General features: G+C 46.4%; 104 protein-coding genes and 2 tRNA genes (1 of these 106 running past the window's edge). 43 read left to right on the forward strand and 63 right to left on the reverse strand.

From position 1 onward, the window contains the following. Positions 1–688: 688 nt before the first annotated feature. Entirely contained in the window at positions 689–1576 is an 888-nt protein-coding gene (locus S2091_RS16855; protein WP_105533125.1) for a LysR family transcriptional regulator, read from the reverse strand. 115 nt (positions 1577–1691) lie between these two features. Here S2091_RS16855 and S2091_RS16860 point away from each other — a divergent pair, with 115 nt between their 5' ends. The 3 genes from S2091_RS16860 to S2091_RS16870 all read left to right on the forward strand — a co-directional run bounded on the left by S2091_RS16860 (position 1692) and on the right by S2091_RS16870 (position 3919). Then, complete coding sequence (locus S2091_RS16860; RefSeq protein ID WP_105533126.1) at positions 1692–2315, forward strand: glutathione S-transferase family protein; 624 nt, start codon at positions 1692–1694, stop codon at positions 2313–2315. Between the two features lie 48 nt (positions 2316–2363). After that, positions 2364–3008, forward strand: a complete 645-nt coding sequence (locus S2091_RS16865) for a LysE family translocator (RefSeq protein ID WP_105533127.1) — start codon at positions 2364–2366, stop codon at positions 3006–3008. A gap of 71 nt (positions 3009–3079) precedes the next feature. Further along, positions 3080–3919: a PhzF family phenazine biosynthesis protein gene (locus tag S2091_RS16870; protein ID WP_105533128.1), complete on the forward strand. Its 840-nt coding sequence runs from the start codon at positions 3080–3082 to the stop codon at positions 3917–3919. Here the strand turns inward: S2091_RS16870 and flgL are convergent, their stop codons facing one another. From flgL to flgB, 11 genes are all read right to left on the reverse strand, one after another. Then, positions 3920–5143, reverse strand: coding sequence for a flagellar hook-associated protein FlgL (gene flgL, locus S2091_RS16875; protein ID WP_105533129.1), 1224 nt, complete (start codon positions 5141–5143; stop codon positions 3920–3922). It abuts the gene before it with no gap. A 16-nt stretch (positions 5144–5159) separates the two neighbouring features. Next, a complete protein-coding gene (gene flgK, locus S2091_RS16880) occupies positions 5160–7136 on the reverse strand; it encodes a flagellar hook-associated protein FlgK (protein ID WP_105533130.1) in 1977 nt (658 codons plus the stop codon). A 114-nt stretch (positions 7137–7250) separates the two neighbouring features. Continuing rightward, a complete protein-coding gene (flgJ, locus tag S2091_RS16885; RefSeq protein ID WP_105533131.1) occupies positions 7251–8144 on the reverse strand; it encodes a flagellar assembly peptidoglycan hydrolase FlgJ in 894 nt (297 codons plus the stop codon). Between the two features lie 13 nt (positions 8145–8157). Then, complete coding sequence (locus S2091_RS16890; protein ID WP_243405473.1) at positions 8158–9237, reverse strand: flagellar basal body P-ring protein FlgI; 1080 nt, start codon at positions 9235–9237, stop codon at positions 8158–8160. Positions 9238–9276: 39 nt separating this feature from the next. After that, the gene (locus tag S2091_RS16895; RefSeq protein ID WP_243405466.1) at positions 9277–9981 is read right to left on the reverse strand and encodes a flagellar basal body L-ring protein FlgH; all 705 of its coding nucleotides are present in this window, start codon (positions 9979–9981) and stop codon (positions 9277–9279) included. A 30-nt stretch (positions 9982–10011) separates the two neighbouring features. Continuing rightward, positions 10012–10803: a flagellar basal-body rod protein FlgG gene (gene flgG / locus S2091_RS16900; RefSeq protein ID WP_105533133.1), complete on the reverse strand. Its 792-nt coding sequence runs from the start codon at positions 10801–10803 to the stop codon at positions 10012–10014. Between the two features lie 66 nt (positions 10804–10869). Beyond that, positions 10870–11610: a flagellar basal body rod protein FlgF gene (locus S2091_RS16905; RefSeq protein WP_105533134.1), complete on the reverse strand. Its 741-nt coding sequence runs from the start codon at positions 11608–11610 to the stop codon at positions 10870–10872. 5 nt (positions 11611–11615) lie between these two features. After that, positions 11616–12893, reverse strand: coding sequence for a flagellar hook protein FlgE (flgE, locus tag S2091_RS16910; protein ID WP_105533135.1), 1278 nt, complete (start codon positions 12891–12893; stop codon positions 11616–11618). Positions 12894–12981: 88 nt separating this feature from the next. Beyond that, positions 12982–13692: a flagellar hook assembly protein FlgD gene (locus S2091_RS16915; RefSeq protein WP_243405467.1), complete on the reverse strand. Its 711-nt coding sequence runs from the start codon at positions 13690–13692 to the stop codon at positions 12982–12984. Between the two features lie 47 nt (positions 13693–13739). Then, positions 13740–14144: a flagellar basal body rod protein FlgC gene (gene flgC / locus S2091_RS16920; RefSeq protein WP_105533136.1), complete on the reverse strand. Its 405-nt coding sequence runs from the start codon at positions 14142–14144 to the stop codon at positions 13740–13742. A 63-nt stretch (positions 14145–14207) separates the two neighbouring features. Further along, positions 14208–14627 carry a flagellar basal body rod protein FlgB gene (gene flgB / locus S2091_RS16925; protein WP_105533137.1) on the reverse strand — a complete coding sequence of 140 codons (420 nt, stop codon included), beginning with the start codon at positions 14625–14627 and terminating at the stop codon, positions 14208–14210. Positions 14628–14904: 277 nt separating this feature from the next. On the opposite strand from flgB, the gene flgA reads away from it, so the two are divergent. The 8 genes from flgA to S2091_RS16965 all read left to right on the forward strand — a co-directional run bounded on the left by flgA (position 14905) and on the right by S2091_RS16965 (position 22735). Next, the gene (gene flgA, locus S2091_RS16930) at positions 14905–15651 is read left to right on the forward strand and encodes a flagellar basal body P-ring formation chaperone FlgA (RefSeq protein WP_165795011.1); all 747 of its coding nucleotides are present in this window, start codon (positions 14905–14907) and stop codon (positions 15649–15651) included. A gap of 105 nt (positions 15652–15756) precedes the next feature. Beyond that, a complete protein-coding gene (gene flgM, locus S2091_RS16935) occupies positions 15757–16131 on the forward strand; it encodes a flagellar biosynthesis anti-sigma factor FlgM (RefSeq protein WP_105533139.1) in 375 nt (124 codons plus the stop codon). Positions 16132–16173: 42 nt separating this feature from the next. After that, complete coding sequence (locus S2091_RS16940; RefSeq protein WP_105533140.1) at positions 16174–16650, forward strand: flagella synthesis protein FlgN; 477 nt, start codon at positions 16174–16176, stop codon at positions 16648–16650. A gap of 138 nt (positions 16651–16788) precedes the next feature. Then, entirely contained in the window at positions 16789–18678 is a 1890-nt protein-coding gene (locus S2091_RS16945) for a type IV pilus assembly protein FimV (protein ID WP_105533141.1), read from the forward strand. A 319-nt stretch (positions 18679–18997) separates the two neighbouring features. Beyond that, complete coding sequence (locus S2091_RS16950; protein ID WP_243405468.1) at positions 18998–20599, forward strand: eCIS core domain-containing protein; 1602 nt, start codon at positions 18998–19000, stop codon at positions 20597–20599. 62 nt (positions 20600–20661) lie between these two features. After that, on the forward strand, positions 20662–21378 hold the full coding sequence (locus S2091_RS16955) for a hypothetical protein (protein ID WP_105533142.1): 717 nt from the start codon (positions 20662–20664) through the stop codon (positions 21376–21378). Positions 21379–21522: 144 nt separating this feature from the next. Beyond that, a complete protein-coding gene (locus tag S2091_RS16960; protein WP_105533143.1) occupies positions 21523–22047 on the forward strand; it encodes a cysteine hydrolase family protein in 525 nt (174 codons plus the stop codon). Between the two features lie 475 nt (positions 22048–22522). Further along, on the forward strand, positions 22523–22735 hold the full coding sequence (locus tag S2091_RS16965; protein ID WP_105533144.1) for a hypothetical protein: 213 nt from the start codon (positions 22523–22525) through the stop codon (positions 22733–22735). A gap of 198 nt (positions 22736–22933) precedes the next feature. Here the strand turns inward: S2091_RS16965 and S2091_RS16970 are convergent, their stop codons facing one another. From S2091_RS16970 to S2091_RS16980, 3 genes are read right to left on the reverse strand one after another with little or no spacing between them, the layout of a single operon-like run. Next, on the reverse strand, positions 22934–23128 hold the full coding sequence (locus tag S2091_RS16970; protein ID WP_105533145.1) for a helix-turn-helix transcriptional regulator: 195 nt from the start codon (positions 23126–23128) through the stop codon (positions 22934–22936). Between the two features lie 10 nt (positions 23129–23138). Continuing rightward, positions 23139–24182: an NAD-dependent epimerase/dehydratase family protein gene (locus tag S2091_RS16975; RefSeq protein ID WP_105533146.1), complete on the reverse strand. Its 1044-nt coding sequence runs from the start codon at positions 24180–24182 to the stop codon at positions 23139–23141. Positions 24183–24204: 22 nt separating this feature from the next. Beyond that, positions 24205–24603: a hypothetical protein gene (locus tag S2091_RS16980; RefSeq protein WP_105533147.1), complete on the reverse strand. Its 399-nt coding sequence runs from the start codon at positions 24601–24603 to the stop codon at positions 24205–24207. 377 nt (positions 24604–24980) lie between these two features. On the opposite strand from S2091_RS16980, the gene S2091_RS16985 reads away from it, so the two are divergent. The 6 genes from S2091_RS16985 to S2091_RS17010 all read left to right on the forward strand — a co-directional run bounded on the left by S2091_RS16985 (position 24981) and on the right by S2091_RS17010 (position 30388). Further along, entirely contained in the window at positions 24981–25319 is a 339-nt protein-coding gene (locus S2091_RS16985) for a hypothetical protein (RefSeq protein ID WP_105533148.1), read from the forward strand. Between the two features lie 51 nt (positions 25320–25370). Beyond that, a complete protein-coding gene (locus tag S2091_RS16990) occupies positions 25371–26006 on the forward strand; it encodes a class I SAM-dependent methyltransferase (protein ID WP_105533149.1) in 636 nt (211 codons plus the stop codon). Between the two features lie 209 nt (positions 26007–26215). Next, positions 26216–27190, forward strand: a complete 975-nt coding sequence (locus tag S2091_RS16995; RefSeq protein WP_105533150.1) for a hypothetical protein — start codon at positions 26216–26218, stop codon at positions 27188–27190. Positions 27191–27626: 436 nt separating this feature from the next. Then, entirely contained in the window at positions 27627–28190 is a 564-nt protein-coding gene (locus tag S2091_RS17000; RefSeq protein WP_105533151.1) for a hypothetical protein, read from the forward strand. A gap of 652 nt (positions 28191–28842) precedes the next feature. Beyond that, the gene (locus tag S2091_RS17005) at positions 28843–29796 is read left to right on the forward strand and encodes an energy transducer TonB (RefSeq protein WP_105533152.1); all 954 of its coding nucleotides are present in this window, start codon (positions 28843–28845) and stop codon (positions 29794–29796) included. 85 nt (positions 29797–29881) lie between these two features. Next, complete coding sequence (locus tag S2091_RS17010) at positions 29882–30388, forward strand: GNAT family N-acetyltransferase (protein WP_207769737.1); 507 nt, start codon at positions 29882–29884, stop codon at positions 30386–30388. A 150-nt stretch (positions 30389–30538) separates the two neighbouring features. On the opposite strand, the gene motD is transcribed toward S2091_RS17010, so the two are convergent. The 7 genes from motD to flhB form a co-directional block, all read right to left on the reverse strand. Continuing rightward, positions 30539–31384: a flagellar motor protein MotD gene (gene motD / locus S2091_RS17015; protein WP_105533153.1), complete on the reverse strand. Its 846-nt coding sequence runs from the start codon at positions 31382–31384 to the stop codon at positions 30539–30541. A 112-nt stretch (positions 31385–31496) separates the two neighbouring features. Beyond that, the gene (locus S2091_RS17020; protein ID WP_105533154.1) at positions 31497–32234 is read right to left on the reverse strand and encodes a flagellar motor protein; all 738 of its coding nucleotides are present in this window, start codon (positions 32232–32234) and stop codon (positions 31497–31499) included. Further along, the gene (locus tag S2091_RS17025; protein WP_105533155.1) at positions 32216–32947 is read right to left on the reverse strand and encodes an RNA polymerase sigma factor FliA; all 732 of its coding nucleotides are present in this window, start codon (positions 32945–32947) and stop codon (positions 32216–32218) included. Before S2091_RS17025 ends, S2091_RS17020 begins: the two co-directional genes overlap by 19 nt. Positions 32948–32966: 19 nt before the next feature. Continuing rightward, a complete protein-coding gene (locus S2091_RS17030; protein WP_243405469.1) occupies positions 32967–33782 on the reverse strand; it encodes a MinD/ParA family ATP-binding protein in 816 nt (271 codons plus the stop codon). Then, positions 33775–35094, reverse strand: coding sequence for a flagellar biosynthesis GTPase FlhF (gene flhF / locus S2091_RS17035; protein ID WP_105533157.1), 1320 nt, complete (start codon positions 35092–35094; stop codon positions 33775–33777). Before flhF ends, S2091_RS17030 begins: the two co-directional genes overlap by 8 nt. After that, positions 35091–37184: a flagellar biosynthesis protein FlhA gene (flhA, locus tag S2091_RS17040; protein WP_105533158.1), complete on the reverse strand. Its 2094-nt coding sequence runs from the start codon at positions 37182–37184 to the stop codon at positions 35091–35093. The genes flhF and flhA overlap by 4 nt, the downstream gene beginning before the upstream one ends. Then, positions 37177–38379, reverse strand: a complete 1203-nt coding sequence (gene flhB, locus S2091_RS17045; RefSeq protein WP_105533159.1) for a flagellar biosynthesis protein FlhB — start codon at positions 38377–38379, stop codon at positions 37177–37179. Before flhB ends, flhA begins: the two co-directional genes overlap by 8 nt. A 450-nt stretch (positions 38380–38829) precedes the next feature. Here flhB and S2091_RS17050 point away from each other — a divergent pair, with 450 nt between their 5' ends. From S2091_RS17050 to S2091_RS17085, 8 genes are all read left to right on the forward strand, one after another. Further along, the gene (locus S2091_RS17050; protein WP_105533160.1) at positions 38830–40491 is read left to right on the forward strand and encodes a SulP family inorganic anion transporter; all 1662 of its coding nucleotides are present in this window, start codon (positions 38830–38832) and stop codon (positions 40489–40491) included. 23 nt (positions 40492–40514) lie between these two features. Continuing rightward, positions 40515–41528: a serine/threonine protein kinase gene (locus tag S2091_RS17055; protein ID WP_105533161.1), complete on the forward strand. Its 1014-nt coding sequence runs from the start codon at positions 40515–40517 to the stop codon at positions 41526–41528. A gap of 249 nt (positions 41529–41777) precedes the next feature. Beyond that, positions 41778–42347: an RNA polymerase sigma factor gene (locus S2091_RS17060; RefSeq protein ID WP_105533162.1), complete on the forward strand. Its 570-nt coding sequence runs from the start codon at positions 41778–41780 to the stop codon at positions 42345–42347. Next, positions 42344–42784, forward strand: a complete 441-nt coding sequence (locus tag S2091_RS17065) for a DUF3619 family protein (protein ID WP_105533163.1) — start codon at positions 42344–42346, stop codon at positions 42782–42784. The genes S2091_RS17060 and S2091_RS17065 overlap by 4 nt, the downstream gene beginning before the upstream one ends. 2 nt (positions 42785–42786) lie before the next feature. Next, a complete protein-coding gene (locus S2091_RS17070) occupies positions 42787–43500 on the forward strand; it encodes a DUF3106 domain-containing protein (RefSeq protein ID WP_165795012.1) in 714 nt (237 codons plus the stop codon). A gap of 15 nt (positions 43501–43515) precedes the next feature. Further along, entirely contained in the window at positions 43516–44049 is a 534-nt protein-coding gene (locus S2091_RS17075; RefSeq protein ID WP_165795013.1) for an RDD family protein, read from the forward strand. 150 nt (positions 44050–44199) lie between these two features. Continuing rightward, positions 44200–44868, forward strand: a complete 669-nt coding sequence (locus S2091_RS17080; RefSeq protein WP_105533166.1) for a TetR/AcrR family transcriptional regulator — start codon at positions 44200–44202, stop codon at positions 44866–44868. Between the two features lie 31 nt (positions 44869–44899). Continuing rightward, complete coding sequence (locus S2091_RS17085; RefSeq protein ID WP_105533167.1) at positions 44900–45445, forward strand: LOG family protein; 546 nt, start codon at positions 44900–44902, stop codon at positions 45443–45445. Positions 45446–45498: 53 nt separating this feature from the next. On the opposite strand, the gene S2091_RS17090 is transcribed toward S2091_RS17085, so the two are convergent. The 4 genes from S2091_RS17090 to S2091_RS17105 are packed head-to-tail and all read right to left on the reverse strand — an operon-like array spanning position 45499 to position 51480. Further along, positions 45499–47964: a TonB-dependent receptor gene (locus S2091_RS17090; protein ID WP_105533168.1), complete on the reverse strand. Its 2466-nt coding sequence runs from the start codon at positions 47962–47964 to the stop codon at positions 45499–45501. A 39-nt stretch (positions 47965–48003) separates the two neighbouring features. Further along, the gene (locus S2091_RS17095; RefSeq protein ID WP_105533169.1) at positions 48004–49518 is read right to left on the reverse strand and encodes a parallel beta-helix domain-containing protein; all 1515 of its coding nucleotides are present in this window, start codon (positions 49516–49518) and stop codon (positions 48004–48006) included. 23 nt (positions 49519–49541) lie between these two features. Next, on the reverse strand, positions 49542–50729 hold the full coding sequence (locus tag S2091_RS17100; protein WP_105533170.1) for a cytochrome-c peroxidase: 1188 nt from the start codon (positions 50727–50729) through the stop codon (positions 49542–49544). 7 nt (positions 50730–50736) lie between these two features. Then, positions 50737–51480 carry a c-type cytochrome gene (locus S2091_RS17105; RefSeq protein ID WP_165795014.1) on the reverse strand — a complete coding sequence of 248 codons (744 nt, stop codon included), beginning with the start codon at positions 51478–51480 and terminating at the stop codon, positions 50737–50739. 650 nt (positions 51481–52130) lie between these two features. On the opposite strand from S2091_RS17105, the gene S2091_RS17110 reads away from it, so the two are divergent. The 3 genes from S2091_RS17110 to S2091_RS17120 all read left to right on the forward strand — a co-directional run bounded on the left by S2091_RS17110 (position 52131) and on the right by S2091_RS17120 (position 55990). Beyond that, the gene (locus S2091_RS17110) at positions 52131–53504 is read left to right on the forward strand and encodes a serine hydrolase domain-containing protein (RefSeq protein ID WP_105533172.1); all 1374 of its coding nucleotides are present in this window, start codon (positions 52131–52133) and stop codon (positions 53502–53504) included. 137 nt (positions 53505–53641) lie between these two features. Next, positions 53642–55480: an aminopeptidase P family protein gene (locus S2091_RS17115; RefSeq protein ID WP_105533173.1), complete on the forward strand. Its 1839-nt coding sequence runs from the start codon at positions 53642–53644 to the stop codon at positions 55478–55480. A gap of 156 nt (positions 55481–55636) precedes the next feature. Then, complete coding sequence (locus S2091_RS17120; RefSeq protein ID WP_105533174.1) at positions 55637–55990, forward strand: FlxA-like family protein; 354 nt, start codon at positions 55637–55639, stop codon at positions 55988–55990. A gap of 79 nt (positions 55991–56069) precedes the next feature. Here the strand turns inward: S2091_RS17120 and S2091_RS17125 are convergent, their stop codons facing one another. The 3 genes from S2091_RS17125 to S2091_RS17135 are packed head-to-tail and all read right to left on the reverse strand — an operon-like array spanning position 56070 to position 60186. Beyond that, positions 56070–57206, reverse strand: coding sequence for an alpha-hydroxy acid oxidase (locus tag S2091_RS17125; RefSeq protein WP_105533175.1), 1137 nt, complete (start codon positions 57204–57206; stop codon positions 56070–56072). 19 nt (positions 57207–57225) lie between these two features. Next, positions 57226–57909 (reverse strand): Fe2+-dependent dioxygenase, encoded by a 684-nt coding sequence (locus S2091_RS17130; protein WP_105533176.1) that lies wholly within the window; start codon positions 57907–57909, stop codon positions 57226–57228. A gap of 18 nt (positions 57910–57927) precedes the next feature. Next, the gene (locus S2091_RS17135) at positions 57928–60186 is read right to left on the reverse strand and encodes a TonB-dependent receptor (RefSeq protein ID WP_165795015.1); all 2259 of its coding nucleotides are present in this window, start codon (positions 60184–60186) and stop codon (positions 57928–57930) included. 340 nt (positions 60187–60526) lie between these two features. On the opposite strand from S2091_RS17135, the gene prfB reads away from it, so the two are divergent. From prfB to S2091_RS17165, 6 genes are all read left to right on the forward strand, one after another. Further along, a protein-coding gene (gene prfB, locus S2091_RS17140) for a peptide chain release factor 2 (RefSeq protein ID WP_105533177.1) occupies positions 60527–61631 on the forward strand; the annotation gives its coding sequence in 2 pieces (ribosomal slippage) (positions 60527–60607 and positions 60609–61631; 1104 coding nt in all). A 65-nt stretch (positions 61632–61696) separates the two neighbouring features. Then, a complete protein-coding gene (lysS, locus tag S2091_RS17145) occupies positions 61697–63232 on the forward strand; it encodes a lysine--tRNA ligase (RefSeq protein WP_105533178.1) in 1536 nt (511 codons plus the stop codon). Between the two features lie 307 nt (positions 63233–63539). Then, positions 63540–65018: a sensor histidine kinase gene (locus S2091_RS17150; protein ID WP_105533179.1), complete on the forward strand. Its 1479-nt coding sequence runs from the start codon at positions 63540–63542 to the stop codon at positions 65016–65018. Positions 65019–65222: 204 nt separating this feature from the next. Further along, positions 65223–67274, forward strand: a complete 2052-nt coding sequence (locus tag S2091_RS17155) for an extracellular solute-binding protein (protein WP_165795016.1) — start codon at positions 65223–65225, stop codon at positions 67272–67274. Positions 67275–67551: 277 nt separating this feature from the next. Next, complete coding sequence (locus tag S2091_RS17160) at positions 67552–67977, forward strand: type 2 periplasmic-binding domain-containing protein (protein ID WP_105533181.1); 426 nt, start codon at positions 67552–67554, stop codon at positions 67975–67977. Between the two features lie 208 nt (positions 67978–68185). Then, positions 68186–69415, forward strand: coding sequence for a porin family protein (locus tag S2091_RS17165; protein WP_105533182.1), 1230 nt, complete (start codon positions 68186–68188; stop codon positions 69413–69415). Positions 69416–69495: 80 nt separating this feature from the next. On the opposite strand, the gene S2091_RS17170 is transcribed toward S2091_RS17165, so the two are convergent. The 9 genes from S2091_RS17170 to cysS all read right to left on the reverse strand — a co-directional run bounded on the left by S2091_RS17170 (position 69496) and on the right by cysS (position 80590). Beyond that, a complete protein-coding gene (locus S2091_RS17170) occupies positions 69496–70314 on the reverse strand; it encodes a substrate-binding periplasmic protein (RefSeq protein ID WP_105533183.1) in 819 nt (272 codons plus the stop codon). Positions 70315–70447: 133 nt separating this feature from the next. Continuing rightward, positions 70448–71992, reverse strand: a complete 1545-nt coding sequence (locus S2091_RS17175; RefSeq protein ID WP_105533184.1) for a sensor histidine kinase — start codon at positions 71990–71992, stop codon at positions 70448–70450. 775 nt (positions 71993–72767) lie between these two features. Beyond that, positions 72768–72861 (reverse strand) — tRNA-Ser (locus S2091_RS17185). Between the two features lie 92 nt (positions 72862–72953). Further along, a complete protein-coding gene (locus tag S2091_RS17190) occupies positions 72954–74207 on the reverse strand; it encodes an aspartate kinase (RefSeq protein ID WP_105533186.1) in 1254 nt (417 codons plus the stop codon). A 224-nt stretch (positions 74208–74431) separates the two neighbouring features. Next, positions 74432–75829 (reverse strand): class II fumarate hydratase, encoded by a 1398-nt coding sequence (fumC, locus tag S2091_RS17195; protein WP_207769738.1) that lies wholly within the window; start codon positions 75827–75829, stop codon positions 74432–74434. A 167-nt stretch (positions 75830–75996) separates the two neighbouring features. After that, on the reverse strand, positions 75997–77364 hold the full coding sequence (gene tilS, locus S2091_RS17200) for a tRNA lysidine(34) synthetase TilS (protein ID WP_105533187.1): 1368 nt from the start codon (positions 77362–77364) through the stop codon (positions 75997–75999). An 89-nt stretch (positions 77365–77453) separates the two neighbouring features. Further along, entirely contained in the window at positions 77454–78428 is a 975-nt protein-coding gene (locus S2091_RS17205; protein WP_105533188.1) for an acetyl-CoA carboxylase carboxyltransferase subunit alpha, read from the reverse strand. Between the two features lie 133 nt (positions 78429–78561). Continuing rightward, positions 78562–79200, reverse strand: a complete 639-nt coding sequence (locus S2091_RS17210; protein WP_105533189.1) for a DNA-3-methyladenine glycosylase family protein — start codon at positions 79198–79200, stop codon at positions 78562–78564. 4 nt (positions 79201–79204) lie between these two features. Further along, the gene (gene cysS, locus S2091_RS17215; protein ID WP_105533190.1) at positions 79205–80590 is read right to left on the reverse strand and encodes a cysteine--tRNA ligase; all 1386 of its coding nucleotides are present in this window, start codon (positions 80588–80590) and stop codon (positions 79205–79207) included. A gap of 263 nt (positions 80591–80853) precedes the next feature. On the opposite strand from cysS, the gene S2091_RS17220 reads away from it, so the two are divergent. The 7 genes from S2091_RS17220 (at position 80854) to S2091_RS17250 (ending at position 86311) form a co-directional block, all read left to right on the forward strand. Then, positions 80854–82011, forward strand: a complete 1158-nt coding sequence (locus S2091_RS17220; RefSeq protein ID WP_105533191.1) for a nuclear transport factor 2 family protein — start codon at positions 80854–80856, stop codon at positions 82009–82011. Between the two features lie 35 nt (positions 82012–82046). Further along, positions 82047–83288, forward strand: a complete 1242-nt coding sequence (locus S2091_RS17225) for a L,D-transpeptidase family protein (protein ID WP_105533227.1) — start codon at positions 82047–82049, stop codon at positions 83286–83288. A gap of 59 nt (positions 83289–83347) precedes the next feature. Next, complete coding sequence (locus tag S2091_RS17230; RefSeq protein WP_105533192.1) at positions 83348–84139, forward strand: peptidylprolyl isomerase; 792 nt, start codon at positions 83348–83350, stop codon at positions 84137–84139. A 64-nt stretch (positions 84140–84203) separates the two neighbouring features. After that, positions 84204–84692, forward strand: coding sequence for a peptidylprolyl isomerase (locus S2091_RS17235; protein WP_105533193.1), 489 nt, complete (start codon positions 84204–84206; stop codon positions 84690–84692). A 7-nt stretch (positions 84693–84699) separates the two neighbouring features. Further along, positions 84700–85536: a UDP-2,3-diacylglucosamine diphosphatase gene (locus S2091_RS17240; RefSeq protein WP_105533194.1), complete on the forward strand. Its 837-nt coding sequence runs from the start codon at positions 84700–84702 to the stop codon at positions 85534–85536. A gap of 124 nt (positions 85537–85660) precedes the next feature. Next, complete coding sequence (locus tag S2091_RS17245; RefSeq protein WP_243405470.1) at positions 85661–85999, forward strand: DUF1801 domain-containing protein; 339 nt, start codon at positions 85661–85663, stop codon at positions 85997–85999. Between the two features lie 90 nt (positions 86000–86089). Next, positions 86090–86311, forward strand: coding sequence for a DUF6500 family protein (locus tag S2091_RS17250; protein ID WP_243405471.1), 222 nt, complete (start codon positions 86090–86092; stop codon positions 86309–86311). 37 nt (positions 86312–86348) lie between these two features. Here S2091_RS17250 and S2091_RS17255 read toward each other — a convergent pair whose 3' ends face one another. Beyond that, on the reverse strand, positions 86349–87182 hold the full coding sequence (locus tag S2091_RS17255; RefSeq protein ID WP_105533196.1) for a serine hydrolase: 834 nt from the start codon (positions 87180–87182) through the stop codon (positions 86349–86351). A gap of 474 nt (positions 87183–87656) precedes the next feature. Here S2091_RS17255 and S2091_RS17260 point away from each other — a divergent pair, with 474 nt between their 5' ends. Continuing rightward, on the forward strand, positions 87657–89090 hold the full coding sequence (locus tag S2091_RS17260; RefSeq protein WP_105533197.1) for an amino acid permease: 1434 nt from the start codon (positions 87657–87659) through the stop codon (positions 89088–89090). A gap of 138 nt (positions 89091–89228) precedes the next feature. Here the strand turns inward: S2091_RS17260 and cysE are convergent, their stop codons facing one another. From cysE to rnr, 8 genes are all read right to left on the reverse strand, one after another. After that, positions 89229–89966 (reverse strand): serine O-acetyltransferase, encoded by a 738-nt coding sequence (cysE, locus tag S2091_RS17265; protein WP_105533198.1) that lies wholly within the window; start codon positions 89964–89966, stop codon positions 89229–89231. Positions 89967–90241: 275 nt separating this feature from the next. Then, positions 90242–90763: a hypothetical protein gene (locus tag S2091_RS17270; protein WP_105533199.1), complete on the reverse strand. Its 522-nt coding sequence runs from the start codon at positions 90761–90763 to the stop codon at positions 90242–90244. 45 nt (positions 90764–90808) lie between these two features. Next, entirely contained in the window at positions 90809–91963 is a 1155-nt protein-coding gene (locus S2091_RS17275) for an ABC transporter permease (RefSeq protein WP_165795017.1), read from the reverse strand. Beyond that, complete coding sequence (locus S2091_RS17280) at positions 91963–93144, reverse strand: ABC transporter permease (protein ID WP_105533201.1); 1182 nt, start codon at positions 93142–93144, stop codon at positions 91963–91965. Before S2091_RS17280 ends, S2091_RS17275 begins: the two co-directional genes overlap by 1 nt. 13 nt (positions 93145–93157) lie before the next feature. Beyond that, positions 93158–94129 carry an HlyD family secretion protein gene (locus tag S2091_RS17285; protein ID WP_105533202.1) on the reverse strand — a complete coding sequence of 324 codons (972 nt, stop codon included), beginning with the start codon at positions 94127–94129 and terminating at the stop codon, positions 93158–93160. Further along, positions 94126–95553: a TolC family protein gene (locus S2091_RS17290; RefSeq protein ID WP_105533203.1), complete on the reverse strand. Its 1428-nt coding sequence runs from the start codon at positions 95551–95553 to the stop codon at positions 94126–94128. The genes S2091_RS17285 and S2091_RS17290 overlap by 4 nt, the downstream gene beginning before the upstream one ends. Before the next feature lie 172 nt (positions 95554–95725). Further along, on the reverse strand, positions 95726–96466 hold the full coding sequence (gene rlmB, locus S2091_RS17295) for a 23S rRNA (guanosine(2251)-2'-O)-methyltransferase RlmB (protein ID WP_105533229.1): 741 nt from the start codon (positions 96464–96466) through the stop codon (positions 95726–95728). A gap of 131 nt (positions 96467–96597) precedes the next feature. Then, positions 96598–99075: a ribonuclease R gene (gene rnr / locus S2091_RS17300; protein ID WP_105533204.1), complete on the reverse strand. Its 2478-nt coding sequence runs from the start codon at positions 99073–99075 to the stop codon at positions 96598–96600. A 295-nt stretch (positions 99076–99370) separates the two neighbouring features. Here rnr and S2091_RS17305 point away from each other — a divergent pair. Further along, a tRNA-Leu gene (locus S2091_RS17305) sits at positions 99371–99455 on the forward strand. 80 nt (positions 99456–99535) lie between these two features. On the opposite strand, the gene S2091_RS17310 is transcribed toward S2091_RS17305, so the two are convergent. The 16 genes from S2091_RS17310 to ndk form a co-directional block, all read right to left on the reverse strand. Continuing rightward, entirely contained in the window at positions 99536–100075 is a 540-nt protein-coding gene (locus S2091_RS17310; protein WP_207769739.1) for a phosphoribosyltransferase, read from the reverse strand. A gap of 8 nt (positions 100076–100083) precedes the next feature. Beyond that, entirely contained in the window at positions 100084–101397 is a 1314-nt protein-coding gene (locus tag S2091_RS17315) for an adenylosuccinate synthase (RefSeq protein ID WP_105533205.1), read from the reverse strand. Positions 101398–101405: 8 nt separating this feature from the next. Continuing rightward, the gene (locus S2091_RS17320) at positions 101406–102560 is read right to left on the reverse strand and encodes an ATP phosphoribosyltransferase regulatory subunit (protein WP_105533206.1); all 1155 of its coding nucleotides are present in this window, start codon (positions 102558–102560) and stop codon (positions 101406–101408) included. A gap of 91 nt (positions 102561–102651) precedes the next feature. Next, positions 102652–103527, reverse strand: a complete 876-nt coding sequence (gene hflC, locus S2091_RS17325; protein ID WP_105533207.1) for a protease modulator HflC — start codon at positions 103525–103527, stop codon at positions 102652–102654. Further along, the gene (gene hflK, locus S2091_RS17330; protein WP_105533208.1) at positions 103527–104771 is read right to left on the reverse strand and encodes an FtsH protease activity modulator HflK; all 1245 of its coding nucleotides are present in this window, start codon (positions 104769–104771) and stop codon (positions 103527–103529) included. Before hflK ends, hflC begins: the two co-directional genes overlap by 1 nt. Positions 104772–104857: 86 nt before the next feature. Beyond that, on the reverse strand, positions 104858–105976 hold the full coding sequence (gene hflX, locus S2091_RS17335; RefSeq protein WP_105533209.1) for a GTPase HflX: 1119 nt from the start codon (positions 105974–105976) through the stop codon (positions 104858–104860). Positions 105977–105992: 16 nt separating this feature from the next. Next, positions 105993–106229, reverse strand: coding sequence for an RNA chaperone Hfq (gene hfq / locus S2091_RS17340; protein ID WP_105533210.1), 237 nt, complete (start codon positions 106227–106229; stop codon positions 105993–105995). Positions 106230–106360: 131 nt separating this feature from the next. Continuing rightward, complete coding sequence (gene der / locus S2091_RS17345) at positions 106361–107701, reverse strand: ribosome biogenesis GTPase Der (protein ID WP_105533211.1); 1341 nt, start codon at positions 107699–107701, stop codon at positions 106361–106363. 4 nt (positions 107702–107705) lie between these two features. Further along, positions 107706–108776 (reverse strand): outer membrane protein assembly factor BamB, encoded by a 1071-nt coding sequence (gene bamB / locus S2091_RS17350; protein WP_243405472.1) that lies wholly within the window; start codon positions 108774–108776, stop codon positions 107706–107708. 80 nt (positions 108777–108856) lie between these two features. Further along, positions 108857–109519 (reverse strand): YfgM family protein, encoded by a 663-nt coding sequence (locus S2091_RS17355; RefSeq protein ID WP_105533213.1) that lies wholly within the window; start codon positions 109517–109519, stop codon positions 108857–108859. A gap of 23 nt (positions 109520–109542) precedes the next feature. Beyond that, on the reverse strand, positions 109543–110892 hold the full coding sequence (gene hisS / locus S2091_RS17360; RefSeq protein WP_105533214.1) for a histidine--tRNA ligase: 1350 nt from the start codon (positions 110890–110892) through the stop codon (positions 109543–109545). An 11-nt stretch (positions 110893–110903) separates the two neighbouring features. Next, on the reverse strand, positions 110904–112163 hold the full coding sequence (gene ispG, locus S2091_RS17365) for a flavodoxin-dependent (E)-4-hydroxy-3-methylbut-2-enyl-diphosphate synthase (protein ID WP_105533215.1): 1260 nt from the start codon (positions 112161–112163) through the stop codon (positions 110904–110906). 8 nt (positions 112164–112171) lie between these two features. Continuing rightward, positions 112172–113158: a helix-turn-helix domain-containing protein gene (locus S2091_RS17370; protein WP_165795018.1), complete on the reverse strand. Its 987-nt coding sequence runs from the start codon at positions 113156–113158 to the stop codon at positions 112172–112174. Beyond that, positions 113151–113918 carry a type IV pilus biogenesis/stability protein PilW gene (gene pilW, locus S2091_RS17375; RefSeq protein ID WP_165795019.1) on the reverse strand — a complete coding sequence of 256 codons (768 nt, stop codon included), beginning with the start codon at positions 113916–113918 and terminating at the stop codon, positions 113151–113153. Before pilW ends, S2091_RS17370 begins: the two co-directional genes overlap by 8 nt. A 32-nt stretch (positions 113919–113950) precedes the next feature. Next, on the reverse strand, positions 113951–115105 hold the full coding sequence (gene rlmN, locus S2091_RS17380) for a dual-specificity RNA methyltransferase RlmN (protein WP_105533218.1): 1155 nt from the start codon (positions 115103–115105) through the stop codon (positions 113951–113953). Positions 115106–115184: 79 nt separating this feature from the next. Then, positions 115185–115343: the end of a nucleoside-diphosphate kinase gene (gene ndk / locus S2091_RS17385; protein ID WP_105533219.1), read on the reverse strand. It continues 267 nt past the right edge of the window; only the last 159 of its 426 coding nucleotides appear in the window; its start codon lies off the right edge, out of view; it ends in the stop codon at positions 115185–115187.

Below are 115343 nucleotides of genomic sequence, written 5' to 3' on the forward strand. Positions count from 1 at the left end.
CGCTTCATCAACGCTCCTTAACGTGGATTCGACTTTTTATATAACGCTTGAGAGGGATTTCTGTTTACATCGTTGAGTAATTTTTTAGGATTATTTTTGATGGCGAACAAGACTGCGTTTTGACACAACCTCTGCCAAATCGTTATCGACCATCGTCGATACAGGGCGATATTGTTGTACGCTGTAAATGCACTGTGGATGACCTGCTAAATCGCCAAATGAGTGTGAGATTGAGTATGCGCAGCAGCTCTCTAATTCCTGCTGTCACTGATCAACAGCATTTCGTGGTCATCACAATCACCAGAATTAACCACCAAATCCCCATAGACCGTCGCTCACTCTGAATGCACGGATTGTTTTACGCGGTTTCCTCCCTCGGGGCTTGTCCGACACCTGCCTGCAGGGATTGCTGTTGCTTGGGCGAGCTTCAGTGGTGGGCAGATGACTGACAACCCTTAACGCGAAGCGACGATCACACCAAAATCATGAACGGCCCCTTCTGCACATTGCTCCCATTCCTAAGTCAAAGACAGTAATTGAAAAATTGAAATATAGCAACTTTATTGTCTGTAAATCCCATATGTCCCGTAACTCACTTCAGCCGCGAATATAAGGCTGGAAGTGGGGGTATATATTAAAACCACTAAAAATACAGCCTTTCATTCCAAAAAACAGCTTAAACAAGAAACTACCGCTCAACCCCAAAGCGCTCCACAACAAATTCAATAAACGTAGTGAGCTTAGGAGTCGGTTGCCGATCACGCGGATAAATCAAATGCATAGGCCGAGGAATCGGGATGAATTCTTCTAATATCGGTATCAACCGCCCACGCTGAATGTCATCAGCCAGTACGATTTCAGCTTGCATCATGATGCCAACGCCAGCCAAAGCGGCCTGCTTCAAAGCCTGCCCGTTGTTAGAACGAAAGCGACTCGCAGGCAGCGTTGCCGCAGCGTCAGGCTGATTCAATCGCCAGCGTACATGACGTCGCCAATGCAGAAAATCCAGACATTGATGTTGTGCCAGATCGTCTGGCGTTTTAGGAGTACCAAAACGTTCCAAGTAGGCAGCTGAAGCGCAAATAACCATTTTATAAGGACGCAATGGCCGCGCGATCATGGCAGAATCGTCCAGCTGACCAATCCGCACGGCTGCATCAAGCCCCTCTTCCACTACATCGGACAAGCGATTACTCAGCTCCAAATCCATACTCACATCAGGATATTGTTCTAAGTAGGTTGCCATCGCCGGTGCTAAGCATTCACTGCCAAATGCTACCGGTGCGGAGACTTTTAGCGTTCCGCGCGCAGTGGCTCGCATCGCTTCGGCTCCGGACTCGGCGATGCTAACTTGTGCCAGAATCTGGCGACATTGCTCGCAATACAGTTCGCCGATTTCAGTCAGGCTTTGCCGGCGCGTGGTTCTATTCAATAGCCGTGCTCCTAATCGCTGCTCAAGGTCGGCAATGTATTTACCGACCATGACGGTTGACATATCGAATGCCCGGGCAACGGCACTAAAACTGCCAGCGTCGACCACGCCGACAAACACTTCCATGCTGCGTAATTTATCCATTGATTAATAATCACAGGTTAATAATGTTCTAAATAATAGTGTATTTATCTCAAATTTGAATAGAACTATACTTCGACATGTTCTTTCCCAACCACTTATTTTTAATCAAGTCACTATGCTAAAAATTCTCGGTAAGTCTTCATCGATTAACGTACGTAAGGTGTTGTGGACCTGTGCAGAAATCGGCATTCCCTATGATCTGGAACAATGGGGAGCGGGCGCACAGGCAACCAACACACCGTACTTCCTGAGCCTGAATCCTAATGGCATGGTGCCGGTTATCCAGGACGGCCCAGCTACCCTTTGGGAATCGAATTCCATCTGTCGCTATCTGGCTGGCAAGCATCAGCGTGTGGATCTGCTGCCTGCTGAACCACTAGCTAGAGCACAGGTTGAAAAATGGATGGATTGGCAGGCAACCGAGTTAAATAACGCCTGGCGCTATGCCTTCATGGCCTTGGTTCGTCGCAGTGCCGCGCATGAAGACCCGGCGGCTATCACGGCGAGCGTGTTGGCATGGAATCGGCACATGGCAATTCTTGACGCACAACTCGCCAACACCGGGGCCTATGCCAACGGAGCGACGTTTACGCTGGCCGATATTGTGCTGGGGCTTTCCGTACATCGCTGGATGGCTGCGCCGATTGAGCGTCCGCAGTTGTCGGCAGTGGACATTTATTATGCGCGGTTGAGTGAGCGGGACGGATTTATGCAGCATGGAAGAAATGGGCTTCCGTAATTGATGCGTAGCTTGAGCTCCCTTCCCTTGTAAATTCGAAAGCATGCAATGCCATTAGCGACCTGGATCACCTTTTTATTTGTTTCACTCGCAGCGACCTTTAGTCCTGGGCCGGGTGTATTGCTGGCGATATCAACCTCCGTCACATTGGGCGCACGCCGCACACTGTATAGCTCAGCGGGAAATGCGCTGGGCGTATTTATAGTAGCCACCGTTGCCATCACCGGTTTGGGTCTGCTTCTGCAAACGTCGACAATGGCATTTAGCGTATTAAAAATAATCGGTGCCGGATATTTGATTTACCTTGGAGTTCGGCAATGGCGCAGCAAGGCCGCTGCAGCTCAGCCCAAAACAACTACAGCTATTGCCAGTACCCGCAGCAAAGTATTTCTGCATGGCCTGCTAGTTGCCTTGACTAATCCCAAGGCTATTCTGTTCTTTACGGCCATCTTCCCGCAGTTCATCCAAACAAGTCATCCCGACCCGGTGCGCTTCCTGTTGCTAACATCAACCTTTGTGGTTTGTGTAGTGACTTCGCACCTGTTCTACATCACACTTGCCACGCGCATGGGAAGTAGCATTATTGGGACCAATGGGATGATGGGCACAACGCGTATGCGCTACCTTAATCGTGCCAGTGGTTTGATATTTATTGGCCTTGGGTGCGCCGTGTTAACAATAACTTCGCACTAACCTCGCAATAATCTCGAACTAACCTCACGCCAACCTCACACTAACTTCACCCTGACTAAGGATGCACAACAATGGCACACAACATTCTCAATATCGCGGCATTTTCTGACGGCGAACAAGGTGGGAATCCAGCGGGCGTCTGGATCGGTACGGAACTTCCGGACGAAGCAACAATGCAACGCATTGCACACGAAGTCGGATTTTCCGAAACAGTGTTTGCAGCGTCTGCTGGCAATGGATGGCGTGTACGGTATTTCTCGCCGGAATCTGAAGTGCCATTTTGCGGCCATGCGACCATTGCCCTGGGCGCGGCATTGGCATTAGCTCACGGCGACGGGCTATTTGAACTCACGTTAAACCACGCAAATATTACTGTTGAAGGCAAACGACAGGGCTCTCTTATCGCCGCTGCTTTGCAATCCCCAACAACGCATAGCGAGGCTGTCAGCGACGCATTGCTGGCCGATGCTTTAGCGCTATTTGGATTGCAGCATAACGACTTGGACCCAAGGATCGCACCCGCCATTATTCATGGAGGCGCTAAGCATCTGGTTCTGAGTCTAAAAGATAGGGAAACATTACGGGCGATGCATTACGATCTTGATGCAGGGAGACGACTGATGAATGGCGCTGGTATGGCCACGATTCTGTTGGCATTTGCAGAAACAAACCAGTTATTCCACACCCGCAATCCGTTTGCGTCCGGCGGAGTGTATGAAGATCCGGCAACTGGCGCTGCCACGGCGGCATTCGCCGGCTATTTGCGGGATATACATTGGCCCCACCAAGGAAAAATCAACATCATTCAAGGTGAGGATATGGGCTGCCGGTCACTCTTGCAGGCCGAGATTACCTCGCAAATTGGCGCTTCAATTCGCGTCTCTGGCAGCGCTCGAATCATGGCTAACTAGTTAAGCAACAGGCAGCATACTAATGAGTGAAAGCTGGGAAGTAGCCGCAAACGCTTTTTGTGCTGCCTGATAAGTAAACTGCTCTTCCGATAACTGGCTAATAACTTGGGCGTAATTGGCGTCTTGCAGGTTACTGATTGTCGTTTGATAAGCTAAATCTACAGTCGTACCGACACTATTTAAAGAAGTAATCTGCTGCATCGAATTACCCAGTTGATCGCGCACATCCAGCACATTATTCAAGGAGGCAGAAATACTGGTATTTGCCTGGGCAACACTATTAGCTAAATTGGTTTGGTCCGCAGCGGTGACGGTGGGTTTATTCAGCGCCGTCATGATATTGGTCAAGGCTTGAAAAATATTTTGATTACCGGGTTGCACTGCAAACTGATCGCCTGCAACAGGCACACCTGTTGGCCCCGCGCCGTTGGTAACATTAAATTGAACACCGCCGATAGTGATCGGCGCACCGCTGGTATACACGTTGTTAGTTGAAATCGCTGCGCCAGTACTTGTGTCGGTGACGTTATAGGCGGTTGGCGACGTAAATGTGACTGAATAATTATCATCCGTAACCAAGGCCGCATTGGTTACCGTACCTGAAGAAATGGTCGCCGTTGAGACATTCGCCGCATTCGGGATACCAAAATAAGCGTTGGGAGAAACCTGGATATTTCCAAAAATAGAGCTGCCAACCACGGTCACAGGAAGCTGTTGGGAAGAGTCAACCTGTAGCATCTGGGTTTCTTGATTGCCATTGTATTGACCACCGTTACTCGTCACAGTATAAGGTTGCACGCCTGATGTGCTTCCTGAAAACATGTAATTACCATTCGAGTCAGTCGAATTTGCCAAATTCATCAGCTGACTTATACCGCTCTGAAACTGTTGTGCGACTGTGGCACGATCAGACGGAGCCAAGCTACCATTACCGGCTTCAACAACAAGACTCTCCAAACTTTGCATCATGTTGGTGACGCCCGACAATACGCCATCGGAAGTGCTTAATGCATTCGTCGCATTTTGTCGATTCACGCCAAACTGAGTGTTCACCGCACTAGCCTGTCCAGCCACCAACACTTGTGCAGCGGCCGCTGGGTCGACAGAAGGCGAAGTTAAGGAAATGCCCGAATCCACTTCATTAATGGATGTCGCAATGGCCGCTTGCATGTTATTAAAATTAGTTACGGCATTTTGGTAAAGGCTACTGGTACTGATACGCATGATGTCACCTGCTAAGCTATGATCCGTTCAAACTCAAAAGAGTAGAGAAATTTTGGCTGGCAACTTGTATCACCTTGCCGCAGGCCTCATAGACCTGCTGGTACTGTAATAAATTAACTGTTTCCTGATCTAAATTAACACCGGAAACTGACTGCTGTTGCTGCTGCGCTGCCGTCAATAAATTGGTTTCAGTGGTTCCGGTGGTCGTCAATTGACTCGTCGTGTTGCCGACCGAATTCACCATTTGCGCATAAGCTCCCTGATACGTCGTAGTGCCGTTATTCATTGTATTTTGTGTCAACAGCGCGTTCATCAACAACACGTTGCGGTTGTCGCCTTTACCGTTGGTATTCGGGCCGACGGTGTAGGTGTCGCCGTTGGCTGGGATTCCTGACAACCCGACTGCCATATTATTAAATGTCATGCTCATACCCGATGTATAGGGGATGGGCGTGCCAGCCACATAACCGGCATAGGTAGTTGAAACGCCATTCACAGTCGTCACCACGGTTGAACCAACGGGGAAACCGCTTAGTGAATTTGTTAATGCGGCATAGGTCAGCGTAATGGGCGGAGCAACTGCGGCAGGTGTATAGCCGGTTGTCACAGAACCTGGTGTCATCACGCCGGTACCTGTATTGGTTGTGGCAGAACTGGTCGCAATCGGCGCAGCGGAGGCTATTTGAGTCGGGTCCGTGGTTGCTAGGCCAAAGCCGGCAGCACCGCCGAATGTGGGGGAAACTAAAACACTATCTCCCGCCGCCATCGCACCGGAAGTGAGCGTGTAAGTAACGCCGTCAATCACATTGACACCCGCTGTCGGGACCGCTGGAAACGCGGCAAAAGTCGATTTGACCGTATTAGTTGTGGTGTCGGTGATGCTGTAATTGCCGCCATTGTAAGTAAGGCTGTAGTTATCGGCAGTTAAGGCACTTGGGTTGGTAATTGCGGCCGAGATGACCGCATTACCTGTATTACCGGTATTCGCATTGACTACTGGCGACGCAACGGTAAACAACGCCTGTCCCATGGTGCCGTTTATGGTCTGGCCTAGTTCGTTTTGTGCGTTTAAATTAGATCCTAAAACGATAGCAACCTGGCCTAAGGCATTTTGTATCGGTTCCAACGAGTTAGTCCTGAAAGCAAACAAACCACCCAAGGTCCCTCCCGGCAAACTGCTTTCACCGATTGGCACTGCATTACCGTTAATGGTGTAGGCCACTTCCAAATTAGCAGGATTAGCCGCAGATGGTACGGTCTGGAGTGTACTCGCGGTTGCGCCAACCACTAACGGTTGCCCGTTACCGATGAAAACATTGTATTGATTGCCAACCGGTACGACGGTTACTTGTGTTTCTTTACTCAGGCTATTCACCAGAGCGTCACGCTGGTCGAGCAGCGCATTTGGCGGTTGATTATTGGCAGTTCCATAAGCGACTTGAATTGCGGAATTCACCGTCGCCAATTGCTGCGCATCGGTATTGATGGTATTGACTTCGTCAGATATTTGCGAATTAACGTTACTACTACTTTGACTTAATTCCGTTTGCAATGATTGGAATTGCGCCACCAGTGTTTGCGCGCCAGACATGGCAGTTTGCAGTGAAGCGACGCCTGCAGGGTTAGAGGATAAATTTTGTAACGATGAAAAAAAGGATTGCAGCACCGGCGATAATCCCGCGCTTGGGTTGGCAATCATATTATCAATCGGGGTAATCTGGTTTGAATAGCTGGTTATCTGACTTGAGGCAGATTGCGTGGTATTAATTTGCTGAGCAAGTAAGGCGTTAAAATCCCGTGTAATAGTATCAACCTGTGTACCCTGCCCCAGGAATCCAAAACTAAAACCCTGCTCTGGCGAAGTCGCCTGTTGCGTTACTTCCTGGTTATAGCCAGGCGTATTCGCATTACTAATATTTTGACCAGTGGTGGCAATGCCTATCTCTGCCGCCTGCAGACCGCTGGTTCCTATTTGTAAAATATTGACGCCCATAACCTACTCGCTTTAAAAATTCTTACTTTAAATGTTCGTTTTTAAATTCGCGCATTTAAATCCCTTCAACGGCTCACCGTACTTCCATATCGACCAGTTTCAAGAAAACTTGAATTACGTGGATGAAGTTTTGGCAATAACACTCATTAATTTGTTTGCATACTCAGGATCACTGGCATATCCGGCCTTTTGTAAACCTTGTGCGAAACCATAAGCATCTTTGGCATTCGCCAATACATTTTTATAACGTTGATTCCCTTGAAGTAGATTTGCATAATCATTAAACGCTTCACCATAGTTGTTATAACAGCGAAATTTCTCTACTTTTTGAGTTGCAACGCCATTGCAATATTCAGTTGTGACTGCTGTTACCACCTTACCAGTCCAATTTTTTCCGGCTTTAATGCCAAATAAGTTATGGCTAGGCTGCCCGTTCGTGGTGGCGATTTCATGCTTACCCCAGCCACTTTCCAATGCCGCCTGACCCAACATAAAGTTGGCAGGTATGCCCGTCGCCTGACTGGCTTGCTGCGCGTAGCCTGATAATTTATGCTGAAAGGCCTGAACCTGTGCTTGAGAATTACTCAAGCCGGGTGATGCTGCTTTAAGGCTTTGCGCATGCTGGGTAATGGAGGTTGGATCTGCCTCAGAGGTTGGGACAGGGTTAGCCACGGAGGTGGAATGCTTAGAGGTATATTGCAACGCTGCGTTATTCAGCATTTGCTTTTCTAGCACCGCCGCCAAACCAAGGCCGCGTGCCGCAATTTTTTGACTAAGCTGCTCGTCCAGCATGGAAGTAAACATTTTGCTTTGTTCAGTATCAAATGGTCCGTCTTGCGGCATTGCTTTACGCATGCTTTTTAACATCATGCCAACAAACAAAGCTTCAAACTGTTTAGCTGCCGCCTTCACGCCTGCGGGTGAATTTTGATTGGTAGCGCGACGCAAGTCGTTTAAGCTATTTGCGTCAACAGCTAATTTTTCGGTTCCGTCGATTGGCGTAGTCATGGCACAAGCTCCGTTAAATGATTTCTAGCTCAGCACGCAATGCGCCTGACACCTTCATCGCTTGAAGTATCGCTAATAAATCTTGCGGTGTAGCGCCGATTGAGTTCAACGCTTTCACCACTTCAGCTAACGACACGCCTGCTTTTACCAACACGACCAAACCTGGTTCTTTTTTAATTTCAATATCGGCTTTTTCAGTCACTTCGGTTTTACCCGCAGCTAATGCATTTGGCTGACTGACTTTAGATTCGGCATTAATGATCACTTGCAAATTGCCATGCGCCACAGCGCAACTGTCTAACGTTACCGCCTGATTCATGACTATCGAACCCGTTCTGGCATTCAAAATAACTTTGGCGGCCATTTGTGCGGGGTTCACGTCAAGGCTCTCCAGGTCGCCAATAAATGCAACCCGCGAGTCTGCGTCAATTGGTGCGCGAACTTTAATCACCCGGCTATCTAAAGCCATGGCAGTTTCGGCACCAAAGCGTTGATTCAACACATTAACTATCCGGGTAGCTGTTGAGAAATCGGAGGTATTTAATTCAAGATGAATCATTTCCCCACTGCCCAAGGTACTAGGTACGGCACGTTCGACCGTTGCACCGGCCGAAATTCGCCCGACACTGAGATGATTAATTTGCGCTTTACTACCAGCCGCTGCAGCACCAACACCCCCAACCAGTACGTTACCTTGCGCCATGGCGTACACCTTATTATCAGCACCTTTTAACGGGGTCATAAGCAAGGTGCCGCCGCTTAAACTTTTAGCGTTACCCATTGATGACACCGTCACATCGAGCAATTGGCCAGGTTGGGCAAAGGCAGGCAGGCTAGCTGTCACCATGACCGCAGCAATATTTTTTAACTGCAAACTCGTGCCGGGCGGGAGCGACACACCTAACTGTTGCATCATGCTGATAATACTTTGGGTGGTAAATGGTGTTTGGGTGGTTTGGTCACCGCTGCCATCCAAACCTGCCACTAAGCCATAACCAATTAATTGATTTTCACGTACGCCGCGTATGCTTGCCAAATCTTTAATTCGTTCCGCATGCGTTTCCCCGCTTATAAAAATAAGTAGTATCAACATCCAGAATTGTGCGGGCAGCTTCATCACATCCTCATGGCATCACAGTGGAATAAAACTTAAGAAAAACCGGTCTAAAATCGACATCAATTCAGAACTATCTAAATGCGCATTAGTACGATATTCAAATTTTGCATTGGCAACTTGGGTAGAGGACACGATATTGCCCGCGGCAATAGTGGTCGGTGAAATCACACCGGAAAAACGGACATATTCGGTATCACGATCAAACGCGAGCTTCTTCTCGCCGCTCACTTTAAAATTCCCATTCGGCAGAACTTCGGTGATGGTGACCGCAATCGTTCCTGAAAAAGTATTCCCAAAATTATCGCCACCTTTTTCCGTCAAGCTATTACCGGTAGTGGTCCCTAAAGATAATTTGGCAGTTTTTGCCGCAGTCGCGCCAAATAAATTCGGTGCGGCATAACTGGTTGCCGATGTTTTGCTGGTGGTATTCCCTGTGGTAGTAGTGCTACTGGTATTTTCTGCAATCGTAATGATGATGCTGTCCCCGACCATCCGTGCTCGCACATCTTCAAACAATGGCTGGTAATTGCTAGCTTGGAAAATAGCGCCCGGATTACCTTTGTCATGAGGCGCTTCTGGCAATGGCCGCGCCGACATCGGCTGGTCAATGATGGGCTTGGGGGTTATGGCACAACCCACTAAACTGCACACGACACCGAGTAAAACACTGCACATTTTCCACTGTGTTTTTCCGGGTTTATTCAAATAAGTTTGCCGCATAATGACACCTGCCTCTATCACACTACCAATCTAACTTTGTGCCATTGTTACCAAGCGCTGCAACATTTGATTAGAGGTAGTAATGGCTTGACTATTCATTTCATAAGAACGTTGCGTCTGTATCATATTCACCAACTCGGTTGCCACATTCACGTTCGAGCCTTCAACATAGTTTTGCATCAACGTCCCAGAACCGTTAAGGCCTGGCACGGTAGTATTCGCATTACCTGAAGATCCGGTTTCCAAATACAGGTTTTCGCCAATAGAATCCAAACCAGCCGGATTCACAAACGTAGCTAATTGCAATGCACCAATCTGTACCGGCAATTGCGAATTCGGCTGGGTAATCGTCACCACGCCGTCGCTGCCAATTGTTAATGAAGTGGCAGTGGCAGGAATTGTTAATGCTGGCTGGATTGGATAGCCACTGGCAGTCACCAATTGACCTTGATTATCTAGCTGAAATGAGCCGTCACGCGTATAGGCGGTTGAGCCATCGGGCATCAGCACTTGAAAAAAACCATTACCATTAATCGCCACATCTTGCGCATTACCGGTCATCTGCGGATTACCTTGTGTAAAAATACGTTCCGTGGCAATTGGGCGTACTCCCAACCCCACTTGCAAGCCGCTTGGCAGCTGCGTTTGCTGGGTACTTTGCGCACCAGGTTGCCGTATGGTCTGGTATAACAAATCTTCAAAAATGACTCGGGTACCTTTAAAACCAGTTGTACTGACGTTCGCCAAATTATTCGCAATCACATCCATCGAAGTTTGCTGTGCATCCATCCCCGTTTTAGCGATCCACAATGAGCGTATCATTTTATTCTCCGGTTATTTCACAACGACAGAATCAAACTTATTTTTACTTAACTTCTCTCACTATTTTTAGCTCAACGCCATTATCGTGCTTGCTTTTGCGTCGTCAGTCTGGGCGTCTGTCAGCAACTGAATGTGCATATCAAACATCCGTGCCAACGTAATCATATTAACTAGTGATTCGACAGGGTTAACATTGCTATTCTCTATTGACCCACTGAGTACCGTCACATTGATATCAGCGTCAGCAACTGTCCCATCTTTGGCCCGGAACAATCCGTCATCGCCACGCACCAATGTATTTTCAGGTGGATTAACTAATTTCAATTGCCCGACTATCGTGCCATTTGCCACTTTATTTCCAATTGGGATACTTGAAATGGTACCGTCTTTAGAAATGGTGATTGTTTCGTCCGGGGGAAGCGTTATCGCTCCAGAGTCACTCAATACATTTAACCCGCGTTGCGTTTGCAGCACGCCATTTTGATCCGTTTTTAAACTACCAGCCCGCGTGTAGGCTTCCTTACCATTGGCATCTTCCACCACCAACCAACCATGCCCCTGTACCGATACATCTAAGGTGCGATCCGTTGTATGCGTAACGCCCTGATCAAAATTGGTTGCCACCGTTGCGTCCACCACAAAAGTTTGCACTGGCAAATCGGTGCTCAGCACCGGCACCGCACGAAATGAATCCAATTGCGCCCGAAAACCATCGGTGCTGATATTGGCCAGGTTATGCGATACCGTATCCATTTGAGCCATCGTATGCTTACCGCTGGTCATGGCTGTGTAGATTAATTTATCCATACCAATTATCTAAGAGTGACTAATGTTTGAATAATCTGATCTTCCGTTTTAATCGTTTGCGCATTGGCTTGATAATCCTGCTGCGCCGTAATCATGTTAACCAGCTCTGAGGTTAAATCCGTGGTTGAATCTTCAACCGCATCTGACTGTAATGTACCTAAACTACCTGAGCCCGGTGTCCCCAACAGAGGAACTCCTGAGGTTGGTGAGGCCAACCACAAATTATTTCCTATTGATTTTAATCCACTCGGATTCACAAAATTATCCAGCACAATCTGGCCTAAAGTCTGTGTTTGTCCGTTTGAATAAGTGCCAGTAATAACGCCATCAGCGCCGGCACTAAACTGCGTTAGCTGACCTGACGCAAAACCATCTTGCGTCTGCGAATTAACGCCGGAAGAAACGCCGTATTGGGTTGTGCCGGTATATGAAATGGTAACTACTTGTGGTGTGGTAGCACCATTCGCCAGTGGAATAGTTAGTGGAACACTAAACGGTGGCGCTGTTACCGGCGTGGTCGTTGCGGGGTCTAATGTACCGGCACTGTTAAACGACAACGTAGCTACCGAAACTGGAGCAGCCGGCGGTGTATAGCCAATTGGCTTCCCATCCACGGTCGCAAAGACACTCCACTGATCTTCAACAGACGGAGCAACGATGCCGTTATTAACGTAGTAAGTCTGGAGTGCGTGACTGTTTCCCAAACTATCGTAGACAGTCACTGAAGTTGAGTAGGTGTAGGTAGCTGGCTTGGTAGAATCAAACCCGGCAGACAACAATACCGGGGAACTAGAATTCAGGTTTAACTCAGTACCTACTGTCGCCGTTATTTTCGGTGGTAAATTCGCTGAATTGATCACTATATTGGTCGTTACGCCGGTATTTAACACGCCGTTTGCGTTGGCGTTATAGCCTTGTAGATTGGCTCCGGAAGAGGTAACAATTGCACCATTCTCATTGAGTTGAAACTCCCCGCTGCGGGTATAACCGATCGACCCATTAGTGCTGACCTGAAAAAACCCATTACCATCAATCGCAATATCTAAGGGATTACTATCTGTTGATATCGTACCCTGGGTAAATTGTTGGCTGACATCCGATGCTGAAACACCGATCCCCACTGCTGAAGCACCACCGCCGCCCAATGAGTTTGCATAGACATCGGCAAATTCTATGTTGGATTCCTTAAACCCTACGGTGCTGGAATTGGCAATATTATTACCAATTACATCCAACTGCGTGGAGGCGGCTTGCAAGCCGCTTAGTCCCTGATCAAAAGCCATGATATTTCCCCTGTCTTATTGCCCGTATTGACGAATTTAGTTAATTTACTTTGTTAATTTACTTAGCCAACCTACACACTAAATTCATTCAAAGAATTTGTAATACACTAGAAAAACTGGTGGTTCCAATGGTGGGGATATTTAACTGCGCACCAGAAGCTCCTGCTGATACCGATGACACCATGCCAACTGACAAGCCGGTCGCTGTGACTGGCGTGGCACCATTATTAGCAGTAAGGGTAAAAGTATATTGACCGTCCGGTGCCGTTGTGCCAGTGGTGGTCGTTCCATTCCAAGGTATTGCCGAAACACCGCTAGGCATACTGCCCAAATTCATGGTGTCAACTACAGCACCTGCTGCATTCGTGATGGTCGCTTTCACATTGGTAGCGGCTGAACTTAAGTTCACACCAAACTGCCCGGCGCCTGAACTCAAGGTAACGGCATTACCTGGCACCACCACGCTTTTACCGATTAAATTAGCGGCCTGCATAGTTTGCGACGATTGAAAATTAGCCATTAGACTAGTCAACGTAGTATTCAATTGACTGACGCCTGTTACGGTCGACAATTGCGCCATTTGGCTAGTCACTTGCGCATTGTCCATCGGGTTAAGCGGGTCTTGATTTTTCATTTGGGTGATTAACATCGTCATGAAATTATTTTGCAAAGTTGCCGCACTTTCAGTCCCGGATGATGACGCAGCAGTGCTATTGGTACTTGAACTGGTGCTTGAAGAAGAAGTCGGATTCATCGTTGACAGCAAAGCTGGTGAAACCGAATTTATTGTGGTAGCCATAACAACTCCTAATCAAAAAAAATATTTCTAGAAAATCGTACTAACGACTATTGACCAATCGTAAGCGCTTTCATCAACATGGTTTTAGCGGCATTCATGGTATCCACATTGGTTTGATAAGAACGCGAAGCCGAGATCATATTCACCATTTCGTCCACCACATTCACATTCGGCGTTGCCACATAACCATTGGCATCAGCAAGGGGATGCTGCGGGTCATACTTCAACATAGGAGGGCCCGTATCCTCCACCACTTGCTGCACTTGAACCCCGGTAGCATTGTCGTCTGAAACCGGAACGGCAGAAAATACCACTTGTTTGGCACGGTACGGTTGGCCATTTGAACTCGTCACACTGTCGGCATTGGCTAAATTACTCGCCACGACGTTTAAGCGTTGTGACTGGGCGCTCATGGCGGAACCGGCTACGTTAAAAACATCAAAAAGTGACATGATCTGCTCCTGTTTCCAACTCTGTTTTAGCGTTGTGCATTAACTCTGCAAATTAAACTTGAACTACGCTTGAATCACGGCCAACATATTATGAATCTGCGCAGTCACCAGCGTCACTGCCGCCTCATAGCGCAATCCATTATCCGCAAATTGCATTCTTTCTTTATCGGTATCCACATCATTACCATCTATCCTTCCTTGGATATCATTCCTATACTGAATTGCGTCACTCATCGGACTAGCAATTTTGCCGGTTTGATGTCCTTCAGAAGTAGTGGTGAGCGCTAAGGGGGCCTGAATGCCGAGTTTGGCTTGGGCAGCGTGCGAAACTTGTTGTAGCGCAGTAGAAAAATTGATATCGCGGGCTTTGTAATTAGGGGTGTCCGCATTCGCAATATTAGAGGCTAACAATTCCTGACGCGCCTCACGCACCCGCAACGCAGATTCTGGTAAATTCAATAATTCATCAAGTCCATTTGCCATGATTACCTCCACTGCATCGATCCAACCAACTTAGGACTTACGCAAAATTGCTCCAACAAGGCGTGCCGACGTAGACAGTACGAATAGTACGGCAAGGAGAGCACAACGCCGCTGGGGCGATTTTGCGTAAGTCCCTCAACTAATTTCCACACCTCATTCTATTCCCCCTAGTGCCTTATGAATGCAAAAGAAAACCATAAAATAGTGCTCTGTTCTCTGTTTAAATTAAGCCGCAAAAATATAAAATTTGCCTATGTTAAAGCCGATGAGGAATGCGATGAAACCAGCTGTTATCACAATGCTAGGTTCAATTCACTTGCTGCTTCAAGTTGGGCTGGGCTTAACTACGCTGGCGTGCGTGCCATTACATGCAGCGGAAGACAAGCAAAATTTGCAAGAAATTCGTGAAACAGTAAAACAATATTTAAACAAGGAATCAGCAGGTATTTCGAGTACCAGCACGGGCACAAATACCGTCACCACCGAAGTTGGTGCGATTGATTCCAGACTCAACTTAGCCCCTTGCGCGGCGCTTGAAGCATTTATGCCGGGCGGTAGCCATCTTTGGGGAAAAACTACGGTCGGCGTACGCTGTCTGGCACCGCAGCTTTGGGTGATTTATGTTCCTGGCGTTGTCAAAATTTGGGGTAATTATTACGTCGCGGCAAAATCCATCGCACAAGGTCAAACTATTACCGAAGCGGACATCAGCACTGTCAAAGGTGATCTAACCACCTTAGCGAGCGGCATTGTGACCGAACCCAGCCAAGCACTTGGGCACACATCAACCATGTCATTGGCGGCCGGAATCCCGCTGCGCCAGGACGGTTTGCATCTGCAACAAGTAGTTTTACAGGGGCAGACCATACGCCTAATTTCCAGCGGGGCTGGATTTAACGTGTCCACTGAGGCACAAGCATTAAACAGCGCCAGCGAAGGTCAGTTAGTAAAAGTAAAAATAAACTCGGGGCAGGTTTTATCCGGCATTGCCAAATCAGGAGGGATTGTTGAAGTGAGGAATTAGTAACTAAATCTACAACGTAGGCACGAAAGTGTTAAAGTTTTTTTAGAATGCGTCGATAAACAGCCATAAGATACCGATGAGTCCGATAAATTAAAGGTGAATGCTATGACTACTATTACCAACGCAACTACTAGCCCCCCGCTGCCGCCAACCAGTTCGCCAACTGTTAAGCCTAATTCTGGTGCGTCTACGAATGATGTTGCAACCTCGACAAATAACGCCGCAAACACAGGCGCTGCCGCCGGTACTACGGGTGCCGCTGCTGGCTCGTCCAGTAGCTCGGTAACAACTATTTCTACTATTTCGACCCAATTACAGGCAGCGCAAGCGGCTTCTTCCAGCGATGCAGTTTTTTCGTCAAGTAAAGTAAATGAAATTAAACAGGCTATCTCTGAAGGCCGTTTTCAAGTTAATTCAGAAAAAGTTGCCGATGGCTTGCTCGATAGCGTGAATGACTTACTTGGTTCTCGCAGGCAGTAGCATGATGAATGCATAGATAACCCGAATAGATAAGCAACCGCCATGAACACTTTACTTTTTTGCATACAAAATGAAACCGATGCGATGACAGCATTGGTGGAAGTGTTAGGTCAAGAACAAACGGCGTTAACACAAGCCCCATCTTTGCCACTCATGGAAGAAATCAATGCCGTGATGCAGAGAAAAAATCAACTCATTGCAAGTATTTCGCAATTAGGTCACACACGTAAAAACGAATTAACCCGCTTGGGTTTTAAACACCCAGAAACCAGCATGCCAGAGTGGCTGCAAGACCAGGCGCAAGTAGAATGCTGGGCAAAGTTAATGAAACTGACTAGAAAAGCCAAAGAGCTTAATCGCGTTAATGGCCTTCTCATCACCAAACATCTAATCCGCAACCAAAGTACGCTGCAAGTTCTTTACCAAAATCACGGTTCCACCAGCACCCCTTCCCTCTATGGCGCTAACGGCCAATCCAATACCCAGCGCAGCACCGTGCGCGGCTTCATCGCCATTTAAACGCGTTGAAATCAGATTAAATTCGTTCAACTGTTTTAAAAATTTCTACTTGAAATCTAGCCAATTTCGCCAATAATGGATTTAATTAAAACTAAATGGTTGTGAGGGCATTCAGCAGTATTCGCCTGGATTAATTGTATGTTTTTATCATTAAAAGATACTGGCATAGTCATTAATAACGCACGGCAACTTTTACTCTTTATTCTTAATTTGTTAAGTCGGCGAACTGCAGGGGCACTTATCATTCCAATTAAACGCCATCTCTTGTGGAAGTTCATCATCCTAACTTGCTTATCGCTCTGCGTTCAAAGCGTGTTTGCGATCAATTTTGGTGATGCGGCATTGCGTTCCAATTTAGGGCAAGGACTTCATGTTCAAGTACCTATTTCTGGCGCTCCTGACGATGTTCTTGTCGCAAGCTGTTTCAAAATAAAACTGGAAACTCTCGAAGGCGATTTTATTGCCATTCCCCACATCGAATTTGCCGAACCGAATCGTGCGGATACGGCCACGCTGATTAATCTCAGTACAAAAGAATTAATGATCGAACCGGCGGTAAAATTATCGATTGCATTAACGTGTGGCGCATCGCTACAACGTGAATATTCGCTGCTATTTGATTACGCTGAGCTCTCTGTCGCTGCACCGGTAGTTGCAACTGCCGCAGCTGTCGGTGTTGCCAGTGAAGAACCTATCGCGTCCAATACCACCGCACCTGAAACAAAACCGGCAACCGCTAAAAGAGTCCCAAGAACTCCAGTCACTACGCCTAGAAAAATAGTCATCAAAAACACCGCGGCTAAAATTAATACTAGTTCTTCTGGCAAAGATGCATTAAGGGTTAGCAATGAAGAGCTACTGCCGGATTTTGCTTCAACATCTCCGGCAAAGTTAGCTGCGCAACCTTCGGGCAATATGGAACAACAGCGCAACCAGGAAAATAATCTGGCCACAATACGGCTTGCCACGATGTTGCGGGATGAAAGCGCGTTGTTAGAAACCCAAAAGGAAATGCAAGATGAACAGAAAAAAATTCAAAAACTGGAAGCCGAAATTCAACAGTTAAAATTACAAATTCAGAAAAAACCCCAGCAAGAACAAGTTGCACCAACGCTACTAATTAAACTGATTGCGCTTGTGGTGTTATTACTACTCAGCTTGATCGGAATGGGATTATTCATCGCCTATAAAGCACGTCAAAACAGGAATAAAATCTGGTGGGATCCGTCGGCTGAAAACAAGAAAAATGTCGAAGAAATAGTTGATTCATTACAGAGCAGCGCAGAAGAAGGCGACCTTGATCCAAGCCAAATAATTAAAGCACCGGAAACCAAACCGCATAGTGCAACGCCGTCAGAAGAAGAGATCAATTACGCACAATATCGAACCGATTTAAGTCCTCAATACAAGCGCAAAGGCTTACCGACTTTGGAGGAAACCGATAGCACTTCATTTAATATATTCACGAATCGACGCGGACAATCGATTCAGATTGAAGAGATTTCCGACATTACGCAAGAAGCTGAATTTTGGATGTCCGTCAATGATCCGAATCGGGCTATTGAAATTTTAGAACCGCAAAGCCTGGATGAAAATCCATCAATGCCAATCACCTGGCTTTATTTACTCGATCTTTATCAACTGGTCGGTAATGAGAAAAAATATAGCGAACTACGAATCCGCTTTAAGCATAAATTCAACACCAACATTCCTCATTTCGGTGAAGTTATCGACCCAAACAATTCGAGGAACCTAGAAGATTTTCCGCATTTAACCTCTAAATGCTGTGCGTTTTGGAATACCAACTACATTTTGCCGTTTTTAGAATCGTTACTGGTCGATGACAGGGACGGCGAACGGGTCGGTTTTGATTTGCCGGTGTATCGCGATATTTTGCTGTTAATTTCTATTTGCATCGAATTAGAACGCACAAAAAAACCACCCTCCTCGTCAACGCTGAGTAAGGAACCTAAAAACTTACAGCCCGTGCTTGAGATAAAAGAAACACCAATACCAGATAAAACGTAGCTACCGAGCTTGAAAAGGTGTCGTTTGCACTGCGTATTATTATCCTTAAACACGCCAAAACCTCCCCCACTGACAGTATTAATGTTGCAACCAACTCCCTAATTCGCGCCTAAAATCCGCTGCGGATTATGTTGACTTTATAAACAACAATGTTGCCAAATTTCAATTTTGTGTTACTGTCTTCTACTTGTGCGTGGCACCAATGATCGGTTAGGAGTCGTTCCCACTGTTAAAGGGAACTAGCCGTGCCATCGGATGAATCCGGAAGCATTTAGATTAATACTCTTCCCCATTGCATCTCAATTATGCGAGGTCAGTAATGAGCACAGCGGTACCAGTACAACAAGCCAAAACAGATTCTCCACAAAGAAATACTCAGCTTGCAAAACAAAATAGCAATAAATTAGCAGAGGGAATGCAAAGCAAATTTGCCGATAACCGCCCACAAGCCACTGCTCAACGTAACCTACAAAATGTGGCTAACAACAGCCATCAAAGTAGGCAACTACAAGCCGTCAGTCGCATGGCTCAAAGCAGTGCGCAAGCCATTCAACTTAAAGCAACGAACACGCTGACAAACGCATCGGCGCTACAAAGGGTGGAAGAGGAAGAGCCACTACAAGCGAAATCAGTAGAATCAGGCACGGCACAACGCGCAGAACAAGCGGCTCAAAAACTCAATAACACGGGGCTGCCCGACAATCTCAAATCCGGTATTGAAGCACTTTCTGGCATGAGCATGGATCATGTCAAAGTCCATTACAACTCACCACAACCTGCACAACTGAATGCCCATGCTTACGCACAAGGCAGCGAGATCCATGTTGCACCACAGCAGGAAAAGCATTTACCGCATGAAGCCTGGCACGTAGTGCAGCAGGCGCAAGGACGGGTTAAGCCAACGATGCAGATGAAGCTTGACGTAGCGGTGAATGATGATGTGGGCTTGGAAGCAGAGGCGGATGTGATGGGAGCGAAGGCTCTTGCATCAGCGCAGTTGGTTCAAAAAAACGAAACCAGAATGTTCGCATCGGCACAAGTCTCCGCACAGGCGAAAACATCGACAGCACCTCAACAAAAAGCAAACAATTCCGCCTTTACCCCGCAAATAAAATCAGGCATGCCATTCCAATTGAAATGGCTAGAATATGGCGGAAAACATTATGCTTGGGATCAATTAATAAATGAGACTCAATGGTTTTACAATAAAGAGACCGGGCAAATGTTTTACGAGCGAGGTGGCGTTAGGTCGGAAAAGAAAAATAGGACCGCCTGGTTAGACGACAATGATGGGAACGACCTTTTAAAGGATGAGGACGCAAGTATTGAATTAGATGTAGAGAAACGTAAGAGCATCGAGGTCATTGAGGTGGCCGGATGGGATGATAGTTTGGTAAGCGAAGTTTTAGAAATTCAGCGGGAATGGGAAGTCAAGAAAAAAGAGGATGGAGAACGGGAAAAAAGCGAATTGGGTGATGATCGGTGTTCAATGGATGATTGGACACAGACTGATGAAGGTATTGATGTGGCAGGTGATTTAGCAGACGAAGAAAACAGGAAGGTTGCTGGCACATCCGATGGTTATTTGAGGACCTTTATTGCACATTACAAAAAAGAAGCTGAGCCGATTGCTGTGATGATGATTGAGATGAGAAGTAGCAGCGAAATGTTTGACACCAAAGAGCACTTATATTTGAGATGGTTGGTGGGAAGCCCGCGTCGTAAAGGCGGTGGGAAGCAGCTTTCAGATCAAGCCAAAATAATGGCGAGGGAAGCAAGAAGGCTACTTGTCGTCGAGTCGGCAAAATCCGCTACGGGTTGGTACGGTACGCAAGGATTCGTTGCCAGAGGGGACGCGAAGCATAATGATGAATTTAATGACTGCGGATGTCTGTTTATGGACTGGCAGCCAGGCGATTGAAAACGAACAGTAGATACGCCACTGCAATTTGACCATAGTTAAACATTAAAGGGGAATGGATTTTGAAAACACCGATTTCGAAATCGACAGGCGATTTGACAGGGACAACGCAAATGGCGCAAACCGTCATGCGGAACGAGGACAATCGCCCGCAGGCTAATGCGCTGCGTCGATTGCAGTCGTTGTCAGAAAACGCCCCCCAGATGTCGCAGCTTCAAACATTGCAAGCTAAGGCTGCGAATGCTTCGAGCCTAACCAAATGGCACAGCACTGAATTTGTCGCCCAACGATTTCGTGGCGCAACAGGCACAGCAGAGGCGGCAGCAGAAGTACCAATGACGTTAAACAATGCCTTCGTCAAAAATCATGTTGCTGAAGATGCTCAAGAAGCCATTAACAAGACAAATCAACGGATCCTTGATGTCAACGAACCAGCAGCGATGAAAACAGGTAGTTTGGCAAATAGTCTGGCGCCCCTCGCTACTTGGGAAACTGCGATTAACGGCAGCGAAGTGGTATTGCCACCGCAAGATGACTGGGGAGGAGAATATGGCTTTGATGACACGACTACGTATAATCATAAATTAACAGGGTTCACTGTAAAGGGCTGGGAGGCAAAAGGTAAAGCGAATGCTGTCATAGCCACAGAAAAAGAAATTAGCAAATATGTTGGAGGTGAGTGGAAAGTGGCAGGTGGTACAACAACGAATGGCAGCAACGTAAATACAAGTGCAGACGCTACACACGTTACGGTCGATATTGATCACTGCACAGGGTAAAATTTGCCTCATCTGAATTACTCACGATTTGATCTTACGTTCAGTGTCAGATCAAATCGAAACTAAACCACATAATCGCCTCGATTGAAAAAAGTATCGTTTGCACTTAATATTGCTTTTCTCCAACACTGCAAACACTCTGCGATGAAAACAGCCTTGATTGTTATCGATTTTCAAAACTCCATTTTTAACGCACCGCCAGCTTATGAAGTGCATCAAGTTATGGAGCGAATTAGCGCGGTTATACAAAAAGCACGCAAAGCGGGTGTCGCCGTTATTTATGTTCAGCACCAGGAAGATAGCACCGGCTGGCAGGCCGGTACGCCAGATTGGGAGTTTCCCAGTGCAATTGCGCCGCAAGCCGATGACTACCTGGTTCATAAAAGCGTAGCTAGTGCTTTTGTTGATACAAACTTGCTGGCGCATTTAACTGAGCAGGAAATTCAACGTGTGTATATCTGCGGTTACGCCACCGAATTTTGCATCGACACCAATGTAAGACAATGCGCAAGTTTAAAATTAAACACCGTCGTCATTAGCGACGCGCACACCACACGCGACAGGCCACATCTTAGCGCGCCTAAAATTATTGAACACCATAATTGGGTATGGAGCGAGTTTGGTGGGATTCAACTTTGCCAAACCAGTTTGGTAGAGTTTGACGAATAGTTTGAATATCGCTCTGTAGCGTATTAGCCGAAAGCGCAAACCACGATTACACGTCATATCACAACACAGGTTATGAGTTTTTGTGTGGCCCCAATGTGCAGATAATGAGCCGTTCATAATTATTGCGTGACCGTCGCTTCAACGGTACAAACGCGCCAGATGCATAAATCTCCAATGTTCTGCCTTTAGTTAAAAATGCCCTAAATAGGGCATTTACAACTCTTAAATAATCCTATAACTTCATAAAAAATGTAATGTTTTAACGGCTTACATTTGAATTAGTATCAATTTTTTAATTATTACGAAAGTACCATTAAATAAACTTCCGACTTAGCGCTGATTTGCGCAGTGGTATGTACGCTAGCAGACAGATTATCTCTGTTTGAAAGTTTATCGTGACATTGTTGTCGCCTAATACTAAAGACAACCAATTTCTTGGCTGTAGAATTTAATTTAAAATTGATTGGAAGCTGAAATGGATGCTGACAATAATATTGTAGTTGCTCAGGTTCTCGATGAGCGTTTGAATAATGACATTGAAGCGGCAGTGAATCTTGGTCTGGCTGCCGCTTTATTGGGTGAAGTTCATGATGGAATGAGATTAATGCAAGAACTAGGCGTTCCATATGAAATCAGCTCAAGAGTGCTATTAAACAAAACCAAACGACGCTCTTCCGACTGGAAATAGTGTAACTAGTGGTTTTACTGTAGCGCTCTATTAACTGAAACATTACCGGTTGCTAGTTGCGTATTCTCACTAGGTTGTCGCCCGAAAAGGTAGCTCGGTGATCGTCATTTTTATTTCACCCCTATCTTGTGTCGTCTGAGCCATGCACCGTTTTGTGAAAAATGCGCCCGCTTTGCGCACATTGGGCTAATGCCCATATCAATTATCCGGCGAAAAAATGTCTTCAATCCTGACCTTCAAAAGTTGGGATAATTTAAAGGCCAGCGTAAGGCTTGGATCATATTTACCGGTCTCGATCGAATTGATAGTTTGACGACTGACCGACAAGGTATCGGCCAGCGCTTGCTGTGTCAATTCTTTCGCCAGCCGCAATTCTTTTAATCTGTTATTCATTATTGACTCATCAATCTTCCAACAAGCCGTCATCGACTAGTTGTTTAACATGGTCATTCAACGTAGTGAGCGAAGGCCGATAGATGACTGACAATTCCTCTCTGCTGCGCCGATTGTTAAAGTTGATTGGGTAGCTGACGTTCTTGGCAACGTATTCCCGAGTCATGCCTATCAGAGGTGCAATCAACCAAATAAGCGCTTTGGGAACTTCTTTGGCAGGAAGCTTGCTGATGAATGCGGGGTTTGACCCAGCGATTTTTCGTGCAATTTCCAACAGCGTCAAACTTTCAGCAACGGCAATGTAGCGCCCAGATGCGCTTGCTAACGTCGCTGCCTTAACATGCGCGATGGCAGCGTCCCGTACATCGACGACCCCCAATCGCAGATTCGGTACACCGCTGCGGAACGAGCCATTCAGAAATTGGATGATCATCGTGACGCTAGTCGCGTCCTTGCGCTTTGACAGCGACGGCCCGAAAATAGCGCCCGGATTGATTGTTACCAAACTCCAGCGGGATTGTTGTCCATGAATCTCCCACGCCGCTTTTTCCGCCAAGGTCTTGGAATAGGCATACGGATTACTTGCGATGCTACTGCTGTGATTGATATCGCCCTCTTGCAACATCGTCGCATCAGCGTCCTTTAGATCCACCACATTGCCGTACATCGCCGCGATGCTGCTCGTCAGCACCACGCGTTGAACGCAGCCGGTTCGGTTAACGGCATCAAGAACGTTGCGCGTACCTTTCACAGCAGGGTTCACCAGTTCCGCCATCGGATCTTTCGGCGTTCCAATAAAATAGGGGGATGCTGCGTGAATGACGATAGAACAGCCTTCCATTGCAACATCGAAGCTCCCGGCTATCAACAAGTCTGCGTCAAACAACTTAAGGCGATCAGGGTAACCATCAGCGAGTTGAAGCAAATGCGCCACCTTTTGCGTATCCTGAATTTTTCGTACAGTGCCATGGACGACGTGCCCATCCTGCAAGAGGCAGTTGACGATCCATGACGCCAGATAACCGCCCGCGCCGGTGACAAGAACAGTAGCCATATTTTGATATTCTTCCTTGATGTTATTTAAATTGACGATCAGCGATGACTAGACTAAGTCCCCAACTGGCGATGACGCATGCGCAGATCCAAAATGCGCTGAACTCCGGCACGACTTGGTGTGATTGCAAAATCCCGGCTACAAATGCGGCAGAAAAACTGACGCTGGGCGAAAACATACAGGCTTGCTCATGCAAGCGCCGTTGCAGCTCATCCATCCGGCGGTACACCGCACCTATCAGAAAAGGAATCGTCAAGGCAGCGAGAATCAGTGCAACGAATGCACCATCCTTGACGGGTTTGCTCAGATTGGCGGCATCAACAATTGACGATGCAAACCCCAAACCGGTAAGTACCAGCAAGCCAATCATTACTTTGCCAAGATATGCGGCCTGTATCCGCAAAGAATAGTTTTCAGTCACGTCATTGCTCCTGTGAATGTCAAGTTTGTTTGACATGAGGATAAAGATAGGAACCCAATATGTCAGGCATCCTTTACATACCATCAAAACAAAGAGTGAACAAACTCTATGCATACGTGGTTGTTTGCAAATGGACTGTTGTTATTTCTATTGCCGCCATAGAGTAAGAAGTTGCCCAATTTAAATTTTTAAATTACTGTGCTTAACTTGACGCTGGCGACAGTGTAAAGGTCGGGAGTCAGTCCGTGTGGTTTGGTGACAGACGCTTGGCGACACCAAACGGGCGGTGGATTGGCCAAGCGATACGGCATTCTGATGGAACAAGAAATAAATGGATCAGGGCGCGACACGCGCCATAAAAATTAAAGGTTTTTTTGATGATTTACTATATTGCATACTTTTTCGGCGGCGCATTTCTAGCTAACAGCATTCCCCATCTTACAAATGGAATGTCTGGCCGCCCATTTCCAACTCCGTTTGCAACACCGCCAGGTCAAGGCGAATCATCTTCCACGCTCGATGTAATTTGGGGCGCTTTAAATATAATTATTGGCTATTGTTTATTATTTCAAATCTCAGATTTCAACGTTCGATCGCTGTTAGATCTAAGCGCAGCCGGCTCAGGCAGCTTGGCAATCGCTTTATACCTGTCCCGTCGCTTTGGTAATGTATATGGCGGAATAAAAACGGGGACGAGAAAAGTTAATGATAGCTAACGCCATTCGCATACATCTCTAAAAATTGAATCAAACTAGAAATATCCACTCATGGACAATTGCCAAATATCCGTCAATACGTTTAATACGCTCGCAGATAATTACGCACAAAAATACTTTGCATTGAGCACATATGATGGTTGTTACCGAATTTTCTGCTCGCAACTTTCAAAGAAAGGGGGATCAGTTCTTGACGTCGCTTGCGGACCAGGCAATGTGGCCAATTTCCTAGTGCGTGAAAGACCTGATCTGGAAGTAACTGGCATCGATTTAGCGCCACGCATGATCCAACTGGCAAAAACTCTTGTGCCAACGGCTAATTTTCTGGCTCATGACTGCAGACATTTGAGTACCTTAAGCCGAGTGTATGACGGCATTGTCTACGCTTTTGGATTGAATTATCTGAATCAGCAGGATACTGAGCAAGTATTTGATTCGATTCCTAACGTATTGGCACTCAACGGAACGTTTTACCTTAGCGTAATGTTGGGGTCTGCTGAACAATCAGGTATTCAAACATCTAGCAGTGGCAACCAAGTCTACATTTACTACAGACCCAGACAAGAAATCGAACGTTTGGTGAGGAATGCAGGACTAGAACTTATTTATTTGGAAGAATTTTCCAGCCCATCTAATGCGCCAACTGCAACCATTGACTTGGTCTTGATTGCACGTCGTATTAAGTGATTTTATGATCAAAATTTGTCGGGGAAGAATACGGCGTGAAGCGGTCGTTTTCCGTATATGACAAATGTCACTCCAATCAATGACACTTAATACTAACCGATCTTAAAACTAACCTTCAAAATAACGTCATTGCAGTTTAATTTAAGAACGCGTTTATCGAGTGTTAGTTTAGTTCTTTCATAACCACATTTTTGAACAACAGGAACAGCATGAAATTTTTTTATTTTTCGATATCCATCATTTGTTTCGGCGCTATTTTATGGTTATCGGGTTGCGCGACTGAACGCAATTCAATGAGACCATCCACACTTTCACAATCCACGCAGGAAAAGATACCGGCAGCAAGCCGGAGCAACGCCGCACTGGCAGCGGATCAAAATTTTTGGGATGTTTTTCATAATGCAAAATACGACGAAATTCAACCGGTACTGGAGCAAATGACAGGCGCCTATTTACGCGATCCAACTGACCCGGTAACGGCCAGTCATATTGGATGGCTGCATATCTGGCGGATATCGGAGCGTGAAAGAATGGCTATGGTAACGCCATCAATTACTGATGATGCCGTTCTGGCGCGCAAATATTTTCAGGAAGCCAGTTCAATTAATCCATCCGATGCAAGATTTCTGGGGTTTTTGGCGGCATCTACATTGAGTGAGGGAACCATTCATCACAATGAGCCTGAGATTTCTGAAGGTAATGTGTTAATGCGCAAAGCAATTGTCGCCTGGCCCGAATTTAATCTGTTCACCGCAGGATATATGTTAAGTACTAAACCTGTCGATACTGCTGAATTTAAGCAGGGGTTGGAATGGCAGTGGGAAAATCTCTCACTATGTGTGGGAGAAAAAATTAGCCGTACCGATCCAGATTATTCTTCCTCTGTCACGAAGATCACAACCGTTGGGCCAAAACGTGCATGCTGGAATTCAACCGTTGCGCCACATAACTTCGAGGGATTTTTCTTGAACATGGGTGACATGTTGGTGAAATCAGGTGACTGGAAAGTGGCGCAGAAAATATACACGCTAGCAAAATCATCTCCAGATTATTCCAGCTGGAAATTTGCCCCACTGCTTGAAGAGAGAATTAGTAATGCGCAAAGCAATATCACGCCATTTGCGTCGAACAAAGGATTAATGATTAATTCCAAAGTCTCCTGCATGGCATGCCATCAATCGTAAAACAGCAAGGTGTACCAGGTAGGGTAATGGGGCATCTATTACATCGTATTTAGGCGATTCAAAACGGTGCAATGCGCAACGCTTATTGACGCCCTACCTCATATTTTCTATTTGCCGTGAATTGAATATCGAACGACTGCAATGCCGGATCGTGTATATCAACGGTTACTACAGAGATGTGAAATAAATTTTGAATTGGCGGTACTAACGAGACAGTCGGATCAACCTCCCGTTTTCTGCATTCAATTCAAAATGCCCTATTTAGGGCATATACAATTCACCACCAATCTTATAGCCTTATTGTCAGCCAAATGACAACCATCCCACCCGTTCTTGGGGGAACGGACCAAGTTATTGTGAATTGGTGACGAAGTATTAAGGCGGCATGCAGGTGTTCCATCGGCATGCCAAATCATTAAGTTTCGGAGATTTGAAAATGCAAATCGAAAACAACGTCTTTTTAAACTTTCCTAACCAGTATGCGACTCAGGGTTTTAGTGCCTTATCAAAGAGTTTGAATAGCCAGGTGCAAAATGCAATTACCCCAACGAGTAGCACTATAGTTACCCTATCAAGTGCTGCAACTGCCAACTCTAATAGTAACGATAATGCAAATGACGTCACTTTGCCTCCAATACAGCAACAGATTATTAACCAACTTAATAATTCTTCACCATCATGGGCTATGCAGACAGTTCAAGATGTTGCCACCAACCCTGATAGTGAATTAGTTAACATTTCACATGCAACTTTTGGGCCAAATGGTATTCAAGGAGTGGTGTATACCAACAATGGTGAGCCTGTAACGAGCCAGAGCAGTGCTCAATTCGCGACATTGGCGCAACAAGTACTCACTCAAAAAACGGCTATTTTTGAGCAAGGAAAAGCCGAAGGTTTAAGCGCTGGGCAAATATATACGAAGATTCAGGACTACATGGCAACCCAGCCGCAGTGGTATCTTCAACAAATGGATTGGAATGGCTCTACTGCTCAAACATAATGTATGACCACGTATACAGCCTGCACAAAAATTAACAAAAAACGTGGTGTATTAAGTAGGTCGCAATGGGGTTCATCTATTGCGCCGCATGCAAACTTAAAACAATCCTGCTGTTTGCTAAAGTTACGAAAGTTCATGACACTTAACTTCGTTGATCTTGCAATTACGTTGATCAACGAATGGTGATAGGGGTCGGAATGAACCACCGGTTCACCCCGCCCTCCGAACCGTACGGGCGGTTTTCCCGCATACGGCTCTCCAGTTGAGAATTTCCTCATCGGGATTGGCTCGCTACAAGTCGGGCTGCTGACATCGTGAATAGCCCCAGTTGTGCGAAGTAAGCATTTGACCAGCGTTGATGGTTCGTTTTACTGCGATGATAGTAATAACCAAGCTTGTTCTGCTTGCTTAAATAAGTAACGACAGGTACCCCGTATCGCTATTTTTTTGATGCTACCCAGAATATTAAATCCTCATTTGCCCAATAGCGCCATTTTATTGAACGACAGCTAGCGGGAATCGATATGGCCGGAGTGAACAAACTCTATGCATACGTGGTTGTTTACTGATGGACTGTTGTTATGACTATTTCCGCCATAGAGTAAAAAAGTTGCTCAATCCGAATTTTTAAATTACTGTGCGTAACTTGGCAATGGCGACAGTGCAAAGGCCGAGAGTCAGTCCAGGTACTTTGGTAACAGACTTACCGGCTAGTGGGCTGCCCAAGCAAAATGGCATCGGGATACAAGAATTGAATGTCTCAAGATGTGAAGCGGAAGGTTTATTTTTATTTGAGAGGAACTCACCAATGACGAAAAGATGGATATATAAATCACTTTTTGCACTAGTAACATACACATCCATTTCGTTACATTCCCACGCGATGAGCGTAGATTTTTTTGCGGAGACGATAAATAATATCAATGACTCCAGTCAAACTAGTCCGGAGCAATTAAGTACCACAAATGAAATTCAACAAAATAAATCGAGCCAAAATCAAGAACACGAAGGCTTAAATATTGAACTCCAAGACAACATCAATGAAAAATTAGTTCTCTTGAAGGAATGCAAGAAGTCGAATCAACATGTACTAAGTTATTTCTCAATTTTGATTAACCACATCAATAAACTGGATTCTAAATATAGCCAGCCTGCGCTTGAACAAACACGCCTGGAAAAACTATTCCAAACCTACAAATCGCTGGGGGGATTGGAAAATTCAGCGAAGGATGTTCGTGCGCTGCCAGATCCATGTGAACCCGTATTGACAGAAATTAGGGCTAACGTGGACATGCAATTGAACTCACAACGTGCGGAGAGACCAAAATTCAGCTTTCCAGTAGTTGATTTCAAAATTTGTAATAAACCCGATTACCCACCCATATCTGTTCGCAACGAAGAGCATGGATCAATTAGGCTAGCATTCTTAATTGAAACGGACGGGTCGATTTCATCCAGTTTTCAAATGTCTTCCACTGGTTCTCCATTCTTAGATGCAGCGGCATTTAATGCTCTGAGTAAATGTCAATTTAAGCCGGGAATTTATGATGGAAAACCGATTCGGTCATGGTCGATTGTTGATTACAATTGGGTAATGCCAACTTAAGTATGGCAAGTAACAAAAATCGGCGGTGCCAACCAGAGAGTCATCGCTTTTTGTAATTGTTAGAGCATCGATCATCAAATTAATAATGGAAACAGGAAAATTGAATAGCTATCACTTCCGTCAGGTTAAAGCACAGGACCTCCAACGCTGCTATGACATAGAATCCTCCGCTTATGAGGGAGATGAAGCGGCAACCAGGGAGAAAATTGCACTGCGCATTGATCAATATCCGCAGGGATTTCTTGTCATGGAGCAGGCGGGGAAAATTGTCGGTTTTATAAACAGTGGTTGTGCCCATGAGGTGACCATGTCAGATCATGAGTTCAAGGAGTTGATTGGGCATGACCCGCTTTCACTTAATGTTGTCATCATGTCCGTCGTAGTCGCACCAGAACATCAGGGCAAGGGACTCGCCACAATGTTAATGCACCAGTTCGTCCAGCAAACACGCGATATGGGGAAGAAAACAATCCACTTGATGTGCAAAGAACGGCATGTAAAGCTCTACGGGCAGTTGGGCTTTCGCTATGTGAGACTTTCTGACTCGGAGCACGGTGGCATGGCGTGGCATGAAATGATGATGGACCTTTAAAAATAAGCAGATGGGGTCGAGTTGGAAAATGTCATTCGCGGAATATTAAGTTCAAACTTTATATGTGATGCAGAATTTGACAGGCGCTTTCATTTTACTGCCCTAAAACCCATTGAATACGTTAAATTTTTCAAAAAATGGAAAGTATCTTTATTTCCCAGAAATTGCGCCTTTATCCGCATTATTATCGTTAATCGGCACCTCGGTTTGCTTATCCGGCAGCAGCGCGAGAATCGTAATATTCACACGCCGGTTTCTAGAACGGCCTTCCGCAGTATCGTTAGTTGCAACCGGCATTTTAGCCCCCTGCCCAATCGCCGTTAGTCGGTCTTCTGCAATCCCGTTGTCCATAAATAAGCGCACCACGCTGCCAGCACGCACCGCGGACAATTCCCAGTTAGACGGAAAGATGCCATTTTTAATCGGCTGATTATCGGTGTACCCTTCCACTTGAATCGCGTGCGCATCACTAGCCAAGACTGAGGCAATCGCAAGTAGGGCCTGACTTGATTCACGGGTTAATTTTGCTTCGGCGGAGGCGAATAATACACTGGCGTTAATGTCGATGGAAACGCCCCGACTGGTTTGTGTGACGCGCACTTTTCCTTCACGGATCAGCGGCGCTAAGGCACTTAAAATACCTTGTGCCAAGCCGGTCATTTTTTCTCGTTCCTGACGTAAGGGTTCTTCCACGGCCGATTTCTTTTTGACGGAACTTAAGCCCGGCCCTGGGCCATTGCCTATCCCAACACCCGGCCCCGGACCCGGGCCGGGATTTAGCTTGGGCGCCGTCGGCATTGTATTGTCACTAAAGGTTCTGAATTGACCGAAGGCGGTAATAACCGAATCCGACATAACCCGGTACTTGCCTTCGTTAAGTGAAGAGAGTGAGTACATCACTACAAAAAATGCAAACAGCAAGGTAATGAAGTCGGCATAGGAAACTAGCCAACGTTCATGATTCACTTCATCTTCAATGGGTCTTCTCTTACGCATTAGGGCTCACGCAAAATTGTTCTAACAAGATAGATTGGGGAAATTCCCCTTGAAAAGGATATTCATTCTGTTGGCAAACAGTATTTTAATGCGGTAAAACTTGACGTAAATCCTACTCATAATTTACTACCCGCTCTTCAATTACCCGGGAATTTTCACCGGCGGCAATACTGTAAAAAATATCGGCCAGCATTTCTTTTTTCTCGATATCGCGGGTCACAATCTCCTTCAATTTATGTGCAATCGGCAAAAACACTAAATTCGCCAAACCGACACCATAAATTGTGGCGACAAATGCCACAGCAATACCGCTACCTAATTTACTCGGATCAGACAGATTTTCCATGACGTGGATCAACCCCAAGACCGCACCTAAAATACCGATGGTCGGGGAATACCCACCAGCAGATTCCCAAATGCGCACCGCTTGTCGTTGAAATATTTCAAACGCGGTAATGTCGACTTCCAAAATTTCTTTAATGCGCACCGCGTCTACGCCATCAATCACCATCCGCAAACCTTTGGAAATAAAGGGGTCTTGCACGGCGCGCAAGTAACGCTCCAGACTGAGCACACCTTCTCTGCGGGCGCTCATATTCCAGGCCAAAGCTTCACGCACTAACTTTTGATGGTTGTCGATAGGGACTTGAAAAATGCTGCGTAACATGCGCACCCCGCGCACAAAGGTGGGCAGGCGGCTTTGTAATAACACCGCGCCCATCGTGCCGCAAAAGACGATTAAAAATGCTGCTGGCTGCAGCATGGACGACGGATGCGCGCCCTCCACCAACTGTCCGAAGAGCAGTCCGAAAAATGCCAGTAGGATACCCGCTATGCTTGCCCAGTCCACGCTTTCTCTCTTAAAAATGCCCGCAACCGAGCAACGGCTTGCGTGTGTAATTGAGAAACCCGTGACTCGGAAACCCCCATCACGGCGCCCACTTCTTTAAGATTTAATTCTTGCTCGTAATACAATCCCATCAACAGCTTTTCACGATCCGGTAACGCGTCAATGGCAGAGATAACGGTCGCCCTGAAATCACCGCGCAACAAGCTTTGCAAAGGATCGCCGGAAACATCGCTGCAATAGCGGTCTAAAAAATGTTCTTTGCTGTCTGAGTCGTGAAAGTCTTCGTAATACACCAATTGATGCCCGCCACTTTCAGTCAATCTTTCCTGATATTCCGCTAAAGGAATTTTAAGTTGCTTGGCAACTTCAGTCTCCGAAGGTGGTCGTCCTAAACGCTGTTGTAGCTGCTGAATAGCTTCTTCAATTTTGCGCATGGTTTGGCGTACACCACGCGGCAACCAGTCACTATTCCGTAATTCATCCAGCATGGAACCGCGAATACGCTGAATAGCATAGGTCTCAAATTGAGCGCCATGATTATCCTCATAGCGGGTTATTGCATCCAGTAAACCGATCATGCCGGCCTGGATCAAATCATCCACTTCCACACTAGGCGGCAGCTTTGCTTTTAATTGATACGCCAACCGCTTCACCAACGGAGCATGTTCGCTCAGTAGGTGATTTTTATCGGTTTTTCCGGTGGCGTTATACATGAACAGGCTTTATCCGTAGTTATCCATGCAACGATGCAAATTCATCGATACCCGTCATTTGCTGAGCTAAGCGGGAAAATGCCATCGCTGCACCTGCTGTCGGAAAAGCGTCGAGGACGGTGCGCCCGGAGCGGCTGGCTCGCCGTAAAAAATCATCTTGCGGCACATAGCCAACGAAATTGAGTGGGACAGATAAAAAATTACCGGCCGCTTGTGCCATCGCGTCATAGACCCGATGTGCTTCAAACTCATTCACACCGGTAACTAGCACGCCGTAATAACGGCGGCCAAACTTACCGTGCGCACGCTTGATCAAGCTATACGCGGTCTTAATCGAATCTGGGTGGTTGGTGACTTGAATCACGATCTCTCCCTCTTCTAAAGCAACGGTTGCCAGTCCATTAGAATCATCCAACTCACCATCGACCAGCACAATATCCGCACTATTACCTAGCTTCTCAACGATTTTATTCAGTTTCATCACTAGCGTTGTTGTGGGCTGAAAATCAGGCATAGTGTTTTGATAACGACAAAAACTAGCCAGCTTAAATCCCTGCGAAGTAGTCATGGTTGCCTGTTGGATTGTACGCTTTTGGTGTGCAACATCCAGTAATGTCGCAACAATTTGTATTTCCAACCACTTAGCCACACTTGCACCACTCTGCCGTGCATCGAGCAGCACCACATCACTGCCCAAGCGCCCCAGACCGGCCGACAAGTTGACCAGTGTGGCATTCTTTTCTTCATTGCACAGCGCTGATAAAAAAGTAACGAAACGTGGTTTGGCACCAAACAGCATGCGCCGCAATCCTTCTGCCTGATCAAAATTAACCAAGGGACACCTCGCGTAGTTGACGGTCATGCATGGCGGCGGATGCGGTTGCCATGAGCATTGGAAGTTCATCATCCTGAAATTGAAATGCAGCTTGCTCACGCTTTAATTTAAATGCGTGTTCCACTAAATAATGCTTATTGGCGATATGTAAATCCTCTGGCACCCGCTGACCATTCGCCAGATAGAACATGGTTAATTTTTGACGGATGATGGCGTCTAGCACGGCACCGATATTGGCCGCTTCATCCATTTTGGTGATGATGCAACCATATAAACCTGCACCCTGATAAGAGCGGATCACTTCCGTGAGCGTTTCACCGGTTGAGGTCGCGTTTAAACACAGCAGTTTATTTACATTCGCACCGGACAGCATGGCGACCTGCTCTGCTACTAAACGGTCACGCTGGCTCATTCCTACGGTGTCGATTAATACGGTATGTTTATTTTTCAGCTCGGACAGGGCAATCCGTAAATCGGCTTCATCTTTGACTGCATGCACCATCACGCCTAAAATTTTTCCGTAGATACGTAGCTGTTCATAGCCACCGATCCGATACCCGTCGGTGGTAATCAGCGCCAGCTTGCTTGCGCCGTGCCGCATCACGCAGCGCGCTGCCAATTTTGCGGTGGTGGTGGTTTTTCCGACTCCGGTTGGGCCCACTAAGGCAAACACACCGCCTTGTTCCAGCATGTCGCTGTCACAGCTAATAGTGTTTAAGTTTTTGGATAAAATCGCTTTAATCCAAATTAAGCCCTGTTTTAAATCCGAAGTTTTCGGCATGTTTTCAATCAGATAGCGCGACAAGCTGGCGCTAAATCCGGTTGACAGCATTTCCCTCAATAATTGCGCTTTATGCGGTTCTTTGCGCTGAGTATTGCCCCAATTGATTTCGGCTAATTGCGTTTCCATCATGCCGCGCATCGAACGTAGTTCCGACATTAATTCCAATGCGCCAGACATATCCGGCGCATTGGCGCTTGGTAAGGAATTGGATAATGAGCTCGGCTGGGTAACTTCTATCGGGTTATCACGCATTTGCAGGCTTTGCTCGTTTTGCTTTTTTTTGATGGCGAACTTGGTTTGCGACTGAATAATCGGATTAGTAGCCGCCTCCTGTTTACGTGGCGGTATAAACTCAAACTCATTGGCAGTTTCATGTAAATCGGCCATTTCGCCTTCATCCAGCGCCAAAATCTCAACCTGCCCATTCACGTTTCGGTTAGAAATAATGACCGCATCCGGTCCCATCGCATCACGTAATTTATGTAAGGCCTCGCGTGAAGTAGCGGCGCTAAATCTCTTGACGTTCATGATTGACCTCCAACCAAACTGGTGACTTTAATTGTTTTTGATTCTGGTACTTCAGCATGCGACAGAACCCTTAACTGCGGCAGTGAGCGCCTTAAGAACCGTGCTAATAACAAGCGTAATGCGGCGGGCACCACCAACACCGGCGTTAACCCCATTTGTTCCTGATGTCTGCTCGCCAATTCAGTTTGCGAAAGAATTGTGTCGGCCAGCCCGGGTTCTAGCCCAATTCCATCCGGGCTACCGTTTTGCAACGCTTGCATTAGCAAACGCTCCAAATGTGTATCAAGGCTCATCACCGATAACTCATTCGTGCCGGGGAATAATTGTTGAACAATGGCTCGTCCCAGCGCAACGCGCACCAAACTGGTCAGCTCGTTGGTATCTTGCGTTTGAATTACATGTTCGGACAAGGTTTCTACAATGCTGCGCATGTCGCGGATATGCACGCCTTCAGATAATAAATTTTGCAGCACCTTTTGGAAGGACGGCAGTGGCAATAATTTAGGAATTAAATCTTCAATTAGTTTTGGTGCGTCCTTGGCGACATAATCCAGCAGTTGCTGGACTTCATGGCGGCCTAATAATTCTGCGGCATGCGTTGTGATCAAATGATTCAAATGGGTCGCCACCACCGTGCCCGCATCCACCACGGTGTAGCCCATAGCCTGGGCTGATTCACGCCGGTTTGCATCGATCCAGACCGCAGGTAAACCAAAGGCAGGATCTATCGTGGGCCGACCTTCCAATGTGCCACTGACCATGCCTGGGTTAATGGCCAGATATTGCCCGGCAAAGGCTTCGCCAGCACCCATTTCCACCCCTTTAAGACTGATGGTGTAAGAGGTAGGCTTGAGTTCTAAATTGTCGCGGATATGTACTGGGGGCGATAAAAATCCAATATCTTGGGCAAATTTTTTGCGTATCCCTTTAATCCGTTTTAATAGTTCGCCACCTTGCGCTTTATCTACCATCGGTATCAAGCGATACCCAACTTCCAGACCTAGGGTATCGACCGGCAAAACATCTTGCCAGGTAGCCTCTTCCGATTCGACCGGTGCGACTACCGCCGGTGCCGCCTCAGGCTCCTGCGCTGCCAACTGGGTGCGTTTCCGAAGAAAATAGCCTCCGGCGCCCAGCACCGCTGCAAAAAATAAAAATGCAAAATGCGGCATACCAGGAATAATTCCCATGCCGCCAATAATGCAGGCCGTAATGATTAATACCTGCGGTTTAGCGAATAACTGGCCGATTAATTGGTCGCCAATATTTTTATCGCTGGCGACCCGCGACACCACGATACCGGCGGCAGTAGAAATAATTAAGGATGGAATTTGTGCAACCAAGCCATCACCAATCGCCAGCAACGTGTACAGCTTCAGTGCCTGTGAAAAATCCAAGTCATGCTGCGCCATACCGACGACCAGACCGCCGACAATATTAATGATGGTGACCATAATCCCGGCAATGGCATCACCACGAACGTATTTACTGGCACCGTCCATTGCGCCATAAAATTCAGCTTCTTGCGCCACTTCGGTACGGCGTCTGCGCGCTTCTTGCTCGGCAATTAAGCCCGCATTTAAGTCGGCATCAATCGCCATTTGTTTACCGGGCATAGCATCCAAGGCAAATCTGGCTCCAACTTCAGCAATCCGACCGGCACCTTTAGTCACTACCGTAAAATTAATAATGGTCAAAATAACGAAGACAACAATACCCACTGCGTAATTTCCGCCAATTAAAAAGTGACCAAACGCTTCAATCACCTTCCCGGCTGCATCCGGTCCGGTATGGCCTTCTGTCAGAACAACCCGGGTTGAAGCAACGTTCAGGGACAGACGCAACATGGTGCTGACTAATAGCACGGTTGGGAACACCATAAAATCAAGCGGTTTTACGGTATAAAAACTGGTTAGCAGCACGATCACTGCCAAGGCGATATTGAAGCTAAAGAAGATATCCAATACAAACGCAGGCAATGGCAACACCATCATCGCCAGGATCATGACAATTAATAGCGGTGCGGTCAGTGTCCGACTGTTTAAAAAATCCAATCCACTCAGCCATGCTGGTAATTTCAGGCTATCCATTTAGCCCTCCAGCATTCGCCGTTACCGAATTCATTTTGGATTTTTTTAAATTAAGCGCCGCTGGTGAGGTCGGATCCAACTCTTCCGGAACCTCAATAACTTCCGGCAAAGTCGGTGCCATTCCGCCATTTTCTTTATAAGCCCGCAACTGGAATACATACGCCAGCACTTCCGCCACGGCGGTATACAACGATTCAGGAATTTGCGAATTTAATTCGGCATGGGCATACAAGGCACGCGCTAACGGCGGTGCTTCTAATAAGGGAATATGGTGTTCCTCGGCTAACTCACGAATGCGTGCCGCGACCAGATCAGCACCTTTAGCGATCACAATCGGCGCGCTCATCCGGCCTTCAATATACTTTAGTGCTACAGCATAATGGTTTGGATTGGTCACTACGACATCGGCCGTCGGCACTTTACTCATCATGCGGCGGCGTGCCATTTCACGCTGTTGGGAACGAATTTTTGCTTTGATTTGCGGATTACCGTTTGCTTCTTTGCTTTCTTGAATCACTTCCTGACGGGTCATTTTTAATTTATTGGCGTAACTGCGCAATTGAAATGGCACATCAATCGCCATAATAATAATTAGTCCGCTAGAAATAGAAATAAAGCACATGACAATTAAACTAGCCACATGCGTCAACCCTTCTTTAGACGATTCCGAAGCCAGCCCAATAATGGATTCATAATGATGCCGCATCACCTGAAACGCCACAAAACCCACCACAGTAGCTTTACTAAGTGCTTTAACCAATTCAACTAAAGAGCGCATCGAAATCATCCGACCTAAGCCACTCAGTGGATTCATCCGTTCAAAGTTAGGCGTCAAGGCTTGCAAAGAAAATAACCAGCCGCCAATCAATGCTGGAGAAATAAGTGCCACCACAATCAAGATTCCTGCAAACGGCGCTAACGCAATCAACATTTGTATAAAATGAGCCATTTGCAGATCAAAAAGCCGGGGCAAATCAAAAGCCATACTACGGTCAAACTGCATAGAATTTGTCAGCATCAGGCTTATTTGATTAACTAAATCACCACCAATCAGCCATAAGCCCACTCCAGCCGCCAATAACAGCAAACACGTACCTAATTCGCGCGAACGTGGCACATCCCCTTCCTCGCGCGCTTTCTCAATACGACGCGAAGAGGCCGGTTCCGTTCTTTCTAAGCCACTGTCTTCTGCCATTACCGACTCCTTCGGTCAATCATGAAGATGCAGGTTTGATTATTCTCGGATTAACTAAATAGCTATTGGATGAATACAGGCTCGATTACCCTTTATTTTGAGTTTTAATGGCGCTTGTTGGCTTGCCGACAAGTGCAGATTGGACTAATCGCAGGCGCTTCATTAGCTTTCCGTCAGCATTTATTTGTCTTATATTTATTTCAGCCGCTATACTGTCCGGCGCCGTGTTGTGTTCCCATTATTTGAAAAAAATAGGATTTACGCACGTAGTAGATATCACTGGCGTTTTGTAGGGGCTCCCCTTGTGGGTGCCCGTGGTTAATCAACGAAGGGCACCCACAAGGGGAGCCCCTACGAAAACCTACCAAATTGCGTAAATCCAGGGACCACAACGAATAGAAGCAGGCATTACGGCTGACTTTCACTAAAAAAATTAAACAACAACTAACTATGCTAAGCAGCCTTTTTCCTAAAACATCAAACATCCATTTCTACCTGAAGCCGATCGACGTATTAGCCGGACTATCGGTTGCCAGTCTTTTATTGCCGCAGGCAGTCGCTTACGCATTCATCGCGCACATGAGTATTCAAGCCGCGATTGGCGCGTCGTTAGTCGGTTTGCTGCTTTACGCCATCTTCGGCGCGAGTCGCTTTGCCATCGTATCGCCAACCTCATCGTCAGCGGCATTGGTGGCAGCAGGGGCACTATCGCTTATGCCGTCAGGTAGTGAGGAACAGGCTGCTTTAAGTTTTGCGCTGGTGATCTTAACGGGTTGCGGCTTAATTATTGTCGCGTTTGCTCGCTTAGGCCGTCTTTCTGCCTTTGTGTCACGTCCGGTTTTGCGTGGGTTTTCGTTCGCGCTGGCGGCCACTATCATCATCAAACAATTCCCCATTATGGTGGGCACTCATGCCACCGGAGCGAATCCATTTACCTTGCTTGCGGACTTATTCGAGAAAATGCCGCAGTGGTCATGGTGGAGTCTTGCTGCTGGCACGGCCGCATTACTGTTACTCATCAGCCTAAAACGCTATACCAAATTACCAGCGGCTTTTATCGTATTGGCGCTTGGCATTGGTCTGGCCTACGCTTGTGATTTATCGGTATTCCAGATCGCCATCGTCGGCCCTTTTGAATTGGCCATACCCCATTTTGGCCTGCCTAAATTGAGCCTGCATCAATGGTTAAGCGCCGGGGAATTAGCGGGTGGATTACTGGTCATTATTTTTTCTGAATCATGGGGCAGCATACGTACATTGGCACTCCAGCATGGCAACCATGTTGAACCGAATCGGGAATTATTTGCTCTTGGCGCGGCCAATTTAGCGTCAGGTTTAATTCAAGGCATGCCAGTTGGCGCCGGTTTTTCTGCCTGTGTAGCGAATGAAGCTGCCGGTGCGCAAAGCAAATGGGCTGGAATAGCCGCTGCGATTTGCATGCTATTTCTGGTTGTTTATGGAAAACCATTAATCGAGCATATTCCTGAACCGATATTGGCAGCAACAGTCATTGGCGCGCTCTTACATTCGCTCAATCCGCAACCAATAATCGCCTTGTGGCGCATGAATCGTGATCAGTATTTAACCTTAGCCGCGATCGCTGCCGTGCTATTTTTTGGCATATTGCATGGCATGATCATCGCCGTTGCGTTATCGATTGCTTCCGCCATTCGTACCTTTAGCCAACCTGCCGTACGCGAATTGGCCGAGCTCGACTCCACCCGTAATTACATTGATTGCGGGCATCATCCAGAAGCGATGCCGCATAAAAATATACTCATATTACGTCCTGAAGAACCACTCTTTTTTGCTAGTGTGGATGGCGTATTCGATGTCATCAAAGCGTTAGTAAAAAGTCGCGTCAATTGCAGAATTATTATTGTAAGTTTGGAAGAAAGCAGTGATTTAGATAGCAGTGCCACGGAAAGTTTGATTGAGTTAAGCCACAATCTCGCCAAACTCGGCATAACCCTGTTGCTGGCGCGCGTCAAAGACCCAATACGTTTATTGTTACTAAAAACAGCACCTGATTCATTTCAAGACAAGTTGTTTTGGAGTGTGGCAGATGCCGCTGACCATGCAAAACAGTTATTACCAACCATGCCAATCTAATTGGCAAGATCGTGAGCAACGGAATGACAGAACCGACTGAATTGAACGAACTGAACGAACTAACGCCGCCCAACTTTCAACAACTCACTCCAGAATGTGTGTTGGACGCAGTCGATCAATTGGGTTTCCTCACCAATGGTCGCCTACTGGCATTGAACAGCTATGAAAACCGGGTATATCAAGTTGGCATTGAAGATGAAGCGCCGCTAATCGTTAAATTTTATCGCCCGGCGCGCTGGTCGGATGCTGGCATTCTTGAAGAACACCGCTTTGTGCATGAATTGGTCGAGCAAGAGATTCCGGTTGTTGCGGCGCTTGAATTGAACGGACGCTCTTTGCATCATTTTCAAGGCTTTCGCTTCGCCCTCTTCCGGCGGCATGCAGGCCGGGCACCTGAGCTCGATCATCCGGGAATATTGGAGTGGCTGGGGCGTTTTATCGGGCGCATTCATGCCGTTGGTGCGCTGGATTCTTATCAGGAACGTCCAACCATTAACATTCAAAATTTTGGATTTGCGGCACGTGATTTTTTAATCTCGCAGCAGTTTATTCCAGCTGATTTATTAGCCTCCTATCGAAGCACCACCAACTTGCTGTTAGATGGCGTTCAACGCTGCTTTGAGCGCGCCGGTGACGTCGCACAACTACGCTTGCACGGTGATTGCCACCTCAGTAATGTGCTGTGGACAGAAGCTGGCCCGCATTTTGTGGATTTTGATGATAGCCGCATGGGACCCGCCATTCAGGATTTATGGATGCTGCTTTCTGGTTCCCGCGCTGAGATGACCCGGCAATTTTGCGACATCTTGGCGGGCTATGAGGATTTTAAAGAATTTAACCCGCGTGAATTACACCTGATGGAAGCGCTACGCAGTTTGCGGCTATTGCATTATTCGGCCTGGCTGGCACAGCGCTGGGAAGATCCCGCTTTTAAAGTAGCCTTCCCCTGGTTTAATACCCAACATTATTGGCAAAATAGAATTCTGGAATTGCGAGAGCAATGTGCATTGATGGATGAAGAGCCGCTTCGGATTTAAGTAGCCATATAAATATTGACTACTTAAAATTGCAATCATTGATTTTTTGCAGGCCATTTCATAAAAAAATTCAACATAGAGGCAACTTATTTGCTAGCATGGCGGCTAAATTTAATAGAGACATATAACGATATAATCTGTTACAAAAATAGTACTTAGGTAAACCAAATAAGAGCTCACACGTTTTTTCTTGTGGCGACCACCAATTACTTACTCATTTTATAAAAATGAACATGACTGCTGCACTGAATGGCTACTGATAAAGAATTATCCGATTTTCTGGAAAGTGTTGAAAGACGCGCCTTTAAACAGGCGGTCTACGCGGTTCGCAATGAAGAATCCGCTTTGGACATCGTGCAAGATGCGATGATCAAACTTGCAGAAAAATATGGCGATAAACCAGCAGAAGAAATCCCTTTGCTGTTTCAGCGCATACTTCAAAACACCATTCTTGATTTCTTCCGCCGTGAAAAGGTAAGAAATACCTGGGTTAGTTTATTTTCTAACATGAGTACCCGCAAAGATGGCAATGATGATTTTGACATCCTTGAAAATTTTGAATCCGAAGAAGGCTCCGAAGCCTCAGAATCCAGCGCAGACAAGGTTGAACGCGAGCAAACCCTGACTATTCTCGACGAGGAAATACAAAAACTTCCGGCACGTCAACGAGAAGCGTTCCTCATGCGTTATTGGGAGGACATGGATGTTGCAGAAACGGCGAGTGCCATGGGATGCTCAGAAGGCAGCGTGAAAACGCATTGTTCAAGAGCTACTCATGCGCTGGCAAAGTCGCTCAAAGCTTTAGGGATACGCTTATGAAAACCACAATAAACAATTCGCAATCAAGTAATGAGCTTGAATTTGCCTACCAAGTACGACGTGCTCTGGATGAACGCCTTGCCGTCATGCCAGAAAGCACAGCAAACCGATTAAGTGCGGCGCGTAAAATCGCGATTGCCCGTAAAAAACCAGAATCGGCTGCCTACGCAGTCGCACCGGCACGCCGCTTTGCCGGTAATTTCTCGCATGGATTCAGTAACCCCTTTGATGGCTCACTGAATTGGCTGCTGCGGGTTGGCATTGCCATTCCATTATTAATTTTGGTATTAGGTTCATTTGGTATTTATCAATATGAACAAGAACGCCGTATTAATGAATTGGCGGAACTTGATGCTGCAGTGTTAACGGACGAATTGCCAATAAACGCTTTTCTTGATCACGGCTTTGACAGCTATCTGAACAAACACGGAGAATAAGGGTGGGGAAAACGTCTCTACAAAAGTTAATCCCGCTCTGGCCGTTACGTTACTGCCTTATTCCATCCCTGTTGGGTGCTTTCTTATTGATAGCTCCCTTAAAAGGACATGCGGTCGACCCTGTAAAAGCAGTCCCACAAGCACCTGTGCAAGCAATAGGAAATGGCTCTTGGGGTACTTTAACGCCGGTACAAAAACAAATACTTGCGCCGCTTGTGAACGAATGGAATAAATTTACGCCTGACCGCAAACAAAAGTGGTTAGTGTTTAGCGAAAAATTCCAAAAAATGAAGCCTGAAGAGCAAAAGCGGGCACAAGAAAAAATGCAACAGTGGGAAAAACTCACACCGGAACAACGTGTTGCCGCCCGTGAGAATTACATCCGCTCGAACAAGCTGCAACCGGATCAACGCACCCAAAAATGGCAGGAATACCAGCAATTAACGGATGCGCAAAAAGCGCAACTGGCGACGCACCCTGAAAAGAAAAAACTAATCACTAATTTGCCGACTCCCGAAGAAAGCAAAGTGAAAAAGTTACAGCCGCTAAAAACACCGCACAAACCAGTTAGCACTGCTCCCGCAGCAAGCGCGCCTTCTAAGGCCGCTGCTGCAGTTGCGCCAAACGCCACGCCTGCCGTAGCTCCTGCTGCTGCGGTACCGCCGGTTACAGCGCTACCAACGGCTTCTCAGCCAGCAGCTTCAACATCTTATTAACGAACACACATTATTTTGTTGACTAGCCCTACTCCATCTGCCACTCCCATCAACTTAGCCTCGTTAAAACACCGTCTGCTGTGCATGGTGTACGAGGCTGTTTTGTTATTCGGCATTTATTTTTCAGCCTGTTTTTTGTTTGATGTGTTAACACAAAACTTCAACGCTGCGTCGATACGCAATTGGCGCCAGCTTTTTCTTTTTGTTGTGGTCGGTATCTATTTCACGTATTTTTGGGGCCGTACCGGGCAAACCTTGCCCATGCAAACCTGGCGTATTAAATTGGTTTCGGCAAACCAGCAAGCCATCACGTTTAAACAAGCCTGCCTGCGTTATTGCTGCGCATGGATGTGGTTTTTACCATCGCTGGCATTTATTTATTTGTTTGGCATTCAGCACTGGCCGAGCATAATCATCATTTTTGTTGGCATGATCGCCTGGGCATGCACGGTTAAACTGGATAAAAACGGGCAATTTTTACACGACAAAATAGCCGGAACGCAGTTAATTTCCCTACCTAAAGAGGCTCGGATTAGCGATACGGAATAACAAAAGCCGCGTTTTAATGCCGCTTTAAGAGTAATTTCCCCAAATAAACACCGTTGACGAAAAAAATCTGACACTTCACTAGGTTTATTGCAGTTACCTCACTTAAAATGGCATTCATAAGCCATTGTGCAATTAACAAACGAGATAAACATGCAACAAAAAGCTCCACGCCGCACTCGCGAGCGCATTTTGGAATTGTCCTTAAAATTATTTAATGAATTTGGCGAGCCTAACATCACCACGACGGTGATCGCTGAAGAAATGAATATTTCCCCCGGCAATTTGTACTACCACTTCCGCAATAAGGACGATATCGTCAATTCGATTTTTGTTCAATTTGAAGAAGAAATTAACAAAAAGCTCGCTTTCCCCAAAGGCCGCAAAGCCAACGTAGATGATATTTGGTTATACCTCCATTTAACCTACGAACTCATTTGGCGCTATCGCTTTTTTTATCGCGATTTAAATGATTTGTTATCGCGCAATCGCAAACTCGAACTCAATTTCAAACAAATTTTGTCGCACAAAATTCGCGTCGCACAAGAATTATGCTTAGGCTTACGTGAAGATGCAGCGTTTGAAGGAAGCGATATTGAAATTGATGCCTTGGCCACTAACATGGTGGTGTTAATCACTTATTGGCTCTCTTACGAATACGTTCGCAATCCGCGTAAATACACCGAACAAGAAGCTATGTCCGATTCATTGGTGCGCGGCTGCTATCAAGTATTAGTCTTAATTTGCCCTTATTTACGCGGCGACACCAACGTACAATTTAAACTCAAAATGCAAGAATATTTGCTCAAACTTAAGCACTAAGTTACAACACCTTTACACCTTCACTCCTTCCATGAAATCAATCTGCGTATACTGCGGCTCGGCCACCGGCATCTCACCCAGTTATGCCGATGCAGCGCGCTCATTGGCAGGTGTTTTGGTCGGCCATAATTTGAACCTGATTTATGGCGGCGGCAACATTGGTTTAATGGGTATTATTGCGGACGAAGTGATGCGTTTAGGAGGCGAAGTCACCGGTGTCATTCCCAAAGCATTGGTAGATAAAGAAGTCGCTCACATGGCATTAACCCGTTTATATATAGTTAATGACATGCATGAACGTAAAGCCATGATGGCCTCATTGTGCGATGGCTTTATCGCCTTGCCCGGCGGCATAGGCACTCTGGAAGAGTTGTTTGAAATGCTCACCTGGTTGCAACTCGAGTTTCATCAAAAACCGGTTGGCTTACTGAATGTAGGCGGTTTTTATGATGGCTTAATCAGTTTCTTAGATCACACGGTACTGCAGGGATTTTTAAAACCGACCCACCATGCATTACTACTCAAATCCAGCGATGCAGAAGATTTAATTCTGCAACTCAAAGCACACTTCCAATAAAACATAGCCCATCGGAATGATCCGACGGGCTATACCTTGGTCTTAGAATTACGCTACAAACTCACATGCAATTGCATCCCCACGATTCTTGGTGCAGAAATATTCGCAGCCGGGGTTCCCAATACCGTGAGAGCGGTATTATCAATGCCAGTCACATAGCGGTTATTGAATAAATTATTCACATACACAGCGACACCCCATTTATGATTTCCAGCATCCCAACCTATCCGCCCATCGGTTCGCTGAGTTGAGCCACCCAATGTGAACGTTGGCGTGGATAAGCAGGCGCCTTGTGCCACAGCATCTGCATTACAACGAACCGGCCCGGTGTAGGCGTGCTGCAAACTATAGTTAATGCTGCCGTCCCAGATATTGCGTTGGGTATAGTCAGCACCGCCAGCAATCGTCCACAACGGCGTACCTGTTGGCTGGTTATTCAGGTTGGTACCATCCGCCGCCGTATAATTTCCGTAATCTTGATCTATGTATTCGGCAACAGCAAACATGCGCAGATTATGGGTAGGCTGCCAACGCACGTCGGTATCAACGCCAACTGCAGACTGATTGCTGCTGGTAACCTGATATTGCGGGATAGGCGAACCGCTCGGTACCAAACTCAACGATTGCAAATTGGAGAATTTGTATAAAAACAGCGATGAATTGATTAACAAATGCTGCTCAGGAAAGTAGCTCTTTAACCCGGCTTCATAATTCCAGACTATTTCCGGTTGATATGCACCGGCCACTAATTGCGCATTAAAGCCGCCCGACTGATAACCCTTAGTTACGGAACCATACACCATCACATCGGGGCTCAATTTATAGTCGAGCACCACACGCGGACTAACGTCTGTCCAGCTATTGCTCATGGAATACGGGGCATTCAGCGATAGCGCGTTGCCGTATTCAATATTCTGCGTCATGGCACCGATTACCTGGTTAGCTTGTGCCTGAGTTATCGCACCGGCTTGCACCAGATTTGGGAAAAAATTGACTTGATTCAAGGTAGCCAACGCGGTATCGACACCGGGCGCTACCCGCGGCGGGTTATACCAACTGAAGTTTTTGGAGTCATAAGAAAAACGCACACCCGTGGTTAAGTTGAGCTTAGGCGCCACATGCCAGATCGCATCACCGTAAATAGCATAGGATTTGGACGTCTCACTGTTAAACATGTTTTCTTGCCAGGAATTCCCAAACAATTTAACCGGAATACCTAGTGCAACCGCTGCGTCGTTTAACAAACCATACACAGGGAAACTGTATAAATTATTGAATACGTTATTCAGCGTATCGGTATTCAGATTAACCTGGCTGGTTTGCTGTGCACTCTCAGAAAACATGCTCACGCCAGTCAACCAGTCAACGGTGTCGTTCTTGCCGGATAATTTAAATTCCTGCTGCCATGTGGTGTTATTTTCCAGATTACCGGTCGTGAGATAAGAGCCGACCAGATTGGAACCAGTATTGCTTTCAATATTGCTGGAATTAAAATGTCGATACGCCGTCGTCGAATCGAATGTGCCCCATTCAAAGGGATATTCCACACGCAAGGTTGCGCCGTTAAACAAACGCTTTTCTAAGTTGCCGTCTGAATTATTATAGGCCGGTGCGGTAATCGGATTCAGGTAAGTATTGGGATTAGCCGGAAATGGCGGTGCGGGTGTTTGCAGGGCAAGCGGCACCAAGCCTATGTCAGGCCGGGCATCTTGGTTCAGGCTTTCGTGCTCCCAACTAAAAATAACCTTAGTGTGTCCCGGCGCATTCCAGCGCAAGGTAGCACGCGTGCCCCAGTCACCGGTGTCATTCATCGATTCACCAGTGGCGCTATCGTTCAGCCAGCCCCTACTTTTATTGTCGACAAAGGTAAAGCGTAACGCTACGGTGTCGCTCAGTGGAACATTCAACATGGCATCTACATTACGTTCACCGTACTGCCCGAATCGAATATTAGCGTCGTTCTCAAACTCATTGGACGGCCCCTTAGTTACGACTGATATCGCACCTGCGGCACTGTTACGACCGAACAAAGTTCCTTGCGGACCTTTCAGCACTTCAACGCGCTCTACGTCATTAAAGTTCATTAAGGCACCGCCGGTTTTACCGGTGTAGACGCCATCAACATAGATACCGACCGGGGAATCGGTACCAATACCAAAGTCGCCGGTGCCGATACCGCGAATTGAGTAACCGGGCTGCGTCGGCTGAGAACCATTTACGACCAGGCCTGGAATATATCCATTTAAGTCAGAAAGATTATTCGCAGCGAGCTTGGTGATTTGATCGTTAGTAATAACCTGCAATGAAATCGGCACCTCTTGCATCTGTTGGCTACGATTTTGTGCGGTGATGGTAATTACCGCTATCGATGCATCTTCCGGAGCAGATGCCGCTGGCGCTGGTGCTGGATTGTCTGCGGTTTGTTCAGCAGCATTCGCCGTCGTCGCCGTGCCTCCCAGCGCGCCCGTCAACAGTGCGAGTGAAATACTGAAAGCTAAATTTTTTTGTCTGAATTTCATAGCTGTGTCTCCATTATTTTATCGTTCTAAATTCAAAGATTAATTCTTAACAGACAGCATGTACTCAGCGACGGTAAGGCGTAATTCAGGAGTAAGGTGGCCTTGCGAAGGCATAGGCGGAAAATCTTCCCGCTTCTTGCTTGGCTTGGCGATGTAATCTGCAATACCTTGTGGATTACCTAAATATAAAGCCTGAATAATTTGAGTTGGTGGCCCGATCATGCGGGCGCTATACGCATGGCAACCTGCGCAAATACCGTTATAAAGTACCTGCCCTTTGGTGACCGTTGCTGTCGAACGCGGTACCGCTGGCTTATCTAACAACAAGGTAACAATATCTGCAGTAGTCGCTTTAGGACAATTGGCAGCCCAGCTACTAATGCCCAAGGTCGCATGGGTTGCACGGTCAACCATGCAGCTACCCGAACCACCGCCTACGGCAACAATATCCGGGCCTTGGCGCGTCATGGAAGCCAGCATCAACGCTTTAATTTCATCCATCGGCTCAGTGCCATTATTTGAAAACAGGTTGGATAAAACCTGGATGCGATCTGGATAAGGATCCGATTCCGGATCGATGGTAATGTTGGCAAACGATTTGTGGTCGGCCACAATAATGCCGGCATTTTTATTATTACGGATTACGTTATTTTCAATCATCACGTCCTTGGCGGCCATGACGATAATGCCTGAGCCACTCGGCACACCAGAAACAATGGAGCCCGGAGCGCCGAAGTTTTTGTGATTATTATCGACAATGAAGTTGTTACGGATGATGACGTCGAAAGTCGTTTTAATCGGCAACCATGGCGTAACAAAGGTCAGGATACCGCCGGCATTGTCGTAGACCATATTATTTTCAACTACGGCATGACGCGAATTTTCAATTTCAATACCCGCTACGTTGCCATGCACTTCATTGTGGTCAACCTGAATATTGTCCGACATACCGACGTAAATCGCGGCATCTTCAATGCCTGACAGGACGTTGTACTGGATCAGGCCATTTTGACCGAACTGCGGAAAAATCCCGTACACGCCGGTATCTTGTATCCAGTTATGGCGTATCACAAAGTTGTTACCCGCCTGCCCCATAATCGCATTGCCTTTGTATTTGATAATTTTAAAGTTCTCAACGCGGATGCCGTTCCCTGAATACAAAACGGCATCATTAAGCTTGCCTATGCCGTCTAAAGTCGGCCATTGCCCTTCTTGAATAACGCCAATTAATGCAATGTTGTCCTTGTCGATGTACACCGTTTCGCTATAGGTTCCCGGCATCACTTGTACGGTATCGCCCGGCTTCGCCAGATTGACCGCATCCTGAATTAACTCACCGGATTTGACGGTGATGATCTTGCCGCTCATGGCACTGGTCAGCGCTGCTGCGTTCTCTTTACCGGCCCCGGCGGTTCGTGCGCCGGTCAGCAAGGATTGGGCCGATGCCGTGTCGATGCTGATGGCACCCAAAAACTGTTTACGCGCAACGAAGTAACCTGCACCTGCTGCAATGATCAACGCCAACACGCCGGCGAATATTCTCTTTTTGCTCATGTGATCTCCTTATTGATAACGTTTTATTTATTCAACATCAAAGGTAGGCCGGACGGTACAACGCTGGGTCGTTGCGGCTTGAAAGATTCATCGGTTAAGGTTTTAAGAAAATCAACCAGCCGATCTAATTCAGCATTGGAAAGTTTGGGTTCGTGTATATGCCAATGCAAATGCAGTGTTTCGTTTTTGGGTACCGCATGGCCTCGGCCTTCGTTATAAAAACTGACCACGTCACGTAAAGTAGCAAAGCGGCCCGAGTGCATGTAAGGCGCAGTCAATTCGACATTGCGTAAGCTAGGCACTTTGAATCCCCCGCGTAAATTGGGATCATGGCTAATCGCACCGGCACCGGGGTCAAAACTTCGACCAGCCGCTTCAGGAGTGCCGATGACCACAATCTGTTGGTTGGTAAACAGTGGCGGCGTATGACATTCCGCGCAGCGCGCAACGAATGAACGAAAGACGTTTAAGCCTTCCAGTTCCGGCTTGGTCAGTGCATCAGGTACGCCATGCGCATACAAATCATAACGACTGTTTAATGAAATTAACGTCGTCTCAAAGGCGGCGATGGCGTGATAAACCTGCTCAATGTTGATGCTGGTAGCACTGGCATTTTTAGCCTCGGCGTTTTTAACATTCGTGTCGGCATAGGCAAGCGCAAAAAGGCGTCGATATTCTTTGTTGCCATTCAAGTTCGCCAGAATTTTTTCGGGGGATGAGGCCATCTCTATCGTGCTATACAACGGCCCCTTCATTTGTGCTTCTAACGAAGTCGCTCTGCCATCCCAAAAAAATTTGGTGAGAAAACCGACATTCCATAAGCTGGGTGCATTGCGTGTGGTTTCTTGTCCGCTGGCCCCGATGCTGCGTGGCCGCCCATCGGAAAAACCTTTATCCGGGCTATGACAACTAGCGCAAGATTGTTTACCGTTTCCAGACAAGATTGGATCAAAAAACAAATAGCGCCCAAGGTCCATTTGTTCGGCACTAAAGCCCTCGCGCAATGGCGGCAAACCTGTTTTTAATCCGCCGACACCGGCACTTTGCAACGACGCATAGTCGGTGTAAATGGAACGTAATTTGCAATGCCCTGCTTGTTTTTCAAAGCTGGCCGGGCATTGAGTAGAAAGAGTAATTTCGCCAGCCCAGACATTTTCACTCCCGGTGGCCAGGGTCAGAATTACCAGAAGGATCAGAATCGAGGCACGCATATTCTGCTTACGGCTTCACGGTGTTAAGGGTATTAATGTAGCCAACAACGTCATGCACACTGAGCGCATCTGGCAGCATATTCGCCCCGACCCGCATTAAGCCCCCCGTTTTATCGTCTTTATGAGCACCCCGCGTACCACTGCGGAATGCGGTAATCTGTCGCTCCAAATACACCGGGTCTGTCCCCGGCAAAGCAGGTGCGCCCATTTGCGTATTACCCTGAGCCCGGCTGCCGTGACATGAACTGCACACCGCATTGAACTGGGTGCTGCCATTTGTTAAGTTCGCTTTAAAGGTGGAGGTCGCTTTTATTTTCGGCAAGCTGGCGACATAACTGGCTACCGCTACGCGGTCGGCATCGCTTTTCAAAACCGCGACGGCTGCACGCATCTGCGCCCCATAATTGTCGCTAGCGGCAGTGCCGCGAATTCCTGCTGAAAAATTAGATAATTGTCGCGTGAGGTACGGTGCATCCATGCCCGCAATATTTGGTGCGCCGATAACGGTATTACCCTCGCCTTTACTACCGTGGCACGCAATACATGTCGTGCTAAATAATGCCTTTCCATCTGCAGCGGAGGCGCTGCCGGAGTGTGCGGTAAACAGACTAACGAAGCACGTTAGTGCCGCATAGGTTTTTAATGAGGATAGTGGCGGCAATGACCAAGAGGCCATGCTTAGGTTCTGTTTGGTCGCAAAGACCCCTTTTCTGGTGCGACTACCCAGACCAAAAATCGTGCTCATTGACATGCTTGTCCCCATTTGATGCCGGATTTAGCTCTGCTACCAGTAGCTAATCCATCATCTATTTTTTGTATTGGATTTATCTTTCTCTGCACGCAGCCGCTTTTTTATCATCAAGATTTTGCGTGGCAGGAAAATTTCCTCAGAGAACTATATCAACCAAACTTTTGCTTTGTAAAGAACACTGTTGTTTTCACTACGTTATCAATCAAGCAGCATATTTTTCTTTTTTAACCATGAAAATCAAACGAAAGTATGCGTGTTTTAGCTTATTTTCATTTTCGTAGAATATGTTTTTTATAAGTGGTATTAGCAACAATCTTCGGCAAGTAGGCTAGAAGACTCATCAATAGATGCATTGGTACTTGATGTTTAATGTATTAAATTTTCTGACACCAAATCATCAAGATTAAATATTGATGCCGTAAAACAATAATTTTTTTGGTGAAAGTCTATTAAAATTTACCAAATTAGAATATTTACACTAAATAAATCATGTGTTAAGTACATCGACTTCAACCCTTTTCCTAAAAACATAGCCGCAAGCATTTATTCCAATAAATTTCCCCATTTATCCTAAAATAAGAATGCTGGGCGGAAATAATTAATCGTCACAACAAACCCTCCCCTATTGTCTTCTTTAAAGCTGAAACATCATGATTTCACGATGGAAATTGGCAGCAAGCGCAGTCCTGTTTTTATTTTGCGCAGGATTAATTTGGCTAGCTTACGCGCCCCCAGACCTAATCCGTGTTGGCGCAAATTACAGTGCCAAAATTATTTGCTCCAACGTGTTCTTAGCTGGACGCGATGCTAACGAAGTGTTAGCCCTGGACGTGCAGGCACCCGGCCATCCCCTACTTAAATTAATGCGAGTGCAAGTTGACCGTGAACATGGGCTGGTGAGTGCCAACATATTGGGCTTCATTGGCGATGGGCTGGCGGTTTTCCGGCCGGGCACCGGCTGCGCGGCAGTACCGGATGGCGACGTTGCCCTGGCACGTAAATATCAGATGAAAGTTGCGGCACTCCCTCTTCCTTCCGCCAACGCTGCCTGGCCAGTTGGTTCAAAAGCTGAAGTGAATGAGAAGGTAGAAAACATCATCAGCCAGGAAGTATTAAACGGCCCCGGCATGCGTGGTATTGCAGTGATTCACCAAGGCAAACTGATTGCACAACGCTACGGTGCCGGCTTTGACGAACACACTCCGTTAATTGGCTGGTCCATGACAAAAACCGTGAATGCGGCATTAATTGGCATTCAGGTTGGCGAGGGAAAATTAAGGCTCAACCAAGACGGTTTTTGGCGAACAGCAACCCCATCCGACGGGCGTGAAAAAATTAAATTAGCTGACTTGCTAGCGATGTCCAGCGGTCTGCATTTCGACGAAGAATATGGCGATGTATCGGATGTGACGCGTATGCTTTATTTGGAGCCCGACATGGCTACCTTCGTGCACGATCAGGCACTGGAACATCCAGCAGGTAGCGTTTGGAATTATTCGAGCGGAACCTCCGTTTTGCTGGCGCAAATCTGGCAACAGGTTGCCGGTGCCGATGCATTGCGTTTTCCGCAACAACGTTTGTTTGCGCCGCTTGGAATGACGAGTGCATTATTGGAAGCCGACGCACGCGGCAATCTGGTCGGTGCCAGCTACTTGTATGCAACGGCACAAGACTGGGCGCGGTTTGGTCAGTTGTTATTACAAGACGGTGTTTGGAATGGCCGGCATCTGTTACCTGAGGGCTATGTAAAAATGATGTTGAGTGCCGTACCGGCGTCAAAGGGCAAATATGGTCAGGGTCAAATTTGGCTGGAGGGGCCAGGCCCGGATACGCCGGAAGGAAAAAGCCCGGATACCCCTTTTATGCTTCCCAAAGATACCTATTGGATGCAAGGTCACGACGGGCAAACTATTGCTATTATTCCATCCAAGCAATTAGTTGTAGTGCGCCTTGGGCTAACGCCGCGTAAATTTATGTATATGCCGCAGGCGATGCTGGCTGAGATTATCAAGGCAACGGATTAAAAATTTTGCTAAATTGCTTCTCATATGCCAAATCCGTCAGCTAAATTAATGACTTAGCACAGGGCTTTTTTTGATTTCCGCAAATCAGGTAAAATTTATACCCAGCAACTCTTATAAATCATCAACCTGAATCAACCATGCCAAATTCATCGTCCGCTAGCGCCGCACTTAGCTCATCGCACAGCTCACAAATCATCCCGCAACGCCTGGCATTACTCCGCCAACACATGGCAAGTAACGGCATTCACGCTTGCCTGATTCCATCTGCCGACCCGCATTTATCCGAGTACTTACCCGCGCGCTGGCAAGGCCGCGCCTGGTTTTCTGGTTTTACCGGTTCGGTTGGCACCTTAATCGTCACCACAAATTTTGCTGGCTTATGGGTAGATACGCGCTATTGGGTACAAGCTGAACAAGATTTAATCGGAACTGGCGTACAGATGATGAAAATCGCCTCGGCTGGTGCGACCGATCATATTGACTGGCTCGCCGCCAACTTAAACGCAGATCAAACTGTCTCGGTGGATGGCATGATATTAAGCTTGGCGATTGCGCGTCAGTTGGAACAAAGCTTGTCTGCGCGCCAGATTAAACTCAACACTAAACTTGATCTGCTTAACGCTGCCTGGCCAGACCGCCCGAGTTTGCCGACCGAGGCAGTTTTTGAACATGGTGCACCTTATGCTGTGCAATCGCGCTCTGAAAAACTCGCTTTGGTTCGCGCTGCGATGCAAGAACTGGGCGCAGATGCCCACTTAATTTCATCCGTCGACGATATCGCCTGGCTACTCAATTTGCGCGGTTCCGATGTCAGTTACAACCCGGTATTTTTGGCACATGCCTTAATCAATCAAGAGCATGTTGAACTATTTATCGGCAAAGGAAAAATCCCAGCGGAATTACAAAGCGCGTTAGCAGCACAACACATACACTGCCGCGATTACCAGCAAATTACTTCGGCATTAGCTGAGCTGCCATCCAACAGCACGTTGTTAGTTGAACCGCGCCGCGTTACTTTAGGCATTTTAGAATCTTGCCCAGCCAGCGTTAAAAAAATCGATGCAATTAATCCATCCACGTTCTTAAAATCACGTAAAAGCAGCGCTGAAGTCCAGCATATCCGCAACACCATGGAACAAGATGGCGCCGCCTTATGCGAATTCTTTGCCTGGTTTGACAACACTATCGGCAAGCAAGTCATTACCGAAATGGATGTTGACACCCAAATTTGCGCTGCACGTGCCAAACGCCCGGACTTTGTCTCACCGAGCTTTGGCACTATCGCCGGCTTTAACGCCAACGGCGCGATGCCGCATTATCACGCCACACCGGAATCCAATACCGTCATTGAAGGCAACGGATTTTTACTGATTGATTCAGGCGGTCAATACTTGGGCGGCACCACCGACATCACTCGGGTAGTGGCGATTGGTCAACCAAGCGCAGAACAAAAACGTGACTTTGCATTGGAATTAAAATCCGTGATCGCGCTTTCAGTTGCGCAATTTCCGGTAGGCACACGCGCGCCGTTATTAGATGCGATTGCCCGCGCACCAATGTGGGCAGCCGGTTTAAATTACGGCCACGGCACAGGGCACGGCGTCGGTTATTTTTTGAATGTACATGAAGGCCCGCATAACATCTCATGGCTGACTCCGCCGGAGCCACAAACCGCGATGCAATTGGGCATGATCACTTCGATTGAGCCCGGTATTTATCGCCCTGGAAAATGGGGTATCCGCATAGAAAACCTGGTATTAAACGTACCCGGCGACAGCACTGAATTTGGTGAGTTCATCCGTTTTGAAACACTCACGCTGTGTCCAATTGATACCCGCTGCCTTGATAAGTCACACCTCACTCAGGTAGAAATTGACTGGATCAACAACTACCACGCCACCGTTAAACAACGCCTGACACCGCTAGTCACCGGCGACGCATTAGCCTGGCTGGAACGCAGCACCGTCGCAATTTAAGAGCACTTCAAGATTAGTGCATCAGTCGCCTGATGCACCAATCCACCCAGTTGCCAAGCAGGAAGCAACGATTCAAGTTTGCTGAGATAGTGCCGATACCAAGATAACCTTCATCTACGGCACGGGTTATATACAAAACCTATATGCCAAACCAACATGGCAGACCTATTAACCCAGGTATCCAGCGGAATTGTCCTTGGCACTGATAGCTCTGGCGATATCGCCACGGATATCCAGAAGCTCATGAAACAGATTGCCCAGGTAGAGAAAAGCATCAAAAACCTGATCAACGATGGCTCTGTCGCTCCGAATGACAAAATCAAACAGCTCAAACTACTGCAAGGCACGCTCACGCTCCTGTACCAGGCATTGACGCAATTGATGGAGTTGCAAACCAAGCAAAAAGAAAATCAAACCAACATCATAGAAAAAATACCTGCTCAAACCGCCGCACAAAAAAACAATGGCAGCGCAATCATCCCAGACACAAATATAGATACATTTGCCTGAACTGAAATTCCAGAACAATCCGACGGCGAAGTTGCTAACATTAAAAGTTGAAGGTGGGGGAACGCAGCGCTATAGTAATTTAAGAACAGATTGGTGCTTCAGTTCTACCTGCACAAATCACCGCCGACGTTACATCTGCAAGCACCGCACAGCCGCATAAAGCCATCGCAACTTCCAGTTCATCGCGCAATAGGCGCAGTACGTGAGCAACGCCAATTGCTCCGGCATTACGCAAACCATAAATAGCTGGACGTCCCAGCAAAACAGCATCGGCGCCTAATGCCACGGCTTTCAGTAGGTCGGTACCACGTCGAATTCCACCATCCACTAAAACGATAAAGTCGGACCCCACTGCGGCGCGAATCTGCGGCAATAACGTGGCTGTCGCGGCGACAGTATCCAGAGTGCGGCCGCCATGATTTGAAACGATGATGCCGGCAACCCCATGTTGCTGGGCAAGGCGCGCATCCTCTTCGTGCATGATTCCCTTCAATAAGATTGGCAACGAAGTAATGCTTTGCAACCAGCCGATATCATCCCAGGTGGGGGCATGCCTGAGCAAACCGTCAAACAACGCGCTTTGCCCAGGCTCCAAAATAACGGGCGGAGGCGCTGGAAATCCTGCCAAATTTGCGGCAAAAACGCTGTCCGGCAAAGTAAAGCCTGCTCGGCGTTCACGGTCACGAACACCGCTGCTAGCAGCGTCCACCGTGAGCACCAAGGCCTCATAACCAGCTTGTTCAGCGCGTTGTACCAGTTGCTGAGTCAAGGTTTTATCGTGCTGCCAATAGAGTTGAAACCAGAGCGGCCCGCGCTGCGGTTCATCGCGTATTGCTTGAGCAATCACTTCCAATGCAACGCTTGCTTGTGTGCTTAAAATAAAACCGGCACCTTGCATGGCTGCCGCATAGGCACTGGCTAACTCACCATCGTTATGCGCCAGTCGCTGGAACGCCACGGGAGCCAATAAAATAGGATGGGCCAACGTGCGCCCCAGTAAATTAATACGGGTATGCCCGCCAACCAGCGAGCGCAATACTCGTGGCCGCAGTGATATTTGATTCCACGCTTGCTGGTTAGCACGCAGAGTGTATTCATCACCGGCACCACCACTAAAATACGCACGCGCATTCGCATCCAACAAGCCAAGCGCATGGGTTTCATGGTCGGCCAGCGTTACTAAATGCGGAGGTACGGTTTGTAGGATTGGAATCATGAGGAGTAAATCAGCGAATTCAGGTATCGACCCACATCCGCAATAGATTATGGTAGGTACTGGTTAAGCCGATAACGGCGGAATGTGTTTCACCCATTTGCTCGCGTAAATTAATTAAGTGGGTATCCATCGCATACAACATGCGGCGTTGGTCTTCCTGGCGCACCATGCTTTCTATCCAAAAAAATCCGGCATAACGCTGACCTTCAGTCACCGCCTCTACCCGATGTATGCGATCAGCAGAATACAAAATCAAATCACCAGCAGCCAGCTTAATGCGCTCATCACGATAACCATCCGCAATCACCAGTTCACCGCCACAGTAGTCATGCGGCTCACTTAAAAACAAGGTGCACGATATATCGGTGCGCACCCTTTCACCGTTATGTAAATAGCGCACCGAGCTATCAACATGATCGCCGAAATTATTTGCCGAACCACCGTAGTGATTAAACAGTGGCGGCGAAATATGTTTGGGTAAAGCGGCAGAAAAAAATGCAGAATTACGCTTCAAACCTTGCAGTACCAGCTTTTGCAAAGCTTGAGCGGCATCACACTGCTCTGGCAATTGAGAATTATTTTTAACCTGCGCGGCCTGTGCCCCTGATGTTACCCGCCCATCGCCCCAGGGAGCGTGGGCTAAAATAGTACGCGCCTGAGTAACTTCCTCAGGGAGCAATATTTGTTTTAATTGCAGTAACATCGTGGATCCAGGTAAAAGTTAAAAACGAGTAGCGACAGTCAGCAGAAAAGTACGCGGAGCGCCCAGCACGACAAAGCCCGGATACAACTGATCACCATAACGGCGATTGAAGGCGTTATTCACGTTGAGTTGCGCAGTCCAGCGCGGATCTATGGTGTACTCCAGCATTAAATCGGCCACGGCATAACCGGGAGCACGAGCATTGGCATACGCCGCACCGGTTTGACCTGAAAGCGCAAAATTTTCCGATGCGCCATGCACGCCACCAGCAACCCGCAATTTAGGCATGGCCTGATAACTCAACCATAAGGCAGCGCTTTGCTTGGGGGTTAAACCCACCCTTTTACCAACGCTGGCTTGCGCATTCGCAGCCGATCCCGCTTTATCAATGCTTGCATCCCAGATATTGGTATAAGAAAAATACACTTCCGTTTTCGGCGTCAACTTACCGACTATGTCAATTTCCATTCCACGCGAATGGCGCTTGCCCGACAAGGTATAAGCATCCCCCGCAAAGTCGGAATCGGTGGTGCGTTCATTGTATTTTTCAGTCTGAAATAATGCGCCGCGGGTGGAGAGATTTCCGTCCATCCAATCCAGTTTTGCACCCAGTTCAATATTGCGACTTTTTTCCGGCGGCGTATTGGCAGTTTGCTGCGTTACGTACTGATAAGTATCTGCCGAAGTATTAAACGAGGTGCCATACGACAAATGATAAGAACTGGTGGCACTAGGCTGATACAGCACACCGGTGCGGTAACTGAACATGGAGTCGGACAAGCTGGTGGAAGTCGTCTTGTTAGACATGTTGGTCGTGGCGTTTAGATAAGCAATTTGATCAAAATCGCCTTTAAAACTATCAAACCGGATACCGCCTAACAATTTCCAATCAGGCGCAATTTGTACAAGGTCTTGCACATAAAGCCCGAAAGATTTAAACGAATAATTGCTGATATCCCGATACATAGGCTCTACCGGCAAACTCCGGCCGTCATTCGGCGTACCCACCGTAGTATTTCCTTTGTTGTAATTGGTGCCCACTCCACCCCAGCCGCCAAAACGATCGGCTTTTTCATAAGCGGCATCGACGCCGCCGATCAACTCATGCTTCACGCCAAAGGCATTGTATTTATTGCTGTAATCACTTTGCAGATAGGTTCCGGTATAACTATCTTTACGCGGAGCCAAACCCGAACGCGTGAGCACGGTAGCGCCATTCAAATTTTCCGGCGTTGTGCCCTTGGCAAAACTGGCTGTAGTGCTCCATTGGGAACGATTAAAACGACCCGAACGTATCTGACTGTGTAATTGACCGCCGTCATCAAAGCGATGCTTATGCGAGGCAGATAAATAAGTTGCTTCGCCACGTTGATAATCACTCTTGGTACCATAAAAATTACCAGGTTTAATATCAGGCACCGTGCCGTTCAGATAGCGAATTCCCGACATCGGTACGTTATCCACGTTTAGATAAAACAAGCCGACGCTAAACTCATCGCGATGACCAATCCCCCAACTGAATGTTGGCGCAATACCGTATTTATTTATCTCGGCACCTTTATTATCAGCCGTGTTGCGCATCACATTCATACGCAAAGCAGAGTCATTTCCGGTACGGATATTAAAATCACCAGTCAAGCGGAAATATCGCCCGGTACCCAGAGTAGTATCAATTTCATTGTGATCATCCAAAAACGATTTTTTAGAAACCTGATTAATCACGCCACCGGTAGAACCGCGACCAAACAGCATAGAAGCTGAGCCGCGCATCACTTCAATCCGGTCATAATTAAACGCATCGCGGTCATATTGGGATGGGTCGCGCATTCCATCAAGCAGCAAATCACCCGTTGTAGCGACAGGGAAGCCACGCAGGCGAATGTCTTGGTCGGTACCATTTTCTGCCGCTGCAAACGTAATCCCCGAGGTGTAATGCAACGCTTCCTTGAGTGTCGTCAGCTTGGCTTCATCCATCAACTTTTCAGTCATCACGGTGATTGACTGCGGAATGTCGCGGATGTCCTGAGTGCCTTTACCAATACTGGTTTGATTAGTCTGCAACGTTTCCTTGCTGCTACGGTCAGTAGTCACCGTCACTTCAGGCAAGGTTGTTTGCGCCCAGCTGGATGCCGATGCAGCCAACATGAAGGCGCTGATGGACAGACCGGCAGAAAAACTTGAAGGGGGTTGACGGCGCTTGATCAGAGCGATTTCGTGCGGGAAGTCGATAGTCTCGATTGCAAGCGCAAGAGGATATTTGTTTAATTTTTGGTGCATAGATAACCTTTTTTATTAATTAAAATCTAAAAAGGATCACTGGCTATCTATGAAAAGATGGTTGCTGGCTACCGTGGAAATTACAATTCCCCCTGCAAGACGAGCTATTCATCATAAGCAAAGAGATACTATAAAAACAATCGCTGAATGATAATCATTATTATTTAATATTGCAAATAAAATAAATAAATAATTCATACCTTGATCTCGTCATAAGAAATTTAAAAAGACACGGAAACTAACGCCTATTTATTGGGCAAATGCAGCATCAAACGCAATAGCCCATCACGGTCTCAGGTATAATTCTCGGTTCGACCAAACAAAAATCCCCAGAAAAATCATGGAAGCAGAACGCGTAAATAGTATTGCCGGCTTGTTGTCGGACTTGACCAATCGTGAAGTTGAACTTCGGAGGTATCTTTGACTACGATGTAAAGTCAGAGAAACTCGAACAAGTAAATGCCGAGATGGAAGATCCGGCAATCTGGAACGATCCTAAAAAAGCCCAGGATTTAGGGCGCGAAAAAAAATCGCTGGAAGCGATTGTCCATACCCTCACCAAAATTGATGCCGATCTGCGCGATGCCGTTGATCTGTTTACCATGGCGCGTGAAGAGCAAGACGAAGACACCATGGAAGCCATTGAAGGCGATGCGGATGTGCTGCGCTTGCTGGTGGAAGGCATGGAATTCCGTCGCATGTTTAATAATCCGATGGACCCGAATAACTGCTTTATCGACATTCAATCCGGCGCGGGCGGTACCGAGGCGCAGGATTGGGCTTCGATGATTTTGCGTCAGTATTTGCGCTATTGCGAACGCAAGGGCTTCAAGGTAGAAATTCTGGAACAATCCGACGGTGAAGTTGCCGGGATTAAAACCGCGACTCTCAAAGTCGAAGGCGATTACGCCTACGGTTTTTTACGCACCGAAACCGGCGTACATCGTTTAGTGCGCAAGTCGCCGTTTGATTCTGCCAACGGTCGCCATACTTCATTTTGCAGTCTGTTTGTGTACCCTGAAGTCGATGATTCGATTGATATTGACGTCAATCCAGCCGACGTGCGGGTTGATACTTACCGCGCTTCCGGTGCCGGTGGTCAGCATATTAACAAGACCGATTCTGCAGTGCGTTTAACCCACGGCCCTTCCGGGATTGTGGTGCAATGCCAAAATGACCGAAGCCAACATCGTAACCGCGCTGAAGCGTGGGATATGTTGAAAGCCAAGTTGTATGAACTGGAACTGCGTAATCGCATGAGTGAACAGCAAAAACTGGAAGACTCAAAAACCGACGTGGGCTGGGGACATCAGATTCGCTCTTACGTTTTAGACCAGTCGCGCATCAAAGATCTACGCACCAGTTTTGAAACAGGTAATACCAAGGCAGTATTAGATGGCGACTTAGATGGCTTTATTGCTGCGTCGCTCAAGCAAGGCGTATAAATCCAAATTCAGAAACTGTTCAATTATTCGGTGGGGCTAGTCCCCACCAAACCGGAAAGACATTCATGACCGAACCACAAGCAAATCCAGCAGCAGCCCCTGCCGAAGACGAACACTCCATTATCGCCGAACGCCGCGCCAAATTAACCGCGATTCGTGCGCAAGGCGTCGCATTCCCGAACGACTTCCGCCCTACCGATAAATGCGCTGCATTACAAGAAAAATACGGTGCATTTACCCGCGAACAATTGGAAGAAATGAACGTGACTGTGGCCGTTGGCGGCCGCATGATGTTGAAACGCGAAGCCGGTAAAAAAGCCGCTTTTGCAGTGTTGCAAGACGCCTCCGGCAAACAAGCCGATGGCAGGATTCAGCTCTACGTCACCACCGAAAAAACAGGTGAAGCCGAAATGGAAGCGTTCCGCACTTATGATTTGGGCGACATTCTCGGCATTGAAGGTTTACTGTTTAAAACCAAAACCGACGAACTGACAATCAAAGTCAGCACGCTGCGTTTACTGACTAAATCGCTGCGCCCATTACCGGATAAATTCCATGGCTTGGCAAATCAGGAAATGAAATATCGTCAGCGTTATGTTGACCTGATCATGAGCGAAGATACCCGCCGCACCTTTAAGGCACGTACTGCCGCGATGAGCTCGATCCGCCGCTTCATGGAAGACAATGCCTTTATGGAAGTGGAAACACCGATGTTGCACGTGATTCCTGGTGGCGCTGCTGCGAAGCCGTTCATCACGCATCACAATGCGCTGGATATGCAAATGTTTTTGCGTATCGCTCCGGAATTGTATTTGAAGCGTTTGGTCGTCGGCGGCTTTGAGCGTGTGTTTGAAGTAAACCGCAACTTCCGTAATGAAGGTGTTTCACCGCGTCATAATCCAGAATTCACCATGATGGAATTTTATGCAGCGTATGTAGATTACAAATGGTTGATGGATTTCACCGAACAAGTCATCCGCAAAGCCGCTATTGATGCGCACGGCACTGCCGTATTGACTTACCAAGGTCGCGAACTCGATTTGAGTAAACCATTCCATCGCTTGACTATAGTTGGCGCAATCAATAAATACGCACCGCATTACACCAATGAGCAATTGCACGATATCGACTTCGTTAAAACAGAATTAGCTAAATTCGGCGTTAAGCCGTTCGCCACTTCCGGCTTAGGTGCATTGCAGTTGGCGCTGTTTGAAGAAACCGCCGAAGCGCAATTATGGGAACCGACTTACATCATTGATTATCCGGTGGAAGTTTCCCCGTTAGCGCGTGCGTCAGACACACAACCTGAAATTACCGAACGCTTTGAGTTATTCATGACTGGCCGTGAAATCGCCAACGGCTTCTCAGAATTGAACGATTCCGAAGATCAGGCAGCACGCTTTAAAGCACAAATGGATGCCAAAGAAGCGGGCGACGAAGAAGCCATGTATTACGATGCCGATTACATCCGCGCACTCGAATACGGCTTGCCTCCAACCGGTGGTTGCGGTATCGGTATTGATCGTTTGATGATGTTGATCACTGACTCACCAAATATTCGTGACGTGATTCTCTTCCCGCATTTACGTCGCGAAGATTAATTTCATAAAGCTCAACAGTAAAATCGTATAAACACTCCATCATGCGCGACGTTCTAAAGCGCATTTTGGATGTGTGAAATCAATATTAAAAATTAATTTTTTATCAAAAATCGCCCCTCTAAACTGAAGCATTAAATCGATTAGTGCCACGTACCAGCAGCAGATTTAACTCCCGCTATGCTGCACTCGCAAATAAAGTTTCCTAGTCATCACCCAAGCTGCGTCCTAGAATTAAAAGTCCATGCCTTTCAATGCGACAATTTGTTCTAAATGATAATAAATTGTTTCCTCCGGGGGAACACGCAGAATGATCGACCCACAGGATAATTCACCTCGAATTGCACTCAACTTCCGATTAGCACTCGCTACGCTATGCGTGCTCGCCATCGGCTTTGTGGCTTATGTTTTTATTACAGAAGTAACTACTGCGCAATTACGGATAATTACCATTTTATTTGGGTTGTTAATTGTGTATTTATGCTGGAGCATGCAACAACATTGGCGCGCAATCTTAGGTGGGACTGTCCATGAATTACATGAACAGATTGAACGCCTTGGAAGCAGCGACTTCTCATCACCGATTTCCATAGCCCCTGGCATAGACAAAAGTGTAATGAGCGCGTTAGCAGAAGCACAAAGCAAACTGCGCGCTGTTTACACGCAACATGCCCATGATGAATTAATACTAAAAGAACGTGAAGAACGCGCAAGACTTGCCATCGCGGGAAGTAACGACGGATTATGGGACAGAGATATTGAACAAGACACGATATATTATTCACCACGCTGGAAATCAATACTCGGCTACACCGATGCCGAGCTAGCGAATACCGTAGCAACCTGGGTTAGCCACATACACCCCGAAGATGCTGATTGGGTAATCAGTCAGGCCTTATCATGCGACGCTAAAAATACGGATCGCTTTCATTACGAATACCGCCTGCGTCGCAAAGACGGACAATATATTTGGGTTCTGGACCGTGGCTTGATTGCGCGCAACCTGGCGGGAAAACCACGCCGTTTAGTTGGAATTCTCACCGATATCAGCGAACAAAAACTTGCTGAAAAAATGAAGAACGAATTCATATCAACAATCAGCCACGGCTTGCGTACTCCGCTCACATCAATTCACGGCTCACTGCAATTATTAGTTGCAGGCGTAATGGGCGACTTGCCATATAAAGCACACGACATGGTAAAACTCGCCAGCAAAAATAGTCAGCTTCTGATTAATTTGGTTGATGAAATTCTCGACATGGAAAAATTAATGTCTGGCATGATGATCTTCCATAAAGACGAAATCGAACTGGTAAAAATAATTGAACAGTCGATTATGCTAAACGCCGGCTACGCAACCTCATTCGGAGTTCGCTACATGCTGGCTCCGCATGAAGGTCCTTGTCGCGTCATCAGTGATACAAATCGTTTAATGCAAATTTTGGCTAATCTACTTTCCAATGCCGCCAAATTTTCACGCCAGGGCGGCATCGTCACGGTACGTATCGTACCCGCTGATGGGTTTGCGCGAGTGGAAATTGAAGATCACGGCGAAGGGATTCCCCTCGCCTTCCGTAGCAAAATATTTGGTGAATTCACGCAAGCTGACAGGTCAAATACCAGATCAGATGGTGCTGGATTAGGACTAAATATTGCAAAAAAAATGGTCGGCAAAATGGGAGGAGAAATTGGCTATATGACTGAAGTAAATCAAGGAACGACGTTTTGGTTTACTGTGCCAATGATAGATAACTACCTGGTGCGCTCATCTGGTTATGTCGGCCCATGAAGTGAGTTACGCAAATAATTAAACGATTTGAAAAATGGTGTAATTCCCAATAGTGAACAAGCTTGCTGCAGGGGTGGAACCTCCAATTTACGTCCGCTAATTAATGCATGCAATCGCCGTTGAAGACAGCATTTTTTTATCGGTTTCAAGCGTAGAATGAGAATTTCTGATCCGACAATAACCAACCTGGTAAACGGGAGTTATATGCGAAACTTCTTAATATTGGCGTTTCTAATCTTTAATGCAACCAGCTTTTATAACGCTCATGCTGTTGAAATTAAGGGCAACGCCAAGGAAGTTGTCCTCTCTGCCGTTGAACAACCGCCTTATGTCGGTCAAAATTTGCCAAGCAACGGATACGCCGGTCAAGTGGCCATAGAGGCCTTCAAACGCATCGGCTACACCGTAAAAATTGAATTCTTTCCCCTTGCACGCGCTAATCAAATGGCGGCGACAGGACAGGTGGATGGACAATTAGCCATTTATTCAAACAAAGCCAGTGAAAACACTTTCCTGCTGTCTGATCCTTTTCCAGGTGGGCATCTCGTGCTATTGAAGAAAATTGGATCCAAAATTACGAATACAGCTGGTGAAAGCGATATTTCAACGTTGCTAAAAAGTTTATCTAGCTATCGAATTGGCGCTGTGAATAGAGTAACAATCTCTCCTGAATTTGATCATGCCGATTTTTTGAAAAAGTACACCGTCAATAACGACATAGAAAACTTAGATATGCTGATGGTCGATCAGCTTGACCTGGCCGTAATGGATAAGCTGACGGCTGGTGATTTAATGGCCGAACAGCGGCCCCAATACATCAGGCAACTGGAGGTATTTTCTTCTTTGGCGACGAATAGTTTCCATGTGGGTTTTTCTCGTACCTCGGCCCAATCCAAAAAGCTTAAAGAAGATTTCGATCGAGGGTTAAAGATGTTAGACGCCGATGGCAGTCTTGCCAGGATCATGTATGTACACGGCTTGAGCATGCACTTGCCTTCGGTTAAAGGAAAAACGAAACTCACCATCGGTACATTAAACGTTTCTTCAATGCTTATTCTTCAAAAGCTTTCGGTGCAATACCAAAAAAAGCACCCCGATATCAGCTTCGACTGGCGGATATTGGATGAAAAAATTCTCCGCTTGCGTCAGTTGACCGACTTAGCCGTCTCGGATGGTCAGTACGATATTATGACCATCGGTGCATATGAGACGCCTATCTGGGCAAAAAATAATTGGATATTGCCACTCAAAAATCTTTCACCTCAATATGATCTTGAGGACGTAATCAAGCCGGTTCGCAATATGCTCTCCTTTCAAGAAAATCTGTATGGGCTTCCATTTTATGCGGAGAGTTCCATGACGTTTTATCGCAAAGACCTAGTCGCCAATGCAGGACTCACCATGCCGGAAGCACCGACATACGATGACATCAAGAAAATTGCGGCTGCCATCCATGCTCCTGACAAACAGATCTATGGAATTTGCCTGAGAGGCGACCCAGGCTGGGGAGCCAACATGGCACTCATCACAACTATGGTCAACTCAGCTGGCGGCCGCTGGTTTGATGAGAACTGGGACCCAATGATCGATACGCCGGAATGGAAATTAGCACTCCAGACCTACAAGGACTTATTGACGCAATATGGCCCGCCAAATCCCGAAGAACAAGATTATGCAAAAAACCTGACGCTTTTCCAGGGTGGTCATTGCGGCATATGGATTGACGCAACCGTATTTGCAGGCGCGCTCCTGGATGCCAAGCAATCAAAGGTCGCGGCTAAAGTAGGTTTTACTCGTACTCCCGTGTTCTCAACCGCCAATGGTTCTCAATGGCTTTGGACTTGGGCCCTTGCCATTCCGACCTCATCAAAAGCACCAGCCGAGGCGTTGAAATTTATTGAGTGGGCGACATCAAAGGAGTACATCGAACTTGTTGCAAAACGCGAAGGCTGGCTCAATGTTCCACCTGGCACTCGCGCTTCCACTTACAAAGATCCGCGCTATCGTGCAGTCGCTTCTTTTGCGGATGTCGTTTTCAAGGCGATCAATGAAGCCAATCCGAACAATGCTTCGCTCAAGCCACGTCCCTATATCGGGATCCAATTTGTCGAAATTCCCGAGTTTGTGTCAATTGGAGACAACATTGGCTATTTGGCCTCCAGCGTTTTAGCGCAGAAGATATCCGTAGATACGGCGTTAAAGATAGGACAAAAAAACACTACTGTGCAGATGCGGAAGTCCCATATTATTCATTAAATGATCAGATAGAACGGTCTTAGATCAACCAATGAAAATCATCTGGCTGACCTTCCAGGTGCCTAATGCGTTGACGTTAAAGTATGTTTGCGAACAATCTTTAATAAACCACAGAGTCCAAGAGATCCGCGATTTGCGAAGGCTCCCGCCCTTCTTGTAATTTGTAGACTCCCCATTCTTAAGTTTGAAGAATTATCTTGATTGAGTGCATTTTTTTTCCTAAAGTTAAAAATCGCTCAGTAATAAGTTAGATAACTGAAGAATGAAAGCCCACTAAATGAAAAATTTCACCCAAACGATATTTTTTTGTGTTGCCCTTTTCAGTGCGCAAGCTGCGCTTTCCCAAGTTGCCGTAGTAGTTGGCGCAAAAAGCGATGTTGCAGCGTTAACTGCTGATCAAGTTTCGTCACTATATCTGGGGAAAACCGATAAATTTCCCAATGGAAATACCGCAATGCCGCTCGATCAAGCCACTGGCAGTGCCGTTCGAAACAACTTCTACGATAAAGTGACCGGAAAAAGTGAGGCGCAAGTAAAGTCCGCTTGGTCACGTCTGGTATTTTCAGGAAAAGGAACTCCGCCTAAAGAAGTGGCGAGCTCAGCTGAAATCAAAAAACTGGTGACAAACAACCCCAATACGATTGGTTATATTGAAAAAAGCGCGGTTGATTCCTCTGTCAAAGTGGTATTAACGTCGGACTAATATGCCGGATGAAGACTCATAACAACTTGCAATTTTCCATGTGTGTCAGCGTGTCGTAGTTAACCTAGACCTATTTTTAAGCTATCAACTAAAAAACTGGAAACCAAATATGTCTTTGGCGCACTTGATAAGTGAAAGTTATTACAGATTAAAGAATAGCTATATAAGAAATCTCTGCTAAGGCGATCTTTCAGAACAGGACACGATTATGATGAACAAAAAAATAATATCTATTAAGCTGACTAACCTGATAGTAGCCTCCTTAATTAGTATTTTTCCATTGCTGTCCTATGCCGGAGATGCTCCAACACCCACTGGAACAGACAACGTTGCGACAGAAACGCCGATGGATCCGAAAAGTCCGGTAATTCCCGATACAGGCTCCAATTTTCACGTTACCGGATTCTTATCTGTTATCGGCGGAAACATTTTTAACGGCAGTTATCCACCGAATTATATTGCCAGTGGTGGTCCGACTCAATTAATCGGTGTTAATTGCCCTTGTTACTATGCCGACTATTCCAATGGAGGGGTATATGGCCCCAATTTTTCACTCAAACCCGAATCACACGCCGGGGTGCAGATTAAGTATGACTTTAGTCCGCAGTTTAACTTTGTCGGTCAAGTTACCGTTCGTGGGACCGACAACGATCCTAATATTCAGTGGGCTTACGTAGATTACAAGTTGAATGATCATTGGGAAATTCATGTCGGTCGTCAGCGTATCCCTTTGTATTACTATTCGCCGTTCCAAGATGTCGGTTTTGCGATTCCTTGGGTTGCTGTGCCACCAGAATTATATGGATGGGAAGCGACCAACTATGACGGCGCCAGCTTGCGTTACTCCAACAGCTTCGGAAACACCAACTTCACTTCCAGCATTTATAGCGGTGGAGAAAAACTCGGGTATTCGGCTTTCTATACTAATCCCGGCGATACAGATGTCCATTGGAACAATATTGTGGGCGCTGATGCAGAAATTAATAATGGCCCGCTAACACTCAGGCTGGTCTACCTCCAAGCCAATACATTAGCAATCAATATTCCTCAAGGGCTTGACTCAGCATCGAAAATAGAAGCTTACGGATTGGCAGTTAACCTTGATTTTGATACTTGGTTTATGTTGTCTGAGGTGACACAACTAACCCGCGACTATGGTTCGGTGCAAGCCAAACAAACCGACCCTGCATCTACAATTGGTGTTGGATACCGTTTGGGAAAATGGACGCCGTTTGTTAATTACGCCCTGTTCACTCAACATAGCAGTCCTTATACGCCATCTGATGAATTTGCATACAAACGTGCTTCGTTGACTTTGCGATATGACATTGATTCCAGTAGCGACATCAAAACGCAGGTTGACCGCAATTGGGATACTACTAATACCTCCGGTGGGAATGTTAATGTAGTCCGGGTCAGTTATGACCGCGTATTTTAATGAATGGGGTCGGTATCGACAAACATAAAAACGATTATTGAATGCGGGGCGGCGATATAATTTTATTGACTCAATCCCCTCTAGCGCAACCCATACTTTTCCGCCAAATCTGCCGCTCCAGAGTGCGCGTTTATTTCAACAATTCCTTCGTCTATTAATTCTATTAATTTGTGCGAGTAAGGTAATTTACGGCTGATCAGCATATGGTAAGACAAACTTTTCACTCCGGGTATAAAGTCATAAGCAATGTTTTTTCCAATAAAATCTAATTCCCCAATAGTCTTAAAACCAATTGCAACTTCAAGTCTATCCGGCACTGCATCACAACGATTTAACTTAAGTTTAGCCATCACTTTGTCATAGCCATCTGCGCCCGTATCAATGTTTTCCGGTTCAAGCAAAAATGGGGCATAGTTATAACCAAGCACTCCGCATAATCTAAATTTTTTCAAGTCAGCGACTGAATTAATTTGAGGCTTAGGACGGCTAAGGTCATAGAAATAAACTAAATGCACTTCGTAGTAGGTTCGGCTTACAAAGAACTTTCTGTCACGTTCCTCGCTGTTCGATGCATCGAGTAACATCGCATACTTTCCACTTTCGACCTCTGCCACGCAACGATTCCAAGGGATCAATTTTATAGTTGCCTTGATTCCCTTGCGCGCCAGTATGCGTGATACGTAATCAAAGGCATAGCCAACAACTTCACTGCTCTTCTCACCATTGATACGTTTAAAATACATGTAGGGCGGCCACTCATCAATGCCATCACACATTTCAATCACGCGTGGCAACTGATCCTGGGCCTGCGCATCATTAGTGACAGCGCCAGCATGGCACATTACGCTTAATAGACTGTTGGCAAGCATTAATAAAATGCATCTAAAAAATAAGTTCATCTTAATATTTAATTAAAACCTGGTACAGATACCGACAGTAAAACCAGTAAATTGCTCAACTAGTTTCTCGTCAGCTATTGGTATACGCCGTGATAAAGCAGCGTAGGGTTTCGTGTGATCAGATTGTCTTCTGTCAGGGTCGCGAGCATGGAATCCTGATAATAAAACGAGTACCTTTTCCCAGCACGCTTTCTACAATGATCGAACCATCCAATTGTTTCGCTATTAAGTTATATACGATATTAAGCCCAAGCCCAGAGCCTCCTTTTCCGAGTTTAGTCGTAAAAAAAGGATCGAAAATCTTACCCAGATATTCAGCGGGAATACCTTTTCCGTCATCGCAAAAACTTAATTCCAGAACGCTATTCAGCATCTGGACGTTGATATCAATATGACCGATATCATCAACTTCATAGGCATGCGTCAATGCATTCATGATGAGGTTAGTCAAAATCTGTGCGAACGCACCCGAATAGGTGTTGAGTTCAATCTCTGTCGCGCAATTCACACTCACTTGAATTTTGGTTTTTTTTAGCTTGGGAGCCAGGCACATCAGCACTTCTTCAATATATTCTTTTACGTTGAAGGGCCGTTTTATTTCGTTAGTTTGATCAACAGCAATTTGCTTAAAACTTTGAATTAATTCAGCGGCTCGATGCGTATTGCCCAATATAAGTCGGGAACTTTCGATGGCGGTTTCGAGATAACGAACCATCTCGGACTTTTTGATATTTCCCGTATTCATGGCAGTTTGAATTAGCTCAGTTGCCTCCTGCAAGGTGGAAGCACCTGTTAATGTAATTCCTAGCGGTGTATTTATTTCATGTGCGACACCTGCTACCAGACCTCCAAGCGAAGCAAGGCGTTCAGCCTGCACCAGAGAATTTTGCGCCGTACGTAAATTCTGCAACGCTTGTTCAGCGCTCACTGAAGCGCGCCTTGCTACATCCTCAGCTTGTCTTGTGTTTTCGATGGTTGATTTTAGCTTGCGTTGAATCCGATTAAAACCTCCGGCAACCTCGCCAAATTCATCGCGCCTATTCTCAGGAAGTTCCTCGACCTCTTCAGTTTCATGTGTAGCGAGATCATTCAGGCTATCGCGTAACTGCGTCAGCGGCACAAAAACCATACGCAGGCTAAATGACAATGCCACGACAAGAATCAAGTCCAGTGCCAAAATTTCCAGTATTTTATGCTTCAGTTCCGCAGACAGCACCGCATTAATTGGTGCCCGGCTGAATTTGACTTCGATATGACCTATGGCTGCCTTATTTTCGGAATTGCGGTTATTTGTATCAGGAGTCGTGTACGCCAGTGACGCACTAACTTTTGAATCTTCCATGGGGATATTTGTGTTGACATTGACAATTTTTCCCACCGCGTTGCGAATTTTCCCGCTGAACAAATTGCTGCCATCGGCATCATAGACGCGAATCTCCTCGACTTCCGGCGCAATCATCTCCGACTCCAGTAAGCTATCGACTTTGGACTTGTCGAGATTCCACAGCGCCGGCGGCAAACTAATCTGCAATCGCGCCAACACGCTTAGGCGCAACTGACTATCGCGCATCTCTAATCGTTCGCTTAGCTTATATTGAGAATATGTGCCTGATATCGTCAACACAACAGTCACGATCACCACAAATATGGCAATCAAACGTAGGTAAATACGATGCATAGAGGGTTAATATCTCCATTCGACTTGCCAACCTTACCTGTAAAGTACCGAGATTAATTCTAGCTTGAGCGCAAAATTGTTGATCAAATATATAACGCGTTTGCCGTTCTCATCCTTGGCGGCAACCCATCGCAAGACAGCTGGATAATCCTGCGTTGCATAAAATAACGCTACTTCGCCGGTTTTAAGATTGATATTGCAGATTTTTTTTGTATATTTTAGTGATACGAATATCCAAGCTGATGCGTCGAAAGTTTTAACACCGCACAAAAAATCAATCGAACGTCGCTACGAATTACGATTACTCTTTGAGTATCATCGAGGTATTGCATTTAGCAATGTCTTTTTATAAAAAGTTGAACTATTTTATAAAATCAACATAATTAAAATGCGTGTTTTTATATTTATTCAGGTATTCCACATTCATTCAAAGCCTGACTTCTTCAGATTTGCGTTTTCTTGTGCAAATGTGTTTTACCACTACCTGCGACTAACTCTATCAAAAAAACACGGTTTCCGAGGCCAAGCCGAAACGCTTATCGTACTTTGATCTATTTGCAATCATACTTGCCCCTAAGGTGAATATCAGGGAAGCGATTAACAAGCTTCGGCATATTGGGGATTTTTCTAAAGTACATCAGGACATAGCCCTAAAGCTGCCCTGAAAAATTAGGCTATCAAGATACTGATTGAAATTTCCAAAAACGAAAAACCCGCATAAACACTAGGTTTATGCGGGTTTTGAGGTTTCTCGCTATTGCTTGAAACGTATATCTGGCGGAGACCTAGGGATTCGAACCCTAGATGCAGGGTTAAGCCCGCATGCTTCCTTAGCAGGGAAGTGCCTTCGACCACTCGGCCAGGTCTCCACTCTCTTCAAACTGTGTTTTTATCAAGCACCGTTTGAAGACATGCATAATAGCTTCTCACCTGCTGTTGGTCAAGAGGAAATCTAAAAAATTTATGAATTTTCTAGTCCAAATGTCTTGTGTAAAGCGCGTACTGCCAACTCCATGTATTTTTCATCGATCAATACAGAAATTTTGATTTCAGAAGTAGAGATCATTTGGATATTAATGCCCTCTTCCGACAAGGTGCGGAACATCTGCGAAGCGATACCAACATGGCTGCGCATACCAACGCCAACCACAGATACCTTGGAGACTTTAGCGTCGCCAATAATGCCGGTAGCGCTAATATGATTCTGGACGCCCGTTTTTACCAAGACTTCCATCGCATTAGTATATTCATTGCGTGGCACGGTAAAGGTGAAATCGGTTTTACCTTCAACTGATTGATTTTGGATAATCATATCCACTTCAATATTCGCGTCGGCTACCGGACCTAAAATTTGATAGGCAATACCTGGACGGTCAGGTACACCAAACACGGTGATTTTTGCTTCATCGCGATTAAACGCGATACCAGTAATTGTGGCTTGCTCCATATGGGTATCTTCCTCAAACGAAATCAGTGTGCCGGATTTTGCTTCAATTTCCAGCGGTATTAATGGGTCAGTTAATGACGATAAAACTCGGGTCGGCATTTTGTAATTGCCGGCAAATTCAACAGAACGAATTTGCAGCACTTTGGAACCGAGCGATGCCATTTCCAGCATTTCTTCAAACGTCACCGTGCGTAACCGGCGCGCTTCCGTCACCACGCGTGGGTCGGTAGTGTAGACACCATCTACATCGGTGAAGATCATACATTCTTGCGCTTTTAACGCGGCCGCTACGGCTACGGCAGAGGTATCTGATCCGCCTCGGCCCAGTGTCGTGATGTCGCCTTGCTCATTGACACCTTGGAAGCCGGTGATGATAACGATTTTTCCGGCGTCTAAATCACGCTGGACTTTAGCGTCATCAATGCTGGCAATCCGCGCTTTGGCATGCGATGCATCGGTTTTAATAGCAACTTGCCAGCCAGCATAAGATACTGCTTGCTTACCAATCGCCTGTAGTGCTATGGCTAATAAACCGACTGATACTTGCTCGCCCGTTGAGGCAATAACATCGAGTTCACGCGGATCTGGATGCTCGCAAATTTCTTTGGCTAAGCCGAGAATGCGGTTGGTTTCACCAGACATTGCGGAAGGAACCACAACAATTTGGTAGCCCGCGTCATGCCACTTGGCAACGCGCTTAGCGACATTCTTGATACGCTCGGTGGAGCCCATCGAAGTGCCGCCGTATTTTTGTACAATTAAAGCCATAGTGTAGGTATAGGTGAATGCAAAATAAGGCGAAAAGTTGAAGCAGTCGAAGCAAAAAAACAGCTCCCAACTCTACATGCTGCAACGCAAAATAACAAGCCTAGTTTGTGCATTAAATATGCTTATAACGGAATAGTATTAAGGGATTTTGTTGATCCCGATTAATAAACCGAAGAATATGCTGTTTTATGGCAATAATCCGGTGATTCCTTTGATTTACACCTTTATTTCACATTAGTCATCTTGATGGGATCCATCCATAGATCAAAATCAACACCGGAAACCAAACCCATTGCGAGCGCCACTTCACGTAAAGTCTTTCCCTCATGCAAAGCGGCTTTGGCGATTTTAGCGGCCTTGTCGTATCCAATGTGCTGGTTGAGTGCGGTGACCAACATCAGATTATTATCCAGATTGCGCTGAATCACGGCGTAATCTGGCTCAATCCCGACGGCGCAATGCAGGTTAAATGCCTGACAAGCATCACCCAATAAACCAATGCTTTCCAACACGTTATGCACCATCACCGGCTTATACACATTCAACTGAAAATTACCCTGACTACCGGCAAAAGCTGTTGCCGCATCATTCCCAAACACCTGAACGCAGACCATCGACAATGCTTCGCACTGAGTTGGATTAACCTTACCGGGCATGATAGAAGAACCGGGCTCGTTCTCTGGGATCTTGATTTCGCCGATACCGCAGCGTGGCCCACTAGCTAACCAACGCACGTCATTGGCGATTTTCAGCAATGCGCCGGCCAGCGTGCGCAAGGCAGCTGAAGTACTGACCAATGCGTCGTGCGCGGATAATGAGAAAAATTTGTTGGATGATGATCGGAACGGGAAGCCCGTAATGGCAGCAATATGACCGGCACAGACTTCGCCAAAGCGCGGATGCGCATTCAATCCGGTGCCAACCGCGGTGCCACCAATAGCCAGATCATACAGACCGGCCATCATCGTCTCGAGCGTGGCGAGTGAGTAATCAATTTGAGCGACCCAGCTACCAATTTCCTGCCCTAGTGTAATCGGGGTTGCGTCTTGCAAATGGGTGCGTCCGGTCTTCACTACCAGGTTAAACAGGTCAGCTTTATGAGCCAGCGTATTACGCAACTCAGTTACTTTGGGGAACAGGGTTTGCAGTAGCTCAGATACCACCGCAATATGCATCGCCGTCGGAAAAGTGTCGTTCGACGACTGCCCGCAATTGACATGATCATTCGGATGCACCGGCACTTTAGAACCGAGCACACCACCCATGATTTCAATTGCACGATTGGCGATTACTTCGTTGGCATTCATATTTGACTGAGTGCCAGAGCCGGTCTGGAACACGACTAACGGAAAATGCTGATTCAGCAAACCCGTCACAACTTCATCCGCCGCTTGCACAATCGGCGCCAGCAACGGCTCTGGCAACTGCCCCAATTCACCGTTGGCGAGTGCCGCCGATTTCTTCAGGATGCCCATGGCGCGAATAATGGGGAACTGCCATTTAAAACGATCAACGCCAATCGGGAAATTATCTATTGACCGCTGGGTTTGAGCTCCCCAATATTTATCGGCTGGCACCTCAATTTGTCCCATCGAATCAGACTCTATGCGCATTGTGCTCATGATATTTCTCCTTCTATATATAAAAAGATGATAGTCGATGGGGCCAATTTATGCTCTGATTGCCGTATTTTTAGCGCGCCAATCGCCGAAAACAGTTACGCCCCCTGTTTTTTAAAAAAATTAACCGATCCAATAACTTTCTAGCCAAAAATTTCCAACTTACCTCTTTAATCAGCCTGCCAGCGCAAAGTTACACACTCTGCTTCTGTGACTTGAAAATCCCCATGCACACCTATCCCGGCGGCAAATAACAATTCAGTGCCAACAAAAATAAACGGTAATCTTTCACGCTGCCAATACGGAATACCGCTAGTTTGATAGTGGCTTTTCATACTGCGGGTTGGGCGATTAACGGCTAGTTTTAAGCGTTCACCACCTTGCCTTGGGCGCATTTCCAACTGCTGCGCAAGTAACCAGGTGCGATCTATTCCAGGCTGGTCAGGCAACACCGAATCGAAATGCATGACGCCTGAAAATGCCGGAAAAGCGATACTAGTCTCGCCCTGCCATTTAAAATTTTGCACATAAGGAGTAGGTTTCGCGCAAGTCGCAATGCTGAGTTGCTGACGATAACGATGCACTTCAATGTCACCGTGTTTAACACTAACTTGCGCATCATCTCGCGCATGCAATAACTGTTTACGAATTTCAGCCAAGCGCGCAGTACTCGGCATTTGCTCGTGATGTAAGGCTATCCAATGCCGCAATACATTATCAATCCGCGCTTCAGGTAATTGCTGTAGTTGCAGCACATCCAAATTAGCCGCCCCAAAACTGCTCAGGCAATGCGCATAATCTTGTTCGGCCAATTGCTCCAGCAAATACAGAGCCGATTGCGCATGCTGTGCAGTGCGGGCAAATCGCGCTTGATAGGCAGGAAAATGCTGCGCCAATAGCGGCATAATCTGATGCCGTAACGCGTTGCGCGTATACCGTGCGTCCGAGTTTGATTCATCTTCCACATGCTGCACATGCTGTTGCACTGCGTAGTCTTCCAGCTCCGCACGCGTACAATCCAGCAACGGGCGCGCAAGTAACACGCTGGTATTCGCTAACAATCCCGGCGCACGATGGCATTGCTGCATACCGCACAAACCTGCCACACCAGCGCCGCGTAACAATTGCAGCAACATGGTTTCCGCCTGATCGTCCTGGTGATGCGCAGTGAGAATGATATCAACATGGTGACGCTCACATAGCTCACCCAATGCGGCATAACGTTTTTTGCGCGCTGCGGCTTCCACACCTTCGTCATTAGTACGGCCAAGTTGCACATGCGCGACCTCAAATGGCACATCCAAAGCAATGCATTGCTGCTGGCAATGAGTAACCCAAGCATCGGCATTCGGGCTTAGTCCATGATGCACATGAAAAGCCATTAACTGGATTGGATTTTGTTTGGTATACGCCGCGCAGAGCTGCAACAGCACTGCCGAATCCAGGCCTCCGCTATAGGCAACGGCCACACGCAAATCAGATTGGCTTGGTACGTCAGCCAATATGCTGCGCAGTGCGAGTTCAAAACGTGCTTGCATTATTCTGCTCTTAAAATGAAGAGAGGCAAGTTGCGCAGACTGTATTCCGCGCTAACCTGCCCCACTAGTTACCAACAAAAACGAATGATTTACTCAGCGCTTTTAGTTTCTTTGTATTTACCGTAGCTCATTAATTTTTCATGGCGGGCGGTGAGTAAATCTTGTGTTTTTACACCTTGGAATTGACGCAAAGTATCGGCCAACGCACGCTTAACCAAGACGCACATTTGTTTAGGATCGCGATGTGCGCCGCCTAATGGTTCGCTAATGATTTTATCAATCAAACCCATTGCCTTCAAACGGTGCGCCGTCAAGCCTAAGGCTTCCGCTGCGTCAGAAGCACGTTCAGAAGTTTTCCATAAAATGGATGCGCAACCTTCAGGAGAAATCACCGAGTAAGTCGCGTATTGCAACATCAAAACAGCATCGCCGACTGCCATTGCCAACGCGCCGCCAGATCCGCCTTCACCAATAATGGTAGCGATAAGTGGCACTTTGAGTTCAGCCATGACGTATAAATTATGCCCAATCGCTTCCGATTGACCGCGCTCTTCCGCGTCAATTCCTGGCCATGCGCCGGTGGTGTCGATGAAAGTAAAAATAGGCAAATTAAATTTTTCAGCCAGCTTCATCAAACGCATCGCTTTGCGATAACCTTCCGGCTTAGGCATACCAAAATTGCGCAAGGCGCGTTCTTTAGTGTCGCGGCCTTTTTGATGTCCCATAACCATACATGCCTGGCCATTAAAACGCGCCATACCGCCAACAATCGCCTGGTCATCCGCAAAACTGCGGTCGCCGTGCAATTCATGGAAGTCGGTGAAGATTTCGTTGATGTAATCGAGGGTATAAGGGCGTTGCGGATGGCGTGAAATTTGTGAAACCTGCCATGGAGTTAGCTTGGCGTAAATATCTTTGGTTAATAACTGACTTTTCTTGGAAAGACGATCAATTTCCTCTGAAATATCTACTGCTGAATCGTCTTGCACAAAGCGCAGTTCATCTATTTTTGATTCCAGATCAGCGACAGATTGTTCAAAGTTCAAAAATGTTGTTTTGGTCATCCTAACTCCCTCAATGCAGCGGTTAACACTACTGCTAAATTATTCTAAGTTGGCTTGCTGTTTAAACTAATTCAAACTAAAAAAAGCACACTCTTATTTTTTAAAACTTAGTTACGACTTAGTTGCGGCCCGATCAATACTCTACCGCAACCGAATCTAAACTACGCCATAAATACCACGTTGCCACAGTACGCCATGGCTCCCAATTAGCGGCCACTTCACGCGCATCGCTGCGTGACACAGGCTCACCAGAAAAATAATTAATACTGATGCCTTTTAATAAACCGAGGTCATCCAACGGCAAAATATTTGGCCGGAGCAGATTAAATATCAAAAACATCTCCGCTGTCCAGCGCCCAATGCCACGAATTTGTATAAGTTCAGAAATAACGTCTTCATCGTCCATCTCCGCCCATTTTTCAACGTGAACCCGTTTTTCTTTAAAATGTTCGGCTAAGTCGAGAATATACTCGGTTTTCCGTTTAGACAAGCCACAGGCTAATAATTGTTCTGACCCGGCATTCAGCACATTAACCGGCGTGCATTTGGTGCAGGCAGCTAAAAACCGCCCCCAAACAGCATCTGCTGCGGCAACGGAAATTTGCTGACCAATAATGGAACGGCATAAAGTAAGAAAGGGCTCGCCACGGCCAGCAAGGTGCAAATCGCCAAATTGAGGAATTAATTTACGCATGATACGGTCACGCTTCATTAATTCTTGCTTGGCTTGCTCCCAGTAGGCGGGTAATTCACGGTGTGGTTGAATAATCATGCAATTATGCTCGGCGCCATTCGGTTATGCCACCTGGCTTGTCTTCCAATATGATGTTATTGGCCAATAATTCGGCACGTAGACGGTCAGATTCTGCAAAGTTTTTGGCTAGCTTGGCTGCCGTCCGGTCTGCAATTTTAGCAGCGATTTCGGATTCTGCCATCCCATTTTCGTTGCCCGCATGCAAAAACTCTTGCGGCTCACGTTGTAAAAATCCAATTATTCCAGCCAATAACTTCAATTGCCGGGCCAGCGCCGCCGATTTGGTTTTATTCACTTCAGTGGCCAATTCAAACAAGGCAGCTACTGCTAAAGAGCTATTAAAATCATCGTACATGGCGCTATAAAACTGCTGAGCAAAGGCTTCACTCAGGTCCAACGGCAGCGGATCCGCCGGCACTTCTTTTAATGTTGAATATAAACGCTTGAGTGAGGCTTTTGCGTCATCCAAATTAGCATCCGAATAATTAATTTGGCTGCGATATTGTGCGCGCAAGATAAAAAAGCGCACCACTTCTGGGTCATATTCTTTTAAAACTTCACGAATCGTGAAAAAATTGCCTAATGATTTAGACATTTTCTCATTATCAACTCGCACAAAACCATTGTGCATCCAATAATTAACGAATTGATGCTGGTGCGCGCCTTCTGATTGGGCAATTTCATTTTCATGATGCGGGAACTGCAAATCTTGTCCACCGCCATGAATATCAAACTGCTCGCCCAAGATATCCCCCGCCATGGCCGAGCATTCAATATGCCAGCCTGGACGGCCACGCCCCCAAGGCGAATCCCACTTTACTTCTTCTGGTTCGCTTTCTTTCGCTGATTTCCATAAAACAAAATCAAGTGGATCACGTTTGCCTGAATTTACATCCACCCTCTCACCGGCACGTAAATCATCCAGTGATTTACCGGATAATTTGCCGTAACCAGGGAAATCACGCACAGAAAAATTCACATCGCCGTCAGTACCCTGGTAAGCCAAACCGTTCTTTTGGAGTTTTTCAATCAAACCCAGCATTTGCGGGATATAGCCGGTAGCAAGCGGCACATGGTCAGGCGCTAGCACGCCCAAAGCGGCCGCATCTTCTCGCATGTATTGAATATAGCGACCAGTTAAGGCAGAAATAGATTCGCCGTTTTTTACTGCGCGGGTAATGATTTTGTCATCAATATCGGTAATATTTTGCACATAAGTGACTTCATAGCCCGAAGCGCGCAACCAGCGTTGCACCATATCAAACACCACCATGACGCGCGCATGCCCAATGTGGCAGTAGTCGTAGACCGTCATACCGCACACATACATGCGCACTTTGCCTGGTTCAATTGGAGTAAATGTTTGTTTCTCACGCGCCAACGTGTTATAAATTTTTTGAGCGTTCATGTATTGAGATGGATGGTTTGAAATGAATTACCGGGTTTGACGGATTTGCTTTAATCAGCTTGTAATTAGATTGCAGACAAAATAAGGCTTTCAACTTCACTAAGATCATGTAATTTATATAAAACAATCATATAAAGACCTGCTCTTCGCAACAATCTAACAAATTCTCCCCACTTCTTTGATAATATGTTGCCTTTGCAGGGAAGCCAAAAAAAGCGGACACTAAGTATAACATTGAAGCCACCTCTAACATTGCGACCGAAATGACAAGTAAACATACACGTAGCTGGTTTATAGCACTTAGCCTGGCAATTGCAGCGCTAACTTCATCTGCCTGGGCGGATGACTCTGCGGATGTCAACAAATTAATTCAGAACAAACAGCTACCTGAAGCCATGCAAAAAGCAGACGCTTATTTGGTACAACATCCCAAAGATGCGCAAATGCGTTTTTTGAAGGGATTGATTTTTGCCGAGCAAAATAAAACCAACGAAGCGATCGCAGTGTTTACTAAGCTCACCGAGGATTATCCTGATCTGCCGGAACCTTACAATAATTTAGCGGTACTGTTTGCATCAAGCAACCAATTTGACAAAGCCCGTGCAGCACTGGAAATGGCAATACGCACCAATCCGTCCTACGGCACAGCACATGAAAATTTAGGTGACATCTACGCCAAATTAGCTAGTCAAGCCTACGATAAAGCATTGCAACTTGACTCTGGCAATACCGGCGCCAAATTAAAATTAACATTAATACGTAACTTATTTACCAACACTAATAGCGCAATTGCAACCAGCACCAAAGTTCCACCAACCACTGTCGCTGCCGCTAAACCGATCACAAACTTACCGACTAAAGCCAGTAGCGCTAAAAGCGAACCAACTCCAACAGCTCCCGTCACTGTAGCGACCGTTACTAAACCAGTTGTGCCAGTTGTGGCTAAAGCAGAACCTGCTAAGGTAGAGCCCGCTAAGTTAGAACCTGTTAAATTGGAACCAGCCAAACCAGCGCCAGCTAAAGTCGAGCCGGTAAAAGCAGAACCAACTAAGCCGGAACCTAAAGCCGTTGCCAGCAATGAAGGCCAAAATGACGTCCTGAAGGTAGTTGACGCATGGGCTGCCGCCTGGAGTGACAAAAACACCAACGCTTATTTAGCTTTTTACAGCAAAGATTTCCAATTACCTAAAGGCTCAACACGTAAAACCTGGGCAGAAGATCGTCGGGTACGGATTGAAGGTAAAGGCCATATTAGCGTAAAAATTGATGCCCCAAAAGTTGCCATTAACGGCAATACCGCCACGGTTAAATTCCGCCAAATTTACAATTCCGATCAGTTAAAAGCAGATAGTCGTAAAACCTTAGTGCTGAACAAACAAGACGGTAAATGGCAAATCGCGCAGGAGCGGACAGGTGGCTAATGCGTAGTTTTGTTTTTAAGAGTAGCGATCAAGTGATGTCTAACAAGTTAAATAGCGCCAAATTTGCTCTGCTGGCGGTGAGTTGCTGCGCATTCGTTTGTGTCGCCGCCGCTGTGCCAGCAAAGCCTGCGCCAACACGCCCAACGGCGGTAGCAATGCCAGCATCCGCATTAACGCCAGACCCGGATGCAATGCTGATTGAAGTCTATAAATTGCTGGCTCAGAACCAATTAAACTCAGCGCAAGCTCTGGCTGACAAATTGGTAGAGGCCTACCCGACGTTTCGCTTAGGCCACTTGGTTCGGGGTGATTTGCTGATGATGCATAGCTTCCCAGTCTCCACATTTGGTGCCGCAACAAATGCACCGCCAGATAAGCTGAAAGAATTACGCGATGAAGCCAGGGCGCGGATTAAATCATTAAGTGAAAGACCAAACCCCGAGCTAATTCCAAGGGCGATTCTGCAACTTCGCGATGACCAGAAACACGTTTTAGTAGTTGATGCCAAGCGCTCACGCTTATATGTGTATGAAAATCAGGCCGGACATCTCAAATTCATTTCGGATTACTACATCACCCAAGGTAAATTAGGGGTAGAAAAAAGTAAAGCCGGCGACCAAAAAACTCCGCTTGGCGTGTACTACATCACCAGCCATGTACCGGGCGCCAAATTATCTGATTTTTATGGCTCGGGCGCGTTGCCGATTAATTATCCCAACGAATGGGATAAGGTAAATGGGCGCAGCGGCTCTGGCATTTGGCTGCATGGCACGCCATCCAACAGTTTCAGCCGCCCTCCCCTTGATTCTGACGGTTGTCTGGTACTGACTAACCCGGATCTGAAAAAATTATCTGAAACGGTAGAAATCGGCAAAACACCTGTTGTCATTAGCGAGCAAGTTGAATTTATTACGCTGTCAAAATGGAATGCTGAACGCGATCTGGCCACAAAATTAATTAATGATTGGCGCCTGGACGTAGAAAGCAAAAGCAGCAAACGCTGGCTGAGTAACTACTCAAGCAGCTTTAAAAATGCCCAAGGCGAAAGTCTACCGGTCTGGTTTGACAAACAACAAATTCTATTTGCTGGCGCAGCAGATATCAGCATTAAATTAAGTGACGTAACAGTATTTAATTACCCGGGCAAAGGTAATATGTTGGTCAGCACGTTTACCCAAGAATCACGTTATGGAAAAAATCGTAATGTGACTCGAAAACGCCAGTATTGGGCAAAAGAAGCAAATCGTTGGAAAATTATTTTCGAAGGCGTAATTTAAGTTCAGCTTATTTAAGCTCAACTTTGTTTAAGTTCAACCACCTACTGAAAGAAGCCATCATGCAACTACGTTCTTATTTGCGTCTACCTGTAGTAACTTTATTGTCGGGTTTATTGCTTAGCACCGCCTGTCTGGCTGCCGAACCAGCGTCTTCTGCACCGCAGGTTGAATTAAAAACTAACGTAGGAACTATCGTTCTAGAACTGTATCCGGATGCTGCGCCTAAAACCGTTAAAAATTTTTTACAGTACGTAAAAAGTGGTTTTTACACCGGCACTATTTTCCACCGCGTCATTGATAATTTCATGATTCAAGGTGGCGGAATGGGTAAAGACTTAAAAGAAAAGAAAATGAATGCCCCTATTCCATTAGAAGCACAAATGGCGATAGATCATGGTCTTAAAAATGATATTGGCACTATTGCAATGGCACGCGAAGAAAAACCGAATACAGCTACTTCAGAATTTTTTATTAATGTCGCAAATAATGACTTTTTAAATCCGATGACGTTGCCTGATGGTGACCCAGTACAATTTACGCGTCATGGAAAACTTCAAACGCTGCCGCGCGCTCAAGCCTTATTGATTTCCGCTGGATATGCGCCATTTGGCCGCGTGATTCAAGGCATGGATGTGGTAAATCAAATTAAAGTAGTGCAAACCGATGCGGTTGGTGAAAACCAAAATCTGCCTAGAAAACCAATTATCGTTTTATCTGCCAAAATTCTTAAAACACATATAAAACCGAAATCAATCGAGGAACAAACAGCATCATCTGCCGTACCTGCAGTGACGACTCCAGTACCTGCAACTGAACCAGCAACACCGCAAACTGCACCACAAACGAATTAACCCAATACCCACTCAATGCGGGTGTTTTTAACCCTCATTAAAACCACTATGAAAGAATGAAATCATGGCCGTCTTACTTACTACTAACCATGGCAACATCAAAATTGAATTAGACGCAGAAAAAGCGCCTAAAACAGTCGCTAATTTTTTAGCCTATGTTGCTGATGACTTCTACACAAACACCATTTTTCATCGCGTTATTGATGGCTTCATGATCCAAGGCGGCGGTTTTGAGCCTGGTATGAAACAAAAAGCGACCAATGACCAAATTGAAAACGAAGCAAAAAATGGCTTGAAAAATGTCAAGTATTCACTTGCCATGGCACGTACTTCTGACCCTCATTCCGCTTCCGCTCAGTTTTTCATTAACCTGACCAACAACAGCTTCCTGGATTTTCCAGGTCAAGATGGTTGGGGCTATTGTGTATTCGGTTCCGTTATTGAAGGTATGGATGTCGTAGATAAAATCAAATCTGTCAAAACTACCCGTAGCGGCATGTTCCAAGACGTACCAGCTGAAGATGTTGTGATTATTAAGGCTGAAGTAATCTAAGCATGCAATGAGCGACTCTTCATCTAAAGCGGCTTCTAAAGCTGCAAATCAAGATGCGGATCAATTAGCGCGACCCAAAGCGGTCGCGCTTTTTATTTCTGATCTCCATCTGCAAGCTGAAATGCCGGCCACAACCGCCGCCTTTTTGACATTTTTAGAACAACACGGCACTAAAGCAGAACAACTCTATTTGCTCGGCGATATTTTTGAGTACTGGGCTGGTGATGACGATCTAAGCTCCCCTTTTCCGCAACAAATTGCGCAAGCTTTACGACGCGTAAGCGATGCTGGCGTGGCCTTATTTTGGATGGCTGGCAACCGTGATTTTTTAGTTGGCAATGCATTTTCCGCCGCAACTAACGCAACGTTACTCACCGACCCACACATACTAGAATACAACTCTCAACGTTACTTGATTACCCACGGCGATCAACTTTGCACCGACGATATCGCTTATCAAACTTTCCGCGCACAGGTACGTCAACCAGAATGGCAAACAGCATTTTTGGCGCGCCCGTTAGCAGAACGCAAAGCACTGATCAGCGCCATGCGTCGCCAAAGTCAATTGCATCAAAAAGAACAGATGCAACACTCAGAGATGATTATGGATGTGAATCTTGAGGCGGTGAGCAAACTATTCGCCAGCAGTAATACCCACACCATGATTCATGGGCACACACATCGTCCGGCATTACACCGGGACGAGGGAAATTCACGTTATGTGCTATCCGACTGGGACAGAGATACTGATAGCGGACATTTACGTGGCGACTGGTTGGCGCTACAAGCCGATGGCAGCCTGCAACGCTATAACGCGCTTGGGAATCCTGTAACGAGTCATTAAAATTAGCTGCAAAAATAAGTTACTTAAGCATTTACAAGGAGCGGCCATGCAGGAAAACAAAACCAAGGCTACGGATGCGAGCGTAGAGAGCTATCTCTCAGCCATTGAAGACGAAGCAAGACGCATGGACTGTACCGCCTTAAATAAACTGATTAGCAAGGCACTCAACGAACCGCCGAAGATGTGGGGCGCAAGCATAGTCGGGTTTGGCAGCTATCACTACAAGTATGAAAGTGGCCGCGAAGGCGATTCGTGCCTGACAGGCTTCTCATCCCGAAAAGGTGACATTAGTATCTATCTGGTCGCAGATTTCCCTGGGCAAGACGAGCTTCTTGAGCGACTTGGCAAGCATAAGAGGGGGAAGGGATGCTTATACGTTCGTCAGCTAAGCGAAATTGATCTTAACGTACTGGAACAACTAATCGTCGGCTCCGTCGCAGAGCGTAAGCTGCGTCACATCTAGAGCTATCTAGCGTCACGAAAAATGGGAAATTACTCAAAAATCAGCGCATTAACTATGATTTCCGCACTTAATCACCAATAAAGAAAAGTAATGATGAATACTGCTTTAAAACAAAAAATAATTGAAGTTTGCGATAAGAAAGTAGCGCAAAAAGGTTCCGATGTTGGATTATCGTTTTACGCCTTTTTCGCGAACAAGAATGATGATCCGGCACGCCTGATGGAAGCGGCAACTTGGTGGATTAGTACCCACCAGTTAGATCATTTTGAAAAGGCAATCAAGATTAAAAAACTTGCTGAAGAGACGCTTTAATTCCAGCACAAAGTCGCTCTAATAAGCAGTTTGCGAACTAAGCGCGTTGCTTGTTATGGCGTGTTTTTACCACGGCGACTTTTTCATCTGACACGAAACGGCGCACGTTCATGGCGTCTCTATTGCGGGTTGAATTTGCACCCGCGTTCAAGAGCACCATAATCACGTTTTTACCAGCTGCTTTAATTTTCATGATGATGCAGCGTCCTGCTTCGGTGGTGTAGCCAGTTTTTGACAGCATAATATCCCAACCTTTTTTACCGACAAAACCATTGGTGTTGTGGTATTCCACTTGGCGACCTTTGATACTAATCATGTCGCGGCTGTCGGTGGTGATGCGGGTGATATCAGTGTATTGCGACGCAGCCGATGCCATTTTCACTAAATCGGATGCAGTTGAGGTGTTATGGAATGATAAACCGGTTGGTTCTTCAATTGTGGTGTGGGTCATGCCCAAGGCGAGCAGCTTGGCGTGCACGGCTGCTTCAAAAGCGACTATGCCACCCGGATAAGTACGCGCCAAAGAAGCGGCAGCACGGTTATCCGACGACATCAAAGCTAATTGCAACACGTCTTTTCTCGGTAAAGTCGCGCCGACCGGAACCCGCGAAGTGCTGTGTTTAATAACGTCCACATCTTGCTCATCAATGCTGATCGGTGCTTCCATATCTTGCTTGGCATCGATCACCACCATGGCGGTCATTAATTTGGTTAATGAAGCGATAGGCACCACATTGTCGGCATTTTTCTCAAGCAAAACCTGTCCGCTATTTTCGTCGATCACTAATGCCGATTGCGAGCCAAACGGCAAGGCAAATGCAGAGGTCGTTATGAGGAGTAAACAAGCCGCGGAGAGTTTGATGAGTTTCATCTTGAATGCCAATCAGTAAATCAGTAGTTATCGCGGCCAAAAGTTGTCGCGCTGCTGATTCTAACGCGTCTCAAGTGCTTTCCGTTGAACAATATTTCGTTTTTTGTTAAATATTTTCAAAAAAGCCAATTTGGCATACCTAAGTATATTTTCACCAATGTCATTAAATCAGCATTTATATATATTGAGGTAAAAATATACTATTGGAATTTGCTGTTTTTATACTTCTGTACGCTATTCGATAGGTTAAATAATTTCAAAAAACTGGGGAGTATATAAATTGAAGCCTAATAAACCAATAACATCATCCTTACGCAGAATGACAATTTGTTTATGTGTGCCAATTGTCTTTTCAGCTCTATCTAAATTTTCAATCACGCATTAAAATCTGGCGTTTTCGGCCTACCCGCCCTCCTCACCAATTCAGCCCAACCTTTTCGTGGGCATGATTTTTCGAAAACACATCGCATGCATATGTCCACAAAAACAACGCCAATCTCGCTAATGGCAAGAATGCTACGCACCAAGCCTATCGAAGCCCTGCTCTCGCATGAAGAAGAATCTGGCGGCAGCTTGCGCCGTAACATCACCCTATTTCAATTGACGATGCTAGGCGTGGGCGCGACCATTGGAACCGGTATTTTTGTGATACTTGGCGACGCCGTTCCAAAGGCTGGGCCGGGCGTGATTTTGTCTTTCATCATTGCCGGAATTACGGCTGGACTGACCGCACTGTGTTACGCCGAATTAGCTTCAACTATCCCCGCTTCCGGCTCCTCTTATTCATACACTTACGCGACCATGGGAGAAATGGTCGCTTACCTGGTCGGCTGGTGTTTGCTGCTGGAATACGGCATCTCAGCTTCGGCAATTGCGGTGGGCTGGGGACAGTATTTGAATGAATTATCGTTCGATGTATTGGGCATGCGCATGCCGGACGCAATTGCCAATCCACCGGGAGTAAATGGCGGGATATTTAATTTACCTGCCGTGATTCTGGTGTTTATGTGCTGCGCCTTATTGATGCGGGGAGCTAAAGAATCCGCACGTGCCAACGCGATTATGGTGGTGATTAAAATCGCGGTACTGATCATGTTTATCTTGATCGGCATGACCGCGTTCCACTCAACTAACCTGCACCCCTTTATGCCGATGGGGATTAGCGGCGTGGGCGCGGCGGCTTCCAGTATTTTCTTTTCTTATATCGGGATAGATGCGATTTCAACAGCCAGCGAAGAGGTGCAAAATCCGAAGCGCACGCTGCCATTAGCGATTTTATTTTCACTGGCGATAGTGACGACACTGTACGTGTTGGTGGCATTGGTGGGCGTTGGCACGCAACCGTATACAGAATTTAGCGGCAACGAAGCGGGTCTGGTGCATATCTTGCGACGCATTACTGGCGCAGCCTGGCCAGCGATGATTTTGTCGATGGGCGCGATCATTTCTATCTTCAGCATCACGCTGGTGGTTCTGTATGGTCAAACCAGGATTTTATTTGCGATGGCGCGTGATGGTATGCTGCCAAAAATTTTTGCCAAGGTCGATCCTCGCACCCAAACACCGCGCCAAAACACAATTATTGTCGGGACTCTGGTGGCCATTGCGGCGGCGCTGGTGCCGTTAGATGTGTTGGCCGATTTAACCAGCATGGGAACGCTGGTGGCGTTTGGTATCGTCTCGATTGGGGTGATCATTTTGCGACGTACCCGCCCGGAATTAGTGCGCGGCTTTAAAGTACCTCTGTTTCCGCTGGTGCCAATTTTAAGCGTGCTGTTTTGCGCCTACCTTATCGTGGGGCTACCAACGCATACCTTTATCTTGTTCGCTGCCTGGCTATCGTTCGCTTTGATATTTTATTTTTGCTACAGCATGCATCATTCAAAGCTAGAGAAAAAAGCTGACTGATCTTTACTTGGCTGCTTTGCGTAGGGTGGGCACGGTTTCCTCGTGCCCACGCGTAACCTCTAATAAACAATGGATTGTGTGAGAATATTATTAATCGAAAGTAACGCGTGGGCACAAAACCCTGCCCACCCAACAAGTTTACTCAACTAGCTTATTCAACTGTTCTGGATCAAATTGTTCCTGGCTGGCTTTTTCTTCACAGACTATGCCAGCCTGTTTTAAGGCCAATTGCAAACTGAGAATTTGCTGCTCTTGCAGCGCCGCATGATCAATTAATTTATGCAGTGCTTTAGAAACAGGGTCATCGCCACCTGCCGTGACACCATAAGCAGCAAACCGCGCTACGGCATCCTCACCCGCCTGCTTGGTAATAATATGCGCCGGATTACCCACTGCTGTAGCACCTGCCGGCACGGCTTTGACTACCACCGAATTAGATCCCACTTTAGCTTCGGCACCAATGGTAAAACCACCCAACACCTGCGCACCCGCGCCGATAATCACGCCACGCTCCAGCGTCGGATGGCGTTTTGCGCCTTTGGATAAAGAAGTACCGCCCAGCGTTACACCCTGATAAATCGTGCATTCGTCGCCAATCACCGCAGTTTCACCAATCACCACACCAAAGCCGTGATCGATAAAAACTCGACGACCGATTGTCGCTCCCGGGTGAATTTCAATTCCGGTTAACAAACGCGCAATATGAGAAGTAAATCGCCCCAACCAATACCATTGATGCCGCCAAAAAAAGTGTGCCCAACGATGCATGACAATCGCGTGCAAACCGGGATAACAGGTCAGCACTTCCCAGGCGCTTCTAGCAGCGGGGTCGCGTCGCATGATGTTTTGGATGTCTTCTCGGAGGCGGCTAAACATGAATAAGGGCTATGTAAGAAAAATAATTCGGATCAGCATATTACCTTGTCCGCTACAATTCCGCTTGGCACTAGTCGCTTAAAATGCCACTTTTGTTTCCGAATTGATTTAACAAATCATTTTTTAAAATACCCTGGTATTTTATTTAAATATCATCACATTGATAAGTAAAGACGTTGGGTATTTAATATACTGTCGAAAAATGACTTTTTTTATCGCATTGAATGCCATTAAATACGTTAAAAAATTCAAAAATTGGGGGATATTAAAACGACTTAAAACTGTGTTGGCTTACTCAAATCAGCTGGGTTACGCGCTCCACGCCCCTTATGAGAAGTAGTGCCAGGGCTATCCGCGGATGATTTCTCTTCATTTCCTGAGCGCATTAGTTGCTCATACAAAAATTCCTGTACTAGCACGCGCTGCTTATCATCCAAAGCATCAAACATCGTCAACCAAGTTTCATGGCTCTGCTGATCTTCCAACTGTGCGGCCTGCCTTTCACCGTCCAACTTAGCGTCAATATCACGCAATTCCACATTCGGCGTTTGCACCATTTCGCGTACTAAATCATCCAATTTAATCCGGCGCAGCTCTTTAGCACGCATCAGGCTTCTTGTTTTAGCTTCGCTTTGCTGCCATAAAATTTGTTGATTGGCATTTAAATTCAATGATTTTTTCAGCTCAGGCAAACGCGCCATTAACGCGTCTGCACGCAAATCAAATAGCGACATAGCATGCACTGAACATGCGGCAAAACATAATAAAGAAATCAATAAAAAACGTAATTTATTCATGATTCAATTCACATTAGCAAAACATTAAATAATTTAGGGGCAACATTAATGTTGCGGAGAAAGCCTTAAACTGCGCCAGGCGGCAAATAATACCGCACTCCAGCCGACGCAAGCCATAATACCTAAGTGTAAAAATTCTGGCCAGATATCGGTCAGACTGGCGCCGAACTGATTAACTTTCAAAAAGCCCTGCACACCCGGTGTCGTGGGCAATAACAAGCGAAACCAGTGTAAAAATTCTGGCAGGGCTTCGGCGGGCCAGGCAAAACCGGCTAAAAACACCATGGGAATACTGGTAAACAGCATGACTTGCATAGCTCTTTCCCGGTTGCTAAACCACATCCCCAGTAGTAAGCCGAGCGGTGCCAAGGTGAGAGAAAAAACCAGCAGTAACAGAAGCACGGCAGATACACTAGATGCCTCCGTCGTGCCTAGTCGCGGATAATCATTCCACCAAAATACCCAGCCAAACCAGTACAGACCCTGCAAAAATACGGGAGTAGCAAAGGCGCAAAGCACACTGACGACATCGCTGATTTTTGTCACGCCTAATTGGTTTAACACAGAACCGCGTTCGGCCAGCAGACCGATAAACAGCATCAATCCGATTAAAAAAGTCTGTTGAAGAATCACCACCGCCACCGCCGGTACAATATAACCGCCGTAACCTTCCGTCGGGTTATACAGCGCCTGCATGGTGAGCGTAACCGGATTGCGACTCACATCAGCCTGTAATTTATGCTGCCCGGCGGCTTGCAGTTTCTTCATTTCTATGCCGGCCGACAGGGTTCCCACGCTTTCTGCAAATCCCGCCAAAACAGTTTTATTGAGTAAAAAATAAGCTCCGTCACCCAGGATCGGCAAGACAATTTTTTTGCCGCGCACCGCAGATTCGCGCATGCCTTTGGGCAGTATCAAATACCCTTGAATATCACCTTGCCACATCGCTTGCTGAGCAACACCTTCGTCCATCACCACTTCCTGCACGTCCAGTTTTGAACTAGTTTTGGCAAACCGCACAATCTGGCGCGACAGACTGGTTTGATCTAAATCAACAATCATGACAGGAACCTGTTGCAGCACCTGATTCTGGTAGGGCAGCGGATAAAAAAACGAATACAGAACCACCGCACCAACCAGCAGCAATAACGCGCCTTTGTCGGCCAGCAAAGCGCTTAAACTTGACCAGTACAGACGCACTATCGCTTCCCCCAGCAATCGGCTTGCAGGAACGCTTTACGTGTGACAAACGTGGCGACCACGAGAATGATGCTGCTTGCCAGTAACATAAAAAACAGGGTCGGCAGTATGGTCAAAACAGGAGCCGCCTGTTGCCATAAGCGGGTTTGCAAATGAATGTAGTGAGAGAACGGCAAAATGTTGGCCCAGAGCTGCGCCAGCGCTGGCATTCCCATCACCGGAAAAGCAACTCCGGCAAAGGCGAAAGCGGGAGCTGTAATAAAACCGACCGCCGATAATCCAATGCGCAAACTCCGCAGCAGACCGACTAGTAATGCGCCGAGTACGCTATATAAAATCAGCATGAGCCACAGTGCCGCAATGCCAATGGCTAAAGACCCAGTTGGTTGCCAGCCCCGAAACAGCAACAGGAAAATAAAAAAACCGGAACCGATCAAGCCGAGTACAACAATACCGGGTAACAGTTTTGCGCATAGGGCGGCGCACATTTGGCGAAAGGAGTTGACTTGCGTGGCCACCATCCAGTGACCCGCTGTGCCGTCGCGTAATTCCCGGCCAACCGTCCAGACGGCGGCGGTCATGGCAAAAATATGCAAGAGAGCTGGAACCAGGTTAACGGTTAAAAACTGCTCGTAATTTAAGGCGGTGTTGTAGAGCGAAATAAGCCCAGCACGCAGCGGCTCCATGTTTACTTGCGCTGCCAGTATGGATTCGCCGCGTTTATTGCGGGCGGTAATTTCTACTCCAGCTGAAAACGTGGCGACAACAGTACGAATGTCTCGCGTGACCAAACCGGAAGCGTTGGCAAATTGGGCGTTATACAACGCATGAACCGGACGCGATTGGCCCTGTTTGATGGACTTCATCCAGTCGTCGGGTATTTCCACCACTGCAATTACCTTGGCACGTCGCAACAAGGTTTGTGCAGCCGCCGGATCGGTGACTTCGGCAATAACTGAGAGGCCCGGCGTGGCATCCAACATGCGGGTAAGTTGGCGCGATGCCGAACTATGGTCAAGATCAAGCACCGCAATCGGCAGATGAGTTGGAATGGCTTGACTAAAAATAGCCCATACCAGCCACACGGCCAAGAGCGGAACCCAACTGATCATGGCCAGATCCCACGGATTTTTCCATAGGTGCGCCAGCTCGGATTGAAGAGCGCGGGTAAACGATGTCATAACTGCGATGTCATTACTGGATTAACACACTCATGCCGGGGCGCAGTCCGTCGACTTTATTGACTGGATAGGCTTTAATTTCAAAGGTACGGACATCGTAACCGGCGTTGCTGCGGGTGGCACGCCAAGTTGCAAAGTCGGGTAGCACGGCATTGGTGCGCACCTTGAAGCGCGCAATTTTATTACCCAGTGCCGGAATCGTCGCATCAAACTCCTGGCCTTTGGCAAAGCGTTGCAGATAGGTTTCGCGCACATTCAATACCATCCAAGTATCACTCAGATCAACGATGGTAATTAATGGAACACCCGTTGGAGCCAACTCACCAGCGCGTATCAATACTTTGGCGACTTCACCTGCGACGGGTGCTTTTAACTGTGTTTCGGCCTGTGCTGCTTCTACTTCTGCAAGTACTCCGGCAGTTTGCCGGGCCTGAGCCGATGCCGCAGCGCGGTCTTCAATGCGTGCGCCCTGGTTCGCCATATCAGCTTGGGCGCGTGCAGCATTGGCTGCATCTTGGGATGTCTGCCACTGGGTTTGGGCTTCGTCGCGTTTTTGTTGCGACAGCAAACCTTCCTTATACAAATTATTCACGCGCTCAAAACTGACTTTGGCTAATTGTGCGGCGGCATCAGCGCGTTGCCAGTTTAGTTCAGCCATTTTGCGCTCCTCCGGCCTGGCACCATTATTGGCTTTGTCGCGTAGCGCTTCAGCGGCATCTTTTACCGCATTGGCCTGCTGTAATTTGGCAGCCACTTCCGGGCTGTCCAGACGCAATAGCACTTGGCCTATCTCTACCTGATCGCCTTCATGCACATCCAGATACGCTACTCTGGCAGGTAATTTTGGTGCAACGTCAATTTCTCTGGCTTCGATTTGCCCTTGAAATACCGGCGCAACCGGTTTGGTGGATTGAAACAGGCCAATCCCAAGTAGCGTCACGACAACTAGTCCAATGACGGCGCCAATAAAGTGGATTTTTTTCATGAATTTTCTCTGGTAATACGAATATCGGCGCGACGGGCGTATTCTGAAAAGCGCTCCGACTGACCGCTGGCTTCCAGCAAATTAGCCAGTTCCACGACAAAGTCATAACTGGCTTGGCTGCGTTCGGTCTGTACCTTGGCTAGATTGAGTTGCTCTTCAATAATCTCCAATACTGTGCCGGTGCCTTGCTTCAGGCCGACTTTGCGCAGGCGCAAGGCTTCTTTTGCCAGTGCTTCGTTTTCTGCCATCATCAGATATTGTTCGCGTGCCTGCTCCATTAAGCGGTAATTGCGCTCGATCAGAGTTTCTATATTGAGCAAAGCCTGTTCTTTTAAGGCATCGGCCTTAATCACCAACTGTTCAGCAGCGCCAACGGAAGTACGGCGGTCTATATTGTTAAACAGCGGCACCCGAACAGAGAGACCAACAATCCAGTCGGCTCGATCAACAGGAGCGACTTCATAGCGACCAAGTAGGGTTACGGTCGGTAAGTAACTAGCTTTTTCAATCGCGAGCAATTGGCTGGCTTGGTCACGCTTGGCGGCAATAATGCCCAACCCCGGATGTTGCGCCAAAGCCGTTTGTATAAAATCGTGCAACGGCTCCAGTGCAGCGCTAATCACGAACAGCGCTGTTTGCGGCTCGACTTCAATATCGCTGGCTAGCATGTGGCGCAAAGCAACTTCGGCTATTTCAGCATCCCGCCGTGCTTTGGCGGCATTGCGCTGGGCGTCCGACAATGCAGCCTGGACTTGCAGACGTTCCAGACGCGAGATCACACCTTGCTGCTCCATGCGCATAGCGGCATGGTCATTTTCCATTACGCCAGCCACTACATCGGCACGAGTTTGTGCTGCCTGTCTGGCTAATTGCAGACCGAAATAGCGCTGGACCAAGACACTGACCAATTGTTCTTTGGTGTGATGCAGTTCCGATTCTGCCTGGCTTATAGTTGCCTTGGCTAAATTTTGTGTGGCAGTGATTTTCCCACCGGTATATAACGGCCAGAACATACTCACATTTTTAGACACCAGACTGCCGCGCAAGGTGTAATCAAAACTATCTGGTAGCAGAGTTGTAAGCGGCGGCATCGGTAAACCTGCTAAAGGATCGTTGAGCAGATCTGTGATGGAGCTGAGATTAATGCCCAAATGCTGTTTATATTCCAGTGCAGTCACCGCCAATGAAATACGCGGATAATCAAGCGACTGGAGTGATTCAGTCAACAATTCTTTACTGCGTATCTCTGCTTTAGCAGCAACGATATCGCCGCCACGGGCAAATAATTGTTGTTGCGCCTGTTCAAAATTGAATGGTGTTGCGGCGATAGAATTAGTATTGATAAATATCGCTGTAAGCAAGGCCGCACTTGTTCCTTGATACAGATGTAGGCTAAAGCGGTTTAAGTGATATGCAATCCGCATCCATTTCCCTTATTGAATGTTTTTTGCATTATACAAATATACAAATATTTTTACTAACAAAATATAAAATTTAATTTTCAAAATGCAAAGTCAAACCAATAAGACATAAAAAATGCGCCATTAAAAATGGCGCATTTTTCATTTGCTGCATTACAACTTATTTACAAGTAGTTCACACTAGCCGTTGACGACGTGCCTCATACAAACAAATACCAGACGCTACTGACACGTTCAAACTTTCTACTGAACCAAACATTGGCACACTCACCAGAAAATCGCAGGTGTCACGCGTCAAGCGACGAATGCCCTCGCCCTCTGAACCCATCACTAAAGCGACTCCCTCGCCACCGGTAAAATCAGCCTGATACAGACTCTTTTCAGCGTCATCTGAAGTACCGACCACGTAAATATTGCGTTCTTTTAATTCACGCATGGTGCGCGCCAAATTGGTCACGGTGATGTAAGGCATCGTATCCGCAGCACCACTGGCAACTTTTGCAGCAGTAGCATTTAAACCTACAGCACGGTCTTTCGGTGCAATCACGGCATGTGCGCCAGCGCCATCCGCCACACGTAAACACGCACCTAAGTTATGCGGATCAGTAATACCATCCAAAATCAAAATCAGTGCAGGACCTTCAATGGCGTCCAGTAATTCATCCAAATTGCGCGCCAATGAGATTTCACCCGCTTTAGCAACCACACCTTGATGACGGCGTGTACCCACCATATTCGCCAAGCGCAATTCATCAACCGGAATCACGCGTACACCAGCGCCTTTAGCAGCACTAATTAATTCCAGCATACGTCGATCCTGACGACCGGTGTCGACATAGATTTCTTCTACGCTAGCAGCTTCGTGACGCAAGCGCGCAGTGACGGCATGGAAGCCAAATATAAATTTACTTTTCATTGTTATCGTTTCTATCATTTCTATTAAGGACTTACGCAAACTTGTTCCAGCAAGGTACACCTACGCAGACAGTACATCTGTACAACAAGGAGGGGTAACGCCGCCGGGGCGGTTTTGCATAAGTTCTGTTTCTATCGCTTCTTCAAGCTACTTTTGCCAGTAACTTTTGTATTGCCTTTACTACGGCCACTGACGTTTTTTTCACGCTTAGCTACGCTAGCAGCTTTGCTGGGCCGTGCCGGCTTACCTTCAGCAGCGCCGTGACGCGCTTTGACTTTAGACGGCACGACTTCATCGTAATTTGCGGCATTAGACTTTGCCTTCACTACAGCACCGCTGCCTGACTTAGCATTTTTTGAGGTTTTAGCACCAGGGACGGCACGAGGCGCACCGGGCTGCACCAAACACAAATCAATTTTGCGCGCATCCAGATCCACCCGAGTCACCTGCACAGTCACCCGATCAGTCAATTGATAACGCTTGCCAGTACGTTCGCCACGCAATTCATGACGTGCATCGTCATACTGGAAATAATCCGCGCCCAGATCAGTCACATGCACCAAGCCTTCAATGTATAACGAATCCAGCTGCACAAAAATACCGAATTGCGTTACACCAGAAATGGTGCCGGTAAATTCTTCGCCCAATTTATTGCGGATGTAATAGCACTTCAACCAAGCTTCCACATCACGCGAAGCTTCATCGGCGCGACGCTCATTGGCAGAGCAATGCACGCCCAAAGCGTCCCAGATGGTTGGGTCTTTCTTTTGCTTCCCATCGGCCTTATCAACGATTTGCTGCTTGCGAGCCGCGTTTGAAATTGTGCTGTTTAATGAACCAACATCGATTCCTGTCGGCTCGTATTTTTTGCCGAGCAAAATCGCTTTAATGGCACGATGTGTGAGCAAGTCAGGGTAGCGGCGAATTGGGCTGGTGAAGTGCGCATAAGCGTCATACGACAAACCAAAGTGACCGATATTGTCTGGACTATAAACCGCTTGCTGCATAGAGCGCAGCAACATCGTTTGCAAAATCGGCGCATCTAAACGGCCTTTGATTTTTTTCATCAAATCCGCATAGTCGGAAGCCGAAGGCTTATCACCACCATTTAAATTCAAACCAAGCTGCTTAAGATAAGTACGTACCTGATTGAGCTTTTCTTTAGACGGGCTGGCATGTATCCGATACGTGCCTGGCTGCTTATGACGAATTAGCAGATCGGCAGCACATACATTGGCCGCCAACATGCATTCTTCAATCAATTTATGCGCATCATTACGGGTGCGCGGCAATATCTTTTCAATCTTGCCAGCTGCGTTACAGACGATATAGGTTTCAGTCGTTTCAAAATCAATCGCACCGCGCAATTGCCGCGCCTCTAACAGCGCATGGTAGGCTTCTTGCAAATGCAGTAAATGTGGTACTAACGCTGCGCGCTTATGTGCTTCCGGCCCTTTGGTGTTACCCAAAATAGCGGCGACTTCAGTGTAAGTAAAACGCGCCGCAGAATGGATCACGGCAGGATAAAACTGATAACCCTTCACTTCACCATGCGCAGTAATGACCAGATCGCACACCAAGGTTAAACGATCCACATCCGGATTTAACGAGCACAAGCCGTTAGAGAGTTTTTCCGGCAGCATAGGAATAACCCGACGCGGAAAATACACTGAAGTGCTGCGCAATATCGCATCGCCATCAATCGCGTCATTTGGCTTCACATAATGGCTGACATCGGCAATAGCGACGATCACACGGTAGCCAGCAATACGGCCGATTTTAACCGGCTCACAATACACTGCGTCATCAAAATCGCGCGCGTCTTCGCCATCGATCGTGACCATGGGAATATCACGCAGATCAACCCGATCTTGCAGATCAGCCGGTTTTACTTCACCCGGTAATTTACTGGCAGCCTTCAATGCTGCTTCGGAAAAAATATGTGGCACGCCAAATTTACGCACCGCAATTTCAATTTCCATACCGGGGTCATCCACATCGCCCAGCACTTCAACAATTTTCCCGACCGGCTGCGCATAGCGTGTCGGTTGCTCAGTCAATTGCACGCTCACGACCTGACCTGCTTTAGCTTGCCCCGGAGGTCCGGCCAACATAATATCCTGACTAATCCGCTTGTCTTCCGGCGCAATCACCCACGCGCCATTTTCATTTAACAGGCGGCCAATAATGTGGGTGTTGGCACGGTCCAGCACTTCAACAATGCCACCCTCCAAACGCCCGCGTCGATCAGTCCCAACTACACGCACTAACACCCGATCACCATTTAAAACGCGCTGCATTTCGCGTTCAGGCAAATACACGTCGTCACTACCGTCGTCGGGAACTAAAAAGCCATAGCCGTCGCGATGGCTACTGACTTTACCCGCGATGAAATTGTCTTTGCTTTGCACGTGATAAAACCCCTCTTTATCCAGTTTGACCTGACCGTCGCGTTCCATTGCGTTAATACGTCGCATCAAGCCGTCATGCTCATCCGGTGGAACACCGAGTGCCGCTGCAATTTGTTGGGAGTCGTGTTTAGCAGCATTGCTGCGCAAAACGCCAAGAATGTCTTCACGACTGGGAATGGAGTAGGTATGTTTGCTCAAATGATTATTTATTCTTTAATTGTTTGTGTGGCGGGCCAAGTTAGAGTTACCTGGCACAGCGCGATTATATTCTTTGATGATAGCTTGCAGTTTAATTCGTAAAAATTTCACTGTTATTTCTAAAAATCACTGTAATTTAACATCAGAAAGCAATTTCTTACGATGAAAAATAGAAGCAAATGTCGTGTTATTTTCCTGCTTTATTTTTCCGACTAATTTTTTGCATTATTTCTGCAATATTTTGCATTAACTTCTTTGCGATTCAGCCAAACTCTACTATAATTTCGGCTTCGTTGCCCACGTGGCGGAATTGGTAGACGCGCATGGTTCAGGTCCATGTGCCTTAGGGTGTGGGGGTTCGAGTCCCTCCGTGGGCACCAAGCATTAAGTTTAAAAATCCCATTAGTTCGCTAATGGGATTTTTTTTGCCTTTTGCCTTCATCGCAAACTAGTGAATAGCCTAACCGTGATGCTTCTGCACTCGCATCAACAATTGATCAGGACGCAGGCCATCATAATCTTCAAATGGTTGATGTATCCATGGATTACCTACCAAGTACTCAATAGCGTAATCAGGAACAATCGATGATGCGGCCTTTTGCCAAATCACTGCCGATTTAACTTCGGTCACTGCACGGAAATGCTCAGTTAAATGAGCCGTTACCGCTTGCAAGGTCACGCCAGTATCGACCAAATCATCCACCACTAAAACACGACCAGCTAAACTACCGCTGGTCATGGTGATGTGCTTTGCAATATCCAAAACACCTTGTTGCGTTCCAGATTCAGCGCGATAAGAACTTGTGGATAAAATCGCCAATGGCACATTAAATATACGCGACAACACATCGCCAGGCCTGAGCCCGCCGCGCGCTAAACATAAAATCTGATCAAACTCCCAACCAGATTCATAAACACGCAAAGCTAATTTTTCAATCAGGCGATGATACTCATCCCACGATACCCAAAGATGCCCATCAGTTGTATCCGACAAAGACATTAACAACCTCAGGCAAAAGGATGACGCAATACAATTGTTTCTTCACGGTCAGGACCAGTCGAGACCATATCAATCGGCACTCCAACTAATTCTTCAATCCGTTTAATGTAGTTACGGGCATTCACTGGCAATGCATCCAAGCTCTTTGCACCAACGGTACTTTCAGTCCAACCTGGCATGGATTCATAAACCGGAACGCAGCGCGATGCCTCTTCGGCGCCACTTGGGAAAATATCTGCAGACTTACCGTCTACCGTATAACCTGTGCAAATTTGCAAAGTATCAATACCATCCAATACGTCTAACTTGGTCAGACACATTCCTGAAACGCCATTGATTTGTACCGAACGCTTCAACAAAGCAGCATCAAACCAACCGCAACGACGTGCGCGGCCAGTGACAGTACCAAACTCACAGCCAACTGACGACAAATGTTTGCCAACACCATTTTCTGATGTCAATTCGGATGGAAATGGACCTGAACCAACCCGGGTTGTATACGCTTTGGTAATACCCAAAACATAATGCAACATGCTTGGACCAACGCCAGAACCTGCTGCTGCATTACCTGCGACACAATTGCTTGAGGTAACAAACGGGTAAGTACCGTGATCAACGTCCAACAAACTTCCTTGCGCACCTTCAAATAACAAACGCGCACCGCCTTTGTATGCTGCATATAGAGCACTGGATACGTCAGCCACCATCGGCGCAATGCGTGGCACTTGCGCTAATGTGTCATCCAGTGTTTTTTGGAAATCAACCGCTGGCGCATGTAAATACTGAGTCAAAACGAAATTATGATAATCCAAATTTTCACGTAATTTTTCCGCAAAACGCTCTGGATTTAACAAGTCGGCAACACGAATTGCACGACGTGCCACTTTATCTTCGTAGGCTGGGCCAATCCCTTTACCGGTAGTGCCAATTTTAGCTGCGCCACGCGCTGCCTCACGTGCTGCATCTAACGCAGTGTGGTAAGGCAAAATTACTGGGCAAGCTTCAGAAATTTTAAGGCGCGACTCAACCTCAACACCGTTTGCTTGCAATTTATCGATTTCACGCAATAAATCCGGCACAGATAACACAACGCCATTGCCGATATAGCAAGCAACGCCAGCTCGCATAATCCCTGACGGTATTAATTGCAATGCAGTTTTTTGACCACCGATGACTAACGTATGACCGGCATTATGGCCACCTTGGAAACGAACTACGCCTTGCGCGTGATCCGTGAGCCAATCAACGATTTTTCCCTTGCCTTCATCGCCCCATTGGGTGCCTATGACAACAACATTTTTTGCGGTATTAATTTGTGACATCGCTTAACCTAACTTTTAAGTATCCAATTTCCATTTTCAAATACGACGGCGCGATTGCAGTCGAATTCGTCTAATTCATTTTTGTGACCCGGCAAACTCTGGATCACAATTTCACCCTGCTTACGTAATTGCGCTATCTTTTCACGTAAACCCACTTCTAAACCCCAAGGAGCCATAATCGCATCTTTGCGCTCGGCACCAGGTAACAACCGCGCCAACTCGCGCAAATCCAAAGAAAATCCTGTTGCAGGTCTGGCTCGCCCAAACGACTCACCAACATGATCATAACGCCCGCCTCGCGCTACCGCATTTGGCAAGCCATGCACATAGGCCGCAAAGGTAACTCCACTATGATAATGAAGACCGCGCAAATCCGCCAAATCTATCGTGACTTCCGCATCAATATCTGAAGGTATCAATGATACTAAGAAAGCCAACTCATCTAAAGCAGTATTAATTTCAGGCAGTTTAGGCAAAATTTGGCGAGCTTGCTCCAAAACATTCACATCACCGTATAAATTTGGCAAGGCCAGTAATGCATTGCGAGTCTGCTCAAGAAAATCAGTGGAAATTTCTTTCAATCCAGGAATATCTTTAGTTTCTAACAACGCGTACAATGCTAATTCCGACTGTTTGGCAAGCGGATCCTGCGCCAAAATTGCACGTAGTACCCCAACATGACACAAATCAAGGCGAACTTTTGTCATACCTGCTAACGACATGGAAGCCAACAATAATTCCTGAATTTCCACGTCAGCCTCCAAGCCCGCATGCCCATATATTTCCGCGCCAATTTGCAATGGTTCACGGGTCGCATGTAAACCAGATGGGCGTGTATGCAACACACTCCCTGCATAGCAAAGACGAGTTACCGAGTTGCGATTGAGTAAGTGCGCATCAATCCGAGCCACTTGCGTTGTCATGTCAGCCCGCACCCCAAGAGTACGGCCGGATAATTGATCAACCAATTTAAAAGTACGCAAATCTAAGTCTTGACCAGCGCCACACAACAATGACTCCAAATACTCCAGCATGGGTGGCATGACCAATTCATAGCCGTACAATCTAAAAAGATCTAACAGACGACGTCGTAACTCTTCAATCTTGCGCGCTTCTGAAGGCAAGACATCGGCAATATTTTCGGGGAGAAGCCAATTCGGCATGATGACTCAAAAAAAGTAACAAAATAAACGTAGCACAAGCCCGAAGTTTTTAAGCTTTGGGCTTGTGATGACATCACCAACAATGACAGGACTATTTACCTTGTCCTGGAGCCTTAAAGTATTTAAAGAACTCTGAATTTGGATCTACTACCAACACATCATTCTTAGTTTTAAAGCTTGCTCGATAAGCTTCCAAGCTGCGATAAAATTTATAAAATTCCGGGTTTTGCCCGAATGCCTGAGCATATATCCGACTAGCGCGTGCATCACCTTCACCACGTAAATTTTCAGCATCGCGATAAGCTTCGGCCAAAATAACGGTACCTTGCTTATCAGCATCAGCACGAATTCGCTCAGACTCAGCATAACCAGTAGAACGTAATTCATTAGCAACCCGAGTGCGCTCAGCTTTCATCCGACCATAAACCGACTCATTAACCGTATCAATATAATCAATCCGCTTTAAGCGCACATCAATAATATCTACGCCAATTTGCTTAGCCTCAAGCGATACCTTAGCACGTAATACATCCATTACTTTGCTGCGGTCGCCTGAAATAACATCGCGTACTGTCAACTTAGTAATTTCATCGTTCAGCGCAGCTTTAACAATTTGATTCATCCGGTCTTTAGCGCGCTGCTCATCGCCACCAAAACTAACGTAATACAATTTTGGATCGGTGATGTGCCACTTAACAAATGAATCCACCAAAATATTTTTCTTTTCTGCCGTAATAAAACGATCAGCTTCAGGTGAATCAATCGTTAAAATGCGCTTATCCAAGAAAACTACATTCTGAAATGGTGGTGGCAATTTAAAATGCAGTCCCGGCTCACTGATAATTGTCTTCATTTCACCCAATGCAAACACAATTGCAAATTGGCGCTGATCAACAACAAATACCGTAGACGAAAAAACTAATAGGGCAATAATTACGGCGATTCCGGTAGAAATTAGCTTATTCATTATCTGCCCTCCCGATCACGTGAATGATTATCTCTGGCACGCAACAAATCATTCGCATTGGTGACCTCCTGCGCAGGAGGAATACCCACCGATTTTGGAGCGGCGGCATCAGGTGATAAAGTTTGTCCGATCAATTTATCGAGCGGCAAATAAATCATATTGTTACCGTTTTTGGTATCAATCATCATTTTGGTTGTACTGGTAAATATTTGCTGCATGGTTTCATAATACATACGGTCACGCGTAACCGCTGGCGCTTTCTGGTACTCAGTCAAGACTTGTTTAAAACGCGAAGCATTACCTTCAGCGTTAGCAACCACACGAGCCTGGTAAGCCTGCGATTCTTCCTGCAAACGTGCCGCAGCGCCACGTGCCTTAGGAATCACATCATTCGCATAAGCTTGGCCTTCATTTTTTTGACGTTCGCGATCTTGACCAGCTTTAACTGCATCATCAAAAGCTGCCTGAACTTGCTCTGGCGGCTGCACACCTTGCACAGTAACGTTAGTTACTTGCACGCCAGACTTATAACGATCAAGTATTTCCTGTATTAACTGGCTAACATCAAATGCGACTTTTTCCCGGCTCCCGTACAAAACAAAATCCATTTTATTACGGCCAACCACCTCGCGAATTGCTGTTTCAGCGACCTGTTTAACCGTGCTTTCTTGTTCGCGATTATTAAAAATCCAGTCTGGTGCGCTCTTCAATTTGTATTGCACTGCAAATTGAATATCGATGATATTTTCATCGTCAGTCAGCATCAATGCCTCTTTAGGTTGCTTATTTTTTGCATTGGACTGATAACCAACTTCAGCAGTACGTACTTGTGAAACATTCACAATTTCGTGACTTTGAATTGGGTAAGGCAAACGCCAGTTAAACCCCGAAGTCGTTTCATGGCTAAATTTACCGAAAGTCATCACCACGCCGGTTTGGCCTTCTTGCACCACAAAAGATCCGCTAATTAACCAAAGTAATAGCAAAATGATGACAATTAACCCCGCGCCCATTTTTGCGCCGTTAGAATCTGGGGAACGCCCACCACCGGAACCTGCGCCCTTGCCACCGAACATGGTATTTAATTTTTGATTAAAGTCACGCCATAAATCCTCAAGATCTGGCGGTCCATTGGAAGGTGTATTGGGTTTATTTCCATCATTTTCATTGCCTGAACCGCGTCCCCATTTAGGGTCGTTCAGGGAAAATATTGCACCCATTTTTTTTAAAAGTGAAACAACCATTCTGCGATCTTCCGATTGAGGTTAAGAGCGGGGTGATTTTTTCAAATCAACTACATTAAAACGTGATCAAATTCTATTGTGTAACATCAAACCTGATGCGATTCATGATCGGTCGATTCAACACTTGGAGGTCCAAACCCAAGTTGCGCAGCGAATTCAGCAAGCGCCACGCGCAATTCAGTAAGTCCCTGCCCTGTTTTGGCGCTCAAAAAAATACGTTGTATTTTATCATACTCATCGCGATCAATTCCCGCACTTAAATCGGCAACATCAATCTTGTTCCAGACCAAGAGCTGAGGAATATGATCCGCGCCAATTTCTTGCAAAACTTGATTTACTTGCAAAATTTGATCTAAGCGTGCCGGACTTGCTGCATCAACAACATGCAAGAGCAAATCAGCATGAATTGTTTCTTCCAACGTAGCACGGAATGCAGCCACTAACTGATGCGGCAATTCACGAATAAATCCAACGGTATCTGAAACGACGATTTGCCCTGCATCACCAAGATATACACGGCGCGAGGTAGTATCTAAAGTGGCAAATAACTGATCTGCCGTATACGCACCCGCCTTAGTTAGCACATTAAATAAGGTTGATTTTCCAGCATTTGTGTAACCGACTAGCGAGACTGAAAAAACTCGACTGCGGCCTCTGGCACGTCGTTGCGTTTCGCGTTGGCGCTGTAATTTAGCCAGCTTATCTTTCAACGCTTTAACTCGATCACCGATTAAGCGGCGATCTGTTTCTAATTGAGTTTCGCCAGGACCACGCAAACCAATCCCACCTTTTTGTCGCTCCAGATGGGTCCAGCCGCGGACTAAGCGCGTTGCCAAATGCTGCAGCTGGGCAAGCTCGACTTGCACCTTACCTTCATGGCTTTTAGCGCGTTGAGCAAAAATATCAAGGATCAGGCTGGTGCGATCTACCACGCGTATTTTTAGATGTTTTTCTAAATTACGCTGCTGCGCTGGACTTAAAGCATGATTAAAAATAACGATTTCAATCTCATGATCAAGAACGGCATGTGCAATTTCATCAGCCTTACCACTACCTACAAATAATGCTGAATCTGGACTAGATCGTTTGCAAGTAATAGTGGAAATTGGTTTAGCGCCCGCTGAAAGAGCCAATAATGAAAGCTCTTCCAAACTAGAATTAAAATCTGACTTACCAAAGTCCACCCCTACTAAAATTGCACGGATGTTCGATTCAATTACTTTACTCAGGCTCAGACTCCGTAGGCAAATTTACTGCTCGCGCAGGAACCACCGTTGATATTGCGTGTTTATAAACCATTTGTGTGACCGTGTTACGCAGTAGAACTACGTATTGGTCAAATGATTCAATATGACCCTGCAATTTAATTCCATTCACAAGATAAATTGAAACAGGGATATGTTCTTTGCGTAAAGCGTTTAAAAATGGGTCTTGTAACAATTGCCCTTTGTTGCTCATAGCAGCTCCATAGTGTTGTTGTAGTGTGGAGTTGAGGACATTTTGGCATTTTTCAATGCCTGTCCAAAAAACTACAGTGGTAAGTATATACGAGCAAAGCGCTCATATTCTATAAAAACTTAAGTTTATGCTTATTTTTCAGTTTTTGAAAAGGGGTTTTTACTTGATTTCATTTCAATACGTAACGGAGTACCAACCAGCGAGAAAGTCTCTCTGAAATGTTTTTCCAGATAACGTTTGTAAACATCGCCCACACCATCCAACGCGTTACCATGAATAACAATAATTGGTGGATTTTGCCCGCCTTGATGCGCATAACGCAGCTTAGGACGTATCGACCCCTTACGTTTTGGCTGTTGATGCTCAACCGCTTCAATTAAAGCACGCGTCAATTTTGGCGTAGAAAGGTTTGCTGTCGCTGCGGCATAAGCCTGAATAACCGATTTCATCATCGGTGCAATTCCAGATGTTTTTAACGCGGATATAAAATGAAATTTAGCAAAAGATAAAAAGCCTAATTTACGTTCAATATCACTCTTAATTTCATCACGACGATCACTTTGCAAGCCATCCCATTTATTCACACCGACCACTAAAGCACGGCCAGACTCTAAAATAAACCCCGCGATATGCGCATCTTGCTCAGAAATATCTTGTTGCGCATCGAGTAACAATAACACAACATTGGCTTCTGAAATAGATTGCAGTGTTTTAACAACTGAAAACTTTTCAATCGCCTCAAATACTTTACCGCGCTTACGGATACCAGCAGTATCAATTAAGGTGTAGTTCTGCCCGTCACGCTCAAATGCGATTTCGATAGAATCTCGGGTAGTGCCCGGCATATCGAATGCAATAACACGCTCTTCGCCCAACAAAGCATTCACCAAGGTAGATTTACCGACATTAGGACGGCCAACAATCGCCAATTTAATGCCACGATCCTGGCTATCCGGCTCTTCTTCCTCAGTACGCTGAGAAAAAGCTATGTCCAATGCTTCGATCACTAAATCAGAAACTCCGTCACCATGTGCGGCAGAGATTACGTAAGGATCACCCAAACCTAATTCATAAAAGTCAGCTGTAACGGAGGTGTATTTCATTCCTTCCGCTTTATTTACAACCAGCATTACTGAACGGCCTGATTTGCGTAAAAAGTCGGTGATAGTTTTGTCATGTGGAGTTAGACCTTGTCTTCCATCCACAATAAAAATAACGACATCCGCTTCCGCAACAGCTTGTTTAGTTTGCTTTGCCATTTCATACATAATTCCTTCTTTAGCGACTGGCTCAAAACCACCTGTATCGATAACTAAAAAAGGGCGATCGCCCACCCGACCTTCACCGTAGTGACGGTCACGAGTTAAACCAGGCATATCGGCCACTAATGCATCACGTGAACGAGTAAGCCGATTAAACAGCGTGGATTTGCCGACATTTGGTCGGCCTATAAGTGCAATTACCGGCTTCATTAAATCAATCAATCGCAAAAGCGACGATTTCCCCTACCTTTGTTTGAAATACTACGTTAGCTCCAGCTACGATTGGTGTCGCCACAATGGCGCTACCATCAGTACTAGTCCGAGCTAAAAAAGAACCATCTTCACGAGAAAGAAAATGAACATAACCACTCATATCGGCAACAGCAACTGCCTGACCAAATGAAATTGGAGTTGAAAGACGGCGATATGCCAACTTATCATTTTTCCATTCACTTAAGCCTGCACTGCGACTAAACGCATTTACCGTACCTTTATCATCTACAGCAAATACAAACCGCTCATCAACACTGACGCCCATGTCAGTAGAGAGGGCTTTACCCCAACGCATCACACCTGTTTTCACATCAAAACAAGATACTTTACCTTGGTAGGCAGATGCACAAACATCAGAGCCCAAAACAACAGGAACACCCGAAACATCGGCAACCCGCTCCAGCTCGGTCGCTCCGCGTGGCTCTCCAACGGCAGCTTCCCAACGCACACTGCCGCTAATCAAGGTAATCGCAATTAACTTACCACCAGGAAGGCCAACATAAACACTGTTATCAGCAATTGCCATGCCAGCGGCACTACGTAAAATCAGCGGCGGCAAGGTGCGCTCAACTACCCAGCGGCGTTTGCCGGTAACGCTGTCATACGCGGCAATGTGGTTATCAATGCTACGCACCACGACAACTCCGCCACCAACAACAGGTGTCGACAAAACCTCACTAGAGGCTTGCGCTTTCCAACGCAACTTACCATCTAAATCATAAGCTAGTAATACACCTTTTTCACCAACAACTGCCAGCGTAGAACTATCAGCACCGACGCCTGCCGTCAGTGGCAATTCGGCTTCAACTTTCCATATTTCACGGCCAGTTGCATTATCGAAGCGAAATATATTGCCGTTAGCAGCTGCAGTGAAAATACTATTTTGCACAGCGACTGGAGCAAATACGTAATCACCAGATGCACCCACATTCGCAGACCAAACAGCTTTGATGGACATGCTTGACTTGAATTCAACTAAGGCCGCAGGTGGATTTTTTGGCTCTTTAAACATCGAACATGCTGTCAAGCAGACTGCAGCACTAACACACATCAACTTTATAGCTCTACGCATATATGTTCTCATCAGCTTAATTATTTACCACTTTCAATTGCCACTTTCGCTGGCGAGCCACCGATAGCATCAAGTTTCAACTGAATCAATTGGCGACCAGGATTTTTATCCGTGCTTTTATCTATAGCCAATTGGTAAGCAGTGCGTGCCTCATCGGTTTTATTCTGTGCTACGAAAATATCACCTTTTCTATCAGCTACAGCACTTGCCAGCTCAGCAGGAAAATCACCGGACAACACCTTCAACGCATCGTCATACGATTTTTCATCTAATAAAATTCCAGCCAAGCGAATTTTTGCTAACGATTTGAATTCTGCTGTTTTGCCGTGCTCTTGAACCCACATTAATTGTGTTTTCGCGGTTTTTAAATCATTCGCCTCAAAAGCATTTTTTGCAGCCAACATACTCGCCATCTGAGCATAATCAGTACCAGCAAATTTATCTTGCACATCAGTTACTGCGCGCAACACTTTCACCTGATCTTTGTCATGAATTGCTTTTTGCATTTCTTCATACAACAGAGATGCTTGTCCGGCTTGCTTAACCTGATAAATCCCCCATGCTTTCCATGCAGAGAATATCGACAAGACAATTATCAGTGTCCATGTGATTAAATTGCCATATTGCTTCCACCATGCTTTAAGAGATTCTAGTTGCTCTTGTTCTTCGTGATCGTATGCCATGTATATGTCTGCTTATTGATAAATTAATGATGTGTATGATTACAATTTTCATGGTCATGATGGTCATTCCCCGCAATTTGATCGACCAAATAATCAACCACGGTATCAAATGGCACTGTTGCCTGATTGTTTTGTTCAGCATCTCCACGCAGTGCTTTTACAATCGCAACACCCTGAGCAACCTCATCTTCGCCAACGATAATAGCAAAAGACGCTCCACTCGCATCAGCGCGTTTCATTTGAGATTTAAAACTACCAATACCTGTGATAGATGCGCAATGTAGCACAACATCCAAGCCAGCATCACGTAATCTTTCAGCTAACACAAAAGATTGCATTTGAGCGTCTGCACCTTGGTGCACCAAGTAGACATCACATTGACTTGGCTGATGGGCTTCACCAGCCGATTTCATCAGCTCTAAAATACGCTCGATTCCCATCGCAAAACCACAGGAAGGTGTTGGCTTACCACCAAACATAGTGACTAAGGTATCGTAACGACCACCAGCGCAAATCGTACCTTGCGCGCCTAACTCATCCGTTACCCACTCAAAAACAGTGCGATTGTAATAATCCAAACCGCGTACTAAACGATTATTAATCGTAAATGGAATGCTGTTGTGGCGCAAAATTGCCTGGACACCTTCAAAATGTGCCAGAGATTCAGCACCAAGATAATCAAGCAACTTTGGTGCGGCATTTACCATTGCCTGCATCGCTGGATTTTTGGTATCCAAAATCCGCAACGGATTTGCATACATACGACGCAACGCTTCCGCATCCATGATCTCTTTATGCTGATCAAGATAAATAATCAAGTCGGCGCGATGTTTATTGCGCTCTTCGGCATCACCAATCGAATTCAATTCCAGGCGTACGTCTTGCAAACCAAGATCATCCCACAGCCGCTGACACATCATAATCAGTTCAGCATCGATATCAGGACCTGTAAAGCCCAACGCTTCAGCGCCCATCTGTTGAAATTGCCGATAACGACCACGTTGCGGTCTTTCATGACGGAACATCGGTCCGGTATACCACAAGCGCTTCGGGCCTTCGTAGGTCAGATTATGCTCAATGACAGCACGCACCACGCCAGCGGTATTTTCGGGCCGCAAGGTGAGCTTATCGCCATTCATCGAGTCTTCAAACGAATACATTTCTTTTTCAACGACATCCGTCACGGCACCCAGGCCTCGCGCAAACAACGCCGTTTGTTCGACAATCGGAGTTCTTATTTGCTGAAAGCCGTAACTCTTAAATACCGATTGCGCAGTATTTTCAAATAATTCCCATAATGGGGCGTCGGCCGGAAGCATGTCATTCATGCCTTTCACGCCGACGATTTTTTCTAACTTCTTATTTTCGGACATACGACTAAAACCTAACCATAATGAGACTGCACATAAGTTAAAACGATTTGCTGAAATTCTTTTGCAATGTTTTCACCGCGCAAAGTGACTGTTTTTACGCCATCAACAAAAACCGGAGCTGCCGGAGACTCACCTGTTCCCGGCAAACTAATACCAATATTGGCATGCTTGGATTCACCGGGACCATTCACGATACATCCCATTACTGCCACATTCATCGCCTCAACGCCGGCAAACTGCGTTTTCCAAACAGGCATTTGCTCACGCAAATAAGTTTGAATATCATCGGCCAACTCTTGAAATACTGTGGAAGTAGTACGGCCACAACCGGGGCAAGCGATAACCATTGGCGTAAATTTACGCAATCCCATTGTTTGCAAAATTTCTTGACCAACTATAACTTCTTTACAGCGATCACCGCCCGGCTCAGGTGTCAGCGATATCCGTATTGTGTCGCCAATACCCTCTTGTAATAGTACGGACAATGCCGCCGTAGAAGCAACGATTCCCTTGCTTCCCATACCAGCTTCAGTCAAACCCAAGTGAAGCGGATAATCACAACGGCGCGCTAATTCGCGGTATACAGCAATTAAATCTTGCACCCCAGATACTTTGCACGACAAAATAATTTTGTCACCAGCCAAACCTACTTGCTCGGCACGCTGCGCATTTTCTAAGGCTGAAACGATTAAGGCTTCATACATCACGGACTGTGCTGACCAAGGTGAATTGCGCTGTGCATTTTCATCCATAATGCGCGCCAATAAACCCTGATCTAAACTACCCCAATTCACCCCTATGCGCACCGGCTTGTTATAGCGCGCTGCAATTTCTATCATTTGCGCAAATTGGGAATCACGCTTAGCACCCTGCCCTACATTCCCAGGGTTAATTCGATATTTTGAAAGCGCTTGCGCACAATCAGGAAATTCTTTTAATAAGGTATGCCCGTTGTAATGAAAGTCACCGACCAACGGCACGTCCACGCCCATACGATCAAGTTGTTCACGAATGCTAGCTACCGCAGCAGCAGCTTCTTGCGTATTCACCGTAATGCGCACCAATTCCGAACCGGCACGCGCCAATTCTTTGATTTGAATTGCAGTACCGATGGCATCAACGGTGTCCGTATTCGTCATCGACTGGATCACTATTGGAGCATCGCCGCCGACAATAACTTGCCTATCTCCATGCGCAATGATTACTGAACGACTAGTGCGTCTTTTTATAGCACCAGAAAGAATAGGTGAACTCTCATTATTTTGTATCATTACGACATTCACTTAACACTTAAATTAACAACATTGCTGCCGTTTTGTTTTTGCAAAACCAAATTTTGCCCGCGCAGTTTTGCCTCGACGCCAGGACCATTGCCTATAATTAAATTTAGCGGCTGGCTCACATTAACGACTTCTTCAGTACCCGCCTTATAAAGGTGTGAAGACACGGCACTACCATCTGAATGCTTAATTTGCACCCAAGAATCCTGCTTAAAACTCAACACCAGGGAATCATCAGGATTTATATTCTTTGTTTCTGTTTTTTGCACTGGAGTTACTGGCAAAGATTCATTTGCAGATACTGACGCCGGCACTTGTGTAGGAACAGAAGCTGACACAGGCGCAACACTAGCCTCTGCTACCGGACGCGAAACGCCAGACGGGCTTATACCTACTGAAGGTGAGTTGGCTTCTAGCGTTGCAGGCATCGCAATATGAGTATCTGGCTGCACAGTTAATACATCAGCATGCTCTGCTTTGCTTTCTACACTGACAGGCAAAATACTACGAAATAAATGAAACAATTCGGCCCGATATACAAAGACTGCCAGCAAAACTAAAAACGCCAAGAATAAGCCGCCAAAAACTCGCTGTGATCGGTTGTTTTGTCGCCCCAGCCAAGGCATGCGCCCAGTTGGAAACGGAGTGTCAAGCAACGGCCTATCCACAGCTTTAACCGGCAGCTTAGCAAACTCGAGCGATAACTCCTCTAGTAACGGAGCAGCATCGAGTTTTAATATTTTGGCATAAGTTCGAACGAAGCCGCGGACTGTAGACAGATCAGGCAAAACGGCATAGTTTCCCGCTTCTATTTCAACAATTTGGCGCGTGGACCACTTTAATTGACCTGCGATCTGCTCAATAGACAGGCCTTGCTGAGTCCGAGCAAACGCTAGCCGCTCTCCGACACTCATGGCATTTGATGCGTGAGTTGATTGGCTTGCACCAGATTCAGACACGATGGCCAGTTTAACACCCTCACTCATCAAACGCTCCACGTTGGAACTTCGCATACTCATCTGATTCAGGGAAACGTCGACGCAATTGAACAACCAAACTTGATTCAGAGATTAAATCGTTTAATTTATGGTCAATCTTAATCGCCAACCACAACACCTCAGGCGTATAAGCTTCCACTTTAATAAGCCTGTTTACGTAGAATTGGCCACGCGTCCAATCTTGTTTTTTATAACTTAGATGCGCTAAGTTCAAATTTGTCGTCGCATTATTCACATCAAAACGCAGTGCTTGAGCAAAGTAACTTTCAGCCAAGACATCGTCTTTCATTTTCAAACTACACAAACCGGCATTATTCAGCGCTTTAACTGGCTGAGTGTAAGTCCTATCTTTAATTACTCGGTCAAACATATCCATCGCCTGTTTTTCTTTACCGTTTTGGCACAAAAACCAGGCGTAATTACTGGTGTGATCTGGATTGTTCGGAGCTAGTTTCATCACCCGTAAAAAATCTTGTTCAGCCAAATTGTTTTCTTGCATTTGCATATAAACCACCGCGCGTACACCATACGCATCAGCCAGAGTGGGATCAATTGATATTGCATTATTCAACTCTTTTAGAGCAACTGGAAATTGATCTTGCTGTAAATAGCTGATGCCCAGCTGCAAACGAATTGCAGCGCGTTTTGCATCGCTGCCTTGTACTTGCCCATCATTGACCGAAGGAGAACCAAGTTTCGGCGCATCATAAGTTGTCGTGCATGCAGTCAAAATTCCAGACAAAATCACACAAAAGCATATCCTACGCCAAAAATTTCTCATTAAGTAATCTCCACGATCCGACCAAAGTTGGAACCGAATTTTTTTTGATATTCGGCTTGTTTTTGCATTCGTTCTTGTACTCGGGTTCGATCTTGCACTTCGCCGGCTAACTGTCCGCACGCCGCATCAATATCATCACCGCGAGTTTTACGTATTGTAGTTACCAATCCACCGTCTGACAAAATCTGCGCAAACGCTTTAATACGTAAATTATTCGACCGCTTTAAACCAGATTCAGGAAATGGATTAAACGGTATTAAATTAAACTTGCATGGCACATCACGCACTAACTCAAGCAATTCGCGCGCATGATGATCGCCATCATTTACTCCCTCTAACATACAGTATTCGAAGGTAACAAAGTCACGCGGCGCAAATTCCAGATAGCGCTTGCATGCTGCCATCAATTCAGAAAGAGGATGTTTCTTATTCAGCGGGATTAACCCGTCACGCAACACATCATTGGATGCGTGCAAAGACACTGCAAGTGCAACCGGGCATTCTTGCGAAAGCTTATCTATCATCGGCACAACGCCGCTGGTAGAAAGCGTAACGCGACGCCGCGATAAACCATAGGCATTGTCGTCCAACATTAACTTTAAGGCGGTTACGGTTGGCTCAAAATTCAATAGCGGCTCGCCCATTCCCATCATGACCACGTTGGTAATTTGACGCTCACCTTTTTGGCCAGCAATCATACCTTTAGTCTTGCGCAATTCAAACTCGGCCATCCACAACTGACCAATAATTTCTGCGACAGTCAAATTGCGATTAAAACCTTGCTTTCCAGTTGAACAAAACCGGCAATTTACAGCACAACCCGCCTGGGTTGAAATACACAAGGTACCGCGATTTTCCTCTGGTATAAATACCGTTTCAATCGCATTGCCCTGCCCCACATCCAACAACCATTTACGGGTGCCGTCTGTAGATGTGTGATCACTGATAACGGCAGGCGAGCTAACACAAGCCCGACCCGCCAACTTATCACGCAATGACTTGGCTAAATCGGTCATTGCTTCAAAATCACTTACACCGAATTGATGTATCCAACGTTGTAGCTGCTTTGCGCGAAACGGCTTCTCACCCAACTCACCGCAGTAAGCGATTAGTTGAGCTGGATCCAAATCCAACAAATTGGTGATTGCCGTCATTTACTTCTCTCAAATCTATAAAAACTTTTACATTACAGCTACAACGAATTCAATTCAGTACATTAATTCAACTTAGGAATTAACGTGAATAAACGCTCAATGCTGGAAAAAAATATGCGATTTCAATGGCAGCCGCTTCAACAGCGTCAGAACCATGAACTGCGTTTGCATCGATTGAATCAGCAAAATCAGCACGAATTGTACCTTTTTCAGCTTTTTTAGGGTCGGTTGCACCCAT

This window comes from Solimicrobium silvestre, from assembly GCF_002976435.1.
GTDB classification, from domain to species: domain Bacteria; phylum Pseudomonadota; class Gammaproteobacteria; order Burkholderiales; family Burkholderiaceae_D; genus Solimicrobium; species Solimicrobium silvestre.

What these genes read in the sequence shown, in the direction of transcription:
- S2091_RS16855 (WP_105533125.1), bottom strand. Translation starts at nt 1,576, where the DNA reads ATGGATAAATTACGCAGCATGGAAGTGTTTGTCGGCGTGGTCGACGCT.
- S2091_RS16860 (WP_105533126.1), top strand. Translation starts at nt 1,692, where the DNA reads ATGCTAAAAATTCTCGGTAAGTCTTCATCGATTAACGTACGTAAGGTG.
- S2091_RS16865 (WP_105533127.1), top strand. Translation starts at nt 2,364, where the DNA reads ATGCCATTAGCGACCTGGATCACCTTTTTATTTGTTTCACTCGCAGCG.
- S2091_RS16870 (WP_105533128.1), top strand. Translation starts at nt 3,080, where the DNA reads ATGGCACACAACATTCTCAATATCGCGGCATTTTCTGACGGCGAACAA.
- flgL (WP_105533129.1), bottom strand. Translation starts at nt 5,143, where the DNA reads ATGCGTATCAGTACCAGTAGCCTTTACCAAAATGCCGTAACTAATTTT.
- flgK (WP_105533130.1), bottom strand. Translation starts at nt 7,136, where the DNA reads ATGGGCGTCAATATTTTACAAATAGGAACCAGCGGTCTGCAGGCGGCA.
- flgJ (WP_105533131.1), bottom strand. Translation starts at nt 8,144, where the DNA reads ATGACTACGCCAATCGACGGAACCGAAAAATTAGCTGTTGACGCAAAT.
- S2091_RS16890 (WP_243405473.1), bottom strand. Translation starts at nt 9,237, where the DNA reads ATGTTGATACTACTTATTTTTATAAGCGGGGAAACGCATGCGGAACGA.
- S2091_RS16895 (WP_243405466.1), bottom strand. Translation starts at nt 9,981, where the DNA reads ATGCGGCAAACTTATTTGAATAAACCCGGAAAAACACAGTGGAAAATG.
- flgG (WP_105533133.1), bottom strand. Translation starts at nt 10,803, where the DNA reads ATGATACGCTCATTGTGGATCGCTAAAACGGGGATGGATGCACAGCAA.
- S2091_RS16905 (WP_105533134.1), bottom strand. Translation starts at nt 11,610, where the DNA reads ATGGATAAATTAATCTACACAGCCATGACCAGCGGTAAGCATACGATG.
- flgE (WP_105533135.1), bottom strand. Translation starts at nt 12,893, where the DNA reads ATGGCTTTTGATCAGGGACTAAGCGGCTTGCAAGCCGCCTCCACGCAG.
- S2091_RS16915 (WP_243405467.1), bottom strand. Translation starts at nt 13,692, where the DNA reads ATGGCTACCACAATAAATTCGGTTTCACCAGCTTTGCTGTCAACGATG.
- flgC (WP_105533136.1), bottom strand. Translation starts at nt 14,144, where the DNA reads ATGTCACTTTTTGATGTTTTTAACGTAGCCGGTTCCGCCATGAGCGCC.
- flgB (WP_105533137.1), bottom strand. Translation starts at nt 14,627, where the DNA reads ATGGCAAATGGACTTGATGAATTATTGAATTTACCAGAATCTGCGTTG.
- flgA (WP_165795011.1), top strand. Translation starts at nt 14,905, where the DNA reads ATGAAACCAGCTGTTATCACAATGCTAGGTTCAATTCACTTGCTGCTT.
- flgM (WP_105533139.1), top strand. Translation starts at nt 15,757, where the DNA reads ATGACTACTATTACCAACGCAACTACTAGCCCCCCGCTGCCGCCAACC.
- S2091_RS16940 (WP_105533140.1), top strand. Translation starts at nt 16,174, where the DNA reads ATGAACACTTTACTTTTTTGCATACAAAATGAAACCGATGCGATGACA.
- S2091_RS16945 (WP_105533141.1), top strand. Translation starts at nt 16,789, where the DNA reads ATGTTTTTATCATTAAAAGATACTGGCATAGTCATTAATAACGCACGG.
- S2091_RS16950 (WP_243405468.1), top strand. Translation starts at nt 18,998, where the DNA reads ATGAGCACAGCGGTACCAGTACAACAAGCCAAAACAGATTCTCCACAA.
- S2091_RS16960 (WP_105533143.1), top strand. Translation starts at nt 21,523, where the DNA reads ATGAAAACAGCCTTGATTGTTATCGATTTTCAAAACTCCATTTTTAAC.
- S2091_RS16965 (WP_105533144.1), top strand. Translation starts at nt 22,523, where the DNA reads ATGGATGCTGACAATAATATTGTAGTTGCTCAGGTTCTCGATGAGCGT.
- S2091_RS16970 (WP_105533145.1), bottom strand. Translation starts at nt 23,128, where the DNA reads ATGAATAACAGATTAAAAGAATTGCGGCTGGCGAAAGAATTGACACAG.
- S2091_RS16975 (WP_105533146.1), bottom strand. Translation starts at nt 24,182, where the DNA reads ATGGCTACTGTTCTTGTCACCGGCGCGGGCGGTTATCTGGCGTCATGG.
- S2091_RS16985 (WP_105533148.1), top strand. Translation starts at nt 24,981, where the DNA reads ATGATTTACTATATTGCATACTTTTTCGGCGGCGCATTTCTAGCTAAC.
- S2091_RS16990 (WP_105533149.1), top strand. Translation starts at nt 25,371, where the DNA reads ATGGACAATTGCCAAATATCCGTCAATACGTTTAATACGCTCGCAGAT.
- S2091_RS16995 (WP_105533150.1), top strand. Translation starts at nt 26,216, where the DNA reads ATGAAATTTTTTTATTTTTCGATATCCATCATTTGTTTCGGCGCTATT.
- S2091_RS17000 (WP_105533151.1), top strand. Translation starts at nt 27,627, where the DNA reads ATGCAAATCGAAAACAACGTCTTTTTAAACTTTCCTAACCAGTATGCG.
- S2091_RS17005 (WP_105533152.1), top strand. Translation starts at nt 28,843, where the DNA reads ATGGCGACAGTGCAAAGGCCGAGAGTCAGTCCAGGTACTTTGGTAACA.
- S2091_RS17010 (WP_207769737.1), top strand. Translation starts at nt 29,882, where the DNA reads ATGGAAACAGGAAAATTGAATAGCTATCACTTCCGTCAGGTTAAAGCA.
- motD (WP_105533153.1), bottom strand. Translation starts at nt 31,384, where the DNA reads ATGCGTAAGAGAAGACCCATTGAAGATGAAGTGAATCATGAACGTTGG.
- S2091_RS17025 (WP_105533155.1), bottom strand. Translation starts at nt 32,947, where the DNA reads ATGTATAACGCCACCGGAAAAACCGATAAAAATCACCTACTGAGCGAA.
- flhF (WP_105533157.1), bottom strand. Translation starts at nt 35,094, where the DNA reads ATGAACGTCAAGAGATTTAGCGCCGCTACTTCACGCGAGGCCTTACAT.
- flhA (WP_105533158.1), bottom strand. Translation starts at nt 37,184, where the DNA reads ATGGATAGCCTGAAATTACCAGCATGGCTGAGTGGATTGGATTTTTTA.
- flhB (WP_105533159.1), bottom strand. Translation starts at nt 38,379, where the DNA reads ATGGCAGAAGACAGTGGCTTAGAAAGAACGGAACCGGCCTCTTCGCGT.
- S2091_RS17050 (WP_105533160.1), top strand. Translation starts at nt 38,830, where the DNA reads ATGCTAAGCAGCCTTTTTCCTAAAACATCAAACATCCATTTCTACCTG.
- S2091_RS17055 (WP_105533161.1), top strand. Translation starts at nt 40,515, where the DNA reads ATGACAGAACCGACTGAATTGAACGAACTGAACGAACTAACGCCGCCC.
- S2091_RS17060 (WP_105533162.1), top strand. Translation starts at nt 41,778, where the DNA reads ATGGCTACTGATAAAGAATTATCCGATTTTCTGGAAAGTGTTGAAAGA.
- S2091_RS17065 (WP_105533163.1), top strand. Translation starts at nt 42,344, where the DNA reads ATGAAAACCACAATAAACAATTCGCAATCAAGTAATGAGCTTGAATTT.
- S2091_RS17080 (WP_105533166.1), top strand. Translation starts at nt 44,200, where the DNA reads ATGCAACAAAAAGCTCCACGCCGCACTCGCGAGCGCATTTTGGAATTG.
- S2091_RS17085 (WP_105533167.1), top strand. Translation starts at nt 44,900, where the DNA reads ATGAAATCAATCTGCGTATACTGCGGCTCGGCCACCGGCATCTCACCC.
- S2091_RS17090 (WP_105533168.1), bottom strand. Translation starts at nt 47,964, where the DNA reads ATGAAATTCAGACAAAAAAATTTAGCTTTCAGTATTTCACTCGCACTG.
- S2091_RS17095 (WP_105533169.1), bottom strand. Translation starts at nt 49,518, where the DNA reads ATGAGCAAAAAGAGAATATTCGCCGGCGTGTTGGCGTTGATCATTGCA.
- S2091_RS17100 (WP_105533170.1), bottom strand. Translation starts at nt 50,729, where the DNA reads ATGCGTGCCTCGATTCTGATCCTTCTGGTAATTCTGACCCTGGCCACC.
- S2091_RS17105 (WP_165795014.1), bottom strand. Translation starts at nt 51,480, where the DNA reads ATGTCAATGAGCACGATTTTTGGTCTGGGTAGTCGCACCAGAAAAGGG.
- S2091_RS17110 (WP_105533172.1), top strand. Translation starts at nt 52,131, where the DNA reads ATGATTTCACGATGGAAATTGGCAGCAAGCGCAGTCCTGTTTTTATTT.
- S2091_RS17115 (WP_105533173.1), top strand. Translation starts at nt 53,642, where the DNA reads ATGCCAAATTCATCGTCCGCTAGCGCCGCACTTAGCTCATCGCACAGC.
- S2091_RS17120 (WP_105533174.1), top strand. Translation starts at nt 55,637, where the DNA reads ATGGCAGACCTATTAACCCAGGTATCCAGCGGAATTGTCCTTGGCACT.
- S2091_RS17125 (WP_105533175.1), bottom strand. Translation starts at nt 57,206, where the DNA reads ATGATTCCAATCCTACAAACCGTACCTCCGCATTTAGTAACGCTGGCC.
- S2091_RS17130 (WP_105533176.1), bottom strand. Translation starts at nt 57,909, where the DNA reads ATGTTACTGCAATTAAAACAAATATTGCTCCCTGAGGAAGTTACTCAG.
- S2091_RS17135 (WP_165795015.1), bottom strand. Translation starts at nt 60,186, where the DNA reads ATGCACCAAAAATTAAACAAATATCCTCTTGCGCTTGCAATCGAGACT.
- lysS (WP_105533178.1), top strand. Translation starts at nt 61,697, where the DNA reads ATGACCGAACCACAAGCAAATCCAGCAGCAGCCCCTGCCGAAGACGAA.
- S2091_RS17150 (WP_105533179.1), top strand. Translation starts at nt 63,540, where the DNA reads ATGATCGACCCACAGGATAATTCACCTCGAATTGCACTCAACTTCCGA.
- S2091_RS17155 (WP_165795016.1), top strand. Translation starts at nt 65,223, where the DNA reads ATGCGAAACTTCTTAATATTGGCGTTTCTAATCTTTAATGCAACCAGC.
- S2091_RS17160 (WP_105533181.1), top strand. Translation starts at nt 67,552, where the DNA reads ATGAAAAATTTCACCCAAACGATATTTTTTTGTGTTGCCCTTTTCAGT.
- S2091_RS17165 (WP_105533182.1), top strand. Translation starts at nt 68,186, where the DNA reads ATGATGAACAAAAAAATAATATCTATTAAGCTGACTAACCTGATAGTA.
- S2091_RS17170 (WP_105533183.1), bottom strand. Translation starts at nt 70,314, where the DNA reads ATGAACTTATTTTTTAGATGCATTTTATTAATGCTTGCCAACAGTCTA.
- S2091_RS17175 (WP_105533184.1), bottom strand. Translation starts at nt 71,992, where the DNA reads ATGCATCGTATTTACCTACGTTTGATTGCCATATTTGTGGTGATCGTG.
- S2091_RS17190 (WP_105533186.1), bottom strand. Translation starts at nt 74,207, where the DNA reads ATGGCTTTAATTGTACAAAAATACGGCGGCACTTCGATGGGCTCCACC.
- fumC (WP_207769738.1), bottom strand. Translation starts at nt 75,829, where the DNA reads ATGAGCACAATGCGCATAGAGTCTGATTCGATGGGACAAATTGAGGTG.
- tilS (WP_105533187.1), bottom strand. Translation starts at nt 77,364, where the DNA reads ATGCAAGCACGTTTTGAACTCGCACTGCGCAGCATATTGGCTGACGTA.
- S2091_RS17205 (WP_105533188.1), bottom strand. Translation starts at nt 78,428, where the DNA reads ATGACCAAAACAACATTTTTGAACTTTGAACAATCTGTCGCTGATCTG.
- S2091_RS17210 (WP_105533189.1), bottom strand. Translation starts at nt 79,200, where the DNA reads ATGATTATTCAACCACACCGTGAATTACCCGCCTACTGGGAGCAAGCC.
- cysS (WP_105533190.1), bottom strand. Translation starts at nt 80,590, where the DNA reads ATGAACGCTCAAAAAATTTATAACACGTTGGCGCGTGAGAAACAAACA.
- S2091_RS17220 (WP_105533191.1), top strand. Translation starts at nt 80,854, where the DNA reads ATGACAAGTAAACATACACGTAGCTGGTTTATAGCACTTAGCCTGGCA.
- S2091_RS17225 (WP_105533227.1), top strand. Translation starts at nt 82,047, where the DNA reads ATGTCTAACAAGTTAAATAGCGCCAAATTTGCTCTGCTGGCGGTGAGT.
- S2091_RS17230 (WP_105533192.1), top strand. Translation starts at nt 83,348, where the DNA reads ATGCAACTACGTTCTTATTTGCGTCTACCTGTAGTAACTTTATTGTCG.
- S2091_RS17235 (WP_105533193.1), top strand. Translation starts at nt 84,204, where the DNA reads ATGGCCGTCTTACTTACTACTAACCATGGCAACATCAAAATTGAATTA.
- S2091_RS17240 (WP_105533194.1), top strand. Translation starts at nt 84,700, where the DNA reads ATGAGCGACTCTTCATCTAAAGCGGCTTCTAAAGCTGCAAATCAAGAT.
- S2091_RS17245 (WP_243405470.1), top strand. Translation starts at nt 85,661, where the DNA reads ATGGACTGTACCGCCTTAAATAAACTGATTAGCAAGGCACTCAACGAA.
- S2091_RS17250 (WP_243405471.1), top strand. Translation starts at nt 86,090, where the DNA reads ATGATGAATACTGCTTTAAAACAAAAAATAATTGAAGTTTGCGATAAG.
- S2091_RS17255 (WP_105533196.1), bottom strand. Translation starts at nt 87,182, where the DNA reads ATGAAACTCATCAAACTCTCCGCGGCTTGTTTACTCCTCATAACGACC.
- S2091_RS17260 (WP_105533197.1), top strand. Translation starts at nt 87,657, where the DNA reads ATGTCCACAAAAACAACGCCAATCTCGCTAATGGCAAGAATGCTACGC.
- cysE (WP_105533198.1), bottom strand. Translation starts at nt 89,966, where the DNA reads ATGTTTAGCCGCCTCCGAGAAGACATCCAAAACATCATGCGACGCGAC.
- S2091_RS17270 (WP_105533199.1), bottom strand. Translation starts at nt 90,763, where the DNA reads ATGAATAAATTACGTTTTTTATTGATTTCTTTATTATGTTTTGCCGCA.
- S2091_RS17280 (WP_105533201.1), bottom strand. Translation starts at nt 93,144, where the DNA reads ATGACATCGTTTACCCGCGCTCTTCAATCCGAGCTGGCGCACCTATGG.
- S2091_RS17285 (WP_105533202.1), bottom strand. Translation starts at nt 94,129, where the DNA reads ATGAAAAAAATCCACTTTATTGGCGCCGTCATTGGACTAGTTGTCGTG.
- S2091_RS17290 (WP_105533203.1), bottom strand. Translation starts at nt 95,553, where the DNA reads ATGCGGATTGCATATCACTTAAACCGCTTTAGCCTACATCTGTATCAA.
- rlmB (WP_105533229.1), bottom strand. Translation starts at nt 96,466, where the DNA reads ATGAAAAGTAAATTTATATTTGGCTTCCATGCCGTCACTGCGCGCTTG.
- S2091_RS17310 (WP_207769739.1), bottom strand. Translation starts at nt 100,075, where the DNA reads ATGTCTTTGTCGGATACAACTGATGGGCATCTTTGGGTATCGTGGGAT.
- S2091_RS17315 (WP_105533205.1), bottom strand. Translation starts at nt 101,397, where the DNA reads ATGTCACAAATTAATACCGCAAAAAATGTTGTTGTCATAGGCACCCAA.
- S2091_RS17320 (WP_105533206.1), bottom strand. Translation starts at nt 102,560, where the DNA reads ATGCCGAATTGGCTTCTCCCCGAAAATATTGCCGATGTCTTGCCTTCA.
- hflC (WP_105533207.1), bottom strand. Translation starts at nt 103,527, where the DNA reads ATGAATAAGCTAATTTCTACCGGAATCGCCGTAATTATTGCCCTATTA.
- hflK (WP_105533208.1), bottom strand. Translation starts at nt 104,771, where the DNA reads ATGGTTGTTTCACTTTTAAAAAAAATGGGTGCAATATTTTCCCTGAAC.
- hfq (WP_105533210.1), bottom strand. Translation starts at nt 106,229, where the DNA reads ATGAGCAACAAAGGGCAATTGTTACAAGACCCATTTTTAAACGCTTTA.
- der (WP_105533211.1), bottom strand. Translation starts at nt 107,701, where the DNA reads ATGAAGCCGGTAATTGCACTTATAGGCCGACCAAATGTCGGCAAATCC.
- bamB (WP_243405472.1), bottom strand. Translation starts at nt 108,776, where the DNA reads ATGTTTAAAGAGCCAAAAAATCCACCTGCGGCCTTAGTTGAATTCAAG.
- S2091_RS17355 (WP_105533213.1), bottom strand. Translation starts at nt 109,519, where the DNA reads ATGGCATACGATCACGAAGAACAAGAGCAACTAGAATCTCTTAAAGCA.
- hisS (WP_105533214.1), bottom strand. Translation starts at nt 110,892, where the DNA reads ATGTCCGAAAATAAGAAGTTAGAAAAAATCGTCGGCGTGAAAGGCATG.
- ispG (WP_105533215.1), bottom strand. Translation starts at nt 112,163, where the DNA reads ATGATACAAAATAATGAGAGTTCACCTATTCTTTCTGGTGCTATAAAA.
- S2091_RS17370 (WP_165795018.1), bottom strand. Translation starts at nt 113,158, where the DNA reads ATGAGTGAGGGTGTTAAACTGGCCATCGTGTCTGAATCTGGTGCAAGC.
- rlmN (WP_105533218.1), bottom strand. Translation starts at nt 115,105, where the DNA reads ATGACGGCAATCACCAATTTGTTGGATTTGGATCCAGCTCAACTAATC.